Source organism: Variovorax sp. GW821-FHT09B01, from assembly GCF_059418345.1.
In genome coordinates this window covers 1-111627 of record NZ_JBWKPQ010000008.1, presented here as the reverse complement: position 1 = coordinate 111627, position 111627 = coordinate 1, and the positions used below count along the sequence as shown (strand labels likewise).

General features: G+C 69.5%; 102 protein-coding genes (1 of these 102 only partly in view). 64 read left to right on the top strand and 38 right to left on the bottom strand.

All coding sequences use genetic code 11. From position 1 onward, the window contains the following. A protein-coding gene (locus AC07RV_RS22600; protein ID WP_203204371.1) for an MFS transporter crosses the window boundary here: on the bottom strand, positions 1-819 show its 5' portion. Its footprint begins 384 nt before the window's first position; 819 of the gene's 1203 nt are visible here — the first part of the coding sequence; it begins with the start codon at positions 817-819; the stop codon falls past the left edge of the window. Positions 820-1105: 286 nt separating this feature from the next. Next, positions 1106-1954: an alpha/beta hydrolase gene (locus AC07RV_RS22595; RefSeq protein WP_256222967.1), complete on the bottom strand. Its 849-nt coding sequence runs from the start codon at positions 1952-1954 to the stop codon at positions 1106-1108. A gap of 215 nt (positions 1955-2169) precedes the next feature. Here AC07RV_RS22595 and AC07RV_RS22590 point away from each other — a divergent pair, with 215 nt between their 5' ends. Next, entirely contained in the window at positions 2170-2805 is a 636-nt protein-coding gene (locus tag AC07RV_RS22590; RefSeq protein WP_261211351.1) for a 2-hydroxychromene-2-carboxylate isomerase, read from the top strand. Between the two features lie 23 nt (positions 2806-2828). Here the strand turns inward: AC07RV_RS22590 and AC07RV_RS22585 are convergent, their stop codons facing one another. Together AC07RV_RS22585 and AC07RV_RS22580 are read right to left on the bottom strand one after the other, a co-directional pair. After that, entirely contained in the window at positions 2829-3146 is a 318-nt protein-coding gene (locus AC07RV_RS22585) for a hypothetical protein (RefSeq protein WP_093353317.1), read from the bottom strand. Between the two features lie 70 nt (positions 3147-3216). Next, complete coding sequence (locus AC07RV_RS22580) at positions 3217-4134, bottom strand: LysR family transcriptional regulator (RefSeq protein ID WP_296780891.1); 918 nt, start codon at positions 4132-4134, stop codon at positions 3217-3219. Positions 4135-4327: 193 nt separating this feature from the next. On the opposite strand from AC07RV_RS22580, the gene AC07RV_RS22575 reads away from it, so the two are divergent. The 7 genes from AC07RV_RS22575 to AC07RV_RS22545 all read left to right on the top strand — a co-directional run bounded on the left by AC07RV_RS22575 (position 4328) and on the right by AC07RV_RS22545 (position 10948). Continuing rightward, a complete protein-coding gene (locus AC07RV_RS22575; protein ID WP_296780889.1) occupies positions 4328-5047 on the top strand; it encodes a pirin family protein in 720 nt (239 codons plus the stop codon). 53 nt (positions 5048-5100) lie between these two features. After that, on the top strand, positions 5101-5754 hold the full coding sequence (locus AC07RV_RS22570) for a hydrolase (protein ID WP_296780886.1): 654 nt from the start codon (positions 5101-5103) through the stop codon (positions 5752-5754). A 41-nt stretch (positions 5755-5795) separates the two neighbouring features. After that, positions 5796-6086 (top strand): DUF1427 family protein, encoded by a 291-nt coding sequence (locus tag AC07RV_RS22565; RefSeq protein WP_296780883.1) that lies wholly within the window; start codon positions 5796-5798, stop codon positions 6084-6086. Between the two features lie 80 nt (positions 6087-6166). Beyond that, the gene (locus tag AC07RV_RS22560; protein WP_296781081.1) at positions 6167-8086 is read left to right on the top strand and encodes an amidohydrolase; all 1920 of its coding nucleotides are present in this window, start codon (positions 6167-6169) and stop codon (positions 8084-8086) included. 5 nt (positions 8087-8091) lie between these two features. Then, positions 8092-8490, top strand: coding sequence for a DoxX family protein (locus AC07RV_RS22555; RefSeq protein WP_203204380.1), 399 nt, complete (start codon positions 8092-8094; stop codon positions 8488-8490). Beyond that, positions 8483-10069, top strand: a complete 1587-nt coding sequence (locus tag AC07RV_RS22550; protein WP_208512066.1) for an MFS transporter — start codon at positions 8483-8485, stop codon at positions 10067-10069. The genes AC07RV_RS22555 and AC07RV_RS22550 overlap by 8 nt, the downstream gene beginning before the upstream one ends. Positions 10070-10126: 57 nt before the next feature. Continuing rightward, positions 10127-10948, top strand: coding sequence for an alpha/beta fold hydrolase (locus tag AC07RV_RS22545; RefSeq protein ID WP_093353337.1), 822 nt, complete (start codon positions 10127-10129; stop codon positions 10946-10948). A gap of 7 nt (positions 10949-10955) precedes the next feature. On the opposite strand, the gene AC07RV_RS22540 is transcribed toward AC07RV_RS22545, so the two are convergent. Next, entirely contained in the window at positions 10956-12335 is a 1380-nt protein-coding gene (locus tag AC07RV_RS22540) for a hypothetical protein (RefSeq protein WP_296780880.1), read from the bottom strand. Between the two features lie 63 nt (positions 12336-12398). Here AC07RV_RS22540 and dapF point away from each other — a divergent pair, with 63 nt between their 5' ends. The 6 genes from dapF (at position 12399) to AC07RV_RS22510 (ending at position 18052) form a co-directional block, all read left to right on the top strand. Beyond that, positions 12399-13274 (top strand): diaminopimelate epimerase, encoded by an 876-nt coding sequence (gene dapF, locus AC07RV_RS22535; protein WP_296780877.1) that lies wholly within the window; start codon positions 12399-12401, stop codon positions 13272-13274. Then, positions 13271-13972 carry a DUF484 family protein gene (locus tag AC07RV_RS22530; protein ID WP_296780875.1) on the top strand — a complete coding sequence of 234 codons (702 nt, stop codon included), beginning with the start codon at positions 13271-13273 and terminating at the stop codon, positions 13970-13972. The genes dapF and AC07RV_RS22530 overlap by 4 nt, the downstream gene beginning before the upstream one ends. Next, on the top strand, positions 13969-14628 hold the full coding sequence (locus AC07RV_RS22525; protein WP_296780873.1) for a YdcF family protein: 660 nt from the start codon (positions 13969-13971) through the stop codon (positions 14626-14628). Before AC07RV_RS22530 ends, AC07RV_RS22525 begins: the two co-directional genes overlap by 4 nt. Next, positions 14612-15658 (top strand): tyrosine recombinase XerC, encoded by a 1047-nt coding sequence (locus AC07RV_RS22520; protein ID WP_296780872.1) that lies wholly within the window; start codon positions 14612-14614, stop codon positions 15656-15658. The genes AC07RV_RS22525 and AC07RV_RS22520 overlap by 17 nt, the downstream gene beginning before the upstream one ends. Then, positions 15655-16878, top strand: a complete 1224-nt coding sequence (locus tag AC07RV_RS22515; RefSeq protein ID WP_296780869.1) for a class I SAM-dependent rRNA methyltransferase — start codon at positions 15655-15657, stop codon at positions 16876-16878. Before AC07RV_RS22520 ends, AC07RV_RS22515 begins: the two co-directional genes overlap by 4 nt. 121 nt (positions 16879-16999) lie before the next feature. Beyond that, positions 17000-18052, top strand: a complete 1053-nt coding sequence (locus tag AC07RV_RS22510; RefSeq protein ID WP_093353350.1) for a CobW family GTP-binding protein — start codon at positions 17000-17002, stop codon at positions 18050-18052. Between the two features lie 52 nt (positions 18053-18104). Here the strand turns inward: AC07RV_RS22510 and AC07RV_RS22505 are convergent, their stop codons facing one another. After that, positions 18105-19562, bottom strand: a complete 1458-nt coding sequence (locus tag AC07RV_RS22505; RefSeq protein ID WP_296780865.1) for a YdgA family protein — start codon at positions 19560-19562, stop codon at positions 18105-18107. A 704-nt stretch (positions 19563-20266) separates the two neighbouring features. Between AC07RV_RS22505 and dksA the strand changes: the two genes are divergently transcribed. The 22 genes from dksA (at position 20267) to AC07RV_RS22395 (ending at position 45929) form a co-directional block, all read left to right on the top strand. After that, entirely contained in the window at positions 20267-20959 is a 693-nt protein-coding gene (gene dksA / locus AC07RV_RS22500) for an RNA polymerase-binding protein DksA (RefSeq protein ID WP_408908436.1), read from the top strand. Between the two features lie 46 nt (positions 20960-21005). After that, on the top strand, positions 21006-22664 hold the full coding sequence (locus AC07RV_RS22495; protein ID WP_296780862.1) for an STAS domain-containing protein: 1659 nt from the start codon (positions 21006-21008) through the stop codon (positions 22662-22664). A 58-nt stretch (positions 22665-22722) separates the two neighbouring features. Further along, positions 22723-23268: an ATP-dependent protease subunit HslV gene (gene hslV, locus AC07RV_RS22490; RefSeq protein WP_057597019.1), complete on the top strand. Its 546-nt coding sequence runs from the start codon at positions 22723-22725 to the stop codon at positions 23266-23268. 11 nt (positions 23269-23279) lie between these two features. Further along, entirely contained in the window at positions 23280-24602 is a 1323-nt protein-coding gene (gene hslU, locus AC07RV_RS22485; RefSeq protein ID WP_296780860.1) for an ATP-dependent protease ATPase subunit HslU, read from the top strand. Between the two features lie 272 nt (positions 24603-24874). Next, positions 24875-25303, top strand: coding sequence for a division/cell wall cluster transcriptional repressor MraZ (mraZ, locus tag AC07RV_RS22480; protein ID WP_057597021.1), 429 nt, complete (start codon positions 24875-24877; stop codon positions 25301-25303). Between the two features lie 8 nt (positions 25304-25311). Then, the gene (rsmH, locus tag AC07RV_RS22475) at positions 25312-26235 is read left to right on the top strand and encodes a 16S rRNA (cytosine(1402)-N(4))-methyltransferase RsmH (RefSeq protein ID WP_296780858.1); all 924 of its coding nucleotides are present in this window, start codon (positions 25312-25314) and stop codon (positions 26233-26235) included. A gap of 108 nt (positions 26236-26343) precedes the next feature. Then, the gene (gene ftsL, locus AC07RV_RS22470) at positions 26344-26691 is read left to right on the top strand and encodes a cell division protein FtsL (protein ID WP_296780855.1); all 348 of its coding nucleotides are present in this window, start codon (positions 26344-26346) and stop codon (positions 26689-26691) included. After that, positions 26688-28436 carry a peptidoglycan D,D-transpeptidase FtsI family protein gene (locus AC07RV_RS22465; protein ID WP_093353367.1) on the top strand — a complete coding sequence of 583 codons (1749 nt, stop codon included), beginning with the start codon at positions 26688-26690 and terminating at the stop codon, positions 28434-28436. Before ftsL ends, AC07RV_RS22465 begins: the two co-directional genes overlap by 4 nt. A 2-nt stretch (positions 28437-28438) precedes the next feature. Then, positions 28439-29995 carry a Mur ligase family protein gene (locus AC07RV_RS22460; protein ID WP_296780851.1) on the top strand — a complete coding sequence of 519 codons (1557 nt, stop codon included), beginning with the start codon at positions 28439-28441 and terminating at the stop codon, positions 29993-29995. Further along, positions 29992-31452, top strand: a complete 1461-nt coding sequence (locus tag AC07RV_RS22455; protein ID WP_296780848.1) for a UDP-N-acetylmuramoyl-tripeptide--D-alanyl-D-alanine ligase — start codon at positions 29992-29994, stop codon at positions 31450-31452. Before AC07RV_RS22460 ends, AC07RV_RS22455 begins: the two co-directional genes overlap by 4 nt. A gap of 22 nt (positions 31453-31474) precedes the next feature. Continuing rightward, positions 31475-32653 carry a phospho-N-acetylmuramoyl-pentapeptide-transferase gene (gene mraY / locus AC07RV_RS22450; RefSeq protein WP_057597027.1) on the top strand — a complete coding sequence of 393 codons (1179 nt, stop codon included), beginning with the start codon at positions 31475-31477 and terminating at the stop codon, positions 32651-32653. Between the two features lie 10 nt (positions 32654-32663). After that, entirely contained in the window at positions 32664-35045 is a 2382-nt protein-coding gene (locus AC07RV_RS22445) for a Mur ligase family protein (protein WP_296780846.1), read from the top strand. Next, the gene (gene ftsW / locus AC07RV_RS22440; RefSeq protein WP_093353377.1) at positions 35042-36340 is read left to right on the top strand and encodes a putative lipid II flippase FtsW; all 1299 of its coding nucleotides are present in this window, start codon (positions 35042-35044) and stop codon (positions 36338-36340) included. The genes AC07RV_RS22445 and ftsW overlap by 4 nt, the downstream gene beginning before the upstream one ends. Continuing rightward, positions 36337-37401, top strand: a complete 1065-nt coding sequence (gene murG, locus AC07RV_RS22435) for an undecaprenyldiphospho-muramoylpentapeptide beta-N-acetylglucosaminyltransferase (protein WP_296780842.1) — start codon at positions 36337-36339, stop codon at positions 37399-37401. The genes ftsW and murG overlap by 4 nt, the downstream gene beginning before the upstream one ends. Further along, positions 37398-38867, top strand: a complete 1470-nt coding sequence (murC, locus tag AC07RV_RS22430) for a UDP-N-acetylmuramate--L-alanine ligase (protein ID WP_296780839.1) — start codon at positions 37398-37400, stop codon at positions 38865-38867. The genes murG and murC overlap by 4 nt, the downstream gene beginning before the upstream one ends. Continuing rightward, on the top strand, positions 38864-39835 hold the full coding sequence (locus tag AC07RV_RS22425; RefSeq protein WP_093353382.1) for a D-alanine--D-alanine ligase: 972 nt from the start codon (positions 38864-38866) through the stop codon (positions 39833-39835). Before murC ends, AC07RV_RS22425 begins: the two co-directional genes overlap by 4 nt. Positions 39836-39837: 2 nt before the next feature. Further along, positions 39838-40629, top strand: coding sequence for a cell division protein FtsQ/DivIB (locus AC07RV_RS22420; protein ID WP_093353385.1), 792 nt, complete (start codon positions 39838-39840; stop codon positions 40627-40629). A 21-nt stretch (positions 40630-40650) separates the two neighbouring features. Further along, a complete protein-coding gene (gene ftsA / locus AC07RV_RS22415) occupies positions 40651-41880 on the top strand; it encodes a cell division protein FtsA (protein WP_093353387.1) in 1230 nt (409 codons plus the stop codon). A 169-nt stretch (positions 41881-42049) separates the two neighbouring features. Continuing rightward, positions 42050-43255 carry a cell division protein FtsZ gene (ftsZ, locus tag AC07RV_RS22410; protein ID WP_093353389.1) on the top strand — a complete coding sequence of 402 codons (1206 nt, stop codon included), beginning with the start codon at positions 42050-42052 and terminating at the stop codon, positions 43253-43255. Positions 43256-43516: 261 nt separating this feature from the next. Next, on the top strand, positions 43517-44440 hold the full coding sequence (gene lpxC / locus AC07RV_RS22405; protein WP_093353392.1) for a UDP-3-O-acyl-N-acetylglucosamine deacetylase: 924 nt from the start codon (positions 43517-43519) through the stop codon (positions 44438-44440). Positions 44441-44462: 22 nt separating this feature from the next. After that, positions 44463-44639: a hypothetical protein gene (locus AC07RV_RS22400; RefSeq protein ID WP_172705536.1), complete on the top strand. Its 177-nt coding sequence runs from the start codon at positions 44463-44465 to the stop codon at positions 44637-44639. A 129-nt stretch (positions 44640-44768) separates the two neighbouring features. Next, positions 44769-45929 (top strand): acyltransferase family protein, encoded by a 1161-nt coding sequence (locus tag AC07RV_RS22395; RefSeq protein ID WP_296780830.1) that lies wholly within the window; start codon positions 44769-44771, stop codon positions 45927-45929. A gap of 13 nt (positions 45930-45942) precedes the next feature. On the opposite strand, the gene ruvC is transcribed toward AC07RV_RS22395, so the two are convergent. The 3 genes from ruvC to AC07RV_RS22380 are packed head-to-tail and all read right to left on the bottom strand — an operon-like array spanning position 45943 to position 48343. Further along, positions 45943-46491: a crossover junction endodeoxyribonuclease RuvC gene (ruvC, locus tag AC07RV_RS22390; RefSeq protein WP_093353397.1), complete on the bottom strand. Its 549-nt coding sequence runs from the start codon at positions 46489-46491 to the stop codon at positions 45943-45945. A gap of 7 nt (positions 46492-46498) precedes the next feature. Then, positions 46499-47488: a phosphatidate cytidylyltransferase gene (locus AC07RV_RS22385; RefSeq protein WP_093353400.1), complete on the bottom strand. Its 990-nt coding sequence runs from the start codon at positions 47486-47488 to the stop codon at positions 46499-46501. Continuing rightward, complete coding sequence (locus AC07RV_RS22380) at positions 47489-48343, bottom strand: lysophospholipid acyltransferase family protein (RefSeq protein WP_296780827.1); 855 nt, start codon at positions 48341-48343, stop codon at positions 47489-47491. Positions 48344-48350: 7 nt separating this feature from the next. On the opposite strand from AC07RV_RS22380, the gene AC07RV_RS22375 reads away from it, so the two are divergent. Further along, on the top strand, positions 48351-48779 hold the full coding sequence (locus tag AC07RV_RS22375) for a ribosomal maturation YjgA family protein (protein WP_296781078.1): 429 nt from the start codon (positions 48351-48353) through the stop codon (positions 48777-48779). On the opposite strand, the gene AC07RV_RS22370 is transcribed toward AC07RV_RS22375, so the two are convergent. From AC07RV_RS22370 to AC07RV_RS22350, 5 genes are all read right to left on the bottom strand, one after another. Further along, positions 48724-49467 (bottom strand): transglycosylase domain-containing protein, encoded by a 744-nt coding sequence (locus AC07RV_RS22370; RefSeq protein WP_296780823.1) that lies wholly within the window; start codon positions 49465-49467, stop codon positions 48724-48726. The genes AC07RV_RS22375 and AC07RV_RS22370 overlap by 56 nt on opposite strands. 8 nt (positions 49468-49475) lie before the next feature. Next, a complete protein-coding gene (aroE, locus tag AC07RV_RS22365; protein WP_296780822.1) occupies positions 49476-50330 on the bottom strand; it encodes a shikimate dehydrogenase in 855 nt (284 codons plus the stop codon). A 44-nt stretch (positions 50331-50374) separates the two neighbouring features. Beyond that, positions 50375-51226: an energy transducer TonB gene (locus tag AC07RV_RS22360; protein ID WP_093353410.1), complete on the bottom strand. Its 852-nt coding sequence runs from the start codon at positions 51224-51226 to the stop codon at positions 50375-50377. Further along, a complete protein-coding gene (locus AC07RV_RS22355) occupies positions 51223-53295 on the bottom strand; it encodes a ribonuclease catalytic domain-containing protein (protein WP_296780816.1) in 2073 nt (690 codons plus the stop codon). The genes AC07RV_RS22360 and AC07RV_RS22355 overlap by 4 nt, the downstream gene beginning before the upstream one ends. Positions 53296-53362: 67 nt before the next feature. Further along, complete coding sequence (locus AC07RV_RS22350) at positions 53363-53959, bottom strand: YqiA/YcfP family alpha/beta fold hydrolase (protein ID WP_057591165.1); 597 nt, start codon at positions 53957-53959, stop codon at positions 53363-53365. Positions 53960-54289: 330 nt separating this feature from the next. Between AC07RV_RS22350 and AC07RV_RS22345 the strand changes: the two genes are divergently transcribed. The 6 genes from AC07RV_RS22345 (at position 54290) to AC07RV_RS22320 (ending at position 61595) form a co-directional block, all read left to right on the top strand. Further along, the gene (locus tag AC07RV_RS22345) at positions 54290-55015 is read left to right on the top strand and encodes a response regulator (protein WP_093353415.1); all 726 of its coding nucleotides are present in this window, start codon (positions 54290-54292) and stop codon (positions 55013-55015) included. 12 nt (positions 55016-55027) lie between these two features. Continuing rightward, on the top strand, positions 55028-56890 hold the full coding sequence (locus AC07RV_RS22340) for a sensor histidine kinase (RefSeq protein ID WP_296780810.1): 1863 nt from the start codon (positions 55028-55030) through the stop codon (positions 56888-56890). 32 nt (positions 56891-56922) lie between these two features. Continuing rightward, a complete protein-coding gene (rodA, locus tag AC07RV_RS22335; RefSeq protein ID WP_296780807.1) occupies positions 56923-58077 on the top strand; it encodes a rod shape-determining protein RodA in 1155 nt (384 codons plus the stop codon). Between the two features lie 59 nt (positions 58078-58136). Next, on the top strand, positions 58137-59597 hold the full coding sequence (tldD, locus tag AC07RV_RS22330) for a metalloprotease TldD (RefSeq protein ID WP_093353419.1): 1461 nt from the start codon (positions 58137-58139) through the stop codon (positions 59595-59597). Positions 59598-59677: 80 nt separating this feature from the next. Beyond that, positions 59678-60214 carry a hypothetical protein gene (locus AC07RV_RS22325; RefSeq protein WP_296780803.1) on the top strand — a complete coding sequence of 179 codons (537 nt, stop codon included), beginning with the start codon at positions 59678-59680 and terminating at the stop codon, positions 60212-60214. Positions 60215-60476: 262 nt separating this feature from the next. Beyond that, positions 60477-61595 (top strand): 3-deoxy-7-phosphoheptulonate synthase, encoded by a 1119-nt coding sequence (locus AC07RV_RS22320; RefSeq protein ID WP_093353424.1) that lies wholly within the window; start codon positions 60477-60479, stop codon positions 61593-61595. 4 nt (positions 61596-61599) lie between these two features. On the opposite strand, the gene AC07RV_RS22315 is transcribed toward AC07RV_RS22320, so the two are convergent. From AC07RV_RS22315 to mpl, 3 genes are read right to left on the bottom strand one after another with little or no spacing between them, the layout of a single operon-like run. Next, positions 61600-62106 carry a cupin domain-containing protein gene (locus tag AC07RV_RS22315; RefSeq protein ID WP_296780798.1) on the bottom strand — a complete coding sequence of 169 codons (507 nt, stop codon included), beginning with the start codon at positions 62104-62106 and terminating at the stop codon, positions 61600-61602. 14 nt (positions 62107-62120) lie between these two features. Next, positions 62121-63416 carry a hypothetical protein gene (locus AC07RV_RS22310; protein WP_296780794.1) on the bottom strand — a complete coding sequence of 432 codons (1296 nt, stop codon included), beginning with the start codon at positions 63414-63416 and terminating at the stop codon, positions 62121-62123. Between the two features lie 10 nt (positions 63417-63426). Beyond that, the gene (gene mpl / locus AC07RV_RS22305; protein WP_296780792.1) at positions 63427-64836 is read right to left on the bottom strand and encodes a UDP-N-acetylmuramate:L-alanyl-gamma-D-glutamyl-meso-diaminopimelate ligase; all 1410 of its coding nucleotides are present in this window, start codon (positions 64834-64836) and stop codon (positions 63427-63429) included. A 105-nt stretch (positions 64837-64941) separates the two neighbouring features. Here mpl and AC07RV_RS22300 point away from each other — a divergent pair, with 105 nt between their 5' ends. The 7 genes from AC07RV_RS22300 to AC07RV_RS22270 all read left to right on the top strand — a co-directional run bounded on the left by AC07RV_RS22300 (position 64942) and on the right by AC07RV_RS22270 (position 71533). Then, on the top strand, positions 64942-65541 hold the full coding sequence (locus AC07RV_RS22300) for a hypothetical protein (RefSeq protein WP_208513493.1): 600 nt from the start codon (positions 64942-64944) through the stop codon (positions 65539-65541). Continuing rightward, entirely contained in the window at positions 65538-66083 is a 546-nt protein-coding gene (locus AC07RV_RS22295) for a TlpA family protein disulfide reductase (protein WP_093353434.1), read from the top strand. The genes AC07RV_RS22300 and AC07RV_RS22295 overlap by 4 nt, the downstream gene beginning before the upstream one ends. A gap of 100 nt (positions 66084-66183) precedes the next feature. Further along, complete coding sequence (gene accB, locus AC07RV_RS22290; protein ID WP_208513492.1) at positions 66184-66636, top strand: acetyl-CoA carboxylase biotin carboxyl carrier protein; 453 nt, start codon at positions 66184-66186, stop codon at positions 66634-66636. 2 nt (positions 66637-66638) lie between these two features. Beyond that, positions 66639-67988, top strand: a complete 1350-nt coding sequence (accC, locus tag AC07RV_RS22285) for an acetyl-CoA carboxylase biotin carboxylase subunit (protein ID WP_093353440.1) — start codon at positions 66639-66641, stop codon at positions 67986-67988. Between the two features lie 16 nt (positions 67989-68004). Further along, a complete protein-coding gene (gene prmA / locus AC07RV_RS22280) occupies positions 68005-68889 on the top strand; it encodes a 50S ribosomal protein L11 methyltransferase (protein ID WP_093353442.1) in 885 nt (294 codons plus the stop codon). An 88-nt stretch (positions 68890-68977) separates the two neighbouring features. Beyond that, complete coding sequence (locus AC07RV_RS22275) at positions 68978-70552, top strand: zinc-ribbon and DUF3426 domain-containing protein (protein WP_296780785.1); 1575 nt, start codon at positions 68978-68980, stop codon at positions 70550-70552. 75 nt (positions 70553-70627) lie between these two features. Then, positions 70628-71533 carry a carbohydrate kinase family protein gene (locus tag AC07RV_RS22270; RefSeq protein ID WP_093353447.1) on the top strand — a complete coding sequence of 302 codons (906 nt, stop codon included), beginning with the start codon at positions 70628-70630 and terminating at the stop codon, positions 71531-71533. A 121-nt stretch (positions 71534-71654) separates the two neighbouring features. Here AC07RV_RS22270 and AC07RV_RS22265 read toward each other — a convergent pair whose 3' ends face one another. The 8 genes from AC07RV_RS22265 to AC07RV_RS22230 all read right to left on the bottom strand — a co-directional run bounded on the left by AC07RV_RS22265 (position 71655) and on the right by AC07RV_RS22230 (position 82072). After that, the gene (locus tag AC07RV_RS22265) at positions 71655-72155 is read right to left on the bottom strand and encodes a histone H1-like DNA-binding protein (RefSeq protein WP_082321630.1); all 501 of its coding nucleotides are present in this window, start codon (positions 72153-72155) and stop codon (positions 71655-71657) included. 197 nt (positions 72156-72352) lie between these two features. Continuing rightward, the gene (locus AC07RV_RS22260; protein ID WP_208513489.1) at positions 72353-73576 is read right to left on the bottom strand and encodes a ribonucleotide-diphosphate reductase subunit beta; all 1224 of its coding nucleotides are present in this window, start codon (positions 73574-73576) and stop codon (positions 72353-72355) included. Positions 73577-73790: 214 nt separating this feature from the next. After that, positions 73791-76709 carry a ribonucleoside-diphosphate reductase subunit alpha gene (locus AC07RV_RS22255; protein ID WP_093353452.1) on the bottom strand — a complete coding sequence of 973 codons (2919 nt, stop codon included), beginning with the start codon at positions 76707-76709 and terminating at the stop codon, positions 73791-73793. 350 nt (positions 76710-77059) lie between these two features. Then, positions 77060-77680 carry a 1,6-anhydro-N-acetylmuramyl-L-alanine amidase AmpD gene (gene ampD, locus AC07RV_RS22250; protein ID WP_296780782.1) on the bottom strand — a complete coding sequence of 207 codons (621 nt, stop codon included), beginning with the start codon at positions 77678-77680 and terminating at the stop codon, positions 77060-77062. Next, entirely contained in the window at positions 77667-79262 is a 1596-nt protein-coding gene (locus tag AC07RV_RS22245; protein ID WP_296780780.1) for a sigma-54-dependent transcriptional regulator, read from the bottom strand. The genes ampD and AC07RV_RS22245 overlap by 14 nt, the downstream gene beginning before the upstream one ends. 4 nt (positions 79263-79266) lie before the next feature. Next, complete coding sequence (locus tag AC07RV_RS22240) at positions 79267-80973, bottom strand: two-component system sensor histidine kinase NtrB (RefSeq protein WP_093353460.1); 1707 nt, start codon at positions 80971-80973, stop codon at positions 79267-79269. Between the two features lie 28 nt (positions 80974-81001). Further along, on the bottom strand, positions 81002-81253 hold the full coding sequence (locus AC07RV_RS22235) for a PP0621 family protein (protein WP_093353463.1): 252 nt from the start codon (positions 81251-81253) through the stop codon (positions 81002-81004). A gap of 9 nt (positions 81254-81262) precedes the next feature. Next, the gene (locus tag AC07RV_RS22230) at positions 81263-82072 is read right to left on the bottom strand and encodes a cytochrome C assembly family protein (protein ID WP_093353466.1); all 810 of its coding nucleotides are present in this window, start codon (positions 82070-82072) and stop codon (positions 81263-81265) included. Positions 82073-82198: 126 nt separating this feature from the next. Between AC07RV_RS22230 and ffh the strand changes: the two genes are divergently transcribed. The 3 genes from ffh to AC07RV_RS22215 all read left to right on the top strand — a co-directional run bounded on the left by ffh (position 82199) and on the right by AC07RV_RS22215 (position 84601). Beyond that, positions 82199-83587: a signal recognition particle protein gene (gene ffh, locus AC07RV_RS22225; protein ID WP_208508242.1), complete on the top strand. Its 1389-nt coding sequence runs from the start codon at positions 82199-82201 to the stop codon at positions 83585-83587. A 177-nt stretch (positions 83588-83764) separates the two neighbouring features. After that, positions 83765-84229: a hypothetical protein gene (locus AC07RV_RS22220; RefSeq protein WP_296780773.1), complete on the top strand. Its 465-nt coding sequence runs from the start codon at positions 83765-83767 to the stop codon at positions 84227-84229. Between the two features lie 3 nt (positions 84230-84232). Then, complete coding sequence (locus AC07RV_RS22215; RefSeq protein ID WP_296780772.1) at positions 84233-84601, top strand: hypothetical protein; 369 nt, start codon at positions 84233-84235, stop codon at positions 84599-84601. 57 nt (positions 84602-84658) lie between these two features. Here AC07RV_RS22215 and mdoH read toward each other — a convergent pair whose 3' ends face one another. From mdoH to AC07RV_RS22180, 7 genes are all read right to left on the bottom strand, one after another. Next, positions 84659-86662 (bottom strand): glucans biosynthesis glucosyltransferase MdoH, encoded by a 2004-nt coding sequence (mdoH, locus tag AC07RV_RS22210; RefSeq protein WP_296780770.1) that lies wholly within the window; start codon positions 86660-86662, stop codon positions 84659-84661. A 5-nt stretch (positions 86663-86667) separates the two neighbouring features. Further along, positions 86668-86874 carry a hypothetical protein gene (locus tag AC07RV_RS22205; RefSeq protein ID WP_057591126.1) on the bottom strand — a complete coding sequence of 69 codons (207 nt, stop codon included), beginning with the start codon at positions 86872-86874 and terminating at the stop codon, positions 86668-86670. Between the two features lie 181 nt (positions 86875-87055). Continuing rightward, the gene (locus AC07RV_RS22200; protein WP_093353476.1) at positions 87056-88456 is read right to left on the bottom strand and encodes a sigma 54-interacting transcriptional regulator; all 1401 of its coding nucleotides are present in this window, start codon (positions 88454-88456) and stop codon (positions 87056-87058) included. Beyond that, the gene (locus AC07RV_RS22195) at positions 88453-89118 is read right to left on the bottom strand and encodes a hypothetical protein (RefSeq protein WP_296780767.1); all 666 of its coding nucleotides are present in this window, start codon (positions 89116-89118) and stop codon (positions 88453-88455) included. The genes AC07RV_RS22200 and AC07RV_RS22195 overlap by 4 nt, the downstream gene beginning before the upstream one ends. Before the next feature lie 63 nt (positions 89119-89181). Further along, complete coding sequence (locus AC07RV_RS22190) at positions 89182-90606, bottom strand: sensor histidine kinase (protein WP_093353484.1); 1425 nt, start codon at positions 90604-90606, stop codon at positions 89182-89184. Beyond that, positions 90606-91964 carry a tRNA (N6-isopentenyl adenosine(37)-C2)-methylthiotransferase MiaB gene (gene miaB, locus AC07RV_RS22185; protein WP_296780763.1) on the bottom strand — a complete coding sequence of 453 codons (1359 nt, stop codon included), beginning with the start codon at positions 91962-91964 and terminating at the stop codon, positions 90606-90608. Before miaB ends, AC07RV_RS22190 begins: the two co-directional genes overlap by 1 nt. A 139-nt stretch (positions 91965-92103) precedes the next feature. Beyond that, positions 92104-92454, bottom strand: a complete 351-nt coding sequence (locus tag AC07RV_RS22180; RefSeq protein ID WP_296780761.1) for a hypothetical protein — start codon at positions 92452-92454, stop codon at positions 92104-92106. A 292-nt stretch (positions 92455-92746) separates the two neighbouring features. On the opposite strand from AC07RV_RS22180, the gene AC07RV_RS22175 reads away from it, so the two are divergent. Both AC07RV_RS22175 and AC07RV_RS22170 read left to right on the top strand, forming a co-directional pair. Next, positions 92747-93976, top strand: a complete 1230-nt coding sequence (locus AC07RV_RS22175; protein WP_296780758.1) for an efflux RND transporter periplasmic adaptor subunit — start codon at positions 92747-92749, stop codon at positions 93974-93976. Between the two features lie 56 nt (positions 93977-94032). Beyond that, positions 94033-97182: an efflux RND transporter permease subunit gene (locus tag AC07RV_RS22170; protein WP_057591120.1), complete on the top strand. Its 3150-nt coding sequence runs from the start codon at positions 94033-94035 to the stop codon at positions 97180-97182. A gap of 15 nt (positions 97183-97197) precedes the next feature. Here the strand turns inward: AC07RV_RS22170 and AC07RV_RS22165 are convergent, their stop codons facing one another. Then, positions 97198-98124 carry a LysR family transcriptional regulator gene (locus AC07RV_RS22165; RefSeq protein ID WP_296780755.1) on the bottom strand — a complete coding sequence of 309 codons (927 nt, stop codon included), beginning with the start codon at positions 98122-98124 and terminating at the stop codon, positions 97198-97200. 223 nt (positions 98125-98347) lie between these two features. Here AC07RV_RS22165 and AC07RV_RS22160 point away from each other — a divergent pair, with 223 nt between their 5' ends. The 8 genes from AC07RV_RS22160 (at position 98348) to AC07RV_RS22125 (ending at position 106425) form a co-directional block, all read left to right on the top strand. Further along, positions 98348-99121, top strand: coding sequence for a 5-oxoprolinase subunit PxpA (locus AC07RV_RS22160; RefSeq protein WP_296780752.1), 774 nt, complete (start codon positions 98348-98350; stop codon positions 99119-99121). 50 nt (positions 99122-99171) lie between these two features. Further along, positions 99172-99420, top strand: a complete 249-nt coding sequence (locus AC07RV_RS22155; RefSeq protein ID WP_057591117.1) for an acetyl-CoA carboxylase — start codon at positions 99172-99174, stop codon at positions 99418-99420. Between the two features lie 13 nt (positions 99421-99433). After that, positions 99434-100846: an acetyl-CoA carboxylase biotin carboxylase subunit gene (locus tag AC07RV_RS22150; protein ID WP_296780747.1), complete on the top strand. Its 1413-nt coding sequence runs from the start codon at positions 99434-99436 to the stop codon at positions 100844-100846. After that, entirely contained in the window at positions 100843-101754 is a 912-nt protein-coding gene (locus tag AC07RV_RS22145; RefSeq protein ID WP_296780743.1) for a 5-oxoprolinase subunit B family protein, read from the top strand. The genes AC07RV_RS22150 and AC07RV_RS22145 overlap by 4 nt, the downstream gene beginning before the upstream one ends. After that, entirely contained in the window at positions 101744-102721 is a 978-nt protein-coding gene (locus AC07RV_RS22140) for a 5-oxoprolinase subunit C family protein (protein ID WP_057591114.1), read from the top strand. The genes AC07RV_RS22145 and AC07RV_RS22140 overlap by 11 nt, the downstream gene beginning before the upstream one ends. Before the next feature lie 64 nt (positions 102722-102785). Beyond that, positions 102786-103868 (top strand): TMAO reductase system periplasmic protein TorT, encoded by a 1083-nt coding sequence (gene torT / locus AC07RV_RS22135; RefSeq protein ID WP_208510535.1) that lies wholly within the window; start codon positions 102786-102788, stop codon positions 103866-103868. An 8-nt stretch (positions 103869-103876) separates the two neighbouring features. After that, positions 103877-105382 (top strand): sugar ABC transporter ATP-binding protein, encoded by a 1506-nt coding sequence (locus AC07RV_RS22130; RefSeq protein WP_296780737.1) that lies wholly within the window; start codon positions 103877-103879, stop codon positions 105380-105382. Beyond that, positions 105379-106425, top strand: a complete 1047-nt coding sequence (locus tag AC07RV_RS22125; RefSeq protein WP_296741852.1) for an ABC transporter permease — start codon at positions 105379-105381, stop codon at positions 106423-106425. The genes AC07RV_RS22130 and AC07RV_RS22125 overlap by 4 nt, the downstream gene beginning before the upstream one ends. Positions 106426-106434: 9 nt before the next feature. Here AC07RV_RS22125 and AC07RV_RS22120 read toward each other — a convergent pair whose 3' ends face one another. From AC07RV_RS22120 to AC07RV_RS22100, 5 genes are all read right to left on the bottom strand, one after another. Continuing rightward, the gene (locus AC07RV_RS22120; RefSeq protein WP_296780735.1) at positions 106435-107082 is read right to left on the bottom strand and encodes a histidine phosphatase family protein; all 648 of its coding nucleotides are present in this window, start codon (positions 107080-107082) and stop codon (positions 106435-106437) included. Positions 107083-107145: 63 nt separating this feature from the next. Beyond that, on the bottom strand, positions 107146-107772 hold the full coding sequence (locus AC07RV_RS22115) for a membrane lipoprotein lipid attachment site-containing protein (RefSeq protein WP_296780732.1): 627 nt from the start codon (positions 107770-107772) through the stop codon (positions 107146-107148). Between the two features lie 46 nt (positions 107773-107818). After that, a complete protein-coding gene (gene ttcA / locus AC07RV_RS22110; RefSeq protein WP_057591109.1) occupies positions 107819-108763 on the bottom strand; it encodes a tRNA 2-thiocytidine(32) synthetase TtcA in 945 nt (314 codons plus the stop codon). A gap of 58 nt (positions 108764-108821) precedes the next feature. Beyond that, positions 108822-109199 (bottom strand): dihydroneopterin aldolase, encoded by a 378-nt coding sequence (locus AC07RV_RS22105; protein ID WP_057591108.1) that lies wholly within the window; start codon positions 109197-109199, stop codon positions 108822-108824. Positions 109200-109242: 43 nt separating this feature from the next. Further along, positions 109243-110043 carry an SDR family oxidoreductase gene (locus AC07RV_RS22100; RefSeq protein WP_093353521.1) on the bottom strand — a complete coding sequence of 267 codons (801 nt, stop codon included), beginning with the start codon at positions 110041-110043 and terminating at the stop codon, positions 109243-109245. A 21-nt stretch (positions 110044-110064) separates the two neighbouring features. Between AC07RV_RS22100 and AC07RV_RS22095 the strand changes: the two genes are divergently transcribed. Beyond that, a complete protein-coding gene (locus AC07RV_RS22095; protein ID WP_296780728.1) occupies positions 110065-111198 on the top strand; it encodes a class I SAM-dependent methyltransferase in 1134 nt (377 codons plus the stop codon). Positions 111199-111627 lie beyond the last annotated feature (429 nt).

The window sequence follows — 111627 nt, the reverse complement described above, 5'->3', positions numbered from 1 at the left end:
GAAGATGATCTTCAGCGCCGGGATCGGGCCCAGCCGGTCGGCCAGCTTGCCGCCCCAGATGTTGCCCACCGCCACCGACACGCCGTAGACCAGCATCACCCAGCCCACCGCGCCCGCGCTGAAGCCGGCCACGTCGGTCAGGATCGGCGCGAGAAAGGTGAAGGGAATGAACGAGCCGCCGTAGCCGATTGCCGTCTTGGCATACACGAGCAACAGGCGCGGCTCGGCCAGCACCTTGGCCTGCTGCGCCAGCGAGGCCGGCGCCGTGTGGCGGATGTCGCTGGGCACGAAGATCCAGCTGCCCACGAAGGCGATCACGCCGAGCGCCGACACCGCGAGGAAGGTTTCACGCCAGCCGAAGTGCTGCCCGATGAAGGTGCCCAGCGGCACGCCCGTGACCAGCGCCACCGTGAGGCCCGTGAACATGATCGCGATCGCGCTGGCTGCCTTTTCCTTGGGCACCAGGCCGGTGGCGATGGTCGAACCGATCGAGAAGAACACCCCGTGCGCCAGCCCCGTGAGGATGCGCGCGGCCACCAGCGTTTCGTAGCTCGGCGCCTTCCAGGCCAGCAGGTTGCCGACCGTGAACAGCGCCATCAGGCCCAGCAGCAGCGCCTTGCGCGGCAGCTTGCCCGTGAGCGCGGTGAGCACCGGCGCGCCGATGGCCACGCCCAGTGCATAGAGGCTGACCAGCAGGCCGGCGGAGGGAAGGCCGATGCCTAGATCGGCGGCGACCGTGGGGATGAGGCCAACGATGACGAACTCTGTCGTTCCGATGGCGAAGGCGCTGAGGGTTAGCGCTAGTAGGGCGATGGGCATGGGGCACTCCTTCTTGATGGAAAGGAGTGTCTCGTGGTTACTCTTGCAGAAAAACGCTGTTCAAAGCAGAAGATAGTTGCCTGATAGTCAAGAAAAATCGCGCAATGTAAATGCAAAAACGGCTTATCACGCCTAGTTCAATGATCGACGCCGCGGCCTCACGCTGCGCGAAGCGATCGAAGACGCGAGCCAGCCCCCGACCCCGGCCATCGCCGCGCCATGAAATGAAAAAAGCCGCCGGCAGAACCGGCGGCTTTCACGCATCGATCAATCGTCAGGCGTCGACTCAAGCCGCCATCGGCTCCGGCAACACCGACGTCAACGCGAAGTCGATCAGCCGCAGCCAGGTTTCCTCCAGCCCCATGATGTTGTGGTGGTCGGAGTTCGCCACGGTCTTCACGCTCACGGGCGTGGGCCAGGCGTCGATGAGCTTCTGCGAGCGCTCGTGCAGCACCACGTCGTCGCGCTCGGCCAGCAGCACCTGGGTCTTGGCGGCGACCTCCTTGCTGTGCTCGATCGAGTTGAAGCGATGGCGCAGCAGCAGCGACAGCGGCACGAGCGGAAAGCGCTTCTTCGCGACTTCGAGCATGGAGTCGTAGGGCGTCACGAGCTGCAGGCTCTCGAAGGGCTGGCGCGCCGACAGCTGGATGGCGACGCCGGTGCCGAGGCTGCGGCCGACGACGTGCAGGCGCGCCTGCGGGAAGGCGCGGCGCAGGTGGCGTGCGAACTGCTCGGCGTCGGCCACGGAGGCGACCTCCGACGGGCTGCCCTGCGAATCGGCCACGCCGCGGTAGTTGATGGCGGCCATGCCGAAGCCCTCGGGCAGCCAGTGCAGGGCCTGGGCGGTCACGCGCACGTCCTCGCCGCGGCCGGCCAGGTAGATGATGAGATCCTGCACGGCGGCCTCCCCCTGCGGGTGGTAGACATAGCCGCGCACCATGCCGCCGGGCACGGGGTGCGAGTAGGTGGAGAAGTCTTCCGACAGATGCACCACGGGCCGCTTGCGGGCATTGAAGAGGATGTGGCCCTGGCGCGTGGCCAGCAGGGTCCAGTAGGCGGCGAGGCTGCCGATGACGGCGGCCGAGGTCGACAGGGCGAAGCGGGCGATTCTTGCGTTGGTGTTGTATGAGGGCAAAGGGGCTCCCGAGAAGAAGGCCGGCATGTGTGATGCGGGCTGGAAGGCGATAGTTTCGCCGCGTTGGGAAGACAGCGCGTAGTGGTGTGTATGACGGTGTTCGCCGATGTACGGCGAGGTTGGCTGCGCGATGTGGAATGCAGCGCCGCGCGACGCCGGTTTTTGTCGGCTTGCGCTGACGCCGGGCGCCAGGGCGCTGCAGATAATCCGGCCCCATGACGACCCTTGCCCTCGACTGCTTCTACAGCCTTTCCTCGCCCTGGGCCTACCTCGGTGGCCCGCAGTTGCAGGACATCGTGCGCCGCCACCACGTGCGGCTGGCGCTCAAGCCCTACGACTTCCAGGCGGTGGTGCCGCAGACCGGCGGCATTCCGCTGAAGACGCGGCCCGAGCCGCGCCGCACGTACCACGCGCTCGAACTGGCGCGCTGGCGCGACTACCTCGGCATGCCGCTGAACCTGGAGCCGGCGCACTATCCGAAGGGCGCGCCGAGCGACCCGAACTGGAACAAGTACGCGGGCTGGATGGTGATCGCGGCGCAGCTGCAGGGGCTCGATGCGCTGCAGCTCTCGCATGCGCTGCTGCGCGCGCTGTGGGCCGAGGAGCGCGACACGTCGGAGGCGGCGGTGCGCATCGCCGTGGCCGACGAGAACGGCTACGACGGCGCGACCCTGCAGGCGATGGAGCAGTCGGCCGAGGTGCTGGCCGTGTACCGCGCCAACAGCGCGGAGGCGGTGGAGCTCGGGGTGTTCGGGGCGCCGACCTTCATCCTCGGCGACGAGCGCTTCTGGGGACAGGACCGGCTGGGCTTTCTCGACCGGGCGCTCGACAAGCTGCGCGCGGCGGGGTGAGGCCCCGGCAAGGCGGGCAGGGCTCAGGCCGCGAGCCGCAGCCAGATCCACGCCTCGGGCGCCTCGTCGAGCAGGCGGCTGGCCTTCCAGATGTGGCGCCCGCGCAGGTTGGAGCCGCACTCGAGGCCAAGCTGGCCGCCCTCGGGCGCGAAGAACTCCAGCAGGTTCGAGCTGCACCAGTCGATGCGCAGCTGCAGGGTGTGCGCGCCAGCCTCGACCTCGGTCTCGAAGCGGCCGCCGTTGCCGATGGTGCCGGCCTCCTCGCCGTCGATCACCACCTTGTACCTGCGCGTGAAATCCATGAAGCCGCTGTCGCGGCGCAGCACGATCCGTGTCCTCATGGTGCCGATCCTCGCTTGAAACCGTTCGCGCGCGAAGGCCGCTCATGCCGCATGCATGTCGGCCATCGGCTCATTGCACCCACATCGAACGCGGCAGCAGCGCCGGCACCAGCACGCGGTTGAGCCGCTCGCGCCACCAGCGCAGCGCCTGGCCCTTGGCACCGGTCTTCCACGCGAGCCAGAAGGCCTCGGGCGGGCGCGGCTCCTCGGTGGGCAGTTCGACCAGCGTGCCGCGCGCGAGCTCGAGCGCGATGCAGGCGCGCGGCAGGTAGCCGTGGCCCAAGCCCTCGAGCTGGCAGGCGATCTTGGCGACCATCGAGGGCACGGTGATGCGCGGCTGCCCGGCCAGCAGGCCGACGGTGCGGTCCGACAGGGTGCGCGCGCTGTCGCCCACCACGATGGCGTTGTGCTCGAGCAGGTCGCCGCGCTGCAGCGGGCGGCCGATGCGCGTGAGCGGATGGGTGGGCGCGACGCAGAAGGCGAACTCGAGGCTGCCGACCTGCGTGGCCTGGTAGCCGCCGCCGGCCGGGCCTTCGCCCGCGGCGATGACGATGTCGGCGCGGCCCTCGCGCAGCGCCTCCCAGGTGCCGGTGAGGGCCTCGCAGCCGATGCGCAGCCGGGTGCCGCAGCGCAGGTCCTCGAAGGCGCGCACGTCGCCGATCAGCGCCTGGGTGGGAATCAGCGAGTCGTGCACCAGCCGCAGCTCGGACTCGAAGCCGGTGGCGATCTGGCGCATGCGCGATTCGAGGTCGCTCGCGGCGCTCAGCAGCCAGCGGCCTTCCTTGAGCATTTCCTCGCCCGCTGCGGTGAGGGTGACGCGCGGGCCGTTGCGCTCGAACAGCAGCATGCCGAGCTGCTCCTCGAGCTTGCCCACGGCGTACGAGATGGTCGAGGGCACCTTGTTCAGGCGCGTGGCGGCGGCCGCGAAGGAGCCGTGGCGCGCAATGGCGTCGACGACCTCGATGGCTTCCAGGCTGAGCTTGAGCACGGGCGTGTTCCTGTGGATGAGTACGAAGGTTGAACGATCGAAATAGATGATCGAAAACTTCGATCATAGAGGCTGAAAAGTTTCGCCGATGACCGGGTTTAGGCCCGCGATGATTGATCCATGCCTAGGGGATGAGCCCCGAAAGCGATTGTGAATCACATCGATCAAAACTGTCATCGAAAGGTCATCAACCATGTTGGAACTTCGCGCCGCCACCGACCGTGGAACCGCCAATTTCGGCTGGCTCCAGTCGCGCCACACCTTCTCCTTCGGCCACTACCACGACGCGCAGCAGCAGGGCTTCTCCGACCTGCTGGTGATCAACGACGACCGCGTGACGCCGGGCCGCGGCTTCGGCACCCATCCGCACCGTGACATGGAGATCTTTTCGTACGTGCTCGAAGGCGCGCTCGAACACAAGGACTCGATGGGCACGGGCTCGGTGATCCATCCGGGCGACGTGCAGATGATGAGCGCCGGCACGGGCGTGCGGCACAGCGAGTTCAACGCCTCGGCCGTGGACCCGGTGCATTTCCTGCAGATCTGGATCGTGCCCGGTGCGCGCGGCGTGGCGCCGCGCTACCAGCAGGTGCACTTCGACGCCGAGCAAAAGCGCGGCCGGCTGCGGCTGATCATTTCGCCCGACGGCGACCAGGGTTCGCTCGCGGTGCACCAGGACGCCCGCGTCTACGCCGGCCTGTTCGACGGCGCCGAGACCGCCTCGCTGCAGCTGGCCGCGGACCGCTATGCCTATGTGCACGTGGCCCGCGGCAGCGTGGAAGTCAACGGCCAGCGCATGGCCGAGGGCGACGGCGCCCGCATCCGCCTCGCGCAGCAACTGAGCTTTGCCGACGGCGACGACGCCGAGGTGCTGGTGTTCGACCTGCGGCCGAACGAGCTGCCGGCGCTCTGATTTCGTTTCTCCCCTCTGTCTTTTTTCAACCTTGTTTTTTCAGGAGTCTTCCCATGTCCATCAAAGCCACCCCCACCGCCGGCGCCACCCTGCTGACCCCCACCGACCACACGCTGGTGATGATCGACTTCCAGTCGCAGATGGCCTTCGCCACGCACTCGATCGACGCGGTGAACCTGCGCAACAACGCCGCGCTGGTGGCGCAGGCAGGGGCAGGATTCGGCGTGTCGACCATCCTCACGACCGTGGCCGAGAAGAGCTTCTCGGGCCCGATGTTCGACGAGATCACGGCCGCCTTCCCCGACCAGAAGATGCTGGACCGCACCTCGATGAACACCTGGGAGGACGCGGCCGTGATCGAGCGCGTGAACCAGATCGGCAAGCCGCGCATCGTGCTGGCGGGCCTGTGGACCAGCGTGTGCATCGTGGGCCCGGCGCTGTCGGCGCTGGACCAGGGCTTCGAGGTCTACGTGATCGCCGATGCCTGCGGCGACGTGTCGGCCGAGGCGCACGAGCGCGCGATGCAGCGCATGGTGCAGGCCGGCGCGCGGCCGATGACCTCGCTGCAGTACCTGCTCGAGCTGCAGCGCGACTGGGCGCGCGGCGACACCTACGAGCTCACGACCGGCATCGCGAAGAAGGTAGGCGGCGCCTACGGCATCGGCATCAACTACGCCAAGAGCATGTTCGGCGCCCACGAAGGCTGAGCCCCCGCAACGAACGGAACAACGAACAGAGAGCGCCGGCCATGAAGCCCTATGTCGTCTCCCTTGCGCTGGGCCTGCTGGTCGGCGTGATCTACGCGCTGTTCCAGGTGCGCTCGCCGGCGCCGCCGGTGATCGCGCTGGTCGGCCTGCTCGGCATCCTGCTCGGCGAGCAACTGCCGCCGCTGGTGCGGCAGGTGTTCGAGCGGCCCGCGGCCACCTCGTGGCTGCATCACCAGGTCAAGCCGCACGTGTTCGGCGAACTGCCGAAGTGCGTGCAGCCCGAAGCGGCGAAGACCGCCGCCGCCCGCTCGTCCGACAGGAGCGATGCATGAGCACCCCCGACCCGCAACGCCGCCAGTTCCTGGGCGCCCTCGGCGCCTTCGCCGCCACCTCCCTCGCATCCACCCCGACCATGGCCAACAACCAGACCCCCGACCTCATCCTGCGCAACGGCCGCTTCACCACGCTGGACCGCGCCAACCCCACGGCCGATGCCGTGGCCATCAAGGACGGCCGCTACACCCGCGTGGGCCGCGCCGAAGACGTGCTGCCGCTGGCCGGCCCGACCACCCGCGTGATCGACCTGCAAGGGCAGCGCGTGCTGCCGGGGCTGATCGACAACCACCTGCACATCATCCGCGGCGGCCTCAACTACAACATGGAGCTGCGCTGGGACGGCGTGAGGAGCCTGGCCGATGCGATGGGCATGCTCAAGCGCCAGGTGGCGATCACGCCGGCGCCGCAATGGGTGCGCGTGGTGGGCGGCTTCACCGAGCACCAGTTCGTGGAGAAGCGGCTGCCGACCATCGCCGAACTCAACGCCGTGGCGCCCGACACGCCGGTGTTCATCCTGCACCTGTACGACCGCGCGCTGCTCAACGGCGCTGCGCTGCGTGCCGTGGGCTACACCAAGGACACGCCAGCGCCGCACGGCGGCGAGATCGTGCGCGATGCCGCGGGCAACCCGACCGGTCTGCTGCTGGCCAAGCCCAATGCCGCGATCCTCTATGCCACCCTGGCCAAGGGCCCGAAGCTGCCCTTCGACTACCAGCTCAATTCCACGCGCCACTTCATGCGCGAGCTCAACCGCCTGGGCGTGACCGGCGCGCTCGACGCGGGCGGCGGCTTCCAGAACTATCCCGACGACTACGCCGTGATCCAGAAGCTGGCCGACGACGGGCAGCTCACGATCCGCCTGGCCTACAACCTGTTCACGCAGAAGGCCAAGGACGAGAAGGCCGACTTCCTGAACTGGACCAGGACCTCCAGATACAAGCAGGGCGACGACTACTTCCGCCACAACGGCGCGGGCGAGATGCTGGTGTTCTCGGCCGCCGACTTCGAGGACTTCCGCGAGCCGCGGCCCGAGATGGGCCCCGAGATGGAAGGCGAGCTCGAGGAGGTGGTGCGCATCCTGGCGCAGAACCGCTGGCCCTGGCGCATGCACGCGACCTACGACGAGACCATCAGCCGCTCGCTCGACGTGTTCGAGAAGGTCAACAAGGACACGCCGCTGGCCGGCCTGAACTGGTTCTTCGACCATGCCGAGACGATCTCCGAGGAGTCGATGGACCGCATCGCCGCGCTCGGCGGCGGGGTGGCGGTGCAGCACCGCATGGCCTACCAGGGCGAGTATTTCGTCGAGCGCTATGGCGCGGGCGCGGCCGAGGCCACGCCGCCGGTCAAGAAGATGCTGGAGCGCGGGCTCAAGGTCTCGGCCGGCACCGACGCGACGCGCGTGGCTTCCTACAACCCGTGGGTGTCGCTGTCGTGGCTGGTCACGGGCAAGACGGTGGGCGGCATGCAGCTCTATCCGCAGCGCAACTGCCTCGACCGCGAGGGGGCGCTGCGCATGTGGACCGAGAACGTCACCTGGTTCTCGAACGAGGAGGGCAAGAAGGGCCGCATCCAGGCCGGCCAGCTCGCGGACCTGGTGGTGCCCGACCGCGACTACTTCGGCTGCGCCGAATCGGAGATCGCCGACATCACTGCGCTGCTGACGATGGTGGGCGGCAAGGTGGTCTATGGCGCCGGGCGCTTCGCGTCGCTCGACGAGGGCGCGCCGCCGCCCGCGATGCCCGACTGGTCGCCGGCGCGCACCTTCGGGGGCTATGCGGGCTGGGCCGACACCCAGGGCGTGCACGGTGCCGAGGGCGCGCCGATGCAGAAGGTCATGCAGAACTCGATGCGGATGGCCGCTGCGTCGTGCGGCTGCGCCAACGACTGCAACGTGCATGGCCACAGCCACGCGACGGCCTGGAGCAGCAAGCTGCCGATCGCCGACCTCAAGAGCTTCTGGGGCGCGCTGGGCTGCGCCTGCTGGGCGGTGTGATGGCGATGCGCTGGACCACCTCTTCGGCCGTGCGCTGGATCGCCTTGCTGCTGCTGTGCGCGGCCTACCTGCAGGGCGGGCTCAACAAGGCGATGGACTTCGACGCGGCGATCGCCGAGATGAACCACTTCGGCCTGTCGCCGGCCGGCCCGCTGGCCGCGGCGGTGATCGTGCTCGAGCTCGGCGCCGCGGCGCTGATCCTCGCGGGCTTCTGGCGCTGGCTTGGCGCGCTCGCGCTGGCGGGCTTCACGCTGATGGCGACCTTCGTCGCGCTGCGTTTCTGGGAGATGCCGCTGGGGCACGAGCGCTTCATGGCCGCCAACTCCTTCTTCGAACACCTGGGACTGGTCGGCGGCTTCGTGCTCGTGGCCTGGCTCGACCTCAAGGAACGCCGCGATGACTGAAGCCCTCAAGACCGCCAAGCCCGGCGCCTTCGCCCCGCTGCGCCAGCCCGTGTTCGCGGTGCTGTGGGCCGCCACGGTGCTCGGCAACATCGGCAGCTTCATGCGCGACGTGGCGAGCTCGTGGCTGGTGACCGACCTGTCGGCCAGCCCGACCGCGGTGGCGCTGATCCAGACCGCGGCCACCTTGCCGGTGTTCCTGCTGGCGATCCCGGCCGGCGTGCTGTCGGACATCCTCGACCGGCGCCGCTTCCTGATCTTCGTGCAGCTGGTGCTGGCGGCGGTCAGCGGCAGCCTGCTGGTGCTCTCGCACACCGGCGCGCTGACGGTCGAGTACCTGATCGCGCTGACCTTCGTGGGCGGCATCGGCGCGGCGCTGATGGGGCCGACCTGGCAGTCGATCGTGCCCGAGCTGGTGCCGCGTTCGGACCTCAAGGGCGCAGTGGCGCTGAACTCGCTGGGCATCAACATCGCGCGCTCGATCGGCCCGGCCGCGGGCGGGCTGATCCTCGCGAGCTTCGGCGCGGCCGTGACCTATGGCGTGGACGTGCTGAGCTACGTGTTCGTGATCGCGGCGCTCTTGTGGTGGAAGCGGCCGGCGGCCGTCGACAGCGGGCTGTCGGAGAACTTCCTCGGTGCCTTCCGCGCCGGCCTGCGCTACACGCGCTCCAGCAAGGAACTGCACGTGGTGCTGCTTCGCGCGGCGGTGTTCTTCCTGTTCGCGAGCTCGGTGTGGGCGCTGCTGCCGCTGGTGGCGCGCCAGATGCTCGGCGGCAGCGCCGGCTTCTACGGCGTGCTGCTGGGCGCGGTGGGCGCGGGCGCCATCGGCGGCGCGCTGCTGATGCCGCGGATGCGCGAGCGGCTCGATGCCGACGGCATGCTGCTGCTGGCCTCGGTGCTGACGGCGGCGGTGATGGGAGCACTGGTGCTGGCGCCGCCCAAGTGGCTGGCCGTGGCGCTGCTGCTGGTGCTGGGCCTGGGCTGGATCGTGGCGCTGACCACGCTCAACGGCGTGGCGCAATCGATCCTGCCGAACTGGGTGCGCGGACGCGGCCTGGCGGTCTACCTCACGGTGTTCAACGGCGCGATGGCCGCGGGCAGCCTGGGCTGGGGCCTGGTGGCGCAGCAGATCGGCGTGCCGTTCACGCTGGTTGCGGGCGCGGTGGGGCTGGTGGTGGCGGGATTGATCTTCCACCGCGTGAAGCTGCCCGCGGGCGAAGCCGACCTGCAGGCCTCGAACCACTGGCCCGAACCGCTGGTGGCCGAGCCCGTGGCGCACGACCGCGGGCCCGTGATGATCCAGGTCGAGTACCGCATCCGCAAGGACGACCGGCCCGCCTTCATGGCCGCGATGAAGCGCCTGTCGCTCGAACGCCGCCGCGACGGCGCCTATGCCTGGGGCCTGCACGAGCACACGGCCGACCCGGAACGGATCATGGAATGGTTCCTCGTCGAGTCGTGGGCCGAGCACCTGCGCCAGCACCACCGCGTGTCGCAGGCCGATGCGGACCTGCAGGGCGAGGCGCTGCGCTTCCATGCGGGGCCGGGCAAGCCGGAGGTGCATCACTTCCTGTCGCTCTGAGCCTTCCTTCTTCTTCTTTCCCCTTCCGTTTCTTTCAACCCCTCACCAAGGAAAACCATGACCACACTGACCCTTCGCGACGGCACCGAGCTCTACTACAAGGACTGGGGCAGCGGCCAGCCGATCCTGTTCAGCCACGGCTGGCCCCTGAGCGCCGACATGTGGGACAGCCAGATGCAGTTCTTCGCCGAACGCGGCTACCGCGCCATCGCCTTCGACCGCCGCGGCTTCGGTCGCTCGAGCCAGCCCTGGACCGGCTTCGACTACGACACCTTCGCCGACGACATCGCCGAGCTGATCGAGAAGCTCGACCTGAAGAACGTGGTGCTCGCGGGCTTCTCGATGGGCGGCGGCGACGTCACGCGCTACATCGCGCGCCATGGTTCGGCGCGGGTGGCTAAGCTGGCGCTGATCAGCGCCGTGACGCCGCTGTTCATGAAGACGGCCGACCACCCGGTGGGCCCCGAGAAGTCGCTGTTCGACGGCATCCGCGCCGGCCTGGCGGCCGACCGGGCGCAGTTCCTCGACGACTTCAGCACCATCTTCTACGGCACCAACCGGCCGGGCGCGGCGGTGTCGCAGGGCGTGTTCAAGCAGACGCTGCAGATCGCGCTGCAGGCCTCGCTGAAGGCGACGATCGACTGCGTGACCGCGTTCTCCGAGACCGACTTCCGCCCCGACATGGCGAAGATCGACGTGCCCACGCTGGTGATCCACGGCGACGACGACCAGGTCGTGCCCTTCGAGGCCACGGGCAAGCTGGCGCACGAGCTGATCGCGGGCAGCCGGCTCGAGGTGTACGCGGGCGCGCCGCATGCGACCTGCACCACGCACCGCGACCGCGTGAACGCGGACCTGCTGGGCTTCGTGCAGGGCTGAGCGGGCTTCAGCCGCCGTGCGCGCCGAGCCACGCGAGGGCTTCGGCGCGCACGCGTTCGTCGGCATCGTGCCGGGCCGCATGGGCGACGGCCTCGTGCCACGGACGGCCGGCGCGCTTCCAGGCCGCGAGGCTGTAGAGGGCGGTCCAGCGCACGTCGGCATCGGCGTCGTGCGCGATGCGCTCGGCCAGCGCGGGCAGCAGCCGGCGGCCGGCGGCGGCGCCGAGGCCGCGGTCGTCCATCAGGCTGGCGGCATGCATGCGCACGCGCGCATGCGGCGCGGCGAGGCCGCGCAGGGCCTCCTCGATCTCGCCGGTGCGCAGGCTGCAGTAGCTGCTGCCGGGCTTGAGGATGGCGAGCGCGCGGGCCTCGGCGGCGGGCGAGAACGACAGCAGGGCCTCGAGCGGGCGGTAGTCGAGCGCCAGCGGCGTGCGGTCGCGGAAGGCGGAGTAGGGCGCGCACAGGCCTTCGATGGCGACCTCGGTGTCCGCGTCGGTCGCCAATTGCGCGAACAGCCAGTCGCTGTCGCCGAGGAAAGCCAGGGCGCGCGCGGCCCACGAACGGTCGGGCGGCTCGCCGCGGCCGCTGGCCTGGCGGCGCAGCGCGGCCAGCACCTCGGGCGTGGCGATGCCGATGCGGCCCAGCAGCGAGGCCGCTTCCCAGGCCCGGCCCTTGCGCGCCAGCCGTTCGAGCAGTGGCGGCACGGCGGGCGCGCCGAGGCGGCAGAGCCATTCGGCCGCGTCTTCGCCGTCGATGGCGCCCTCGAAGCGGCCCAGCCGCTCGACCAAGTGCTGAGCCTGGGCTTGCGCCGGCAGCGCGGCGACGCGGCGGCGCTCGCTCTCGTGCGCGTCCTCCTCGGGCATCAGCGCGAGGAAGGCCTTCTCGCCGATGCAGCGGCGCACCCAGGCCGGGCCGCCTTCCTCGTCGTGCAGGAAGACGACGAAGCCGGGCGCGAGCCGATCCGGATGGCTCTGCGCCAGCGCCTTGCGGATCTTCTTGGTGGCGCTCACCAGCATGTCGATGCAGCGGCGCTCGCCCGCGAGCCAGGCGCGGCGCGTGGACTGCATCGCGGCCGCGGCCGCCTCGGCGCCGGCGCCCAGCGCCTCGCTCTCGAAGCCGCTCAGGTCCCAGCGCCAGTCGGGCGGATTCCAGGCCGCCTCCCAGAAACGGCCGGCCGGCGGGCCGCCGAGGGCGCCGAGGCTGTGGGCCGCCAGGCCGGGCAGGAACACCGGGCCATCGAGTTCGCGGTACAGGCCGTACAGGGCGGCGGCGTAGAAGCTTTCGCCGGGGTTCTGGTCCAGCAGGGCCCGCAGCGCGCGCACGGCGTCGTCCACGAGCAGCGGTTCCAGCGCCTTCCAATCGGTGGGCGGCGGGGTTTCGGAGGACATGGGCAGGCGATTTCCTTTGGGCCCGCGATCCTAAGGGCCGATGCCGCTGGCGATAATCCGTCGATGCGAATCCGCTTTACCAAGATGCAGGGGGCCGGCAACGATTTCGTCGTGCTCGACGAAACGCGCGGCACGCTGGGCCTCACGGCCGCGCAGTACCGCTTCCTGGCCGACCGCCACTTCGGCGTCGGCGCCGACCAGATCCTCACGGTGCGGCCCGCGCGCGCCGCGGGCACCGACTTCCAGTACGTGATCCACAACGCCGACGGCGGCGAGGTCGAGCAGTGCGGCAACGGCGCGCGCTGCTTCATGCGCTTCGTGCGCGAGCACGGCCTGACCGACAAGGACACGGTGCGCGTCGAAACCCTGGCCGGCGTGATCGAGCCGCGCATGGGCGACGACGGCCGCGTGACGGTCGACATGGGCGCGCCGATCTTCGAACCCGAGCGCGTGCCCTTCGACACCGCCGGGCTCGATCCGCAGCCCGAGGGCGGCTGGCACACCTGGCACCTGGCGCTGGGCACGCGGGCCGGCAGCGCTATCGTTTCGGTAGCGGTGCTGTCGATGGGCAACCCGCACGCGGTGCAGCTCGTCGACGACGTCGAGACCGCGCCCGTGGCCGAGCAGGGGCCGCAGATCGAACACCATCCGCGCTTTCCGCAGCGGGTGAACGCCGGTTTCATGCAGGTCGTGAGCCGCACGCAGGTGAAGCTGCGCGTGTTCGAGCGCGGCGCGGGCGAAACCCTGGCCTGCGGCACCGGCGCCTGCGCGGCGGTGGTGGCGGGCATCCGCCTCGGGCTGCTGGACCGCCGGGTCGACGTGCAGACGTACGGCGGCATGCTCACCATCGAATGGCAGGGCGAGGGCCGGCCGGTGCTGATGACGGGCCCGGCCACCACGGTGTTCGAGGGCGACATCGAGGTGCCGGACCTGCCATGACCTCCTTCACGAACAACCAAGACGCGAACGCCATGAACCCGATCACCGAAGACGACATCGCGAACTACCTGGCGAACACGCCCGACTTCTTCGAGCGCCATGCCCAGCTGCTGGCGCAGGTGCAGCTCACCAGCCCGCACGGCAACCGCGCCGTGAGCCTGCAGGAGCGCCAGGCCGAGATGCTGCGCGAGAAGATCAAGGCGCTCGAGCACCGCGTGATGGACATGGTGCGCCACGGCACCGAGAACGTGGTGATCGCCGACCGGCTGCAGCGCTGGACCGCGGGCCTCTTGACCACGCGCGACCCGCGCAGCCTGCCCTATCGCATCGCGGTCGACCTGCAGTCGCTGTTCCTGGTGCCGCAGACGGCCATCAAGGTCTGGGACTGCGGCACCGAATACCTCAACGAGGCCTATGCGCAGTGGGTCAGCGACGACGTGAAGGCGCTCGCGACCTCGCTGACCTCGCCGTACTGCGGCCTCAATGCGGGCTTCGAGGCGGCCAACTGGCTGCCCGAGCCGAATGCCGCGGCCTCGATCTCGCTGATTCCGCTGCGCGCCGAGCCCAACGGCCCGGCCTTCGGCCTGCTGGTGCTGGCCTCGCCCGACGCGCAGCGCTTCAACGCCGAGATGGGCACCGACTTCCTCGAGCGCATCGCCGAACTGGCCTCGGGCGCGCTGTCGCGGCTGCGGCCTTGATCCGTCCCGTCGCGGCGCTGGGGCGCCTGTGGCGCCGGGTGCCGCGCGTGCTGCGGATCGCGGCCTGGACGGTGTTCGGCGTCGGCGTGGTCGTTTACGCGGCCGCCTGGACCGTGGTGTGGCAGGGCGCGCGCGAGGCGCTCGCCAACCCGCCGCAGCGCGCGGCCGACGCCGCGCTGGTGCTCGGCAACCGCGCCTACCTGCGCGGCAAGCCCAACCCCTGCCTGACCGGGCGCGTCGACGAGGGCGTGGCGCTGGCGCGCGCCGGGCTGGCGCGCGAGCTGCTGTTCTCGGGCGGCGTCGACAGCGAGGACGGCCGCATCGAGGCCGAGGTGATGGAGCAGCATGCGCGCGCCGTGGGCCATGCCGGGCCGATGCGGCAGGAGCGCGTGTCGAGCTCGACGCGGCTGAACCTCGCGCTGTCGACGCCGATGCTGCAGGCGGCCGGGGTGCGCAGCGTGATCGTGGTGTCGGAGCCCTATCACCTGTGGCGCGTGAAGCGGCTGGCACGCAACAGCGGCTTCGACCGCGCCTTCGACGTGCAGTACGCGGCCGCGCCCTCGAGCTGCTGGCGACGCTGGGGCATGGTCTTCAAGGGCGCATTGCGCGAGCCGCTCGCGGTCGTGAACAATGCCGCGCATGGCTACCTCTTCTAGCGCGGCCGGGGCCGAGGCCCCGCCCGCCGACTCGGGCTGGATCGAGAAATACCTGGAGTACGTGCGCGTGGAGCGCCGGCTGTCGGCGCGCACGCTCGAGCTCTACAGCTACCACCTGAAGGAGCTGGCGGCGAACGCGGCCGAGGCCAGGCTGCCGCTGGACCGCGTGCAGACCGCGCACGTGCGCCGCTGGATGGCGCAGCTGCATGGCTCGGGCCGCGAGCCGCGCGGCATCGCGCTGGTGCTGTCGTGCTGGCGCAGCTTCTACCGCTGGCTCGGGCACGAGAAGCTGATCGGCTTCAACCCGGTGCAGGACGTGCACGCGCCCAAGGCCGACCGCCCGCTGCCCAAGGCGCTGGGCGTGGACGACGCGGTGCGGCTGGCCGAGCTGCACGACACCGAGGCCGACCCCTGGACCGAGACCCGCGACCGCGCGATCGTCGAGGTGCTCTACGGCTGCGGCCTGCGCGTGAGCGAGCTCACGGGGCTCGACGCGCGCGCGAGCCAGACCGCGCGCGGCTGGATCGACATGGACGCCCACGAGGCCAGCGTGCTCGGCAAGGGCAGCAAGCGGCGCATGGTGCCGGTGGGCTCGAAGGCCATCGAGGCCCTGACGGCCTGGCTCGCGGTGCGCGGCGACTGCGCGGCGCTCACGGCGGCCACCCTGCGCGAACCGGCCGAGGCGGCGGCGCTCTTCATCAGCGCCAAGGGCGTGCGCATGTCGTCGCAGGCGGTGTGGAAGCTGCTGCGCGGGCGCAGCCTCAAGGCTGGCCTCGCGACGCCGGTGCATCCGCACATGCTGCGCCATTCCTTCGCGAGCCACGTGCTGCAGTCGAGCAGCGACCTGCGCGCGGTGCAGGACCTGCTGGGGCACGCGAACATCGCGACCACGCAGGTCTACACGCGGCTCGATTTCCAGCACCTGGCGCGCGCCTACGATGCGGCGCATCCGCGCGCGCGGGCCCGCGACGACGATGGCGGCAGTGGCAGCAGCCGTGGCGTCAAGAAAACTCCCGACAAGAAAACATGAAAACCCTCCGACTCAAGCCCGGCAAGGAGCGCTCGCTGCAGCGCCGCCATCCCTGGGTGTTCGAATCCGCCATCGCGCGCGGCGGCGCCGATGCCGGCGAGACCGTGCGCATCGAATCGCACGACGGTGCCTTCCTCGCCTGGGCGGCCTTCAGCCCCGATTCCAAGATCCGCGCGCGCGCCTGGAGCTTCGTCGAGACGCAGCGCATCGACGCGGCCTTCCTCGCGTCGGTGGTGGCGCGCGCGGTCGCGGCGCGGGGCCTGTTCGATTTGCAGAGCGACGGCGTGCGGCTGGTGCATGGCGAGGCCGACGGCCTGCCGGGCCTGATCGTGGACCGCTACGGCGACACGCTGGTGGCGCAGTTCCTGTCGGCCGGCGTGGAGCGCTGGAAAGCGGTGCTGGCCGATGCGCTGCTGAAGGCGACCGGCCTGTCGAAGCTCTACGAGCGCTCGGATGCCAGCGGGCGCGAGCGCGAGGGGCTCAAGCCTGTGACGGGCTGGCTGCGCGGACAGGACGAGGCGACCGAGATCGTGATCCGCGAGCACGACTGGAAGCTGTCGCTCGACATCGCCACCGGCCACAAGACCGGCTTCTACCTCGATCAGCGCGACAGCCGCCGGCGCTTCGCCGAGATGGCGCGGCACCGGCGCTTCCGGCGCGTGCTCAACTGCTTCTGCTACACGGGCGGCTTCACGGTGGCGGCGCTCGCGGGCCTGAAGGCGGCGGACGCGGTGCAGGGCGCCTCGCTGGTGTCGGTCGATTCCTCGCTGCCGGCGCTGGAGCGCGGGCGCGGCCACCTGGCGCTCAACGGCTTCGACGCGGCGGCCGACGGCTTCGAGGCCGAGTTCCTCGACGCCAACGTCAACACCGTGCTGCGCGAGTTCCTCGACCAGGGCCGCAGCTTCGACGCGATCGTGCTCGATCCGCCGAAGTTCGCGCCCACGGTGGCGCATGCCGAGCGCGCCGCGCGCGCCTACAAGGACATCAACCGGCTCGCGCTCAAGCTGCTCGAGCCGGGCGGGGTGCTGCTGACCTTCTCGTGCTCGGGTGGCGTGGGCGCCGACCTGTTCCACAAGATCGTGGCCTCGGCCGGGCTCGATGCCGGCGTGGACGGCTACATCGCCGAACGCCTGGGCGCGGCGCCCGACCATCCGATGACCATCGAATTCCCCGAGGGCGAGTACCTCAAGGGGCTGGCGGTGGTGCGAAAACCCGCTTGACCGTGCCGGCCGAAGGGGGCTTGGCCCCCGCGGCAACGCAACTCAGTGGCACTGGCTACACTGCCCGCCAGTTTCCCGCTTTCCGATCCATTCCATCCGTTTTCCGCTTCCGGAGCACCCCATGGCCCTGATTCCCGCCACCATCCTCACCGGCTTCCTCGGCTCGGGCAAGACGACCTTGCTCAAGCGCATCCTGACCGAGGCCCACGGCCAGAAGATCGCGGTCATCGAGAACGAGTTCGGCGAGGAGAACATCGACAGCGACATCCTCGTGACCGAATCGAAGGAGCAGATCGTGCAGATGAGCAACGGCTGCGTCTGCTGCACCATCCGCGAAGACCTGCGCGAGGCGTTGCAACTGCTGGCCGCCAAGAAGCGCCAGGGCCTGCTGGAGTTCGACCGCGTGGTGATCGAGACCACGGGCCTGGCCGATCCCGGCCCGGTGGCGCAGACCTTCTTCATGGACGACGAGATCGCCGAGAGCTACCTGCTCGACTCGATCCTCACGCTGGTCGATGCCAAGCACGCGCCGCAACAGCTCAACGACCGCCAGGAGGCGCGCCGCCAGGTGGGCTTCGCCGACCAGATCTTCATCAGCAAGAGCGAGCTGGTGTCGGCCGAGGAGACCGAGGCGCTGATCCATCGCCTCAAGCACATGAACCCGCGCGCGCCGCAGCAGAAGGCGCATTTCGGCGACGTGCCGCTCAAGGACATCTTCGACCTGCGCGGCTTCAACCTGAACGCCAAGCTCGACATCGACCCCGACTTCCTGAAGGAAGACGACCACGACCATCACGACCATGACCACGCGCATGGCGAGCACTGCGACCATCCCTCGCACAAGCACGAGGGCCATGGCCACCATCACCACACGGACGACGACGTCAAGAGCTTCGTCTACAAGGCCGACCGCGCCTTCGACCCGGCCAAGCTGGAAGACTTCCTGGGCGCGATCGTCAACATCTACGGCCCGCGCATGCTGCGCTACAAGGGCGTGCTGAACATGAAGGGCACCGAGCGCAAGGTGATCTTCCAGGGCGTGCACCAGCTGATGGGCAGCGACCTCGGTCCCGAATGGGGCAAGGACGAGCAGCGCCAGAGCCGCATGGTCTTCATCGGCATCGAGCTGCCGCGCGAGATCCTCGAGCAGGGGCTAGAGCAGTGCCTGGTGTGAACTGAAGATTCCGAATGAAGAAAAGGCGCCGGCCGCGAGGCCCGGCGCCTTTTTACTTGGCGGGCAGCTCGACGGGCTTGCCGATCAGCTTGAGCTGGCCGTCGCTGAACTCGACCTGGCTGGTCACGTCGTCGCCCGCGCGCTTGAGGTAGCCCTGCTGCTCGAACTGTTCGATCATCAGCGCGGCCACTTCGGGCGACGGCGCCTGGCTGCCGCCGGCGGTCTCGGCGATCTTCTCGATCCACTTCACCGGCAGCCGCCCGCTGGCCTTGAGCACGCCGCGCTTGAGCAGCAGTGCGTTGCCGGGCAGTTGCAGGTCCTCGTCGGTCACGCCGGCCATGGCGACCGAGTAGCCGAACTCGGCGCGCTGGCCGTCGATCTCGACCAGCAGCCGGTCGACACCGACCTCGGGGCCATGCTTGGCCATGGCCTTGAGATCGGGCGCGAGCTGGTCGGCCAGCGCGCGCAGCGCGGCCTGCGAGGCCTTGCCGCGGATGCAACCGTTGGCCGCGGCCGAGCGGGTCCAGGCCTCGGCCAGCTTGCGGTAGCCGCCGACGTCGATGCGGCGCGTGCTGCTGGCCATCTCGAAGTTGTCGATGCGCGTCGCGCCGACCGAGCCCGTGCCCTTGAAGGTGGCGGTGCCGGTGTAGAGGCCGTTCTCGATGGTGGCGTCGCTGGCGGCGTCGAGGCCCTGCAGCACGATGGCGGGGAAGGGCTTGGCGGGGGCGGCGTCGGGGTCGGCCTTCTTGCCGGCCACCGTGAATTCCAGTGCCTCGAGCCGGCCCGTGCTCTTGCCGGTGGCCAGCATCCAGCCGTGGCGGATGTCCAGGTCGGCCCGGGCGCCGAGCTTGCCCATCTTGAGGTTGACGCCGTTGCGCAGGTCCGCGGCCTCGAAGCCGGGCAGGGCGAGTTCGTAGTGCGCCTCGGTGCGCGCGCCATCGACCCGCACGCGCAGCTGCGCGCCCTGCCAGGAGACGCGGGTCTTGCCCTCGTCGGCGAACTGGCCGGGCGCGAGCGTGATCTCGCTGGCGTAGCCGCCGTTGAAGCCGACCCGGGTGTGGGCGCCGAAGGGCCGGGCGTCGCCGAACACCTTCTTGGCCTCGGCCTGGCCCTTGATGTCGAGCAGCAGTTCGCTGTCGATGGTGGCCGCTGCCAGGCTGCCGCCGGCCAGCGGGCCGTGGCGGATGGTGTCGCGGAAACTCAGGCGCAGCGGCTTGGACGGGGTCGGCGCGGCCTCCTCGCCGTCTTCTTCGTCCGGGTCCGCGGGCGGCGCGCCGGCCACGGCGGCGTCGGCCGGGCAGCCGAGCTCCAGCGTCACGGTGCTGACCGCGCCGAGGAAGCCGCGCTCGTAGCTGCGTTCGGTCACGCGCACCAGCGCGCTTTGCTGCGGCAGTTCCGCGAAGGCGCTGTCGTAGACGGATTTCACCTTGTTGCCGGCCCACCAGGTGCTGCCGGCATAGGCCAGCGCGATCGCGGCGGCCAGGACTCCCAGGACTGTCTTCTTGCTCAAGTTCGGCTTTCTTGTAGGGGTATCCAGGGCCGTGAGACCCCTGGCGCCGGCCCTCCGCCGGCGCGGCGCGATGCTACCGGAGCGCCGTGGGGGCCAAACGCATCGCCCGCGCATTCGAGTTCTCTATACAATCGCGCGCCTGTTGAAAACGCCAGGTCCCCCCGCAAGGGGGCGGCAGGGGTCGAAGACAGGAGGGCGCCGCATGTTTGCGGCGGGCTTTCGGGGGTATAACCCCGGGGTTCGCCGACCGGCGGATGCCCTCGACAACGTGGAGCCCGCGCGGCCGACCAGGTCCGCAGTGGCTCCCATGGGAGGAGACACCAGTGAAAGCGCGTTCCAGTTCGTCCAAGGAGCCAGTCACCGTGAAGAAGCCCGCCGCCAAGGCCACGCCAGCATCCAGGACCGACGCCACCAAGGCGACGGCCGCGAAGCCGGCTGTACCGGCGGCCAAGAAGGCATCTTCCGCGACGGCGACCGTAGCGAAGAAGGAAGGCGCCGCAGCAAAGAGCGTCAAGACAGAGAAGACCGCAACGCCCACGGCCAAGGCCGCGAGCGCATCGGCGAAGAAAGCAGTTCATCCCGCCACCAAGCCTGCCAGCGAGCCGGCGGCAACCGTCCCGGCCAAGAGCGCGAGCAAGACAGCCAAAGCGGGTCCATCGTCCACCAAACCCGTCGGCCCGCGTGCCGTTTCACCTGTTCCCCCGATTCCCATGAAAAAAACGGCTGCCGCCTCTTCCTCCGCCCCGGCGACACCTTCGACCCCCGAGCCCGAAGTCGCCACGGCAACGGCCGCGCCCGCCCCCGCCCGCGGCGGCCGGGTGTCCCGCCTGTCGCAACTGACGGTGCCCTCGATGCCGCAATCGGTGGCATCGACCGCCGCCAAGTCCAGCTTTATCCAGACCGCCTCGCAGGCGCTGGTTCCGCCTCCCCCCGTGAATGTGAAGAAAGATCCGAAGTTGGCCAACAACTGGAAGACCAAGTCCGTCGAAGAACTCAGCGATGCCGAAGTCATCGCGATGCCCGATGCCGAGTACATGAACGAGAAGCAGATGGCCTTCTTCCGCCTGAAGCTCGTCGAACTCAAGCGCGGCATTCTCGAGAATGCCGGCGAAACCACCGAGCACCTGCGTGAAGACACGGTGGTCGTGCCCGATCCGGCCGACCGCGCCACCATCGAGGAAGAACATGCCCTCGAGCTGCGCACCCGCGACCGCGAACGCAAGCTGCTGAAGAAGATCGAGCAGTCGATCCAGCGCATCGACGCCGGCGACTACGGCTACTGCGACGAAACCGGCGAGCCGATCGGCGTGGGCCGCCTGCTGGCCCGCCCGACCGCCACGCTGTCGCTCGAAGCGCAGCAGCGCCGCGAGCTCAAGCAGAAGATGTTCGGGGACTGAGCGCCGGTTCTCCGGCCCGGCCCCGACCGTCGTCCATCGCCCGCGAATGCCAAAGGAAGAAACGGGCCGCCTGCTTTCCAAGGTGGCGAAGTTCGTCCGCAATCCGCTCAAGGATTGGTCGGAGCTGGACACCCCCTCGACGACGAACGCCTCCGATTCCTCGCTGCCCGACCCGGCCTACAGCCGGGAAATGCTCAAGGAGATGATCGAGCGGCGCCAGCGCAACGATTTCGTGCGCCGGCGCGAGTTCGACATGCTGCGCAAGCTGCGCCAGCGCGAGGCCGCCGCCCACGCCTTCGATGCGACGGTCACGCCGTCGTCGTTCAACATCAACAGCACCTCGGAGAAGTCCGAGGGCCGCGCGCTCACGCTCAAGAAGATCGACGAGATCGAGGAGCAGATGTCGCAGCAGTGGTGGAAGGGGCGCGGGCCGAACGGCGAGACGCTGGTCAAGTCGCCGCCCGACGCGGGCGCCGAGACGCTGTCGCCGGCCGACACCGACGCGCTGCTCGAGCCGCCCTCCCGGCCGGTGCCTGCCCCGGTGGCGCCCGCGGCCGTGGCCACGGCCTCGCCCAGCGGCACCCACATGGCGACCCGGCTGGCGCAGGACGGCGCGCTCGAGGAGGCGGTGATCCGCTTCGCGCACGGCGATGACGTCGGTGCCGAGGCGATCCTGCTGCAGGCGCTGGCCTCCGAGGGCGCGAGCGGCACCGACGAGACCCATGCCGCGACGGCCGAGCGCGACGACGCCCGCTGGCGCGCGCTGTTCGACCTCTACCGCGCCACCGGCGACGCCGCCAAGTTCGCGGCCGCGCGCATGCGCTATGCCCAGCGCATGCGGCGCATGGGCCCCGACTGGGTGGCGCTCGACGAATTGGCGCGCAGCGTGAAGGCGGTGGCGGCCAGCGAGGAGGGCGACAGCGCCCCCGCCGAAGGCGCCGCCGACTGGGCCGCGCCGCCGAAGCTGGCGCGCGATGGCCTGGTGGCGCTCACGCGGGCGCTGTCGCAGGCCGGCTCGGTCTGGACGCTCGACTGGCGCGCGCTGGGCGCGATTGGCTCCGATGCCGCCGCGCCGCTGCGCGTGCTGTTCGCGCACTGGGCCGATTCGCCGGTCAAGCTGCGCTTCATCGGCGCGGCGCAGCTGCTGGCGGTGCTGGCCGAGTCCGCGCCCAACAACGAGCGCGGCATCGACGACGTCTGGTGGCAGCTGCACATGGCCGCGCTGCGGCTGATGCACCTGCCCGACGACTTCGAGCTGGTGGCGCTCAACTACTGCATCACCTACGAGGTGTCGCCGCCATCCTGGCAGGACCCGCGCGGCGAATACAGCGCGATCGCCGCGCCGGTGTCCACGCCGTCGCGCATGGGCTCGGTCTGGTCGCTGCTGTCGGTGGGCGGCGAATCCGAGAGCTTCCCCTCGGCCGGCAGCGGCTTCGCGGCGCTCGCGGGCGACCTGCGCGGCGAGTCGCCGTCGAACCTGCAGCGGCTCGATGCCGACCTGCGCGGCGGCACCGCGCCCGTGATCTCCTGCGCTGCGCTGCTGCGCATGGACCTGGCCGCGGCGGCCGCGCTGCTGGGCTGGGTGCGCGAGCGCGATGCCAAGGGCGAGCGGGTGCAGTTCGTCGATGCGCACCGGCTGATCGCGACCCTGTTCGGGCTGGTCGGCATCGCCGACCACGCGACGGTCGCGCTGCGCAAGAACTAGGCTTTCACGCCGCTGCGCGCGGACTTGCATTGCCCCGCCCAGTCCCCAGATGGCTGCGATGGAACAATTTCACGGCACCACCATCGTGAGCGTGCGCCGCAAGACCCCCCAGGGCGACCAGGTCGCCATCGGTGGGGACGGGCAGGTCACACTCGGAAACATCGTCATCAAGGGCACGGCGCGCAAGGTGCGGCGGCTCTATCACGGCAAGGTGCTGGCCGGCTTCGCCGGCGCCACGGCCGACGCCTTCACCCTGTTCGAACGCTTCGAGGCCAAGCTCGAGAAGCACCAGGGCCACCTGTCGCGCGCCGCGGTCGAACTGACCAAGGACTGGCGCACCGACCGCGTGCTGCGCCGCCTCGAGGCCATGCTGGCCGTGGCCGATGCCACCACCTCGCTGATCATCACCGGCAACGGCGACGTGCTGGAGCCCGAGAACGGCGTGATCGCCATCGGTTCGGGCGGCGCCTACGCGCAGTCGGCGGCCAAGGCGCTGCTCGACAACACCGAGCTCACGGCCGAGCAGATCGTGAAGAAATCGCTGGAGATCGCGGGCGAACTCTGCATTTACACGAACATGAACCACACCGTCGAGACGCTCTGAGGCCCGCCACCATGTCCATGACCCCCCAGGAAATCGTCTCCGAGCTCGACAACCACATCGTCGGCCAGCCGCAGGCCAAGCGCGCCGTGGCCATCGCCCTGCGCAACCGCTGGCGCCGCCAGCAGGTCGACGACAAGCTGCGCGCCGAGATCACGCCCAAGAACATCCTCATGATCGGCCCCACCGGCGTGGGCAAGACCGAGATCGCGCGTCGCCTCGCCCGGCTGGCCGACGCGCCCTTCATCAAGGTCGAGGCCACCAAGTTCACCGAGGTGGGCTACGTGGGCAAGGACGTCGACTCGATCATCCGCGACCTGGCCGAGATCGCCGTCAAGCAGACCCGCGAGGCCGAGAGCGCCAAGGTGCGCGCGCGTGCCGAGGACGCGGCCGAGGAGCGCATCCTCGACGTGCTGCTGCCGCCCGCGCGGCTGGCCGACGGCACCGCGCCCGACAGCGGCAACGCCACGCGCCAGGCCTTCCGCAAGAAGCTGCGCGAGCACCAGCTCGACGACAAGGAGATCGAGATCGACCTGGTCGAGACGCGCGCGCCGCTCGAGATCATGGGCCCCGCCGGCATGGAGGAGATGGCCGAGCAGCTCAAGGGCATGTTCGGCCAGATGGGCCAGGGCAAGCGCAAGACGCGCAAGCTCAAGATCGCCGAGGCGATGCGCTTCCTGATCGACGAGGAAGCGGCCAAGCTGGTGAACGAGGACGAGATCCGCACCCAGGCGATCGCCAATGCCGAGCAGAACGGCATCGTGTTCATCGACGAGATCGACAAGGTCGCCACGCGCAGCGAGGCGCAGGGCACCGACGTCTCGCGCCAGGGCGTGCAGCGCGACCTGCTGCCGCTGGTCGAGGGCACGGCCGTGAGCACCAAGTACGGCGTGGTGCGCACCGACCACATGCTGTTCATCGCGAGCGGCGCCTTCCACCTGAGCAAGCCCAGCGACCTGATCCCCGAGCTGCAGGGGCGTTTCCCGATCCGCGTCGAGCTGCAGTCGCTGTCGGTGGCGGACTTCGAGAGCATCCTCACGCAGACCCGTGCCTCGCTCGTGAAGCAGTACCAGGCGCTGCTGGCCACCGAGGGCGTCACGCTCGACTTCACGCCCGAGGGCGTGACCCGTCTCGCGAGCATTGCCTTCGAGGTCAACGAGCGCACCGAGAACATCGGCGCGCGTCGCCTGTCGACGGTGATGGAGCGTCTTCTCGATGAAGTAAGCTTCGACGCGACCCGCCTCGAGGGTCAGACGATCCGCATCGATGCCGCCTACGTGGACCAGCGCCTGGCGGCACTAAGTCACGACGAAGACCTGTCGCGCTTCATCCTCTGAAGTCGCCTCCCTTGCCCCTGTTACAGGGGCAGCGCTTCACGCATCACATTCACTGCGTGAGCTAAGTGGTTCATTCTCAACGAAATTCGCCGATTCCAGAATCTTGGAATCGGCGCTAAGTCGTTGATTCCATTACAAAAAATACCCCGCACGCCTGGTTGCGCCGGAAGTGTTTCCTGCTACAGTGCAAAAAAGTGCAGTTAAGTGGGAAAAAGTGCGAGTAGTGTGCCCTTCGGGCGCTGCGGCCTTCCCACCACAGGGGTTTCTCGGTCGTGTTTCAAGGCGCTTCATCGCTCAGTCTGGATGCCAAGGGGCGGCTTTCCGTGCCGACCCGGCATCGCGACGTCCTGAGCGCCACGGCAGGCGGCCAGCTCACGATCACGAAGCACCCCCATGGCTGCCTGATGGTGTTCCCGCGCCCGGAATGGGAGAAGTTCCGCGAGCGGATCGCCGCGCTGCCGATGTCGGCGCAGTGGTGGAAGCGGGTGTTCCTCGGCAACGCGATGGACGTCGAGATGGACGGCACCGGCCGCATCCTCGTGTCGCCCGAACTGCGCGCGGCCACGGGCATCACGCGCGACACCCTGCTGCTGGGCATGGGCAACCATTTCGAACTCTGGGACAAGGCCACCTACGAGGCCAAGGAGGCCGAGGCCACCCAGGGCGAAATGCCGGATGTGTTTCAGGACTTCGCGTTCTGAGGGGCATCGTGAATACCGCATGGACCCACACGACCGTTCTTCTGGACGAAGCGGTCGAAGCCCTTCTTGCAGGCCAGACGGTCGCGCCCGGCACCTTCGTGGACGCGACCTTCGGCCGGGGCGGGCATTCGCGCGCGATCCTCGCGCGGCTGGCGCCGGAAGGCAGGTTGATTGCCTTCGACAAGGATGCGGAAGCGGTGACCGAAGCAGCGCGCATCTCGGATGCGCGTTTTTCCATCCGGCACCAGGGATTCCGTTCGCTGGGCGAGCTGCCCGGCGCGAGCGTGGCCGGTGTGCTGCTGGACCTGGGCGTGAGCTCGCCGCAGATCGACAACCCGGCGCGCGGTTTCAGTTTTCGTTTCGACGGCCCGCTCGACATGCGCATGGACACCACGCGCGGCGAGAGCGTGGCCGAGTGGCTGGCAACGGCAGAACTCCAACAAATTGCAGAGGTGATCCGTGACTATGGCGAAGAACGGTTTGCTGTTCAGATTGCAAAGGCGATTGTTGCTCGCAGACAAGAACGGGGCGCAATTTCAACCACCACCGAACTGGCCGAGCTCGTGGCTGGCACGGTCAAAACCCGCGAGCCGGGCCAGAACCCTGCAACGCGCACATTTCAGGCTCTTCGGATTTTCATCAACGCCGAGCTTGAAGAGCTGCAACAGGCGCTAGAGGCGAGCCTGTCGGTGCTGCAGCCCGGCGGCCGGCTCGCGGTGATCAGTTTCCATTCGCTCGAAGACCGGATCGTGAAGCAGTTCATCGCGAAGCACTCGAAGGAGGTCTACGACCGCCGCGCGCCGTTCGCGGCGCCGAAGGCGATGCGGCTGCGCGCGCTCGAGCGCATCAAGCCCTCCGAGGCCGAGGTCAACGGCAACCCGCGCTCGCGCAGCGCGATCCTGCGCGTGGCCGAACGAACGGAGACGCCATGACACGACCTCGCGTCCACGGTCCCGCCCGCACGATTTCCAGCCGCCGCACCACGGGCGGCTTCGTGCCTTCTGCGGCCGCCCTGCGCGGCGAACGGGGAGGCCGCTGAGATGGCACGCCTGAACCTGCTGCTGCTGCTGTCCGTGATCGCCACGGCGCTCTACCTCGTGCACACGCAATACCTCTCGCGCCAGCTCTACACCGAGCTCGACCGCACGATGCAGGAGACGCGCCGGCTCGAGCTCGACCACGACCGGCTGCAGGTCGAGAAGCGCGCGCAGGCCACGCCGCTGCGCGTGGAGAAGCTCGCGAAAGAGCAGCTGCAGATGCGCACCACCTCGCCGGCCATCACGCAGTACGTGCGTCCCGACGGCAGCGTGATCCCGGCCGTGGTCGCACCGCCGCCTGCACCGCCCGCCAACAAGCCGGCCGCCGCCGCCGCAAGGGGGCAGCGATGACCCGCCGCAGCGTGCGCTACACCACCAGCCCCCTGCTGGCGAGCAAGACGCCGGTCTGGCGCAGCAAGTTCATCGTCGGCGGCATCGCGCTGGGCTTCGTCGTGCTCGCGGGCCGCGCGGCCTACGTGCAGGTGTTCGGCAACAGCTTCTTCCAGCGCCAGGGCGAGGTGCGCTTCGCACGCACGCTCGAGCTGCCGGCCAACCGCGGCCGCATCCTCGACCGCAACGGCCTGATCCTCGCGTCGAGCGTGGTGGCGCCCAGCATCTGGGCCATTCCCGAGGACGTGGAGCGCGACGATCCCGAGGTGCGCGCCAAGCTCAAGCAGGTGGCCAAGCTGCTCGAGATGCCGCAGAAGGACTTCGACAAGAAGCTCGAGGACGAGGACAAGACCTTCGTCTGGATCAAGCGCCAGGTCGACGAGCCGATCGCCAAGCAGATCGCCGCGATGAACCTCAAGGGCATCTACCAGCGCAAGGAATACAAGCGCCAGTACCCCGAGGGCGAGGCCGCCGCGCACGTGGTGGGCTTCACCAACGTCGAGGACAGCGGCCAGGAAGGCATCGAGCTCGCGTTCGACAAGGACCTGGCCGGCAAGGCCGGCTCGCGCCGCGTGATCAAGGACCGCCTGGGCCGCGTGGTCGAGGGCGTGGGCGAGCAGGTGCCGCCGCTCGACGGCAAGGACATCCAGCTCAGCGTCGACAGCAAGGTGCAGTTCTTCGCCTACCAGAAGCTGCGTGACGCCGTGACCGCGCGCAAGGCCAAGGCCGGCAGCGTGGTGGTGCTCGACGCCGTCACCGGCGAGGTGCTGGCGCTGGCCAACTACCCGAGCTACGTGCCCGACAAGCGCCAGAACCTCACGGGCGAGCAGTTGCGCAACCGCGCGATGACCGACACCTTCGAGCCCGGCTCGACCATGAAGCCGATCACCGTGGCGATGGCGCTGGAGGCCGGCCGGGTCAAGCCCTCGTCGCTGATCGAGACCTCGCCCGGGCGCTACCAGCTCGGCGGCTTCACCATCAGCGACACCCACAACTACGGCACGCTGACGGTCGAGGGCGTGATCCAGAAGTCGAGCAACGTCGGCGCGCTCAAGATCGCGCAGAAGATGACCCCGCACGAGATGTGGGACACCTACACCGCGCTCGGCTACGGCCAGAAGCCGCAGATCCAGTTCCCCGGCGCGGTCACCGGCCGGCTGCGGCCCTGGAAGACCTGGAAGCCGGTCGAGCAGGCCACCATGGCCTACGGCTACGGCCTGTCGGCCTCGCTGTTTCAAATGGCACATTCGTACACCGCGTTCGCGCACGATGGCGCGATCATTCCGGCGACGATCCTCAAGAACACCGAGCCGCCGGCCGGCGTGCGCGTCTTCTCGCCGTCGAACGCGCTCGCGGTGCGCAAGATGCTGCAGATGGCCGCGGGCCCGGGCGGCACCGGCACGCGCGCGCAGACCATCGGCTACTCGGTCGGCGGCAAGTCGGGCACGGCCCACAAGCAGGTCGGCAAGGGCTATGCGAGCAACAAGTACCGCGCCTGGTTCACCGGCATGGCGCCGATCGAGAAGCCGCGCATCATCGTCGCGGTGATGATCGACGAGCCCAGCGACGGCCAGTACTTCGGCGGCCTGGCCGCGGCGCCCGTGTTCAGCGAGGTCGTGCAGCAGACGCTGCGCATGATGAACGTGCCGCCCGACCTGGCGGTCAAACCCCTGGTGATGACCCAGGGCGTGGACGAGAGCTTCTGAGCATGCTGACCTTCACTTCCCCCCCACTGGCCGCGGCCTGGCTCAAGGAGCGGGTGCCTCGGGGCGCGCTGCATGCCGACAGCCGCGCGGTGGCCGCGGGCGACGTGTTCGTCGCCTGGCCCGGCGCCGCGACCGACGGCCGCAAGCACGTGGCGGCGGCGCTGGCACAGGGCGCGGCGGCCTGCCTGGTCGAGCACGAGGGCGTCGAGGCCTTCGGCTTCGAGGGCGACGAGCGCATCGTCAGCTACCCCGGCCTCAAGGCCGCCACCGGCCCGATCGCCGCAGCCTTCTACGACCATCCCTCGGCCCGGCTCGACCTGCTGGCCGTGACCGGCACCAACGGCAAGACTTCCACCGCCTGGTGGCTGGCCGAAGCGCTGTCGACCCTGCGGCCGGCCGGCGGCGTGCGCCCGATGCGGCCCGACGGCACGGTGCAGCGCGACGCGCCCTCGCCGTGCGCCGTGATGGGCACGCTGGGCATCGGCGTGCCGCCCGAACTCATTTACACCGGCCTCACCACGCCCGACCCCGTGATGATGCAGCGCGAGTTGCGCGCGCTGGTCGAGCGCGGCTTCGGCGCCTGCGCCATCGAGGCCTCGTCGATCGGCATCGCCGAGCGCCGGCTCGACGGCGCGCAGATCGCGGTGGCCGTGTTCACCAACTTTACGCAGGACCACCTCGACTACCACGGCAGCATGGATGCCTACTGGCAGGCCAAGGCCGAGCTGTTCCGCTGGCCCGGCCTGCGCGCCGCGGTGATCAACATCGACGACACCCATGGCGCCAGCCTGTGCGCCAACCTGATCGATGCCGGCGTCGGCGCGCTCGACGTCTGGACCGTGTCGGCCGACGGCAAGCCGGCGCGCCTGGTGGCGCGCGACATCGGTTACGACGCCCAGGGCCTGCAGTTCTCGGTCGCCGAGCACGGCACCGCGGCCGTCGAGCGCGTGACCACCGGCCTGATCGGCCAGTACAACGTGGCCAACCTGCTCGGCGTGCTCGGCACGCTGCGCGCGCTGGGCCTGACGCTCGCGCAGGCCGTGGCGGCGTGCACGAACCTGAGCAGCGTGCCGGGGCGCATGGAGCGCGTGGACGCCGAAGCCGGTGCTCCACTCGCGGTGGTCGACTACGCCCACACGCCCGACGCCATCGACAAGGCGCTGGCCGGCCTGCGCCCGCTCGCGCAGCAGCGCGGCGGCAAGCTGTGGTGCGTGTTCGGCTGCGGCGGCGACCGCGATCCGATCAAGCGCCCGATGATGGCCGCCGTGGCCGAGCGCCAGGCCGACCACGTCGTGGTGACCAGCGACAACCCGCGCAGCGAGAAGCCCGACGCGATCATCGCGCAGGTGCTGCGCGGCTTCGCGCGGCCCGAGCATGCGCGCGTGCAGGCCGACCGCGCGGCCGCCATCGCCGACACGATCGCGCAGGCCGCGCCCGAGGACGTGGTGCTGATCGCCGGCAAGGGCCACGAGGCCTGGCAGGAGATCGCGGGCCAGCGCCTGCCATTCTCCGATCGCAGCCATGCGCACGACGCGCTCGCGAAGCGGAGGGGCGCATGAGCGACACCACCTCCCTCGCGCTGACGCTGGCGCAGCTGCAGCAGTGGATTCCGGGTGCGCGCCTCGTGGGCGATCCCGCGACCGTGATCGCGCGCGTGCACACCGACACCCGCACCCTGGCCACGGGCGACCTGTTCGTCGCGCTCAAGGGCGAGAACTTCGATGCCAACGACTTCCTGCCGCAGGCGCGTGCCAGCGGCGCGGTGGCCGCGGTCGCGCACGGCGGCCTCGAGGCCGCGAGCCTGGCCGGCCTCGAGGTGCCCGACACCCTGGTGGCGCTCGGCGCCATCGGCGCGCACTGGCGCGCGCAGTTCTCGCTGCCGCTGATCGCCGTGACGGGCAGCAACGGCAAGACCACCGTCACCCAGATGATCGCGGCCATCCTGATGGCCTCGAAGCCCGAGCGCGCGCTAGCGACCGCCGGCAACTTCAACAACGAGATCGGCGTGCCGCTGACCCTGCTGCGCCTGCGCGCCCAGCACCAGCGCGCGGTGGTCGAGCTCGGCATGAACCACCCGGGCGAGATCGCGCGGCTGGCCGCCATCTCGCGCCCGACCATCGCGCTGGTGAACAACGCCCAGCGCGAGCACCAGGAGTTCATGGTCAGCGTCGAGGCCGTGGCGGTCGAGAACGCCGCCGTATTCGCGGCGCTGCCCGACGACGGCACGGCCGTGTTCCCGCACGGCGACGAGTTCACCACGCTGTGGAGCGACATGGCGCGCGACGGCGCCACGCGCCGCTGCCTCACCTTCGGCGAGCACGACGATGCCGACATCGGCCTCGAGCACGCCGAATGGACGCAGGGCGCCTGGCAGGTGCGCGTGCGCACGCCGCTCGGCGGCTTCGCCACGCGGCTGCACATCGCGGGCCGCCACAACGTGATCAATGCACTCGCTGCCACCGCCTGCGCGCTGGCCGCGGGCGTGTCGATCGACACCATCGCCGCCGGCCTCGATGCCTTCGAGCCGGTCAAGGGCCGCTCCAAGGCCAGTGCGCTCGCGCTGGCCGGCGGCCGCGCCATCACGCTGGTCGACGACAGCTACAACGCCAACCCCGACTCGGTGCGCGCCGCGATCGACGTGCTCGCCGCGCTGCCGGGCCCGCGCCTGCTGGTGCTGGGCGACATGGCCGAGGTCGGCGAGCGCTCGGACGAATTCCATGCCGAGGTCGGCGACTGGGCGCGCCAGCGCGGCATCGAGACCGTCTACACGCTCGGCAGCGCTTCCGAGCACAGCATCGCCGCCTTCCAGCGCGGCGACGCGGCCACGGTCGGCGGCGGCCGCCATTTCGAGGACATCGACACCCTGAACGCCGCGGTGCTCGCGCGGCTGCCGCTGGTCGGCAGCGTGCTGGTCAAGGGCTCGCGCTCCATGAAGATGGAACGCGTGGTCCAGGCCATCGCCGCGCAGGGTGCGACCCCGCAGACACAACCACAACAAGAAGGAGGCCGTCCCTGATGCGGGGGCGGTGCGCAATTTCATGTTCATGAGCCTGGCCCAATGGCTGCAGACCCTCTCGCCGGAACTCGGGTTCCTGCGGGTGTTCCAGTACCTGACCTTCCGCGCGCTGATGGCGGCGCTGACCGCGCTCGTGGTCGGCCTCGTGGCCGGTCCGTACGTGATCCGGCGCCTGACCGCGCTGAAGATCGGCCAGCCGGTGCGCGGCTACGCGATGGAGACCCACCTGAGCAAGAGCGGCACGCCCACCATGGGCGGCGTGCTGGTGCTGTTCGCGATCGCCTTCGCCACCATCCTGTGGTTCGACCTCTCGAACCGCTTCGTCTGGATCGTGCTGTGGGTCACGCTGGGCTTCGGCGCGATCGGCTGGGTCGACGACTGGCGCAAGGTGGTGCACAAGGACCCCGAGGGCATGCGCTCGCGCGAGAAGTACTTCTGGCAATCGGTGGTGGGGCTGCTCGCGGCCTTCTACCTGCTGTTCAGCATCTCCGAGAGCTCGAACTGGCGCGTGCTGCAGCTGTTCTTCGCCTGGGTGCAGTCGGGCTTCGACCTCGACTTCCCGCCCAAGATCAACCTGCTGGTGCCCTTCTTCAAGGAAGTCAGCTATCCGCTGGGCGGCATCGGCTTCGTGATCCTGACCTACCTGGTGATCGTGGGCGCGAGCAACGCGGTGAACCTCACCGACGGCCTCGACGGCCTGGCGATCATGCCGGTGGTGATGGTGGGCTCGGCGCTGGGCGTGTTCGCCTACGTGACCGGCAGCGCGGTCTACTCGAAGTACCTGCTGTTCCCGAACATCCCGGGCTCGGGCGAGCTGCTGGTGTTCTGCTCGGCGATGGCCGGCGCGGGCCTGGCCTTCCTCTGGTTCAACACCCATCCGGCGCAGGTCTTCATGGGCGACGTGGGCGCGCTCGCGCTCGGCGGCGCGCTGGGCACCATCGCGGTCATCGTGCGCCAGGAGATCGTGTTCTTCATCATGGGCGGCATCTTCGTGGTCGAGGCGATCTCGGTGATGGCCCAGGTCACCTACTTCAAGTACACGAAGAAGCGCTTCGGCGAGGGCCGCCGCGTGCTCAAGATGGCGCCGCTGCACCACCACTTCGAGAAGAGCGGCTGGCGCGAGACGCAGGTCGTGGTGCGCTTCTGGATCATCACGATGCTGCTGTGCCTCGTGGGCCTGTCGACGCTGAAGCTGCGCTGAGAGAAAACGCATGCGGCACCTGAAAGACCTCCCCGTCCTCATCCTCGGCCTCGGCGCGTCCGGGCTGGCGATGGCGCGCTGGTGCGCGCGCCATGGCGCGCAGGTGACGGTGGCCGACACGCGCGAGGCGCCGGCCCTGCTCGACACGCTGCGCGCCGAGTGGCCCGAGGCGGTGTTCGTCGGCGGGCCGTTCACGGCCGCGCTGATCGAGGGCACGCCCATCCGCGCCGTCTACCGCTCGCCGGGCCTGAGCCCCGAGACCATCGCGCCGGTGGCCGATGCGGCGCGTGCGGTCGGCCTGCCGGTGGGCGGCGAGCTCGACCTGTTCGCGCGCGCGCTGGCGGATCTCGCCATCGTCGAGACGCCGGCGGTGGTCGAGGTGGAAGAGGAAAGCGCGGCGCAAGGCGAACTGGCGCTGGAGGCAGCGGTGCCACCCGAGAGCGAGCCGGTGCCCGAGGCGGAGGCGCCTGTCGTGCTGCCCGAAGTTCAAGCGCCGGTCGCGGAGGAAGCCGTCGCTGCGGAAGCGGTCGCGATCGAACCGGCCACGCCCGAGACTCCGGCAGTGGCCGAGGCCATCGAAGTCGTGGCACCCGCGAGCGAGGCATCGCCCGCCGAGCCCGTGCCTGAGCTCGTCGAAGCAACACCCGAGGCACCGCGCGCTCCCGCCGCCGTGCCCGAATCGATGCCGCGCGATCCGTCGCTGAGCGTCCCCGTGCTGCAGCCGCCCGAACCCGAGGCGCCGGTCGCCGATGCGCCCGTGGTGCAGGAAGGCGTCGAGGCCGCGCCGGCGCAGGGCGCCGAACCCGCCGCGATCGCAACGCCGAAGGCCGCCGAAGGCACGCAGCCCGAACCGGCCGAGTCCGCCGAGTCCGCCGAGTCCGAGGCGCCCGTCGCGCCCGTCGCCGCACCGGCTTCCAAGCCCGCATCGAACCTGCCGGCCTTCACGGTCGGCAAGCCCTACGTCGCCACGGCCGCGAAGGAAGCGGCCGACTTCGTCGCGAAGATCGCCGAGTTCGCCGCCACCAATCCCGCCTCGGCCGTGGCCGAGGAAGAGCCCGCGCCGCAGCCCGAAGCCCAGCCCGAGCCGGCCCCCGCGCCCGAACCCGCGAAGGGCTACACGCCGGTCGTGCTCGCGATCACCGGCACCAACGGCAAGACCACGGTCACGGCGCTGACCGGCCAGCTCATCGAGCGCGGCGGCAAGAGCGTGGCGGTGGCCGGCAACATCGGCCCGACCCTGCTCGACACGCTGAGCGCGCATATCGACGCCGGCACGCTGCCCGAGGCCTGGGTGATCGAGCTCTCGAGCTTCCAGCTCGACGGCGTGCAGGGCTTCGAGCCCGCGGCCGCGACGGTGCTCAACCTCACGCAGGACCACCTGGACTGGCATGGCGACATGCCGGCCTATGCGCAGGCCAAGTCGCGCATCTTCGGCAAGACCGCGCTGATGGTGCTCAACCGCGACGACCCGGCCGTGATGGCGATGCTCGCCACCGCCGGCCAGGAGCCCGTCAAGCCCGTCGAGGAAGTGGTGAACGCCCGCGGCGCACGCCGCGCGCCGGCCAAGCCCAAGGCGCAGCGCGTGCAGGTGCGCCCGCACGTCACCTTCGGCGCGAGCATGCCGCAGCGCCCCGGCGACTACGGCATCGAGCGCGTCAACGGCATGAGCTGGCTGGTGCGCGCGCACGAGGCCGACGAGACGCAGAAGCGCAAGCGCGGCCAGGTGGTCGAGGAAGAGATCTTCGTGCAGCGCCTGATGCCGGCCGATGCGCTGCGCATCCGCGGCCGCCACAACGCGATGAACGCGCTCGCCGCGCTGGCGCTCGCGAACGCGGCCGACTGCCCGCTCGGCCCGATGCTCTACGGCCTGCGCGAGTACCGCGGCGAGCCGCACCGCGTCGAGCCGGTGGCGCTGATCGACGACGTCGAGTACTTCGACGACAGCAAGGGCACCAACGTGGGCGCCACCGTGGCGGCGCTCGGCGGCCTCGGCGAGGACCGCCGCGTGGTCGTGATCCTCGGTGGCGAGGGCAAGGGCCAGGACTTCGAGCCGCTCGCGCTGCCGGTGCGCCAGTACGCGCGCGCCGTGGTGCTGATCGGCCGCGACGCGCCGCTGATCGAGGCCGCGCTGGCTGCCACCGGCGTCACGCTGATGCATGCGGGCTCGATGCACGAGGCCGTGCAGATGGCCGCGCGCCGCGCCCACCCCGGCGATGCCGTGCTGCTGTCACCGGCCTGTGCGAGCTTCGACATGTTCAAGAACTACCCGCACCGCGCGGCGGTGTTCCGCGAGGCCGTGCAGGCGCTCGAGGACGAACCGCGCGACTTCGGGGAACCGGGCGAGCCGCGCACGCAGGCCGCCCCCGATTCGACGGAAGGACCGGCATCGTGAACTCCGCCGCCGCGGGCGCCACGCCCAACACCCGGCCCGGCCGCTTCAGCGGCTGGTTCCGGCGCGCGCGCAGCGGCATCGATGCGCTGCCGGTGCACCTGCCGGTGCGCCTCGGCGGCGCCGGCTTCACGCAGACCAAGGCCACGCCGATCCGCGTGCTGGGCTTCGACCAGGCGCTGGTGTGGGTCACGGTCGCGCTGCTGACCTGGGGCCTGATCATGGTCTATTCGGCCTCGATCGCGCTGCCCGACAACCCGCGCTTCGCGCGCGCCGGCTACAGCGCCTCGTACTTCCTCACGCGGCACGCGGCCTCGGTGGTGTTCGCCTTCATCGCCGCGCTGCTGGCCTTCCAGATCCCGATGAAGACCTGGGAGCGCGCCGCGCCCTGGCTGTTCGTGGCCTCGCTGCTGCTGCTGGTGGCGGTGCTGATTCCGCACATCGGCATCAGCGTGAACGGCGCGCGGCGCTGGCTGCCGATGGGCTTCATGCGCTTCCAGCCCTCCGAGCTCGCGAAGGTCGCGATGGTGCTCTATGCCGCCAGCTACATGGTGCGCAAGATGGAGATCAAGGAGCGCTTCTTCCGCGCCGTGCTGCCGATGGGCATCGCGGTGGTGGTGGTCGGCATGCTGGTGATGGCCGAGCCCGACATGGGCGCCTTCATGGTGATCGCGGTGATCGCGATGGGCATCCTGTTCCTGGGCGGCGTGAACGCGCGCATGTTCTTCGTGATCGCCGCGCTGGTGGTGGTGGCCTTCGGCACCATCGTCGCCACCAGCCCGTGGCGGCGCGAGCGGATCTTCGCCTACCTCGATCCGTGGAGCGAGGAGCACGCGCTCGGCAAGGGCTACCAGCTCTCGCATTCGCTGATCGCCATCGGCCGCGGCGAGATCTTCGGCGTCGGCCTCGGCGGCAGCGTCGAGAAGCTGCACTGGCTGCCCGAGGCCCACACCGACTTCCTGCTGGCCGTGATCGGCGAGGAGTTCGGCCTGGTCGGCGTGCTGCTGATCATCGGCCTGTTCCTCTGGCTCACGCGCCGCGTGATGCACATCGGCCGCCAGGCCATCGCGCTCGACCGCGTGTTCTCGGGCCTCGTGGCCCAGGGCGTGGGCGTGTGGATCGGCTTCCAGGCCTTCATCAACATGGGCGTGAACCTCGGCGCGCTGCCGACCAAGGGCCTCACGCTGCCGCTGATGAGCTTCGGCGGCTCGGCGATCCTGATGAACATGGTGGCGCTGGCGATCGTGCTGCGCATCGACTATGAGAATCGTGTGTTGATGCGGGGAGGCCGCGTATGACCGGCCGCACCGCACTCGTGATGGCCGGCGGCACCGGCGGCCACATCTTCCCGGGCCTCGCCGTGGCCGAGGCGCTGCGCGAGCGCGGCTGGCGCGTGCACTGGCTGGGCGCGCCCGGCGGCATGGAAGAGAAGCTGGTGCCGCCGCGCGGCTTCGCCTTCGAGCCGGTGCAGTTCGGCGGCGTGCGCGGCAAGGGCCCGCTCACGCTGTTCCTGCTGCCGCTGCGCCTGCTGCGCGCCTTCTGGCAGAGCCTGCGCGTGGTGCGCCGCGTGAAGCCCGACGTGCTCGTGGGCCTGGGCGGCTACATCACTTTTCCGGGCGGCATGATGGGCGTGCTGCTCAACAAGCCGCTGGTGCTGCACGAGCAGAACTCGGTCGCGGGCCTCGCCAACAAGGTGCTGGCGGGCGTGGCCGACCGCGTCTTCACGGCCTTTCCCAACGTGCTCAAGAAGGCGCAGTGGATCGGCAACCCGCTGCGCGCGGCCTTCACCTCGCAGCCTGCGCCGGCCGAACGCTTCGCGGGCCGCAGCGGTCCGCTCAAGCTGCTGGTGGTCGGCGGCAGCCTCGGCGCCAAGGCGCTCAACGCGGTGGTGCCGCAGGCGCTCGCGCGCATCGAGCCGGGCACGCGCCCGCAGGTGCTGCATCAGAGCGGCGCCAAGCAGATCGACGAGCTGCGCGCCAACTACGCGGCCGCCGGCGTCGAGGGCGAGCTCACGCCCTTCATCGAGGACACGGCCCTGGCCTATGCCGAGGCCGACCTCATCGTCGCGCGCGCCGGTGCCAGCACCGTGACCGAAATCGCGGCCGTCGGCGCCGCGGCGCTGTTCGTGCCTTTTCCTTCCGCGGTCGACGACCACCAGACCACCAACGCGCGCTTCCTCGTCGATGCCGGCGGCGGCTGGCTGGTGCAACAGACCGATCTCACCCCTGAATTGCTGGCCGATTTGCTACAGAAGACACAACGAACCGAACTGATCGAACGCGCCGAACGCGCCAGGACGATGCAGAAAACCGAGGCCGTCGAGGCGATGGTGCGCGCTTGCGAGGAGCTGGCACGATGAAACACGCGATTCGCCACATCCACTTCGTCGGCATCGGCGGCTCCGGCATGAGCGGCATCGCCGAAGTGCTGCTGAACCTCGGCTACCGCATCACCGGCTCCGACCTGTCCGACAGCGCCACGCTGCGCCGGCTCGCGGGCCTGGGCATCGGCACCTTCGTGGGCCATGCGGCCTCGAACGTCGAGGGCGCCGACGCGGTCGTGACCTCGACCGCGGTGCAGGCCGACAACCCCGAGGTGCTGACCGCGCGCGAGAAGCGCATCCCGGTCGTGCCGCGCGCCGTCATGCTGGCCGAGCTGATGCGCCTGAAGCAGGGCATCGCGATCGCCGGCACGCACGGCAAGACCACCACCACCAGCCTGGTGGCGAGCGTGCTCGCGGCCGCGGGGCTCGATCCCACCTTCGTGATCGGCGGCCGGCTCAACAGCGCGGGCGCCAACGCGCAGCTCGGCAGCGGCGACTACATCGTGGTCGAGGCCGACGAATCCGACGCCTCGTTCCTGAACCTGCTGCCGGTGATGGCGGTGGTCACGAACATCGACGCCGACCACATGGAGACCTACGGGCACGACTTCGGCAAGCTGAAGAAGGCCTTCGTCGACTTCCTGCACCGCATGCCCTTCTACGGCACGGCGATCCTGTGCACCGACGATCCGGCGGTGCGCGAGATCGTGGCCGACGTGACCTGCCCGGTCACCAGCTACGGCTTCGGCGAGGACGCCCAGGTGCGCGCGGTCGACGTGCGCGCCGTCGGCGGCCAGATGCACTTCACCGCGCAGCGCCGCAACGGCGTGACCCTGCCCGACCTGCCGGTGGTGCTGAACCTGCCGGGCGAGCACAACGTGCGCAATGCGCTGTCGGTGATCGCGGTGGCGGTCGAGCTCGGCATCGCCGACGAGGCGGTGCAGCGCGGGCTGGCCGGCTTCAAGGGCGTGGGCCGGCGCTTCCAGAGCTATGGCGAGGTCGCGGCCGGGGCCGGCGACGGCAGCTTCACCGTGATCGACGACTACGGCCACCACCCGGTGGAGATGGCCGCCACGCTCGCGGCCGCGCGCGGTGCCTTCCCGGGCCGGCGCCTGGTGCTGGCCTTCCAGCCGCACCGCTACACCCGCACGCGCGACTGCTTCGAGGACTTCGTCAAGGTCATCGGCACCGCCGACGCGGTGCTGCTCGGCGAGGTCTACGCGGCCGGCGAGCAGCCCATCGTGGCGGCCGACGGCCGCACGCTGGCGCGCGCGCTGCGCGTGGCCGGCAAGGTCGAGCCGGTGTTCGTCGACGACATCGCCGCGATGCCGCAGGCCATCCTCGACAACGCGCGTGCCGGCGACGTGGTGCTGTGCATGGGCGCGGGCTCTATCGGCGCGGTGCCGGGCAAGGTGGTCGAGCTCGGCGCGGCGCCGGCGGTGCCCGCTTCTTCTTCATCCACGACATCGCAGCACGCTGCGCACAAGGGGGAGGCGTCGTGAGCCTTCAGGATCCCAAACTCTTCGGCAAGGTCGCCGTGCTGTTCGGCGGCAGTTCGGCCGAGCGCGAGGTCTCGCTGATGTCGGGCACCGGCGTGCTCGAGGCGCTGCGCTCGCGCGGCGTCGACGCCCATGCCTTCGACCCGTCGCAGCGCGACCTGTCCGAGCTCCGGCGCGAGGGCTTCGCGCGCTGCTTCGTGGCGCTGCATGGCCGCCACGGCGAGGACGGCACGGTACAGGGCGCGCTCGAGATGCTCGGCATTCCCTACACCGGCTCGGGCGTGATGGCCTCGAGCGTGGCGATGGACAAGGTCATGACCAAGCGCATCTGGCAGGCCGACGGCCTGCCCACGCCCAAGTACGTGCGCCTGGCCTTCGACCAGCAGAGCCGCGAACAGGTGATGGCGGTGCCCGACGTGCTGGGCCTGCCGCTGATCGTGAAGCCGCCGCGCGAGGGTTCTTCGATCGGCGTGACCAAGGTCGAGGGCTATTCGCAGATGCAGGACGCGGTGACGCTGTCGGTCAAGTACGACGCCGACGTGCTCTGCGAGGAGTTCATCGAGGGCGAGGAAGTCACCTGCGCCGTGCTCGGCAGCGGCCTCGACGCGCATGCGCTGCCGGTGGTGCGCATCGCCGCGCCCGAGGGGGCCTACGACTACCAGAACAAGTACTTCACCGACGACGTGAAATACCACTGCCCGAGCGGCCTGCCCGAGGCGGAGGAGCGCGAGATCCAGCGCATCACGCTGGCGGCCTACCGCACGCTCGGCTGCCGCGGCTGGGGCCGCGCCGACGTGATGATCCGCGCCAGCGACCGCAAGCCCTTCCTGCTCGAGATGAACACCTCGCCGGGCATGACCAGCCATTCGCTGGTGCCGATGTCGGCACGCGCGGCGGGCATCGCCTACGAGGAACTCTGCCTGCGCGTGCTGGCCACGGCCACGCTCGACGCCACGGGAGGCGCGCACTGAAGATGGCCGACAGCATCCCCACGCCCTTCGACGTCAAGCTCATGAACATCGTCGCGAACCTCGCATTCGTGGCGGTGGGCCTGATGCTGCTCGCCGCGGGCGCCTGGTGGGTGCTGCGCCAGCCTTTCTTTCCGATCGCGGGCATCAAGGTCGACGGCGAGGTGACGCACAACAACGCCGTCACCCTGCGCGCCAACGTGGCGCCGCAGCTCAACGGCAACTTCTTCACCGTCGACCTCGCGCGCGCGCGCACCGCCTTCGAGTCGGTGCCGTGGGTGCGCAGCGCGGTGGTGCGGCGCGAGTTCCCGAACAAGCTGCGCGTGACGCTGACCGAGCAGGTGCCGGTGGCCAACTGGGGCGACGAGGCCAGCTCCAAGCTGATCAACGGCTTCGGCGATGTGTTCGAGGCCAACGTGGCGGAGGTCGACGACAAGCTGCCGCGGCTGGACGGCCCGATCGAGCAGGCCGGACAGGTGCTGGGCATGTACCGCGTGCTGCAGCCGATGTTCGCGCCCTACGACCTCGAACTCGATGCGCTCACGCTGTCGAGCCGGGGCAGCTGGCGCGCGCAGCTCGATAGCGGCGCCACGATCGAACTGGGCCGGGGTCAGGGCGAGGAGGTGGCGGCGCGGCTGCAGCGCTTCCTGAAGACCGTGACGCAGGTCGCGGGGCAGTACCGCCGGACCATGGAGGACGTCGAGGGCGCCGACCTGCGCCACAACGACGCCTATGCGTTGCGGTTGCGCGGCGTCACCACCGTGGTGACCGACCCCAAGACGCCCAAGAAGAAATAGACGAATACCGAGGACATATCGATGCCCAAAGAATACAAAGACCTGGTTGTCGGCCTCGACATCGGCACCGCGAAGGTGATGGTGGTCGTGGCCGAGGTGCTGCCCGGCGGCGAGCTCAAGCTCGCGGGGCTCGGCATCGCGCCGAGCAATGGCCTCAAGCGCGGCGTGGTGGTGAACATCGACGCGACCGTGCAGAGCATCCAGCAGGCGCTCAAGGAAGCGGAGCTGATGGCCGACTGCAAGATCGGCCGCGTCTACACCGGCATCACCGGCAGCCACATCCGCGGCATCAACTCCAGCGGCATGGTGGCGGTGAAGGACAAGGAAGTGACGCCGGCCGACGTGGCGCGCGTGGTCGAGACCGCGCGTGCCATCAACATCTCGAGCGACCAGCGCCTGCTGCTGGTGGAGCCGCAGGAGTTTGTGATCGATGGCCAGGACGTGAAGGAGCCGATCGGCATGAGCGGCATGCGGCTCGAGGCCAAGGTGCACATCGTGACCGGCGCGCAGAGCGCGGCCGAGAACATCATCAAGTGCGTGCGCCGCTGCGGCCTCGAGGTCGACCAGCTGATGCTGAACCCGCTGGCCTCGAGCCAGGCGGTGCTGACCGAGGACGAGCGCGAGCTCGGCGTGGTGCTGGTGGACATCGGCGCCGGCACCACCGACGTCGCGATCTTCACCAACGGCGCGATCCGCCACACGGCGGTGATCCCGATCGCGGGCGACCTGATCACCAGCGACATCGCGATGGCGCTGCGCACGCCGACCAAGGACGCGGAGGACATCAAGGTCGAGAACGGCTTCGCCAAGCAGCTGCTGGCCGATCCCGACACGCAGGTCGAGGTGCCCGGCCTCGGCGACCGCGGTCCGCGCATGCTGAGCAAGCAGGCGCTGGCCGGCGTGATCGAGCCGCGCATCGAGGAGATCTTCTCGCTGGTGCAGCAGGTGGTGCGCGAGTCGGGCTACGAGGAAGTGCTGTCGTCCGGCGTGGTGCTCACCGGCGGCAGCGCCGTGATGCCCGGCATGGTCGAGCTCGGCGAGGACATCTTCCTCAAGCCCGTGCGCCGCGGCATCCCGAAGTATTCGAGCGCGCTCTCGGACATGGTCGCGCAGCCGCGCGCGGCCACCGTGATGGGCCTGCTCGAGGAGGCCCGCTTCGCACGCATGCGCGGCTTCAAGGTGGCACAGAAGAACGGCTCGGTAAAAACCGCGTTCGGACGTTTCAAGGACTTCATCGTGGGGAACTTCTGACCATGAGCCACTCCCCACTCTGGCTTGCGCGCGGCAGCCCACCCTTGCATTTCAACGAGCGATGGCGACGAACAGGTCCACCATCACGACGATGAATTCGTTCTCGTCGGGTACCCCAAAAAAGATTCATTCATAGACAACGGCAACTGCAAGATTCAAGGAGTAGAAGATGACCATCGAAATGATCGAAGTCGAAGAGTTCAACCAGGGCACGCAGATCAAGGTGATCGGTGTCGGCGGTGGCGGCGGCAACGCGGTCGCGCACATGATGGAACGCGGCGTGCAGGGCGTGCAGTTCGTCTGCGCGAACACCGACGCGCAGGCCCTGCAGCGCAGCAGCGCGCAGCGCAACATCCAGCTCGGCCTGAGCGGCCTGGGCGCGGGCAGCAAGCCCGAGAAGGGCCGTGAAGCTGCCGAAGCCGCCGTGGACGAGATCCGCGCGGCCATCGACGGCGCCCACATGCTGTTCATCACGGCCGGCATGGGCGGCGGCACCGGCACCGGCGCCGCGCCGGTGATCGCGCGCGTGGCCAAGGAAATGGGCATCCTCACCGTGGGCGTGGTGACCAAGCCCTTCGACTGGGAAGGCGGCCGCCGCATGACCAACGCCGAAGCCGGCCTGGCCGAGCTCGAGGCCAACGTCGACTCGCTGATCGTGGTGCTCAACGAGAAGCTGCTCGACGTGCTGGGCGAGGACATCACCCAGGAGGAAGCCTTCGCGCAGGCCAACGACGTGCTGAAGAACGCCGTGGGCGGGATCTCGGAAATCATCAACGAGTACGGCGGCGTGAACGTCGACTTCGAGGACGTGCGCACCGTGATGGGCGAGCCGGGCAAGGCGATGATGGGCACGGCCGTGTCCTCGGGTCCGGACCGCGCGCGCATCGCGGCCGAGCAGGCCGTGGCCTGCCCGCTGCTCGAAGGCATCGACCTCTCGGGCGCCAAGGGCGTGCTGGTGCTGGTGACCGCGTCGAAGAATTCGCTGAAGCTCAACGAGTCGAAGCTCGCGATGAACACCATCCGCGCCTACGCCTCGCCCGATGCGCACGTGATCTACGGTGCGGCCTACGACGACGCCCTTGGCGACGAGATGCGCGTGACCGTGGTCGCCACCGGCCTGTCGCGCGCCGACGCGCGCCGCCAGGCACCGACGCTCGAGGTGATCCGCACCGGCACCGACAACATCCCGTTCAACGTGCCCTCGATGGGCACCGGCCACGGCGGTGGCGGCCACCAGCCCAACTACGAAGGCATGGCCGTGCCCAGCGTGTGGCGCACCAACCGCACGATGGCGGCCGCGAAGGTCGACGCGCTGTCCTCGGGCGGCATGGACGACTTCGAGATCCCGGCCTTCCTGCGTCGCCAGGCCGATTGAGAACCGGACCAGGGCCCGTCGCGGGTATTTCGAAAGAGATGCCGCGCGGCGGGCCCGACCGGACGCAGAGGGTTTGAAGAACTCGCAAGAGGCGCAGGAGGAGGCCCAGATAAAGCCTTCCCGCCTGTATCAGGCGCGTTTTCTTCATCCCTTTGCGTCCATTTGCGAAGCGAGCCCGGCTATGCCGATCGAACGATGCCTATGGGTGTAATAGCCAGGGGATTGGCGCGCCACGCACGTCGCGCGCCTAAAATCGCAGGCGTGCTGCAACAACGAACCCTCAAGTCGATCAGCCGCGCCGTGGGCGTGGGGCTTCACAGCGGGCAGCGCGTGGAACTCACGCTGCGTCCCGCCCCGGCCGACACGGGCATCGTGTTCCGCCGCGTCGACCTGCCCGAACCCGCCGAGATCCGCATGACCGCCGAGGCGGTCACCGACACCCGGCTGGCCTCGACCGTCTCCACCGGCGGCGCCAAGGTCCAGACCGTCGAACACCTGATGTCGGCCTGCGCCGGCCTGGGCATCGACAACCTCTACATCGACATCACGGCCGACGAGGTACCGATCCTCGATGGCTCGGCCTCGTCCTTCGTGTTCCTGCTGCAGAGCGCGGGCATCGAGTTCCAGAAGGCGCCGCGGCGCTTCATCCGCGTGCTGCGCAAGGTCGAGGTGCGCGAGGGCGACGGCGCCAACGAGAAATGGGCCAGCCTGGAGCCGTACCACGGCTACAAGCTCAGCTTCGAGATCGACTTCGACCACCGCGTGGTCAATTCCACGGGCCAGCGCGTCGAGTTCGATCTGGGCAGCGATTCGTACAGCCGCGACATCGCGCGCGCGCGCACCTTCGGCTTCACGAAAGACGTCGAGTACATGCGCACCCGGGGCCTCGCGCTCGGCGGCGGCCTCGACAACGCCGTGGTGATGGACGACACCAAGGTGCTCAATGCCGGTGGCCTGCGCTACGACGACGAGTTCGTGAAGCACAAGATCCTCGACGCGATGGGCGACCTCTACATCATCGGCAAGCCGCTGCTCGCGGCCTACACCGCGTTCCGTTCGGGCCATGCGCTCAACAACAAGCTGCTGCGCGAACTGCTCGCGCACGACGACGCCTACGAGATCGTGACCTTCGCGGACGAGAAGCGCGCGCCGCGCGGCTTCAACGAAGTCGCTCGCGCCTGGTAGGCGACGCCGCGCCGATCCACGCATGCTCCTCTTTCGCTGGGCCCTGCTGTTCCTCCTGCTGATGGCCGGCGTTTCGTTCGCGTTCTACGCGGGCACCGGCCAACCCAAGTACCGGCGCTTCGGCTGGATCGTGCTCAAGTGGACCTTGCTCGCGGCCTGCGGCTTCTTCGCGGTGCTGATCGCCGAGCGCGTGGCCTGATCCGGACCGGCACCGCCGGTCTCCCTTCGCCGCGTGGATGGCGATCTACGCTCCTCCGTCCGGAGGAGATTTCGTTAAGAATTCCTTTTGTAATATCCGCCCCGAAAAAATTTGATCGGGGAGGGACGGATGACTCCATCGCAACAGGGTGGCGTCTGCGGCGTGGCCAAGCCGCAGGAAGAAGGGGTGGCGGGGCGGATCTTCGGACTGGACCTCTTGCGGGCACTGGCCATTGGCGGTGTGCTCGTCAGCCATCTGCAACTGGTGTTCTGGGGCGGCCGCTCGGCGCTGGCCGGTGTCCTGGGCACTCTGGGCGTCGAACTCTTCTTCGTGCTCAGCGGCTTCCTCATCGGCGGCCTGCTGCTGGACATCCTCGAGCAGGGCGCCGGCCCGCGGGCCCTGTGGACCTTTCTGGTGCGGCGCTGGATGCGCACGATCCCGCTGTACTACCTGTGGCTCGGCGTGCTGCTGCTGTGCGGGACCTGGGCCGGTGCCACGCGATGGCCCTGGTTCTTCCTGAGCTTCACGCAGAACCTGGCCTGGCCCATGACCAGCGCCTGGTTCGACGTCTCGTGGTCGCTGATGGTCGAGGAGTGGTTCTACCTGCTGTTCGCCAGCCTGCTGATCGCGCTGGCCGGCGTCATGCGCGTCTCGCGGGCCCTCGGGATCAGCTGCGCGCTCTTCATCGCGCTGCCCCTGCTGGCGCGCTGGATCGCCGACGACGCGGTCGCCGCCGACTGGGACGCACGGATTCGCAAGGTCGTGCTGCTGCGCCTCGACGCGATCGCCTATGGCGTGGCCATGGCCTGGTTGATGCGCAGCCGGCGCCGGGCCTGCGACGCGCTCGCGCAGCCGATGCTGGCGCTGGGCCTCGCACTGGTCGGGGCCTCGGTGCTGAGCAGCCTGGAGCCGGCCTCCTACCAGAGCGCGTCGTGGCGCGCGGGCTTCTTCAGCCTGACCTCGACGGGCTTCGCGCTGTGCTTTCCGGCCGTCGTGCGGATGCGGCAGCCGGGCCGGGGCATGGAGGCGCTGGTGCGCTGGGCCAGCCAGCGTTCGTACGGCATGTACGTCGTCCACCTGTCGGTGATGGAGTTCGCGCGCCGGCTGATGCTCGACGGCGTGCTGCAGCCGCGCGAGGGCGTGTTGCTGGCCTGCCTGGCCACCGCCGTGCTGGCCGAGTTGTCGTACCGGCTGGTGGAGGTGCCGCTGCTGGCCCGGCGTCCGCGGCAGCATGCGCGCGGCGAACGCGGCCATCGCAACCGCCGCGGCATGCGGGTCATCGCTTCCTGAGCGCGCCGGCGCCTCAGCGCGAGCGGCCCTGGCGGTAGCGTCCGGTCGTCGAGGTCGTCAGCGTGGCGGCCTCCGCCAGCCGCGCCAGCGAACGTCCGACCTGCGCATGCGTGATCGCGATGCCCAGCGCGTCGGCCGCGTCGCTGCCCGGCAGGCCCGGCAGGTCGAGCAGGCGCTTCACCATCTCCTGCACCTGCGCCTTGGCCGCCTGGCCATGGCCCGCCACCGCTTTCTTCATCTGCAGCGCGGTGTACTCGGCCACCGGCAGGTCGCTGGTGACCAGCGCGGTCACGCAGGCGCCGCGCGCCTGGCCCAGCAGCAGCGTGGACTGCGGATTGACGTTGACGAACACGATCTCGACCGCCGAGGCGTCTGGCCGGTAGCGCTCGGTGATCTCGGCGATGCCGTCGAACAGCACCTTGAGGCGCTGCGGCAGGCTGCCGCTGGTGACGCTGCGCGTGCTGATGGTGCCGCTGGCCACGTAGCGCAGCGCATGGCCGTCGACATCGACGATGCCGAAGCCGGTGGTGTTGAGACCGGGGTCGATGCCCAGGATGCGCATGTGTTCTCTAGGCCCCGAAGTACCAGCGCACGGAATGGAAGAAGATCGGCGCCGCGAAGCACAGCGCATCGACGCGATCGAGCAGGCCGTTGGCACCCGTGACGCCCACGCCCTTCTGGCCCCAGTTGGGAATGCCGCGGTCGCGCTTGAGTGCCTTCATCACGAGGTGGCCCATCGAACCGGCGATGCAGGCGATGACAGAGACCGCGAGCGCCTGGCCGAACTTGAAGGGCGTGATGAAGGAGAACAGGGCGCCCACCAGGCTGGCCACCGCGATGCCGATGCCCCAGCTGGTCCAGTTGAAGCTGCGGCTCACGTTGGGCGCGAAGGGCGCGCGCTGGCTGCGGCGCGAGATCAGGTGCTGCACCAGCACCGAGGTCTGGACCACGAAGACCAGGAAGAACACCAGGAAGGCGCTCTTGCCCTCGTAGCCCGGAAAGCTCAGCAGCAGCAGCGCGGGCACGTGGCTCATGCCGTAGACGCAGACCATGATCCCCCACTGCAGCTTGGCGTTGCGCTCGAGGAAGTGGCTCGGGTCGTCGGCCAGCGCGCTGGCCACCGGGATCGCGAGGAACACGTAGACCGGGATGAACACGGTGAACAGGTCGAAGCGCGCGGTGGCCACCAGCCAGAACTGCACCGGCAGCACGACGAAGAAGGCGAGGATCAGGCTGCGGTGGTCGCCGCGCCGCGTGGGCGAGAGGGTGATGAACTCGCGCAGCGCGAAGAAGGCGATCAGCGCGAACAGCACCGTGGCCACGGTCTCGCCGAGCGCCCAGCCGATCCAGAAGATCACGGCCATGAACCAGGTGGTGCCCAGCAGCTTGCGGAAGTGCGCGAGCTCGGCCTGCCAGGCGGCGTCGTGCACCGGGTTGCGCCGCTCCCTGAAGCTCAGGAAGAAGGCGGCGGTGCTCACGATCACGAGCACGCCGAAGACGATCAGGAACAGCGCCGCGACCTGCTGCGTGGGGCTGAGGCTGCGGAGAAATTGGTTCATTCAGACGTCGCGCAAGGCGATGACGGCGGCACGCGCGCGGTCGAGGAAAGGACGCCGCTCCTCGCCGGCCTCGACGCGGATCGGCGCGCCGAAGGTGACGGAACAGAGGATCGGGACCGGCACGATCTCGCCCTTGGGCATGACGCGCTGCACGTTGTCGATCCAGGCCGGCACCAGCACCACCTCGGGGAACTGGGTGGCGAGCGCGTAGAGGCCCGACTTGAACTTCTGCGGTTCGCCCGTGTGGCCGCGCGTGCCCTCGGGGAAGATGATGATCGAGTCGCCGCTGCGCAGCGCGTCGATCAGCGGGGCGAGCGGGTCGGCATCGCGGGCTGCCGGGGGCACGGGCGGCGCAGGTGGCACTGCGGGCGCTTCGGGTACGGAGACCGGTTGCGCGGGCAGGTCGAGTTCGCCCTGGATCTCCGTGCGGACCGGTGCCGTGTCGACGGGCGCGGAGCGCGGCAGCAGCGGCTCCATCGAAGGCTCGATGCGTTCGGCGGCGGCGGGTGCTTCGACAGGCTGCACGGGCGTCCCGGCCGCGACCGGCACGACGGGTGCGGGCGGCGAACCGGCGGCCGCCTGCCGCTCCACGTACACCGCGTTGAACACCTCGGTCGTGATCCAGCGCTTGACCGGCGTGTTGGCCCAGTAGTCGCGCGCCGCGATCGGCCGCGTGATGCTGCGCAGCTCCTCGGGCAGCGCGGCCCAGATCATCACCAGGTCGGCATGGCTCTGGTGGTTGGCGAAATAGATGCGCTGCTCGGCCTTCGGCGGGCAGCCGTACCAGCGCGCCTGGGCACCGGTGAGCAATCGCACCACGCCCAACAGCAACCATCCCACGAGCTTCGCCAACATGGAGGCGATGATACGGGGCATGCGATGGCGTCTTGCTCCTCTTTCCCTGGCCGGGGCCGCGGCCCTGTTCGTGCTGCTGGCACTGCTCGCGACCGTGGGCGCGCGCTGGGGCTGGGTGCGCAGCTTCCTCGGCGACGTGCTGGCCGTGGTCTGGGTCTACCTGGTGTTCAAGGCCTTCATCGAGGCGCGCGTGCTGCCGCTGGCGCTCGCTGCTTTCGGCGTGGGGCTGCTGGTGGAACTGGGCCAGTACCTGGCGGCCACGTGGCAGCTGCACATTCCCAACCGCGCGCTGCGCATCGTGCTCGGCAGCACGGCCGACTGGTGGGACGTGCTGGCCTATGCGATCGGCTTCGCCGCGGTGCTCGCGGGCGAGGCCCTGTTCAGGGCAGTTCGGCCGAAGGCATCCGCGCCACGATCGTCGATGCCCGTCCGTTGAGGTAGGGCGAGTTGGGCCGGCGCTCGTAGAACTTCGGGCTCGGCAGCATCACGGCGAGGCGCGCCGCTTCGTACGAACTCAGGCGCGCGGCCGGCTTCCTGAAGTAGTACTGCGCGGCCGCCTCGGCGCCGAACACGCCTTCGCCCCATTCGACGCTGTTGAGGTAGATCTCGAGGATGCGCCGCTTGTCGAGCAGCGTCTCGAGCAGTACGGCGAGCACCAGCTCCTGGCCCTTGCGCAGCATGGTGCGTTCGCCCGACAGCAGCAGGTTCTTCGCGAGCTGCTGCGTGATGGTGGAGCCGCCGCGCAACGGTGCCGCCTGCGCCGTCTTGCCGCGTGCCGCGGCGCGTGCCATGCGCTTGGCGGCCAGTTCCTCGGCGCGCGCATTGCGCTGGCGCGCGCGCTCGATGGCTTCCCATTCCACGCCGTCGTGGTCGATGAAGCTGGCGTCCTCGCTCGCGATCACCGCGCGCTTGAGGCTGTCGTTGATCTGCGCATAGGGCACCCACTCCTGGCGCCACGCGCCCTCGCTGCCCTTGTGGATGGCGATCTGCCAGGCCTCGGAGCGCTGGAAGGCGGTGCTCTGCGGATCGATGACCGCCATGGCCGCGATGCGCACGACGAAGAACAGCTCGAGCGCGAGGCCGGCCAGCAGCAGGCAGGCGATCCAGCGCAGCGCGGCCTTCATGCGGTGCTTCAGGCCGCGGCGAGCCGCGCACGCAGTTCGTCGAGCACCTGGGCCGAAGGCGGGCGCACGCCGCGCCAGATCTCGAAGGATTCGGCGGCCTGCTCGACCAGCATGCCGAGGCCGTCGCGCGCCACGGCGCCGTGGGCCCGCGCCCATTGCAGGAAGCCCGCGGCCGCGGGGCCGTACATCATGTCGACTGCCAGTGCGCCCTGGCGCAGCACCTGCGCGCCGACCGGCACCGCGTCGCCCGCGAGGCTGGAGGCGGTGGCATTGACCACGAGGTCGAAGTCGCCCGGCACCGCATCGAGCGCCCAGGCCTCGAGCGAGGCGCCGTGGGCCAGCGCGAGCGCCGCATGCCGGCGCACCAGCGACACCGCCTTGTCGACCGTGCGGTTGGCCACCACCACGCGCGCGGCGCCCGCGTCGAGCAGCGGCCCGAGCACGCCGGCCGCGGCGCCGCCGGCGCCGATCAGCAGCAGCGATTTGCCGGCCAGCGGCACGCGCGCATTGCGCTCGATGTCGTTGACCAGGCCGATGCCGTCGGTGTTGTCGGCATGGATGTCGCCATCGGCCGCGAAGCGCAAGGTGTTGACCGCGCCCGCCAGCGTGGCGCGCTCGCTGGTGTGCTGCGCGATGCTGGCGGCGTCGAACTTGAAGGGCACGGTGACGTTGCAGCCGAGCGCGCGGTCGCCGCGTTCGGCGGCCTCGCGCCGAAAGGCCGCGATGCCTTCGGCGAAGGCGCCGAGCGCGACCAGCCGGCGCTCGTAGGCGATCGGCTGGTTGCAGAGCTCGGCGAAGCGGGCGTGGATCCACGGCGAGCGGCTGTGCTCGACCGGGTTGCCCATCACGCAGTACAGATCCATGGCGCGGGTCTCCTGGCTTTTTTTTCTTCGGCGGGCCGTCGCGGCTACTGCGACGACAGCTCGATGGTCTCGTCGCGCGTGAAGCGGAAGCGCGACTGGATCACGATCTGGTCGGTCTGGCGGCGCATCGCGTCGGTGAACTTGCCGAAGCTGCCGATGCTGCGCACGATGGCCTGGGCGCGGCGGTCGAGCGTGGTGTTGCCCGAGCTCTCGTCGATCACGGTGTCGAGCAGGCTGCCGTCGTGGTTGATGGTGATCGTCATCTTGAGTTCGCCGTAGAGCTTCTTGCCGGCCGCGGTCGGGAAGTTCTCGGTGCCGCGCACCTCGATGCGCCGGCGCAGCGAATCGACGTACAGCGCATAGGCGGCTTCGCGCGTCGACGGGCTCAGGTAGCGCTTCTTGGGGCGCGCGTTCTCCTCGTTCACGCGGCGCTCGATCTCGGCCAGCAGCTCGACCATCTGGCGGCGTTTCTCCTCGCGCGCGGTGGCTTCCTTGGGGTCGCCGCTCACGCGCGGATCGGGCGGCGGCATGGCCGCGAGATCGCGCTTGAGCTGGGTCAGCAGCTGCATCTGCTGCTGCTGCATCAGGTCGACCTGGCGCTGCGCCTCCTCGGCGGAATCGCCGACCGCGCTGAAGGAGGAGGGCGGCAGCGGACTGGTGGCGCGGCCGCGCTCGAGGTCGCCGCCGCCGGCGAGCGAGGTCTGGGCCATCACACGGGCCTGGGGATCCGGCGCTTCGTTGGTCTTCGAGTTGACGAGGATCACTTCGAGCGGCGTTTCGGTGAACGCGCGGTTGAAGGCCTCGGGGTCGACGAAACGCACCGCCAGCAGCGCGGCATGCGCGATGACGGACACACCCAGCGCAATCTGCAGGGTGCTCAGATCCTTGAGGTTCATGCGGGCGCGTTCTCCACGGCCGCTCCCGCGTCGGGGGCGGCATCGCCATCGGCCAGGTCGACCGCGATCGCGATCGGGCCGGCGACCACCTCTTCCTCGTCCTCGGCGTCGTCCACCGCGCCGGCCGCGGGCGCATCGAGGCGCTCGAGCACGGTGCCGCTGACGTCGAGCGCGATCTCGTCGATCTCGCCGAGCTTCACGCGCAGGCGCGCGCCGCGCTCCTGCTGGCCGGCCACCGGGAACACCAGCGGCAGCGCGTCGGCCCGCACCAGCGCGCCGTTGGGCAGGTCCTTGATGACGGTGGCCTCGAGCTCGGTGATGCCCTGCTGCTCGAGGTACTTGAGGGTCCAGAAGCGTTCCATGCCGCCCTGGTAGCCGTTGTAGGCCGCATAGGCCGCGTCGAAGCCCGAGAGGATCGAGAACAGGTCGGCGTCCTTGGGCTTGAACGGCGCGGCCAGCGCGGCGGTCTTGCCGTGGCGCGCGGCCGCGATGATCTGCCACTGGTTCACCAGGTCGGTGTAGCGGCGCAGCGGCGAGGTGCTCCAGGCATAGCTCTTCACGCCCAGGCCCGCATGCGGCAGCGCGCGCGTGCCCATGCGCACCTTGATGCCGGGCGCGAGGCTGGCCTGGCTGCGGTAGAGCCCGGGCACGCCGAGCTCGCCGAGCCAGCCGCCCCAGCTGCTGTTGGCCAGGATCATGGCCTCGGACACGATCAGGTCGAGCGGCGCGCCGCGCTGGCGCGTCGTGATCTGCACCTGCTCGGCGCCCGTGGGTTCGGCGCCGTCGTTGCCGACGAGGCGGAAGTTGTAGTCGGGCCGGTTGAAGTTCTCGGGCTTGCCGCGCACGACCTCGCGCTGCGCCTTCAGCTGGCGCGCGAGGCGGTGCAGGAACGAGAGCTGGGGACGGAAGCGCGCGGCGGCGGCCGGCGTGTCCTCGTGCGTGATCGAGCTGTCCTCGAGCCAGGGCTGCGTCACCACGCTGTCGAGCTGGTCATGGCGCAGGTTGGCGGCGATCGGCACGCGCTCGAGCTTCGTCTCGGTCGACTGCAGTTCGAGCGTGGCTTCGTCGAAGCGCGCATAGAGCGACACGGCCGGGCGATCGGCGCCCTCGAGCAGCGTGTAGGTGTCGACCACCGCGTCGGGCAGCATCGTGATCTTGTAGCCCGGCATGTAGACCGTGGACATGCGCGCGCGCGCCACCTGGTCGATCGCGCTGCCGGGCGCGAGCGCGAGGCCCGGCGCGGCGATGTGGATACCGACCGTGACCGTGCCGCTGCCCAGGCCCTGCACCGAGAGCGCGTCGTCGATCTCGGTGGTCTGCGAGTCGTCGATGGAGAAGGCCTCGACGCCCTCGGCCAGCGGCAGTTCGTCGGCGATGGCGGGTGCCGTGAGCGCGGGGAAGCCCGTGCCCTTGGGGAAGTTCTCGAACAGGAAGCGGCGCCAGTGGAACTGGTAGGGCGAGTCGATCGCGCCCGCGCGTTCGAGCAGCTCGAGCGGCGCGCGCTGCGAGGCGCGCGAGGCTTCCACCACCGCCTTGTATTCGGGCGCGTTCTTGTCGGGCTTGAACAGGATGCGGTAGAGCTGCTCGCGCACCGGCGCGGGGCACACGCCCTCGGCGAGCTGGCCGGCCCATTCCACGATCTGCGCCTGGACCGCCTTCTTCTTCTCGATCGCGGCCAGCGCCTGCTGCACGATCTCGGCCGGCGCCTTCTTGAAGCGCCCCTTGCCCGCGCGGCGGAAGTAGTGCGGCGCCTCGAACAGCGCGAACAGCGCCGCGGCCTGCTGCGCCAGCGAGGGCTTGTCGCTGAAATAGTCGGCCGCCAGGTCGGCGAAGCCGAATTCGCCATCGGCCGCGAACTCCCAGGCCAGGTCGAGGTCCATGGCGGCCGCGAGCGCGCGCGCCTCGGCGATCAATTCGGCGGGCGAGGGCTTCTCGAACCGCAGCACGATGTTGGCGCCCTTGACCTTGACGCGCTTGCCGGTCTCGAGCTCGACCTGCGCCGAGGCTTCCGCCTCCGACAGCACGCGCCCGCCGAGGTATTTGCCGGCTTCTTCAAACAATACAAACATGGGCCGGATTCTCCCATGCAGGCGGGGCGGGCCTGTGGCGCCGCCGCCGCAGGCGCCGATCGGCGCGTCAGGGAACCGGGTTGATGAAGGCCATCACGTCGTCGAGGTGGCTCTTCTTGAAATCCGAGAGGGCGTGGTCGCCGCCCTCGATCAGCTTGACACGGCTGTCGGCATAGCGCGCCGACATCTCGTGCCAGTCGAGCACCTCGTCGCCCTTGGCGATGACCGCGAACACGCGCTCGGGGCGGGTCAGCGAGCCGACTTCCATGGCGCGCAGCTCGTGGATGTACTCGGGGCGGAAATAGAAATGCTCGGCCGGGTCGTGCCAGGCGCTCTGGTCGCCGATGTAGAGCGTGAGGTCGCGCGCCGGATGGACGGCCGGGTTCAGCAGCACGGCGCGGCAGCGCGTCATGCCCGCGACGTAGGTGGCGTAGAAGCCGCCGAGCGAGGAGCCCACCACCGCCATCGACTTGCGCGGCCAGTCGGCGATGCCCTTCATCACCATGTCGATCGCATCCTTGGGCGAGGGCGGCAATTGCGGGCACCACCAGTGCAGGTTCGGATGCCGCTGCGCCACCCGGTCCGCCACCGCGCGCGCCTTGGTGGAACGGGGCGAGGAACGGAAGCCGTGCAGGTACAGCAGATGGGTGGTTTGTGGTTCCATGCGGGGGGGCGACGGAAAGCGCGTCGATGGCGCGCTGCTTGCGAAGTCCAGGTAATTTTGCATGAGGTCCGTGCCCATCAGATGGCGTCGAGGCGACAAAAACCCCGCGATGCGGGCTTCCCGGAGCGGGAGGAGGTCCTCGATGCCTGCGTGGCGCGGCCGGGGCACAACGCGAAAGTATTCATCGCGTGTTCGCATGCCGTGCGCCTCGGGGGTCGACCAAATTCGAAGACGGTTCGAGTGTGTGGGCGAAGCGCGCGATGCACATCCCATGAAAGGGTGAGGCTTCGCGGACCTGCGACCGCGTGCGCAGGCTTATGCTTCGGCCCCATGACTAACGAGGACCCCCATGACGCTACGTCCCGCCGCTGGGGCGTGCTCGTGGTCGAGGACGACAGCCGCGCGCGCGCCTTCTTCGAGACCAGCGTGCAGCGCAGCCCGCAGCTGTTCTGGCTCGGCAGCGCCGGCACGGTGAACGAGGCGCTGGGCTGGCTCGCGCGCACCGCCACCATTCCCGACGTGCTGCTGGTCGACCTCGGCATGCCCGACGGCACCGGCCTCGACGTGATCCGCGACGCGGTCGCGCGCTTTCCGGGCTGCGAGCCGCTGGTGGTGTCGGTGTTCGGCGACGAGGAGAACGTGCTCGCGAGCATCGAGGCCGGCGCCGTCGGCTACATCCACAAGGACGCCGCGCCCGAGGACATCGCCCAGACCATCGTCGAGATGAAGGCCGGCGCCTCGCCGATCTCGCCCATGATCGCGCGCCGCGTGCTCGCCAAGTACCGCAGCCTGCAGTCGGCCAGCGTGCCGGGCACGGCCGAGCCGGAGGCCGCGCCCGATGCGGGCGAGCGCGCGCTGCTGTCGGCGCGCGAGCACGAGGTGCTGACCTTGATCGCGCGCGGCTTCTCGTACGCCGAGATCGCGCGCCTCAAGGGCCTGAGCGTGCACACGGTGCAGACCCACATCAAGAACCTCTACGGCAAGCTCGCGGTGCATTCCAAGAGCGAAGCCGTGTTCGAAGCCACGCGACTGGGGCTGCTGTCGCGCTCTGGCTGAGACGGGACATCCGTGCTCCGGACCCTGCGCGGGCGGCTGCCCGCGATGCCGATCGCGCCGTGGCTGCTGCTGCTCGTCCTGGCCCTCTGGAGCGGGTGGGCCGGATGGGCGCATGCCGCCGACGCGCCGATCGAGCTGCGCCGCGGCACGGTCACCACCGAGGTCGACGGCGTGCGGCGCAGCGAGCCGGTCGAGTTGTCCTACCACTGGGACCGGCAGCACCGTGGCCGCTCCGGCTTCGCGAGCTTCGACCTGCCCTTCGAGCTGGCGGCCGCGCCGAGCATGCCCTGGGGCATCTTCATTCCGCGCACCGGCAACGTGTTCGAGGTGGAGCTCAACGACGCGCTGCTGCAGGTCTACGGTGACCTCTCGCAGGGCAACGGTGCCGACTACGCCAAGGCGCCGATCTACGTGCCGGTGCCCAGCGAGCTGCTGAAGGCCGGCCGCAACCAGCTGCAGATCCGCATCCGCGCCGACAGCGCGCGCCGCGCCGGGCTGTCGCCCGTGTTCATCGGCCCGGCCGACCCGGTGCGCAACGGGCTGTTCGAGCCGGCCTACGCCTGGCGCTTCACCGCCTCGGTGCTGCTGACGGCCTTCAGCCTGATCGTCGGCGCCATCGCGCTGGCGCTGTGGGTCACGCAGGTCGATGCGACCACGGCCGGGCAGCCGCGCCGCGACGGCATCTACCTGTGGGCGGCGCTGGCCGAGTTCTGCTGGGCGATCCGGGTGGCCGACGGCGTGATCGCCGAGCCGCCGCTGCCGTGGGTGCCCTGGGGCGTGCTGATGGCGGCCTGCTACGCCGGCTGGGCCGCCTCGGCCATGATGTTCTGCTACCACCTGGCCGACTGGGGCCGCACGGCGCACACGCGCTGGCTGCGCTGGCCGCTGCTGGCCGTGGTGCTGGGCACCGTGGTCTCGACCACGCTCGCGCTGCAGCGCGAGGAGCCGATCTGGCTCACCGGCTGGCTCGCGATCGAGATCGTGGTGATCGCGGTCTTCGTCGGCGCCTTCGTCGGGTCCACGGCGCGGCGGCCCAGCGCCGAGCGGCTGCTGGTGGCGGCCGCGGCCCTGCTCACGCTGGCCTTCGGCGTGCGCGACTGGCTGGTGATCCGCCTGAGCGACGCCTATGGCGAAACCACCTGGGTGCGCTATTCGTCGGTGTTCTTCGGCATCGCGCTGCTGTTGATCGTGCTGCGGCGTTTCCGCGCGGCCAGCGTGGCGGCGCGCGGCGCGGTCCGCACCCTGGCCGAGCGGGTGGCGCAGCGCGAGCGCGAGCTGGCCTCGACCTATGCCGAGCTCGAGCGGGCGGCGCGCGACCAGGCGCGCACCCACGAGCGCGAGCGCATCCTGCGCGACATGCACGACGGCGTGGGCTCGCACATCAGCTCGGCCATCCGCCAGCTGCAGTCGGGCCAGACCAGTTCGGAGGAGCTGCTGCGCACGCTGCGCGACTCGATGGACCAGCTCAAGCTGTCGATCGACTCGATCCACCTGCCGCCGGGCGACGTCGGCGCGCTGCTGGCGGCGTTCCGCTATCGGCTCGAGCCGCGGCTGGCCACGGCCGAGATCGTGCTCGACTGGGCCGTGGACGAGGTGACGCCGGTGGCGCACCTCGACGCGCACGGCATGCGGCAGCTGCAGTTCCTGCTGTTCGAGGCGATCTCGAACGTGCTGCAGCATGCCCGGGCGCGGGTGCTGCGGCTGGAGGCGTGCATGGAGGGCACGGCGGTGGCGCTGCGCGTGATCGACGACGGGCGCGGCTTCGACGCCAGCCAGCCGCCGCGCTCGCTGGCCGAGCGCGCGGGGGCCATCGGGGCGCGGCTGGCGCTCGAAAGCCGACCGGGCCGCACGGTCGTTCAACTGGTCTTCGATTGAGCGGACGCAGCGGGCGCGGATAATCCGCGCCCATGTCCGCCGTGTTCAATCAGCCCTCCCTGGCGCGCCGGGTCGCGCCCATCTTCCAGGGCTTCGACGGCTTTCTGGCCTTCGCCGTGCTGCTGCTGGCCTTCGCGGGCCTGCTGACGATGTACTCCTCGGGCTACGACCACGGCACCCGCTTCTTCGACCATGGCCGCAACATGCTGCTGGCCGGCTTCATCATGTTCGTGGTGGCGCAGGTGCCGCCGCAGCGACTGATGCTGGCCGCCGTGCCGCTCTACGCGGCGGGGGTGGCGCTGCTGATCGCGGTGGCGCTGTTCGGCATCACCAAGAAGGGCGCCACGCGCTGGATCAACGTGGGCATGGTGATCCAGCCCAGCGAGATCCTGAAGATCGCCATGCCGCTGATGCTGGCCTGGTGGTTCCAGCGCCGCGAGGGGCAGCTGCGGCCGCTCGACTTCGTGGTGGCGACCGTGCTGCTCGCGGTGCCGGTCGGCCTGATCATGAAGCAGCCCGACCTCGGCACCTCGCTGCTGGTGCTGGCGGCCGGCCTGGCGGTGATCTTCTTCGCCGGGCTGCCCTGGAAGCTGATCGTGCCGCCGGTGCTGCTGGGCGCCGTGGCGATCACGCTGATCGTGAGCTTCGAATCGCAGCTGTGCACCGACGGCGTCGACTGGCGCGTGCTGCACGACTACCAGAAGCAGCGCGTGTGCACGCTGCTCGACCCGAGCAAGGACCCGCTGGGCAAGGGCTTCCACATCATCCAGGGGATGATCGCCATCGGCTCGGGCGGCGTCGGCGGCAAGGGCTTCATGCAGGGCACGCAGACGCACCTGGAGTTCATTCCCGAGCGCACCACCGACTTCATCTTCGCCGCCTATTCCGAGGAATTCGGCCTGGTGGGCAACCTGGCGCTGATCTCGGCCTTCATCCTGCTGATCTTCCGCGGGCTGGCGATCGCGCTCAATGCCCCCACGCTGTTCTCGCGCCTGCTGGCGGGCGCGGTGACCATGATCTTCTTCACCTACGCCTTCGTGAACATGGGCATGGTCAGCGGCATCCTGCCGGTGGTGGGGGTGCCGCTGCCCTTCATCAGCTATGGCGGCACGGCCATGGTCACGCTGGGGTTGGGGCTCGGGATCCTGATGTCGATCGCGCGCGCCCGGAAACTGGCGCAGAACTGAGCGCGGCCCGAGCATCCCGCCGCCCCCGCGGAATGGGGCGGCTGCCTAGAATGGCCCTTATGATCTCTCGCGAACCCACCATCGAGCGCCTCGCCACGGCGCAACAACTGCTGCTCACGCCGTTCGGCCTCGACGAATCGCACCTGAGCAAGGCCCTGGCCGAGATCACCGCGCACCGCGTGGACGACGCCGACCTGTACTTCCAGTACACCCGCAGCGAGGGCTGGAGCCTCGAGGAAGGCATCGTCAAGACCGGCAGCTTCAGCATCGACCAGGGCGTCGGCGTGCGCGCGGTCAGTGGCGAGAAGACGGCCTTCGCCTATTCCGACGACATCTCCGAGGCCTCGCTGCTCGACGCGGCGCGCACGGTGCGCTCGATCTCCTCGGCGGGCCGTACCGGCCGCGTGAAGACCGTGCCGCGCAAGATCGCCTCGAGCCGCTCGCTCTACGCCGGCCTCGATCCCATCGCCACGCTCGACAGCACCGCCAAGGTGAAGCTGCTCGAGAAGGTCGAGCAGCTGGCCCGTTCGCGCGACCCGCGCGTGTCGCAGGTCATGGCCGGCCTCGCGAGCGAGTACGACGTGGTGCTGGTGGCGCGCGCCGACGGCACGCTGGCGGCCGACGTGCGGCCGCTGGTGCGGCTGTCGGTCACGGTCATCGCCGAGCAGAACGGCCGCCGCGAGGTGGGTTCGGGCGGTGGCGGCGGACGCTTCGGCCTGGCCTATTTCGACGACGAGCAGATCGCCGAGTACGTCGACCATGCCGTCAAGTCGGCGCTGACCAACCTCGAGTCGCGCCCCGCGCCCGCGGGCGAGATGACCGTGGTGCTCGGCCCGGGCTGGCCCGGCATCCTGCTGCACGAGGCCATCGGCCACGGCCTCGAGGGCGACTTCAACCGCAAGGGCTCGAGCGCCTTCTCGGGCCGCATCGGCGAGCGCGTGGCCGCCAAGGGCGTGACCGTGCTGGACGACGGCACCATCGCCGACCGCCGCGGCTCGCTCAACGTCGACGACGAGGGCAACGCCAGCCAGCGCAACGTGCTGATCGAGGACGGCATCCTCAAGGGCTACATCCAGGACGCGCTCAATGCGCGCCTGATGAAGGTCAAGCCCACCGGCAACGGCCGCCGCGAGAGCTATGCCCACGTGCCGATGCCGCGCATGACCAACACCTACATGCTGGGCGGCGACAAGGTGCCCGAGGAGATCGTGGCGAGCATCAAGAAGGGCCTGTACGCCGTCAACTTCGGCGGCGGGCAGGTCGACATCACGAGCGGCAAGTTCGTGTTCTCGGCCAGCGAGGCCTACTGGGTCGAGAACGGCAAGATCCAGTACCCGGTCAAGGGCGCGACCATCGTGGGCAACGGTCCCGACGCGCTGACCCGCGTGAAGATGATCGGCAACGACATGGCGCTCGACTCGGGCGTGGGCACCTGCGGCAAGGAAGGCCAGAGCGTGCCGGTGGGCGTCGGCCAGCCCACCTTGCGCATCGACGGGCTGACTGTAGGCGGAACGGCTTAAGACTTTCGTCACTTGCGGAGCGTTTCCTCCCATTGCTAAGCTGCGCCCTTTTGCGAACGACGCATTCAAGGAGCATTTCAATGGGGAACAGGATCCACTCGCCCGCCGCCCTCTGGGCCATGACCGCCCTGGTCGCGCTGGCCAGCGCCGGCTGCGCATCGCGCGGCGGTTCGGGCAGCCAGAGCGAGGCCGCGCCCGCGGCGTCCGCCGCCCCGGCCGCCCCCGCGCGCAGCGGTTCCAGGGCCGGCATGGATGCCCAGGGCAACGTCGTCGATTCGTCCAAGGTCGAGGCCGGCAGCGGCCGCACCGTCAAGGGCCTCAACGGCTACGAGGGCGAGATCACCGGCAACCCGCCGCGCAACAGCAAGTTCGCCCGGCTGCAGATCGGCATGAGCGCGAAGCAGGTTACCGACCTCGCGGGCCAGCCCACCGACCAGGGCGCCTATGTGACCGGCAAGGCCTTCATCCCGTTCTATTTCGGCAGCGACCGCCATCGCTTCGAGATGACCTACAAGGGCCAGGGCCGCCTGATCTTCGCGGGCGGCGGCATGGGCGACTACTCGAGCGGCAACCTGATCTGGATCATCCATAACGCCAACGAGTCGGGCTACCGCTGAGCCCGCATCGAGGCGCCGGCCCGCCCGGCGCCAAAACAACGAACGCCCGGCCTCCAAGCCGGGTTTTGTTTTTCCGTGCTACATTCGCGCCCATGTCCGCCGCTCTCCGCGCCTATTTCTTTGCCTACTTTTGGTTCCCGGTTTCCGGCGGACGAGAGGCGAGCGCGTAAAGCAGACAGGCACCCCTCCCAGAACCGCCGGCGCAAGCAGCCCCGGCGGTTTTTTTATGCCCTGACGATATTCAATCCAACAAGGAACCCTCATGAGCACGAACACTGCCCCGGCCAGCGAGAGCTGGTATGCGAGCGTCGAAAAAACCAGCAAGACCGACGACGAACGCATCAAGGACATCAACGTGCTCCCCCCTCCCGAACATCTGATCCGCTTCTTTCCGATTCGCGGCACGCCGGTCGAAACGCTGATCACGGGCACGCGCCGCAACATCCACAACATCATGGGCGGCAAGGACGACCGGCTGCTGGTGGTGATGGGCCCCTGCTCGATCCACGACCCGGCCGCCGCGCTCGACTACGCGCGCCGCCTCAAGGTCGAGCGCGAGAAGTACGCCGACACGCTGGAGATCGTGATGCGCGTGTACTTCGAGAAGCCGCGCACCACGGTCGGCTGGAAGGGCCTGATCAACGACCCCTACCTCGACGAGAGCTACCGCATCGACGAAGGCCTGCGCATCGCGCGCCAGCTGCTGATCGACATCAACCGCCTGGGCCTGCCGGCGGGCAGCGAGTTCCTCGACGTGATCTCGCCGCAGTACATCGGCGACCTGATCGCATGGGGCGCGATCGGCGCGCGCACCACCGAGAGCCAGGTGCACCGCGAGCTGGCCTCGGGACTGTCGGCACCGATCGGCTTCAAGAACGGCACCGACGGCAACATCCGCATCGCCACCGACGCCATCCAGGCCGCGGCCCGCGGCCACCACTTCCTCTCGGTGCACAAGAACGGCCAGGTCGCGATCGTGCAGACCAACGGCAACCGCGACTGCCACGTGATCCTGCGCGGCGGCAAGGCACCCAACTACGACGCGGCCAGCGTCGAGGCGGCCTGCAAGGACCTCGAGGCGGCCAAGCTGCCGCCCACGCTGATGGTCGATTGCAGCCATGCCAACAGCTCCAAGCAGCACCAGAAGCAGATCGACGTCGCGAAGGACATCGCCGACCAGATCGCCGGCGGTTCGCGCCGCGTGTTCGGCGTGATGGTCGAGAGCCACCTGCAGGCCGGCGCCCAGAAGTTCACGCCCGGCAAGGACAAGATCGCGGGCCTCGAATACGGCAAGAGCATCACCGACGCCTGCCTGGGCTGGGACGATTCGACCCAGGTGCTCGAGACGCTGTCGCAGGCGGTCAAGCAGCGCCGCGGCTGATCGCTCAGATCAGCGCGGCGAGCTCGGGCCAGTGATGGCGCACCGCGGCGGCCTCGTCGCCGTCGGGCGCCATCAGCGAGAAGTCGGCGAAGTCGAAGCCCGGCCCGACCATGCAGGCGACCAGCGTGAAGTCGCCCGCCGAATGGCTTTCGATCGGCCGCGCGGCCTGCCACTGGCCCGCGGGCACCACGTGCTGCGGCCGCGTGCCGTGCACGTCGACCGGCCCGAGCCGCACATGCGCCGGCGCGGTGCGCAGCGCGGCATCGCAGGTCCACAGTGCCAGCGGCACGCCTTCGAGATGCACCCAGACCTCGTCGGACAGCACCCGGTGCCAGCGCGAATGCTGGCCGGCTTCGAGCAGGAAGTAGATGCTGGTGAGCGCGCTGCGGGCCGCGCGCTCGTCGGCGGGATGCACCTGCACCGCGGAGCGGAACACCTCGCGGTACCAGCCGCCCTCGGGATGCGGCTGCAGCCCCAGCGTGTCGATGAGTTGGGTGGCGCGCTGGGTCATGGGCGGGTCCTCGTTCAGGGTGTGGCGGGAAAGTGCCAGCCGGCCAGGTGCTTCAGGTCGCTGGCCTGGCCGCCGGGAATGCGCTCCGGCAGGGGCTGGGCATGCGATGGCGCCGGCACGCCGACCGCGATCCGCGTCACGCCGGTGGTCTTGCCGAGCCCGGCGACCCAACTCTGCCAACGCTCGCCGTTGCGGCGGTCGCGAAAGCCGATGCCGGCGATCTGCTCGGCGGTGGGCGGCGTGGGCGAGAGCAGGTCCAGGTATTCCACGCGGCCACGCACGATGCCGCGATGATCGGCCTTCACTTCGTGGCAGTAGGCGGCGGTCCACAGGTCTTCGCGCAGCCGCACGGCATGCACGTCGCCCGCGGCCGGCGGCCCGGGGATCGACTTGGCGCGCGCGCCGGCGGCGGGCTTGCGCCGAACCGGCTCGGCGACCTCGGCGGGCGGTTCCTGCCTGGGACGTTTCAGATGGCCGAACAGCCGCGCCACCAGTTGCTCGTCGAGGCCATCGGCCGCGCGCCACCAGCCCAGCGGGGCCGGTGCCTCGACCTTGGTGGAAGGGCGCTGGTCGCGTTCGACCGCGGTGGTCCAGCGCGTGAAGAGGCCCGGATGCTCGGGCGTCTGCATGACGCCGAGCGTGGCCAGCGCCTCGAGCACCGTCTCGCAGCGGTAGGGATTGTTCACGCGCAGCAGCTTCGCATCCTTGAGCGCCGTGCGTGCCTTGCCGTAGCGCGTGTCGGCCGGCAGGGCGCGCAGCAGGTCGAGCAGGCGATGGAAGACCCAGATATCGCGCGGTGTAGGCCGCGGCCAGCCATCGGCCGGACCTGTGGCCTCCAGCGCGAGCAGGCCTTCGACCGGTCCGCCGGTGCCCCAGCCCGCGCCCTGCAGGTGGCGGAAGTAGGCGCGCAGCGTCGGGTCCGCGCGCTCGCCGCGGTGGAAGCAGACGCGGCAGCTTCCGCCGCCCATGGCCGCCATCGGATGCGTCGGCATCGCGAGGCCGAGGGCAGTGGCGGGCAGCACCGTGAGCCAGGCCAGGTCGCTCGAGGTCATCGAGGCGACGAAGGCATCGGCCGCGCGGCGCAGGTCCACGCGGGCCGCGGCCTGCCGCAGGCGGTTCACCGCCTCGTCGTGCGGGATCGCGACGAAGCGATTGGGCTCGAGGCCCGCGTCGGCCAACGCCTGCCGCTCGGCCTCGCTGAAGGTGTCGGGAATGCGGTGGCAGTGGTTGCCGTCGGCGTCGAAGTAGCTGTTGCCGTACACGCGGCGCAGCAGGCCGAGCAGCGTGTCGTCGGATGCCGCGGCCGCCATGCGCGTTGTCTCAGGTTGCGCTGTCGCGCAGGGCCTGCAGCAGCTTGTCGTGCACGCCGCCGAAGCCGCCGTTGCTCATGCAGACGATGTGGTCGCCGGGCCGCGCCGCAGTGACCAGTTGGCCCACCAGCGTGCCGATGTCGCCAGCCACCCGGGCACGCTCGCCCATCGGGGCCAGCGCCGCGGCCGCATCCCAGTCGAGCCCGGCCGTGTGGCAGAACGACTGGTCGGCCGATTCGAGGCTCCAGGGCAGTTGCGCGGCCATCACCCCGAGCTTCATCGTGTTGCTGCGCGGCTCGAAGGCCGCGAGGATGCGCTCGCCCCGGTGGCCCGCGGCGTCGAGCTTCTGGCGCAGGCCGTCGAGCGTGGTGCGGATCGCGGTCGGATGGTGGGCGAAGTCGTCGTAGACCGTGATCGCGCCGCCCGCGCGCTCCACCGAGCCGCGCAGTTCCATGCGCCGGCGCACGTTGCGGAAGCTGCCGAGCGCGCGCGCCGCGTCGGCCGGCGCCACGCCCACGTGTTCGGCGGCCGCGATCGCGGCCAGCGCGTTCATCTGGTTGTGCAGGCCCGACAGCGCCCATTCGACGCGGCCGACCTGCTCGCCCTCGTGCAGCACGTCGAAGGCGTCGTGCGTGCCGCGCGCCTGCCACTGCGCGCCCGGGCCTTCGCCGCCGAAGCGCGCGAGTTCGCTCCAGCAGCCCTGGGCCAGCACGCGCTCGAGGCTGGGCTCGGTGGCATTCACCACCAGCCGGCCGGTGGACGGCACGGTGCGCACCAGGTGATGGAACTGCCGCTCGATGGCCGCGAGGTCGTCGAAGATGTCGGCGTGGTCGAACTCGAGGTTGTTGAGGATCGCCGTGCGCGGGCGGTAGTGCACGAACTTGCTGCGCTTGTCGAAGAAGGCGGTGTCGTACTCGTCGGCCTCGATCACGAAGGCGGGTCCGTCGCCGAGCCGGGCCGAGACGCCGAAGTCCAGCGGCACGCCGCCGACCAGGAAGCCCGGCGCCTTGCCCGCGCGCTCGAGCACCCAGGCCAGCATCGAGGTGGTGGTGGTCTTGCCGTGCGTGCCGGCCACCGCCATCACGTGGCGGCCCAGCAGCACGTGCTCGGCCAGCCACTGCGGGCCGCTGGTGTAGGGCTTGCCGGCGTCGAGGATGGCTTCCATCAGCGGAAACTTCGGCGTGCCGTCGGCCAGCCGGGCGCGCGACACCACGTTGCCGACCACGAACACGTCGGGTGCCAGCGCGAGCTGGTCGGCGCCGAATCCCTCGATCAGGTCGATGCCGAGCGCGCGCAGCTGGTCGCTCATCGGCGGGTACACGCCGGCGTCGCAGCCGGTGACCCGGTGGCCTGCCTCGCGCGCCAGGGCGGCCAGACCGCCCATGAACGTGCCGCAGATGCCCAGAACATGAATATGCATGGGGGGCGATTCTAGGGAGGCCGATCCTCCCGGCCCGAGGCCACGGCCTTGGCCGCGGTACTGATGTTCATCGTACGGACCATGCTCTGCGGGCAAAATGCCCCGATGGACACGTCCAAGCGCGAAATCGCCGCCACCGCCGCCCGTCTCGTGGTCGAGGAGGGGCTCGAATACGGCCCGGCCAAGCGCCGGGCGCTGCGTGACCTGGGCCTGTCGGCGCGCACCGCGTTGCCGAACAACGACGATGTCGAGGCCGAGGTCCGCGACTACATCGCGCTGTTCTGCGCCGACACCCAGCCCAAGGAACTCCAGGCGCTGCGCCTGCTGGCGCTCGAGTGGATGGAGCGGATGGCCGTGTTCCGGCCCCATGTGGGCGGCGCCGTCTGGCACGGCACGGCCACCCGGCTGTCAGACATTTATATTCAGTTGTTCTGCGATGATTCGAAGTCGGCCGAGATCGCGCTGATCGACCATCACGTGGATTACGAGCCGCGCATGGTGACCGGCTTCCATGGCGAGCAGGTCGAGGCCTTGAGCGTGCATGCGCCGAGCCGGGCCCTCGGCGAGGAAATCGGCGTGCACCTGCTGGTCTACGACCTCGACGACCTGCGCGGCGCGCTCAAGCCCGACGCCCAGGGCCGTTCGCCGCGCGGCGACCTGGCGGCGCTGCGGCGGCTGATTGAAAGAGAAAAGGACAACGGATGACTTCTTCGACCACACGACGCGGCCTGCTGTACGGCGGCGTGGCGGTGGTGGCCGCCGCGGCCGGCCTCGGTGGTGCCTGGTGGCGCCATCGCGGCAGCGGCGCGGCCGGCGAGACGCTCGGCGCCGATTTCTGGGCCCAGCGCTTCGAGCGGCCCGAGGGCGGCGAGCTCGCCATGACCAGCCTGCGCGGCAAGCCGGTGCTGCTCAACTTCTGGGCCACCTGGTGCCCGCCGTGCGTCGAAGAAATGCCGATGATCGATCGCTTCTTTCGCGATCATGGTGCCAACGGATGGCAAGTCGTCGGCTTGGCGATCGATCAGCCGAGCGCTGTGCGCAAGTTCCTGCAGCGCACGCCGGTCACCTATCCGACCGGATTGGCCGGGCTGCAGGGCACGGAACTGGTCAAGAATCTCGGCAACACCGGCGGCGGCCTGCCGTTCACGCTGGTGCTGAATGCCGACGGTTCGGTGGCGGCCCGTAAAATGGGCAAGCTCGAAGAGGCCGACCTGGAGGGTTGGCGACGTGAACTCGTTCACAGTTAGAATTAGATACACAGGTCGGCGTTAACCGCCGAAAGCCGACAATCAACGATGTTCGGCCTAGTTGTATCCTAATAACCGGAAAACCCGGCACTGGAGTCCCATGGATCTGCGCAAACTCAAGACACTGATCGATCTGGTGTCCGAATCGAATATTTCCGAACTGGAAATCACTGAAACCGAAGGCAAGGTCCGCATCGTCAAGGGCGGCGGTGCCGCCCCCGTTCAGTACGTGCAGACCCTGGCGGCACCGCCCGCCGTGGCAGCAGCTCCCGCCGGCGCAGCGGCACCTGCCGCACCCGTGGCCGAGGCCGCTCCGGCCGGCCACCCGGTGAAGTCCCCGATGGTGGGCACCTTCTACCGCTCGGCCAGCCCGGGCGCTCCGGCCTTCGTCGAGGTCGGCAGCAAGGTCAACGAGGGCGACACGCTCTGCATCATCGAGGCGATGAAGATCCTCAACGAAATCGAGGCCGACAAGGCCGGCACCGTCACCCAGATCCTCGGAGAAAACGGTCAGGCGGTCGAATACGGCCAGCCGCTGTTCATCATCGAGTGACCATGTTCAAGAAGATCCTGGTCGCCAACCGCGGCGAGATCGCTTTGCGCATCCAGCGCGCGTGCAGCGAGCTCGGCATCAAGGCCGTGATGGTCTATTCCGAGGCCGACCGCGAGGCCAAGTACGTCAAGCTGGCCGAGGAAGCCGTCTGCATCGGCCCGGCGCCCTCGTCGCTGAGCTACCTCAACATGCCGGCCATCATCTCGGCGGCCGAAGTGACCGATGCCGAGGCGATCCACCCCGGCTACGGCTTCCTGAGCGAGAACGCCAACTTCGCCGAGCGCGTCGAGCAGAGCGGCTTCCAGTTCATCGGGCCGACGCCCGACAACATCCGCACCATGGGCGACAAGGTCTCGGCCAAGCAGTCCATGATCAAGGCTGGCGTGCCCTGCGTGCCCGGTTCCGACGGCGAGCTCTCCGACGACGCCACGGCCAACAAGCGCATCGCGCGCGCCATCGGCTACCCGGTGATCATCAAGGCCGCGGGCGGCGGCGGTGGCCGCGGCATGCGCGTGGTCCATACCGAGGCCGCGCTGATCAACGCGATCCAGATGACCAAGGCGGAGGCCGCGGCGGCCTTCAACAATCCCTCGGTCTACATGGAGAAGTTCCTCCAGAACCCGCGCCACGTCGAGATCCAGGTGCTGGCCGACAAGCACCGCAACGCGGTCTACCTCGGCGAGCGCGACTGCTCGATGCAGCGCCGCCACCAGAAGGTGATCGAGGAATCGCCCGCGCCGGGCATTCCGCGCAAGCTGATCGAGAAGATCGGCGAGCGCTGCGCGGCCGCCTGCAAGAAGATCGGCTACCGCGGTGCCGGCACCTTCGAGTTCCTCTACGAGAACGGCGAGTTCTACTTCATCGAGATGAACACCCGCGTGCAGGTGGAGCATCCGGTGACCGAGCTCACGACCGGCATCGACATCGTGAAGACGCAGATCATGGTGGCGGCCGGCGAGAAGCTGCCGTTCACGCAGCGCCAGATCCAGATGCACGGCCATGCGATCGAGTGCCGCATCAACGCCGAGGACGCGTGGAAGTTCACGCCGTCGCCGGGCCGCATCACGATGTGGCACCCGCCGGGCGGTCCGGGCGTGCGCGTGGATTCGCATGCGTACACCAACTACTTCGTGCCGCCGAACTACGACTCGATGATCGGCAAGATCATCGTCTTCGGCGACACCCGCGAGCAGGCCATGGCGCGCATGCGCACCGCGCTCAACGAGACCGTGATCGAAGGCATCCAGACCAACATCCCGCTGCACCGCGAGCTGATGGTCGACGCCAAGTTCATGGCCGGCGGCACCAACATCCACTACCTCGAAGAGTGGCTGGCCGCGCACAAGCGCTGAGCCGTCCCTGCCCGCCATGTTCGAACTTCGCCTGCTGGCCCCCGAGGAGCGCATCGAGTCCCTCGGCGATGCGCTCGATGCGCTCGACGCACTGAGCATCTCGGTCGAGGACGCCGACGCGCAGACCGATGCCGAGCAGGCGTTGTTCGGCGAGCCCGGCATGCCGCCGCCCAAGGAGGGCTGGCAGCGCTCGCGCGTGATCGCGCTGTTCGCCACCGAGGAGCTGGCGCGCGACGCGGGCTCGGTGCTCGCGCTGCAGGATTTCTTCGAAGGCTGCACGCTGCTGGGCATCGCCGAGCTGCAGGACCAGGACTGGGTGCGGCTCACGCAGTCGCAGTTCGCGCCGGTCGAGATCACGCCCGAGTTCTGGATCGTGCCGAGCTGGCACGAGGCGCCGGCGCAGGCCACGCAGGTGATCCGGCTCGATCCGGGCCTGGCCTTCGGCACCGGCACCCATCCCACCACGCGCATGTGCCTGCGCTGGATCGCGACCCGCGGCGCGCTCGCGGGCCAGCGCGTGCTCGACTACGGTTGCGGCTCCGGCATCCTGGCCATCGGTGCCGCGAAGTACGGTGCGAGCGAGATCGACGCGGTCGACATCGACGAGGCCGCCGTGAGCTCGACGCGCCTCAATGCCGAGGCCAACGGCGTGACGCTCCACACGGGCCTGCCCGAGGCGGCGCAGGGCCAGTACGGCACGGTGCTCGCGAACATCCTCGCGACCCCGCTCAAGGTGCTCGCGCCGCTGCTGTGCGAGCGCGTGGCGAGCGGTGGCTCGCTGGTGCTCGCCGGCATCCTCGAGCGCCAGGCCGACGAGCTGAAGGAAGCGTACGCGCCCTACGTGGCGCTCGAAGTCAGCGACAGCGAGGACGGCTGGATCCTCATGACGGCACGCCGCTGAACGCGTTCGCGCCGGGGCCGCGGCCCGGCGCAAACGGCGCTGCCGGCACCACGTCGCGCCGAGGGCCCAACCCTACAATCGCCCCCTCATGAGCCTCGTCACGCGTTGCCCCGCTTGCGCCACCACCTTCAAGGTGGTGCGCGACCAGCTCCGGATCTCGGACGGGTGGGTGCGTTGCGGTCGCTGCAGCCATGTGTTCGATGCGACGCTCGATCTGCACGAGACGCCCGATGGGGTGGCTCGACCGGGTGGTGTCGCACCGCCGCAGGAACAGGCGCCATCGGCGCCGGCGGTCGCGCCGAGCGCGGAGCCCGTTGAACCCGAGGCTTCGACGCCGCCAGCGGCCGCGGCCCCTTCCATCGACACCGGCTTCGGATTCGATGCGCGTGCCGACGAGGGCGCAGCGCCGCCGCAAGAGCCGGCCGGCGGATTCGACGGCCTGTCGGCGCCGCCTTCCTTCGCACCGGCTCCGCCGCAGGTCGAGGAGTCCGACTTCCTCGACGACGAAGTCAACGAAGATCCGCCGCCGGCGCAGCCCGAGCCGTCGCCACCGCCCGCGCCACCGCAGTCCCCGGAAGTGCGCGACAGCGCGGACTTCACGCTGCCCGCGCACGGCATCGTCGCCGACGAGCCCTGGTCCGACCTCGAGGCGCGCGAGCCGCCATGGCGGCCGCCGCCGAGTTCGCTGCCGCCGTTTCCCGACATCGACCTCAACCTCGCCGCGCCGCCATCGCCGCCGCCCGCACCGGTGCCGCCGCTGCCCGCGGTGTGGACGCGTCGATCCGATGCGGCCGCGGCGCCGGCAAATGGCAAGCCCGCGGGCTTCGCAACGCTGCGCCGTTCCGGCTCCGACGAAGACAGCGACGAGGACGCCGAGCTCGAGCGCGACGACGCCGATGCGCCCGAGGCGGGCGACGGCAAGGACCAGTTGCAGATGCAGAAGGCGCTGCGCAGGGCGCGCGCCAGGTCGGCCAAGATCGCCGCCAGCGCCAAGGCGCGCGACGAACGCGACGAACGCGACGAACGAGAGGCGCGTGCGAACAGCGAGGACCCCGCGCTGCTGCCTTTCGCCTCCGTGCTCGACGCGGCGGACGAGACCGAGGATCGCGCGGCGCATCGCTTCACCGACGAGGCGGACGAGGACGAGAGCGACGATCGACCGAAGTCCCTCTGGCAGCGCATCGGCACGCGCCGCGGGCTGATCGCGCTCGCGGTGCTCGCGGTCCTGCTGCTCGCCGTGCAGGTCCTGCGGCACGAGCGCGACGGCATCGTCGCGCGCCAGCCTTCGCTGCGCCCCGCACTGGCCGCGCTGTGCCAGGCGACGGGCTGCGAGCTCGCGCCGCTGCGCCGCATCGGCGACATCGTCATCGAGGGCGCGGCCTTCGCGCGCGAGAAGAGCGGCGGCAACGACTACCGGCTCAGCTTCAACCTGCGCAACAACGCCGCGGTGCCGCTCGCGATGCCGTCGATCGAGCTGGTGCTGCTCGACACGCAGGAGCGTGCCGTGGTGCGGCGCGTGCTCTCGCCGTCGGACTATGGCGCGCCTGTGGTGCTCGCGGCGCGCGGCGAACGCGCGGCTTCGCTGCCGATGACGCTGACGGCGTCCGAGGCGGACGCCTTGCCGCCGATCGCGGGCTATCGCGTGGAAGCTTTCTATCCCTAGGCCTGGGGCGAGCCGCCGGTTTCGCCTCCACGCCTTCCTCCCATTTTTCTTTTCCTCACCTCAACGGATCAGCCCATGGCAGCAGTGATTTGCGGTTCCCTCGCCTTCGACACCATCATGACCTTCGAGGGCCGGTTCGCCGACCAGATCCTTCCGGACCAGTTGCACATCCTCAACGTGTCCTTCCTGGTGCCGGGCCTGCGCCGCGACTTCGGCGGCTGCGCCGGCAACATCGCCTACAGCCTCAACGCGCTCGGCGGCACGGCACTGCCGATGGCCACGCTCGGCAGCGATGGCGCCGACTACATCGAGCGCATGCGCTCGCTGGGCATCAGCACGGAGTTCGTGCGCCAGCTCGACGACACCTTCACCGCGCAGGCGATGATCATGAACGACGCCGACAACAACCAGATCACGGCCTTCCATCCGGGCGCGATGCAGCAGGCGCACATCACGAAGGTTGCGGCGCGCGAGGACATCCGGCTCGGCATCGTCGCGCCCGATGGCCGCGAGGCGATGCTGCAGCATGCCGAGCAGTTCGCGGCCGCCGGCATTCCCTTCGTGTTCGATCCGGGCCAGGGCCTGCCGATGTTCGACGGCGAGGCGCTCAAGCATTTCGTCGAGCTCGCGAGCTGGGTGGTGGTCAACGACTACGAAGGCAAGATGCTGTCGCAGCGCACGGGCTGGAGCCTGGCGGAAATCTCGCAGCGCGTGCGCGGCCTCGTGGTCACGCTCGCGGCCGAGGGTTGCGAGGTGTGGACGAACGGAGAGCGCGAGCATGTGCCGGGCGTGGTGCCGACCGCGGTGATCGAGCCCACGGGTTGCGGCGACGCATGGCGCGGTGCGCTGCTGTTCGGTCTGGAAAAGGGCTGGCCGCTCGCGCAGTGCGCGGCACTCGGCAACCAGGTCGGCGCGCTCAAGATCGCGCAGCGCGGCCCGCAGAACTACCAGGTCGATCGCCAGGCACTCGGCCTGGCTTGACGGGCGATGGCGCGGCGGTGGATGCCGCCGCCTCGTCGTTTCGCGATCGTCTTTGCCCAATGAAAAAGCCCGACACCTTGCGGTGCCGGGCTTGATGCCTTTTCAGGGCTGCCGAGAAAACTCAGGGCTTGCTGGCCGTGGGAAACGGCCAAGCTGCCTGGGGATTCAGCGTCGTCTGCGCAGCGGGAGCGGGCGCAGCAGCGGCCTTGGCGGGTGCCTTGGCAGCCTTCTTCGCAGCAGGCTTCTTGGCAGCAGCGGCAGGCTTGGCAGCGGGCTTTTTCGCGGCTTTCTTGGCCGCAGCCTTCTTGGCAGGGGCCTTCTTGGCGGCAGCCTTCTTCGCAGGCGCCTTCTTGGCAGCGGCCTTCTTCGCCGGTGCCTTCTTCGCTGCGGCCTTCTTCGCCGGAGCTGCCTTCTTCGCCGGAGCCTTCTTCGCGACGACCTTCTTCGCGGCTACCTTCTTGGCAGCGACCTTCTTGGCCGGAGCCTTCTTGGCAGCGACCTTCTTGGCCGGAGCCTTCTTGGCGGCGACCTTCTTGGCCGGAGCCTTCTTCGCTACGACCTTCTTGGCCGGAGCCTTCTTCGCTGCGGCTTTCTTAGCCGGTGCTTTCTTTGCAGTTGCCATTTCTGTTTTCTCCTTGATCAAGTTGAAAAAATCAACCTATTGAAGCACTCCGCGCATGTTGGTAGCGCTGGAGTGATTCATGGCGTTGGATTCCGTGCTCCAGCACCATGAACACCTGAGCCCTCATCCATGCCGCGCTCTTCGGCGCAGTCGGTGGCAAGGGCAATTCTTGAATTCATTTATTGTTATCGAAATATTCAATCCCAGGAGAGCGCACCACCCGATTGGTATTCGATCACGCGGGTTTCGAAGAAATTGCGCTCTTTCTTCAGGTCAATCATCTCGCTCATCCACGGGAACGGATTTTCCTCGTTCGGGAAGAGCGTTTCGAGGCCGATCTGCTGCGCGCGCCGATTGGCGATGTAGCGCAGATAGCCCTTGAACATGGAAGCGTTCATGCCGAGCACGCCACGGGGCATGGTGTCTTCGGCGTACTTGTATTCGAGCTCGACGGCGCGCATGAACAGCGCCTTGATTTCGGCCTTGAACTCGGCCGTCCAGAGGCCGGGGTTCTCGAGCTTGAGCTGGTTGATCAGGTCGATGCCGAAGTTGCAGTGCATCGACTCGTCGCGCAGGATGTACTGGTACTGCTCGGCGGCGCCGGTCATCTTGTTCTGGCGGCCCAGCGCGAGGATCTGCGTGAAGCCGACGTAGAAGAAGAGGCCTTCCATCAGGCAGGCGAACACGATCAGCGACTTGAGCAGCGTCTGGTCGGTCTCGTGCGTGCCGGTCTTGAAGTTCGGGTCGCTGATCGCGTCGATGAACGGAATCAGGAACTGGTCCTTCTCGCGGATCGACGGCACCTCGTTGTAGGCGTTGAAGATCTCGCTCTCGTCCAGGCCGAGCGACTCGACGATGTACTGGTAGGCGTGCGTGTGGATCGCTTCCTCGAAGGCCTGGCGCAGCAGGAACTGGCGGCATTCGGGCGCCGTGATGTGGCGATAGGTGCCCAGCACGATGTTGTTGGCGGCCAGCGAGTCGGCGGTGACGAAGAAGCCGAGGTTGCGCTTGACGATGCGGCGCTCGTCTTCGGTCAGGCCGTTCGGGTCTTTCCACAGCGCGATGTCGCGCGTCATGTTCACTTCCTGCGGCATCCAGTGATTGGCGCAGGTGGCGAGGTACTTTTCCCACGCCCACTTGTACTTGAACGGCACCAGCTGGTTGACGTCGGTCTCGCCGTTGATGATGCGCTTGTCGGCGGCCCTGACGCGGCGCGTTTCAGCCGGAGCGCTGGCGCCGCTCGATGCGGGCGCGGCCTGGCGGGCAGGCTGCTGCACGGGTTGCAGCGAAGGTTGTGCCATCGATGAAGCCGACACATCCACCGCACGGCCGGCGGCAGCGCCGGTCGAGGAGTGGTGATGCAAACCTTGTTGCATGTCCTTTGGCAAGGAGGGCTTGACTTCTTCGTCCCAGGTCAACATAGAAAAATCCAATGCTCAAATTATCCGAGCAACGATGTGAGTTGCAAAGTGCTCGTTCACATCGCACTCCATTTATGTGGTTGTTATGTTGCTCGCATGCATCGCGCGATGTCGGTCAACGCCTTCAAGTGGCCTCCGTCATCGCACGACATCGCATGCGCCTCACTCTTCGTAGTGCAGCGCACCGCGCTGTGTTCGCGGTGCGCTGCGTGCATCACTGGCAGGCTTCGCAGGTCGGATCGTCGACACCGCAGAAGGCGATGTCGGTCGCGGGGATCGCGCTCATCTGTGCCTTCGCTGCGGCAGCCGCGGCCTCGAGTGCGCTCATGCCCGACGGTGCGTCGTTGCCCGAGGACACCGCGTTGAGGCGGCCCGACTGCACCGTCGACTTCTCGGCGTGCGTCGCGCTCTGCGTGCGCAGGTAGTAGGTGGTCTTCAGGCCACGCAGCCATGCGAGCTTGTAGGTGTCGTCGAGCTTCTTGCCCGAGGCGCCGGCCATGTAGATGTTCAGCGACTGCGCCTGGTCGATCCACTTCTGGCGGCGCGCGGCGGCTTCCACCAACCACGTCGTCTCGACTTCGAACGCGGTGGCGTAGAGCGCCTTCACGTCCTGCGGCACGCGGTCGATGGGACGCAGCGAACCGTCGAAGTGCTTCAGGTCCATCACCATCACGTCGTCCCACAGGCCCAGGCGCTTGAGGTCGCGCACCAGGTAGTGGTTGATCACGGTGAATTCGCCCGACAGATTCGACTTGACCGAGAGGTTGCCGAAGCAGGGCTCGATCGAGGCGTCCACGCCGATGATGTTCGAGATGGTCGCGGTCGGGGCGATGGCCACGCAGTTCGAATTGCGCATGCCGTCGGCCTTGATCTTGGCGCGCAGCGCGTCCCAGTCGAGGGTCGACGAGCGGTCGACCTCGACGTAGCCGCCGCGTGCCTTCTCGAGCAGGTCGAGCGAGTCGATCGGCAGGATGCCCTTGTCCCACAGCGAGCCCTTGTAGCTCGAGTACTTGCCGCGTTCGCGCGCCAGCTCGGTCGAGGCCCAGTAGGCGTGGTAGCAGATCGCTTCCATCGATTCGTCGGCGAACTGCACGGCTTCCTGCGAGGCGTAAGGAATACGCAGGTCGTACAGCGCGTCCTGGAAGCCCATCAGGCCCAGGCCGACCGGACGGTGGCGCAGGTTCGAGTCGCGCGCCTTCTTCACGGCGTAGTAGTTGATGTCGATCACGTTGTCGAGCATGCGCATCGCAGTCGAGATCGTCTTCTTGAGCTTCTCCTGGTCGACCTTGCCGTCCTTCAGATGCTGCAGCAGGTTGACCGAGCCGAGGTTGCAGACCGCGGTTTCGGTGTCGCTGGTGTTCAGCGTGATCTCGGTGCAGAGGTTCGACGAGTGCACCACGCCGGCGTGTTGCTGCGGCGAGCGCACGTTGCAGGCGTCCTTGAACGTGATCCAGGGATGGCCGGTCTCGAACAGCATCGTGAGCATCTTGCGCCACAGGTCGGTGGCCTGCACGGTGCGGCTTGGCTTGATCTCGCCGCGCGCGGCCTTCTCTTCGTAGGCGACGTAGGCCTTCTCGAAGTCGGCGCCGAACAGGTCGTGCAGGTCGGGCACGTTCGAGGGCGAGAACAGCGTCCACGAACCCTTTTCCATCACGCGGCGCATGAACAGGTCGGGGATCCAGTTGGCGGTGTTCATGTCGTGCGTGCGGCGGCGGTCGTCGCCGGTGTTCTTGCGCAGCTCCAGGAACTCCTCGATGTCGAGGTGCCAGGTTTCGAGGTACGTGCAGACGGCGCCCTTGCGCTTGCCGCCCTGGTTCACGGCCACGGCGGTGTCGTTGACCACCTTGAGGAAGGGCACCACGCCCTGCGATTCGCCGTTCGTGCCCTTGATGTGGCTGCCGAGCGCGCGCACGCGGGTCCAGTCGTTGCCCAGGCCGCCCGCGAACTTCGAGAGCAGCGCGTTTTCCTTGATCGACTCGTAGATGCCGTCGAGGTCGTCGGGCACGGTGGTCAGGTAGCAGCTCGACAGCTGCGAGCGCAGCGTGCCGCTGTTGAACAGCGTCGGCGTGCTCGACATGAAGTCGAAGGACGACAGCACTTCGTAGAACTCGATGGCGCGGGCTTCGCGGTCGATCTCGTTGAGCGCCAGGCCCATCGAGACGCGCATGAAGAAGGCCTGCGGCAGCTCGATGCGGCTCTTGCGCACGTGCAGGAAGTAGCGGTCGTACAGGGTCTGCAGGCCGAGGTAGTCGAACTGGTTGTCGCGCTCGGCCTTCAGCGCCGCGCCCAGGCGGGGCAGGTCGTACTGCAGCAGCTTCTCGTCGAGCAGCTCGTTCTCGACGCCCTTCTTGATGAACGAAGGGAAGTAGTCGGCGTAGGCGGTGGCGCGGTCGGCCGGCATGACTTCGCGGCCGACGATCTCCTTGAAGATCGTGTGCAGCAGCAGGCGCGCGGTGGCGAAGGTGTAGTCGGGATCCTTCTCGATCAGCGTGCGAGCCGCGAGGATCGAGGCCTTGTAGACCTCGTCGAGCGGCACGCCGTCGTACAGGTTGCGCATCGTCTCGGCCACGATCGGCGCGGCCGTGATGCTGTCGCCCAGGCCCTGGCAGGCCGACTCGATCAGGCCCTTGAGTTCGCCGAGGTCGAGCGCGACGCGTTCGCCGCGGTCGAGCACGTGCAGCGCGGGCGCTGCGACCTGCACATCCTGCTCGCCCTGCTTCGCGCGTTCCTGGGTGCGGCGTTCGCGGTAGAGCACGTAGGCACGCGCCACTTCCTGGTGGCCGCCGCGCATCAGGCCCAGTTCGACCTGGTCCTGCACGTCTTCGATGTGGAAGGTGCCGCCGCCCGGACGCGAGCGCACCAGCGCCTTCACGACGGCCTGGGTCAGCGCGTCGACGGTCTCGCGCACGCTGGCCGAGGCCGCGCCCTGGGTGCCATGCACGGCCAGGAAGGCTTTCATCATCGCGATCGCGATCTTGTTCGGCTCGAACGGGACCACGGCGCCGTTGCGGCGGATGATCTGGTAGTGCGCGAGGTTCTGTCCGGTGGGCGAACCGGCGGTGTCGCGGGGGGACTGGGGCGGCGTGGAGGGGATGGCACGCGCGGCGGTAGGTGTATTCAGTGCTGTTTGCATTCGCTTCCTCTCGGTTGGCAATTCTTGTTGGATGAGCGGCGCTGCTGGGGCCGCTTCGTCGGCTCTGAGGCCGGCCGGGACACACTATATCTAGGGTGCGGGGGGTGTACAACCCACTAGATGTAGCGTTTTCCTTCAGGCTTCAAGAGGGAGGAGAAAGCTGTTTCCGCGCTTCGCGGCCATCCATGCCGCATGAACAGTGGATCATCCTCTCGCAACCCACGTTCCATGCGGCTTTCGAGCCGATTTGGGCCTGCAAGGCGCATGGTTGCTACGCATCGCGCTTGCGAATGGAGCGATTGCTGCACTGCGAGCCCAGGGCATCGCACGGCGTGCAGCGATTGAAAAAATTAGCGTTCCACCACCTGCGAGGGAAACATGTGTGGACCCCAGCCGAGATGATCGCGCAGCCGATGCCAGTCGAAGCCGGCGCCGGGATCCTGCTTGCGGCCCGGTGCGATGTGCTCGTGGCCCGCGATGTGCGCAATCGGATAGTGCTGCGCGATCGCCGCGGCGAGGCTCGCGAGCGTCTCGTACTGCGCGTCCTCGAACGGCCCGCCCTCGAGGCCCTCGAGCTCGATGCCGATCGAGTCGTCGTTGCAGTTGTCCCGGCCGCGCCACGACGACACGCCCGCATGCCACGCGCGATCGTCGCCGCTCACGAACTGCCAGAGTTCTCCGTTGCGGCGCACGTAGAAATGCGAGGACACCTCGAGCCCACGAATGCTTTCGAAGTAAGGATGCGCGTCCCAGTCGAGCTGGTTGGTGAAGAGCCGTTGCACCGCGTCGCCGCCGTACTCGCCGGGCGGCAGGCTGATCGAGTGCAGCACGACGAGGTCGATGCGCTCGCGTGCCGGCGCGGGGCGCGGTCCGAAGTTGGGCGAGGGCAGCGCCTTCGCGAAGCGGTACCAGCCGTCGCGCCAGAGCGCATCGCCCGCGGAGGCGCGCAGGCCGTCTTCAGTCGTCGACATGGCTGCTCGCGCCATCGTCGCCGTTGGGCGTGTTGATGCCCAGGCGCGCGATGCGGTAGCGGATCTGGCGCAGGCTCATGCCCAGGCGCGCGGCGGCGGCCGTGCGGTTGAAGCCGCTCTCGTGCAGCGCGCGCACGAGGATCTCGCGCTCCTGCTGATCGAGGTAGGCCTGCAGGTCGGAGGGCAGCGGCGTGGGCACCACGGGGCGCGGCGCGGGCGGCGGCGCGGCCACGACGGGCTTCGTGTCGAAAGCCTCGGGCTGCGCGAGCGGCGCCGGCGTCGTCGCGGCGCTCGCGGCTTGTGGCGCGGCAGGTCCGGGCGCGGCCGTCATCCAGCCGCCGCCCGCGCCATCCATCAGGTCGAGCTGCAGTTCGTCGCCGTCGTAGAGCGCGACCGCGCGGTGCAGCAGGTTCTCGAGCTCGCGCACGTTGCCGTGCAGCGGATGCTGCGCGAGCTGCCGCAGCAGCGCGTCCGACAGGCGCGGCGCGGGCAGTCCGCCGTCCTGCGCGATGCGCGCGAGCAGCGCGACGCACAGCGCGGGCAGGTCCTCGCGGCGCTCGCGCAGCGCGGGCACCGCGATCTCGATCACGTTGAGCCGATAGAACAGGTCCTGCCGGAAGCGGCCGGCCTGCACCTCGGCGTGCAGGTCCTTGTGGGTGGCACTCACGATGCGCACGTCGACCGCGTCTTCCTGCGTGGAGCCGATCGGCCGCACGCTGCGTTCCTGGATCGCGCGCAGCAGCTTGGACTGCATCGCCAGCGGCAGGTCGCCGATCTCGTCGAGGAACAGCGTGCCGCCGCGCGCGGCCTGGAAGTAGCCGTCGCGGTCCTGCGCCGAGCCGGTGTACGAACCCTTGCGCGCGCCGAAGAATTCGGCCTCGAGCAGGTTCTCGGGAATCGCGCCGCAGTTCACCGCGACGAAGGGACCGTCGCTGCGCTGGCTGCAGGCATGGACCGCGCGCGCCACCAGCTCCTTGCCGGTGCCCGATTCGCCGCGCACCAGCACCGGCGCCATGCCGCGCGCCACCTTGGCGATGCGCGACTTCACGAGCCGCATCGGCTCCGAATCGCCGACCAGCCGCTCGAGCGCGGAAGCGCCTGCGCTGCCCGCGGCGGCCAGCGCCGACGTGCCGTCGCTCGCATCGGCGGCCTTGGCCGGGCGCGCCGCGGCCTGCGCGACCGGTGGCGGCTGCTGCGCCTGCACCGCGGAGGCGACGACCGCGCGGAACTGCTTCAGGTCGACCGGCTTGGTGAGGTAGTCGAAGGCGCCGGCCTTCAGCGCCTCGACCGCGTTCTCGGCCGAGCCGTAGGCGGTCATCACCACGCAGCGCTCGCTGCGCTGGTTCTTCTGGATGCGCTGGATGATCTCCATGCCCTGGCCGTCGGGCAGCCGCATGTCGGTGATCACGGCGTCGAAGCGCGTGGCCTCGAGGTGCTGCCAGGCTTCGGAGACGCTGCCCGCGGCCTCGACCCGGTAGCCTTCGCGCAGCAGCGTGAGTTCGTAGAGCGTGCGAAGGTCGGGTTCGTCGTCGATGACGAGGATCTGCGCGGGACGCTGGGAGGGCGGATGGGAGCTGCTCACGCCGCTATTGTGTCAGCCGGTTTTCGCTCGCGGCGAAGCCGACGAAGAATTCGTTGCCCTCGGGCGCTTCGCCCGCCAGCGCGCGCCGCTCGTAGCCGATGGCCGCGCCGTGGCGCCGGCACAGCTCGCGGCACAGGAACAGGCCCAGTCCGCTCGAGCGGCTCTCCGACGAGAAGAAGGGTTCGAACAGGTGGCGCTGCACCGCCGGTTCGAGCGGTGCGCCGTCGCTCCAGACCTGCAGGGTCGGCCGGCCCGGGCTGCCCGCGCGCTGCAGCGTGGTCACGACCTGGATCGCGCCCTCGCGCAGGCTCGCGTAGCGCGCCGCGTTGTCGAGGAGGTTCACCAGCAGGCGGCGCAGGTGCTCGACGTCGAAGCGCACCTCCACGCCCGGCGCGTCGAGCACCACGGTCACGCCCTTGCGCTGGGTCTGGCGCATCCATTCCTCGGTCAGTGCCTGCACGGTGGGGTCGAGCACCACCTGCTCGCCGAGCGACAGCACGCGCTGCTGGCGCGCGCGCGAGACGTCGAGCACGTCGTCCACGATGCGTGCCAGGCGCTGCGCGTTGTGCTGCACCATGTGCGTGAGCTGGCGGTGCGCGGGATCGGTCAGGTCCTCGTTGAGCAGCGCGCTGGCCTGCGTGATGGCGGCCAGCGGGTTGCGGATCTCGTGCGCGACCGCGGCCGACATGCGGCCCATGGCGGCCAGCTTCTCGGTGCGGATGCGGGCCTCGAGCTCGCGCAGGTCCTGCAGGAACATCACGCACAGGCTGCCCATGCGCTGGTCGCTCGAGGGCGTGAGGCGGGTGCGCACGCGCACCTCGCGCGCCGCGCCGCGCGCCTGCGCGACCGGGATCTCCTCGGACTGCGATTCGCGGCGCGCATAGGTCTGGCGCGCCAGCGCGGCCAGCGCATGCCAGGCCGGCTGGGCATGCAGCGGAAAGGGCAGCCGCAACTGGCCCAGGCCCTGGCCCAGGATCGCGTCGGCCGCCGGGTTGGCCGCATGCACCAGGCCTTCGGCGTCGATCACCAGCACGCCTTCGCTCAGCGTCTCGATCACCAGGTCGTTGACCTGCGCCTGCATCTGCGCGCTGCTGCGGTTGTGCTGCGACACCGCCTCTTCGCGCGCCAGCCGGCGCGCGAGCTCGTGCGCCAGCAGCGCCACCACGAACAGCCCGGTGCCCGTGAGCGCCGCCTGCACGAAGCGCGCGGGCGAGTCGCCGGGCTGCTGCACCCAGTGCCAGGCGGCGTCGGCCAGCAGCAGCAGCGTGACGGTGGCGGTGGTGCCCATGCTCACCATCACCGTGCCGAGCACCGCGCTCATGAGCACCGGCAACGCGAACAGCGGCGTGTAGTTGATGTTGCCGCCCTGCGTGACCTGCAGCGCCGCGAAGACCGCGAGGTCGACGCCGGTGCTCAGCATCCAGGTGGCGCCGAAGCCGCGCATCGGCGGCTCGAAATGCACGTAGCGCGCGCCCAGCGCGGCGGCCGCGAGGTAGCTCGCCGACAGCACCACCGCCACCGGCTGCATGGTCTGGCCGAGCGCGAAGCTCACGCCCTGCAGCAGCACCAGCACCAGCGCGACGAAGCAGCGCGCGCCCATGAAGCCGCGCCACAGCCGCAGCAGCGCGGCGCTCTCGCGCGCGCCGGGCTCCAGCACGTCCCAGTCGGTGACCGGTTCGCCACTGGCCCAGAGGGAGGAACTGCTGCCCATCGCTGCGACGAAGCCGGCTCGGCGCCGTTCAGGCGCGCTCGGCGACCTGCCGGTGCGCGGCGCTGCAGTAGGGGGTGCCGTCGGTACCGCGCACCGCGTCGCTCGCGGGCAGGTGCAGGCCGCAGTGGGCGCAGCGCACCATCGCCTGCGGCGCGCCCACCGCGGGCGGCGCGGCGGGACGCGGCGTGCGGGCGGCGCGCTCCTGCATTTCTTCGCGGCGGTTCTTGCGCCAGAGCCAGATCGCGACCCAGACCACCGCGAGGACGAGAAGGTATTTCATGAGGTGTCTTCAGGCCGGCGGACGCGCCAGCACCACTTCGAGCACGAAGCGCGAGCCCACGTAGGCCAGCAGCAGCAGCGCCGAGCCCGCGTAGAGCACGCGCCGCGCGGTGCGCCCGCGCCAGCCGAAGCGCGCGCGGCCGATCAGCAGCACCGCGAAGCTGATCCAGGCCAGCACCGAGAAGGCCGACTTGTGGTCCCACTTCCAGGCCCGGCCCGCGGCGCCGTAGAGCTGCTCGCTGAACAGCAGCCCGGCCAGCAGCGTGGCCGACAGCAGCACGAAGCCGGCCGTCACGAAGCGGAAGGTGAGGCGTTCGAGCGTCAGCAGCGGCACGCCGCCCTGCGGCTCGGTGGCCAGGCGGATCTGCTTCTCGGCGCGGGTCGTGAGCCAGGCGTGCACCACCGCGGCGGCGAACAGGCCGTACGAGGCGATGCCCAGCGCCAGGTGCAGCGGCAGCCAGGGCGAGGCCGACACATGCAGCGGCGTGCCGGGAAAGAGGATCGCGAGCAGCACCGCCGCCGCGCCGAGCCAGGCCAGCGCGCGGCGCACCTGCAGCTGCGGGTACATGCGGCTTTCGACCGCGTAGACGGTGAGCACCAGCCAGGCCGTGACCGACAGGGCGGGCGCGAAGCCGAAGCGGGGTTCGTGGCCGACCAGGCCATGGCCGAGCACCGCGGCATGCAGCAGCCAGGCCAGGCCGAGCGCCCACTGGGTGGCCTGCCGGCTCAGCCGGGCGCCTGCGGCGGCGGCAAAACCGTAGGCGGCCGCGGCGGCGATGCCCAGCGCCACGCCGAGTGGGGAGGGGATCGCTAAAATCATCGATCGGAGTTTAGCCGCTCACCCTTGCATTTCCGGGTGCCGCGCGCCAGCTTCCCTCCTACCCGTCTCCCGCGACTTCTCCCATCCGTCCCGCCGCAGCGGGGCAGCAAGCAAGGCATCCCCTCCATGGCCAGCGCTCTCACCGAAAAATTCTCCCGCCTCGTCAAGACGATGAGCGGCCAGGCGCGCATCACCGAAAGCAACGTGCAGGACATGCTGCGCGAAGTGCGCATGGCGCTGCTCGAAGCCGACGTGGCGCTGCCCGTGGTGCGCGACTTCGTCGCCCGCGTGAAGGAAAAGGCGCTCGGCCAGGAAGTGCTGGGCTCGCTCAAGCCGGGCCAGGCGCTGGTGGGCATCGTCAACCGCGAGCTCGCCGCCACCATGGGCGAGGGCGTCTCCGACATCAACCTCGCGGCCCAGCCGCCGGCGGTGATCCTCATGGCCGGCCTGCAGGGCGCCGGCAAGACCACCACCACCGCCAAGCTCGCCAAGCACCTGATCGAGAAGCGCAAGAAGAAGGTGCTCACGGTCTCGGGCGACGTCTACCGGCCCGCCGCCATCGAGCAGCTCAAGACCGTCACCAAGCAGGCCGGCGCCGAATGGTTCCCGAGCACGCCCGACCAGAAGCCGCTGGACATCGCGCGCGCCGCGCTCGACCACGCCAAGCGCCACTTTTTCGACGTGCTGCTGGTCGACACGGCCGGCCGGCTCGCGATCGACGAGGTGCTGATGGCCGAGATCCAGCAGCTGCACGGCGCGCTGAACCCGGTCGAGACCCTGTTCGTGGTCGACGCCATGCAGGGCCAGGACGCGATCAACACGGCGCGTGCCTTCAAGGAGGCACTGCCGCTCACCGGCATCATCCTGACCAAGACCGACGGCGATTCGCGCGGCGGCGCGGCGCTGTCGGTGCGCCAGGTCACGGGCGTGCCGATCAAGTTCGCGGGCGTGAGCGAGAAGATCGACGGCCTCGAGGTGTTCGACGCCGAGCGCCATGCGGGCCGCATCCTGGGCATGGGCGACATCGTCGCGCTGGTCGAGCAGGTCACGGCCGGCGTCGACGTGGCGGCGGCGCAGAAGCTCGCGGCCAAGGTCAAGAGCGGCGCGGGCTTCGACCTCAACGACTTCCTCGGCCAGCTGCAGCAGATGAAGCAGATGGGCGGCCTCTCGAGCTTGATGGACAAGCTGCCCACGCAGATGGCCGCCAAGGCCAGCGAGGCCGACATGACGCGCGCCGAGCGCGACATCCGCCGCAAGGAAGGGATCATCCAGAGCATGACGCCGCTGGAGCGCCGCAAGCCCGAGCTGCTCAAGGCCACGCGCAAGCGCCGCATCGCGGCCGGCGCGGGCGTGCAGGTTCAGGAAGTGAACCGCCTGCTCAACGAGTTCGAGCAGATGCAGGGGATGATGAAGAAGATGAAGGGCGGCGGCCTCATGAAGATGATGAAGAAGATGGGCGGCATGAAGGGCATGGGCGGGATGGGGGGGCCCGGCGGGCCGAAGCTGCCGTTCTGAGCCATATATAGAGCGAGATGAAAGAAGCCCGCCGAGGCATTGCCCGGCGGGCTTCTTCGTTGGCGGTCATGCGTGCGCGCCGAAGACCGTGGCGCAGGCAGGAGGAATGGTCGCGCACGTGGCGCTTCGGAAGCAACGACGACATGCATAATCCCGCCCGATTTCCCGGGAGGAAGAATGCTGAAAACGAAGAGATGCTGGGTGCCAGTCCTCGTGATGGCCGGTTTGCTCGCCGGGTGCGTCAGCGCGCCCCCATTGAGCCGTACGCAATTGAACGCGGTCCAGCGCGGCGATACCTTGGCGGCCGTACGTCAGAACATCAAGCCTGAATCCGTGAACCTGGAGTACCGGTTCTCTGCCAATGATCGCGATTACCTTGCGCAACACTACCGGGTGGAGACTGGCATCACCGAGAGCACGACCGTGGTCTGTACTCCAGGCTGTTTCCCGGTTCCCATCATCATCCCCATCTTTACGCCATACGTCATCGTTTACGAAGCCGATCCTCCGCAACGCGTCCTGTCCTACGGAACCATCGAGGAGTTGAGCAAGAACCCGGACGATGCCGTCAGCAGTGTGATGCCCTCCTTGAAGCTGGCGATGGAAAAGGCGAGTGCGGCAAAGAACGCAGGGGGGAAGTAGCAAATGCAATCCGCACGAAAACTCAGCCAGGGCGCCTTGCTTGCCATCCTGCTGCTCACGGGTTGCGCGGGGCCGTCGATCGGCTACCTTCAACTGCAGGTATTGAGCAAGGGAATGGGGAGTGCCGAAGTCTCCGCAGCCTTGAAGCAGGGGCCGTTAGAGCAGACGGAGGTTCGATCCGGAGGGCGGACGTTCAGCTTTCAGCGCTACTTCATGACCAGTTCCGTGGCGACAGATCCCTATTTCCTGGCTTACGAAAACGACAAGCTCGGTTACTGGGGTACCGTGAGTGAATTCAGGCGGCACCCCGATACGGTGCTGACGGATGCGTTCAACCAAGCCTTCGCCATACTCTCGGCACCGAAGAAATAAGGCCCGCAAAAAAGCCGGCGCAGTGGCCGGCTTTTTCGTTGGTGCGGTGTCAGCGCGTCAGGCCGTGGCCAGCGCCGCGGGACGCGACAGGCGCAGCGCATGCATCCAGGCGCGGCGCAGCACGGCCGGCGAACGCGATTCCTCGGGAATCAGCAGGAAGCCGCGGTCGCGCAGCGTGGTGCCCAGCGCGATCTGGCTGGTCAGCACGGTCAGCGGGATCGCCAGCAGCAGCGGCAGGCCGACCGGCATGAGCCACATCAGGGCGCTCGGGTCGATCATCGCGACGCCGACGGCCAGCAGTGCGATCACCAGCGTCATGGGGGCCAGCTGCGAGGCAGCGACCTTCCACGGCACGGCGGCGGCTTCACGCGGGGGCGACTTCCAGTCGAGCTTGATGCCGGTGAGGGCGACCAGCACGAACAGCGAGTGGGCCAGCATGCGCACCGGTGCCTGCACGATCGCGAGACCGCTTTCCATCACCGAGCTCTTGATCAGGCCCCACAGGCCGCCGAACTGGCGTTGCTCGCCGCGCATCAGCACGGCAACGATGCCGAGCACGCGGGGCAGGAACAGCAGGCACAGGGTCCAGATCCAGAGGCCGGCGAGTTCGGTCGGCAGCACGCTCCAGCTCGAGATCAGGCTCGAACCGCTGAGCCACAGCGCGGTGCCCAGCGTCAGGAACGCGAGCCACAGCGGAGCGGAAACGTAGGCCATGGTGCCGGTCACGAACATCGCGCGGTGCACCGAGTGGATGCCGGGCTCGGCCATCAGGCGGGCGTTCTGCAGGTTGCCCTGGCACCAGCGGCGGTCGCGCTGCAGTTCGGCCAGCAGGTCCGGCGGTTGCTGTTCGTAGCTGCCGACCAGGTCGGACACCAGCCACACGTTGTAGCCGGCGCGGCGCATCAGCGCGGCTTCGACGAAGTCGTGCGACATGATGCCGCCCGACATGCCGCCGGTGCCCTTGATCGGGGCCAGCGCGCAGTGCTTCATGAAGGGTTCGACGCGGATGATCGCGTTGTGGCCCCAGTAGTGCGATTCGCCCAGTTGCCAGAACTGCATGCCCAGCGTGAACAGGCGGCCCGTCACGCGGGAAGCGAATTGTTGGGCGCGGGCATGCAGCGTCACGTGGCCGATGGCCTGGGTGGCGGTCTGGATGATGCCGGCGCTCGGGTTGGCTTCCATCAGCTTGACCATCGAGGTCAGGCAGTCGCCGCTCATCACGGAGTCGGCGTCGAGCACGACCATGTAGCGGTAGTCCTTGCCCCAGCGGCGGCAGAAGTCGGCCACGTTGCCGGCCTTGCGGTGCGTGCGGCGGGTGCGCAGGCGGTAGTAGACCTCGACCTGCGGCTGGTTCGGGCTGTCGGCCAGCGCGGCGCGCAGGTCTTCCCAGGCGGCGCGCTCGGCGGCGGCGGTCTCGGGGTTGTAGCTGTCGGACAGCACGAACACGTCGAACTGCTTGGCGTGGCCGGTGGCCGCGACCGATTCGCAGGTGGCGCGCAGGCCGGCGAACACGGTGGCCACGTCCTCGTTGCAGATCGGCATGATGATCGCGGTGCGGGCCTCGGGGTTCATCGGGTGGTTGGCCACCTGCTTGACCGAGAGCGCGTGCTTGTCGCCGCGCACCGAGACGTAGAAGCCCATGAGGGCGGTCACGAAGCCGGTCACGACCCAGCCCGAGAGCAGGCCGTAGAGGCCGATCTGGCCGTATTCGAGCCAGACGTTGTCGTAGTCGGGCTGCACGCCCGCGAACAGCGTGGAAGCGACCACGGTGCTCAGCACGGTCAGCAGCATGAAGGCCAGGCGGCGCTGCGAGGCGGCGCGTTGCCACGGCTGCTTGGCTTCGGCCGGGGCGCTTTCGCGCTTGCCGCCGGCACCCAGACGGACCAGCAGGGCGGTGCCGATGCTGTTCCAGAAGCCGCGCCAGGGGCGGGGCGTCATCGAGCCGCGGTTGACCGGAGGCGCGGTGACGGCGTTGGGATGGCGTTCCTCACGCACCGGGCTGCGGCGCGAGAAGTCGGAATCGGCCAGGACATTGAGTTGGGAGAAGTCGTTCGGCTTCATGGTGTTTACCAACGTTGCTTGTCGAGGGAGGAGGAGGTGTCGCCAATGGCCGGAAAGCGCTTGAAGACGCAATCCGTCGCGACGCCGCCGGCGCTGGCGAGCGCGGCTGGCGAATGGCCCGCGGCACGGGGCCGCGAGGCGGAAAACTGCTTTTGACGCAGGCCGTCGCGCTGCGGACGCAGTGCGAAAGATGGGCTGTTGAATGCTGTCATGCCACTACAGGGGCAAACCCTGTGCCAGCATGGAAAAGTGCTTTGGAATCAAGCACTTAGGCCGCTTCGGCCGGAATTTCCGGGGGCCGGAGGGCGAAAAGGGCCTCAAAACCCCCGTTTTTGTCGCCGAATCCCGACAAGCTCACCGGCCTGCCGAAAAACACCCATATAAATCAACGACTTAGGGGCGTCGCTCGTCAGCGACACCCTCGCCACCCGGAGCGACAGCGTCGGCCTTGAAGTGGCCCGGCGTGAGTTCGTGCTTCTGCAGCAGGCGGTAGAACTCGGTGCGGTTGCGGTCGGCCAGGCGGGCCGCGTCGGCGACGTTGCCGTCGGTCAGTTTCAGCAGGCCGACCAGGTATTCGCGCTCGAAACGCTGCTTGGCCTCGGCATAGGTCTGGACCTCCACGGTCGGCACCCGCAGCGCGCGCTGCACCAGCGCCAGCGGGATCAGCGGCGAGCTCGACAGCGCGCAGACCTGCTCGACCACGTTGTAGAGCTGGCGCACATTGCCGGGCCAGGCCGCGGTGGTCAGCGCCTTCAGCGCCTCGGGCGCGAAGCCCGACAGCCGCTTGCCGTACTTGGTCGAGAGCTTCTGCAGGAAGTGGTTGGCCAGCAGCGGGATGTCCTCGCGGCGCGCTGACAGCGGCGGCAGCGTGAGCGTCACCACGTTGAGCCGGTAATAGAGGTCCTCGCGGAACTGGCCGGCCTCCATCGCGGCATCGAGGTCGCGGTGGGTGGCCGAGATGATGCGCACGTCGACCTCGATCGACTGGCTGGCGCCCAGCGGGCGCACCGCGCGCTCCTGCAGTACGCGCAGCAGCTTGACCTGCAGCGCGGGCGGCATGTCGCCGATCTCGTCGAGCAGCAGGGTGCCGCCGTCGGCCTGCTGGAACAGGCCCTTGTGGTTGGCGTGGGCGTCGGTGAAGGCGCCCTTCATGTGGCCGAACAGCTCGGACTCGAGCAGCGCCTCGGGGATGGCGCCGCAGTTGACCGCCACGAAGGGCTTGTCGGCGCGCGCGCTGGCCTTGTGGATGGCGCGCGCCAGCATTTCCTTGCCGGCGCCCGAGTCGCCGCGCAGCAGCACCGAGGCGTCGGACTTGGCGACCATGCGCGCCTCGGCCAGCAGCTCGGCCATGCGGTTGCTGCGGCTCACGATGTCGACGCGCCAGCTGTCGTCGCCGGTCTTGCTCGGCACCGTGGCCGGTGCGCCCAGCGCGAGCGCCTGGGCAATCTTGTCGAGCAGTTCGCGCCCGTCGTAGGGCTTGGTCAGGTAGGTGAAGACGCCGCGCGCGGTGGCTTCCACCGCGTCGGGGATGGTGCCGTGCGCGGTCAGCAGGATCACCGGCAGCGAGGGATGGCGCTTGCGGATCTCATCGAACAGCGCCAGGCCGTCGCGCCCGGGCAGGCGCACGTCGCTGAGCACCAGCTGCGGATGCTCGATCTCCAGCTGCGTGAGCGCCGTCTCGGCCGAGGTCACGGCCGTGACCTGGTAGCCCGCCGAGCTCAGCCGCATCGACAGCAGCCGCAGCATGTCCGGATCGTCGTCGACGACCAGCAGGCGGGCGCCCGAAGTACTCATGGGGTGGACCTGCTTCCGTTCGGTGCCGAGGCCGGTGCCGCGGGCGTGTTGGGCCGCGCGAAGCTGCGCTCGATGGCGCGCAGCGCTTCGATGCGGTCGTTGAGCTGGTCGATGCGGCGCTGGCTGTCGCGCAGCTGCTGCACCTGCTTGTCGCGGTCGTCCTCGACGCGGCGCTGCTCGATGTAGCGCGCGGCCAGCGCGCGCGCCAGCGGCTGCAGCGGCTGGGCCTCGGGCGCGGGATTGGCGATCACGCGCTGCAGCAGGCCCAGCGCGCGCGCCAGGTCGGCCGGCACGCGGGTCTGCGACAGCAGGATCGCGAGGTGCATCTGCGCCGTGGGCGCGTCGCCGGGGTCGCCCAGGCGCTGGATCTCGGCGCTCAGTTCGGCGCCGCTGAGCGGGCGCATCTTGTCGGCGTAGGCCAGCACGGCGGCCACCGGGCCCTGGGTCATCAGCGTGAACAGCGAGGCCGGCTGGGTGGCCGGCGCCTTCGGCTCGGCCTCGACCGGCATCACGCGTGGCAGCACCGGCGGCGGCGGCAGCGCATCGGCTTCCGCGGGCGGCTTGGGCGGCGCGCTGCAGGCGGCCAGCAGCAGGAGCCACGGCGCGGCCAGCGCAGCCAGTGCGCGGGTGGCGGTGGAGGGGCGTACGGACGAAAAAGACATGGACGAAGAAGGACGACGCGGGGCGTTGGCGATGGCTACGGGGATGTGGGGGCGCCGGGAAGCTCAGGCCGTGCGCGGCAGCTCGATGCGGAAACGCGCGCCGGGCCCCTCGGGCAGCAGGGCGATGCGGCCCCCATGGGCTGCAATGTACTCCTGCACGATGGAAAGTCCGATGCCCGTGCCCTTGACCGCATGCTCCGGTTGGCGTTCGCCGCGGTAGAAGGGCTCGAAGATGCGGTCGCGGTCGCCCTCGGCGATGCCCGGGCCGGCGTCGTTGACGTCGATGCGCACCGCCTCGGGCGTGCCCGAGACCACGAGGGTGATGGTGCCGCCGCGCGCCGAGAAGCGGATCGCGTTCGACAGCAGGTTGGCGATCGCCGTGCCGAGCTTGGTGCGGTCGACCGTGAGCGCGATGCGCTCGCCCTCGGCGCGCACCGTGAGGCCGTGGGCCTGCCACTGCAGCCGCTGCGACTCGATCTGCTCCTCGATCAGCGGCAGCAGCTCGGTGCGCTCGCGGCGCAGCTCGCGCGCCTCGAAGGCGGCCGCGTTGAAGCGCAGCAGCGCCTCGATCTGGCCCTGCAGCGCCACCGTGTTCTGGTTCAGGATCTGCGCCACCTCGAGCTGCGCCGGATTCAGCGCGCCGGTCACGCCGTCCTCCAGCAGCGACACGCCCTCGCGCAGCGCCGCCAGAGGCGTCTTGAGTTCGTGCGAGACGTGGCGCAGGAAGCGCGCCTTGTCGGCGTCGAGCTCGGTCAGCCGCAGCCGCAGCCATTCGAGCTGCTGCGACACGCGCCGCACGTCGGCCGGGCCGCGGATGTCGATCGGCTCGTCGAGCCGGTTCTGGCCCAGGCCGACGATGGCGTGCTCGAGCCGCTTGAACGGCCGCGCCAGCCAGATGCCGAAGGCCAGCGCCAGCGACACTGCGAGCACGCTGGCCGCGACCACCTCGCGCATCAGCCGGCGGCGCGCGTTCTCGATGCGCTTGGCCAGCGCGTCGTTCTGCATCTCGATCAGGAACTGGGCCTGCTGCGCGATGTTGGTGTTGAGCGCGTCGAGGTCGCGGAACTGCATCGCCATCGTGCTCTCGCGCTGCAGCGCGCTGTCGGCGTTGCCGCTCATCAGGCCCTCGATCACGCCGAGCTGGGTGCGCCAGGCCTCGGTGCTGGCGGGCGCCAGGCCGTTCTTCTCGAGCCGCTCGAGCACGCCGTGGGCCTCGCGCGCGGCATCGTCGAAGCGGCGCCGCAGCACCGAATCGTTGAGCACCAGCGACTGGCGCCCGGCGCGCTCCATCGCCGCGCTGCGCTCGGCCAGCGACTGCGCCGCGCCCGACAGCCGCAGCGCGCGCGCCGCGGCGTCGCGGCTTTGCGTCATCAAGGTGTCGTACTGCAGCACCGAGCGCAGCGCCACGCCCACCAGCAGCGCGGTGATCAGCAGGAAGGCGAACAGCAGGAGCTGCTGGAACGAGCCCCGTATCGATCGCTTCGCCATCAGGCGAGCGCCCCGGCGGCGGACGCGCGCTCGCGCGTGGGCACTTCGCCGCGCAGCGTGTAGGCCAGCGAGCGCGTGATGCGCAGGTCGGTCATCCGGCCCACGAGCCGCGCGTCGCCCTCGAAGTTGACGACCCGGTTGCAGGCCGTGCGGCCCATCAGCTCGCTCGCGTCGCGGCGCGAGGCGCCTTCCACCAGCACGCGCTGGGTGCTGCCCACCAGCGCCTCGCCGAAGCGCTTCACGTTGCCGTCGATCACGGCCTGCAGCTTCTGCAGCCGCGCCAGCTTGACCTCGTGCGGCGTGTCGTCGTGCAGCGCGGCGGCCGGCGTGCCGGGGCGCGGGCTGAAGATGAAGCTGAAGCTGGCGTCGAACTGGCAGTCGTCGATCAGCTTCATCATCTTGTCGAAGTCGGCCTCGGTCTCGCCGGGGAAGCCGACGATGAAGTCGCTCGACAGCGCGAGCTCGGGCCGGATCGCGCGCAGCTTGCGCACCGTGCTCTTGTATTCCATGGCGGTGTAGCCGCGCTTCATCGCCATCAGGATGCGGTCGCTGCCGTGCTGCACCGGCAGGTGCAGGTGGCTCACGAGCTGCGGCACCTTGGCATAGGCCTCGATCAGCCGCGGCGTGAACTCGTTCGGATGGCTGGTGGTGTAGCGGATGCGCTCGATGCCGGGGATCTCGGCCACGTACTCGATCAGCAGCGCGAAGTCGGCGATCTCGGCCGTGTCGCCCATGCGGCCGCGGTAGGCATTGACGTTCTGGCCCAGCAGCGTGACCTCGCGCACGCCCTGGTCGGCCAGGCCGGCGATCTCGACCAGCACGTCGTCGAGCGGCCGGTTGACCTCCTCGCCGCGCGTGTAGGGCACCACGCAGTAGCTGCAGTACTTGGAGCAGCCTTCCATGATCGACACGAAGGCGGTGGCGCCTTCCACGCGCGCGGGCGGCAGGTGGTCGAACTTCTCGATCTCGGGAAAGCTGATGTCCACCTGCGGGCGGTCGAGCCGCTCGCGCTCGGCCAGCATCTCGGGCAGCCGGTGCAGGGTCTGCGGGCCGAACACGATGTCGACGTAGGGCGCGCGCGCGATGATGGCGTTGCCCTCCTGGCTGGCCACGCAGCCGCCGACGCCGATCTTCACGCCGCGCGCCTTCAGGTGCTTGACGCGGCCGAGGTCGGAGAACACCTTTTCCTGCGCCTTCTCGCGCACCGAGCAGGTGTTGAACAGGATCAGGTCGGCCTCGTCGACGTTCTGCGTCGGCTCGTAGCCCTGCGCGGCATGGAGCACGTCGGCCATCTTGTCCGAGTCGTACTCGTTCATCTGGCAGCCGAAGGTTTTGATGAAGACTTTCTTGGCGGTCATGGGGAGCTCTTCTATATAGGAGGGGCCCTCGTCTTGCGGAGGGCCGGGCGGACACGGGGCTTTCGTGGCGAAAGCGGCGGGCGTGTCCGCGAAAGGAATGCCGGTGCGGCCGAGGGCCGCTGGCGAGATGCCGAGGGGCCTACTGCGTGTTGACCGTGTCGTTCTGCACGAACGGCCAGATGTTGAGGAAGGGCTTGTTCAGCGATTCGCGGCTGGCGGTGGCTTCGTCGGGCGTGAGGATCCAGACCTCGCGCAGCATGCCCGCTGCATCGCGCGTGTAGTTGACCAGCAGGTTCTGGCCCGTGATCGCGCCGCTCATCACCAGCATGTTCTGGCCGCTGCGGATGCGCGCGCCGGGCGCGAGCCGGTCGGGGCGGCCGTCGAGCATCACGTCGTTGCCGTCGATCACGCGGAACTTGCCGCGCAGGGTGCCGACCGGGAAATTGCGCCCGCCGACCAGCGATTCGTTCTGGGTCTGCGGCCGGGGCACCGCGTCCTGCGCGCTCGCCTGGAGCGGTAAGAAGCTGGAAGTGGCTGCCAGCGTTGCGCAGGCTGCTATGAAATGAAGAGCGTTCGTGGGTGTCTTGCAGCGGTTCATGGGGTTCATCCAGAGGCTGTGGAGCGGGGATTCTAGCGAGCGGGGTGCCTGTCCATCGGTGCTTATCCCGACCGTTTTTACCGGGCGCGGCGCCCTGGCCTTTACTTTTCTTTACGGCGTGGATGGACACTCGGAACCCCCCGCGATCCAATAGCCGCTGTCAGCCCAAAGTGCACAAAAACCCATGAAGAAGAACGCAGTCATCGCCCTCGTGGGCGTGTCGATCGTCGCCGCCGCGGGATGGTGGTGGAGCGGCTCGGGCGAGCGCGCCGCGGCGAAGAGCGCCAAGGGGCCGGTGGCCGCGCCGACCGCGCTGGTCACGCTCGCCACCGCCGTGCGCCAGGACGTGCCGGTCACGGTGCAGGTCAACGGCAGCGTGGTCTCGCTCAACAGCGTGGACCTGCGACCGCAGGTGACCAACACGGTCGACGTGGTGCACGTGAAGGAAGGCCAGTTCGTGAAGCAGGGGCAGTTGCTCTTCACGCTCGACGACCGCAACGACCAGGCCAACCTGGCGCGCGCCCAGGCCCAGCAGAAGCGCGACGAGGCCACGCTGGCCGACCTCGAGCGCCAGTACAAGCGCAGCCAGGAATTGCTGGCGCAGAACTTCATCTCCAAGAGCGCGACCGATGCCACGCTGTCGCAGCTCGAGGCGCAGCGCGCGGCGGTCGCGGCCGACCGCGCCGCGGTGCAGTCGGCCCAGGTGGCGCTGAGCTACACCAAGCTGCATGCGCCGATCGCGGGCCGCATCGGCGCCGTCAACATCTACCCGGGCACGCTGGTGCAGCCCACGCTGTCGCTGGTCACGGTCACGCAGCTCGACCCGATCGCCGTGAGTTTCCCCGTGCCCGAGGCCAACCTGCAGGACCTGCTGGCCGCCGCGCGCACGCGCTCGCGCGTCGAGGCCGTGGTCACGGGCCGCAAGGACACGCTGCAGGGCACGCTCAACTTCGTCGACAACACGGTCGATCCGCAGATCGGCACCGTGCGCGCCAAGGCCGTGTTCGACAACGCCGACCAGAGCCTGTGGCCCGGCCAGTTCGTCGGCACCCGCATCACGGTGCGCACGCTCGAGGGCGTCACGGTGGTGCCCGCGGCGGCGCTGATGATGCTGCCCGAGGGCACCTCGCTCTACGTGGTCGACAAGGAACGCAACGCGAGCCGCCGCAAGGTGAAGACGCTGCATACCTTCGGCACCAGGGTCGCGGTCAGCGGCGTCGAGCCCGGCGAGCAGGTCGTGATCGAGGGCAGCCAGAACGTGCGGCCCAACGGCAAGGTGCGCATCGACGACAAGCCGCGCGGCGACACGCCCGCGACCCCGGCCGCGCCCGGCGGCACCACGGGCGTGACGCCCGGCAGCGCGGCGTCGTCCGAGGGCGTCGACATCCGCTCGACGCAGCGGGAGCGCGCATGAGCCGCCGGGCCGCTCCCAAGGCGAATACCGAAGCGCGCAGCGCGAAGGTCTAGGCCATGAACATCTCCGAGCTGTGCATCCGCCGTCCCGCGATGACGGTGCTGCTGTCCGCGGCCGTCGTGGTGGTGGGCATCTTCGCCTACTTCAGCATCCCGGTCGCGGCGCTGCCCAGCTACAACACGCCCGTCATCAACGTCAATGCGCAGCTGCCGGGCGCCAGCCCCGACACCATGGCGAGCTCGGTCGCGCTGCCGCTCGAGAAGCAGTTCTCGACCATCCCGGGCCTGCAGACCATCAGCTCGGTCAACACGCAGGGCGTGACCTCGCTCACGCTCGAGTTCGTCAGCAGCCGCGACATCGACGCCGCCGCGGTCGACGTGCAGGCCGCGCTCCTGCGCGCGCAGCGCCAGCTGCCGCAGGAGCTCACGCAGCTGCCCTCGTACCGCAAGGTCAACCCGGCCGATGCGCCGGTGCTGTTCATCGCGCTGATCTCGCCGTCGATGAACCCCTCGGAGCTCAACGACTACGCCGAGAACCTGATCTCGCCCACGCTCTCGACCATCGACGGCGTGGCGCAGGTGGGCGTGTACGGCCGCAAGGCCTTCGCGGTGCGCATCAAGGCCAATGCCGACCTGCTCAACGCGCGCAACATCACGCTCGACGAGCTCGCGCGCGCGGTCAACTCGGCCAATGCCAACACGCCGGTCGGCGTGCTCGACGGCCCGCGCCAGACGCTCACCATCCAGGCCAACCAGCAGCTCACGCGCGCGGCCGACTTCGCCAAGCTGATCGTCGGCCAGCGCAACGGCGCACCGGTGCGGCTCGACGAGGTCGCGACCATCGAGGACAGCTTCGAGTCGGTCAAGACCGCCAGCAGCTTCAACGGCCAGAGCTCGATCTCGCTGGCCGTGCAGCGCCAGCCCAATGCCAACACGGTGCAGGTGGTCGACGCGGTGCGCGCGCTGATCCCGCGCTTCAAGGCCGAGCTGCCGCAGTCGGTCGAGATCCAGATGGTCAACGACCGCTCGCTGTCGATCCGCGAGGCGGTGCACGACGTGCAGCTCACCCTGCTGGGCACCATCGCGCTGGTGGTGCTGGTGATCTTCCTGTTCCTGCACCGCCTGGTCGCCACCCTGATCCCGGCCGCCACCATCCCGATCTCGCTGATCGGCGCGGTGGCGCTGCTCTATGCCTTCGGCTACAGCCTCGACAACGTCTCGCTCTTGGGTATCACGCTGGCCGTGGGCCTGGTGGTGGACGACGCCATCGTGGTGCTCGAGAACATCATGCGCTACGTCGAGAAGGGCATGGACCCGCTGGCCGCCTCGCTGCGCGGCGCGCGCGAGGTGGGCTTCACCATCGTCTCGATCTCGATCTCGCTGGTGGCGGTGTTCATCCCGATCTTCTTCATGCCGGGCGTGATCGGCCTGCTGTTCCACGAGTTCGCGGTGGTGGTGGCGCTGGCGGTGCTGGTGTCGGCGATCGTCTCGCTGACCCTGGTGCCGATGCTCGCGAGCCGGCTGCTCAAGCAGGTGCCGCGGCCCGAGGGCGGCGCGCGCCACGACCACGAGGAGGAGCATCCCGAGCCCGGCACCGCGATCGGCCGCGCCTTCGAGCGCGGCTACCGCTGGGTGCACGGCAGCTACATGCGCACGCTCGACTGGACCCTGGCGCACCGCGGGCTGATGCTGCTGATGGCCGGCGCCACCTTCGTGGTCACGGCCTGGCTGTTCATCACGATCCCCAAGGGCTTCTTCCCCGAGGAGGACATCGGCCAGATCCAGATCACGACCGAGGCCGCCGAGGACATCTCCTTCACCGCCATGAAGGCGCTGCAGGACCGCGTGTCCGACGCGCTGATGGCCGACCCCAGCGTCGACTACGTGAGCTCCTTCGTCGGCGTGGGCGGCCCCACGGCCACGCAGAACTCGGGCCGGCTGTTCGCGGTGCTCAAGGCGCGCGGCGAGCGGCCGAAGATGTCGAAGGTGCTCGAGTCGCTGCGCCAGCGCTTCCGCGAGATTCCCGGCATCGCCGTCTACATGCAGCCGGTGCAGAACCTGCGCCTGGGCGGGCGCCAGAGCAAGGCGCGCTTCCAGTACACGCTGCAGAGCGTGAACGCCGGCGAGATGGTGCCCTGGGCCACGCGACTCATGGAACGCATGCGCGCCGACCCCGACTTCCGCGACGTCACCAGCGACTCGCAGAACCGCGGCCTGCAGGCCACGCTGAAGATCGACCGCGACAAGGCCGGCGTGCTCGGCGTGGCGGTGGGCGACCTGCGCACCGCGCTCTACAACGCCTACGGCGACCGCCAGATCGGCAGCATCTACGCGGCCAGCAACACCTACCAGGTGATCCTCTCGGCGGCCGACAACGACCGGCAGTTCGAGGACGACGTCTCGCGCCTGTCGGTGCGCAGCACCACCGGCCGGCTGGTGCCGCTGTCGGCCTTCTCGAGCATCGAGCGCACCGTGGGCCCGACCTCGGTCAACCACCAGGGCCAGCTGCAGGCGGTGACGGTGTCGTTCAATCTCGGCCCCGACGTGCCGCTGGGCAACGCCACCGCCAAGATCGACCGCTTCAAGGAAGAGCTCAAGATGCCGCAGTCGATCATCACCACCTACGGGGGCGATGCCGCGGTGTTCCAGAGCTCGCAGTCCAGCCAGGCCGTGCTGCTGGTGCTGGCGGTGCTGGTCATCTACGTGCTGCTGGGCGTGCTCTACGAGAGCTACATCCATCCGATCACCATCCTCGCGGGCCTGCCCTCGGCGGCGGTGGGTGCGTTGATCTCGCTGAAGATCTTCGGCTTCGACCTCACGCTGATCGCGACCATCGGCATCCTGCTTCTGATCGGCATCGTGAAGAAGAACGCGATCATGATGATCGACTTCGCGCTCGACGCGCAGCGCACCGAGGGCCTGCAGCCGGTGGAGGCGATCCGCGAGGCCTGCCGGCTGCGCTTCCGCCCGATCCTGATGACCACGCTGGCCGCGCTGATGGGCGCGCTGCCGCTCGCGCTGGGCCTGGGCGCCGGCGCCGAGCTGCGCCAGCCGCTGGGCGTGGCGGTGGTGGGCGGGCTGATCTTCTCGCAGGTGATCACGCTCTACATCACGCCCGCGATCTACCTCGCGCTCGACCGCTACAGCGGCAGCGGGCCGATGGTCGACCTGCCGAAGGAAGCGCAGGCCGAGGTCTCGCACGCCTGAGCGAGCGCCGCGGGCTCAGGCGCGCCCGCGCCCCTGCCGCGCCGACGCGGGATCGAGGAACAGCTGGCGGAAGTAGTCGCGCAGCGCCGTCATCGCGGGCGAGAAATCCACGCCCTGTTTCCAGCCGAGCCCGATGTTCATGGTGGGGATCGGGTCGCGCAGGTTGATGGTCTCGATGCGCTTGCCCTCGAGCGACCACGGGCGGTAGACCATGTCCGACAGCACCGTCACGCCGCCGCCGTTGGCGACCGTGCTGCGCACCGCCTCCACCGAGCTGGTGCGCAGCCGCACCTTGGGCTGGTGCGGCGTGCGGCCCCAGTACTTGAGCGCGGTGGCCGCGGCTTCGTCGACCGTGAGCATGATGTAGGGCTCGGCCGCCACGTCGGCCAGCGTGACCTCGGCCTTGTCGAGCAGCGGGTGCTTGGCCGGCACCCACAGCCGGCGCTGCGAGCCGAAGAAGGTCTCGAGCGAGAGCTCGCGCAGCACCACGTTCGAGGTCAGCACCACGCCGAGGTCGTAGCGCCGCGTGATCAGCCCTTCCTCGATCGCCTCGCGCGCCACCTCGTGCACCTTCAGCGTGACCTGCGGATGCAGCTGCTCGAAGCGCTGCAGGTGGTGCGGCAGGAAGTAGCCGAGCACGGTGTAGCTCGCGGCGATGGTCAGCTCGCCCTGCACGGCGGCGTCCTCGTGCGGCATGCGCTGCGCCTCGTCGGCCGCGGCCAGCACCGCGTAGGCATGGCTCAGGAAGCGGCGTCCGCCCTTGGTCAGTTCCACGCCGTGCGGATGGCGCTCGAACAGCTGCTGGCCCAGCATCTCCTCGAGTTCGCGGATCGCGGTGGTTACGGCCGACTGCGAGATGTTGAGCTGCAGCGCCGCGTGCGAGATGCGGCCGGCCTCGGCCACCGCCGAGAAGTACTTGAGCTGGCGAAGGGTCAGGGACATGGCGGGGCTTCGGGGAGTGGATCGGTATCGGCAACGCGGGGCAGCCAGTGCATGGGTTGGTGAAAACCCGATACCGCGCGAGCGCGGTGACGCCAGCGTAGCAAGGCATGCGCCGCTGCGCAGCATCTGTTTTTCAGATACCGAGCGCGCGGAAAACAATGCTTTTCAGCCTTTGGACCGCTCACTAATCTTCGGCCCGTCCATCGAACAAAGGCTGTCACACGTGAACAAGAAGCGGATCGATCTGAACTCCGACATGGGCGAGGGCTTCGGCCCCTGGACCATCGGCGATGGCGTCGACGCGGAACTGATGCCGCTGATCAGTTCGGCCAACATCGCCACCGGCTTCCATGCCGGCGATCCGAACATCATGCGGCGCATGGTCGCGCTGGCGCGCGAGCACGGCGTGGGCATCGGCGCGCATCCGGGCTTTCGCGACCTCGTGGGCTTCGGCCGGCGCCACATCCAGGCGCCGGCCGAGGAACTGGTCAACGACATGGTCTACCAGCTCGGCGCGCTGCGCGAGTTCGCGCGGCTCGAGGGGCTGGCGCTGCAGCACATCAAGCCGCACGGCGCGCTCTACATGCACGCGGCGCGCGACGAGGCGCTGTCGCGCACGCTGGTCGAGGCGCTGCAGCGCATCGAGCCCGGCCTGCGCCTGTTCTGCATGGAGTCCTCGGTCACCTGCCGCGTGGCGCGCGAGCTGGGCCAGCCCGTGGTGCGCGAGTTCTACGCCGACCGCGACTATGACCTGAGCGGCTCCATCGTCTTCACGCGCCGCGTCGGCGCGCTCGACCCCGAGGCGGTCGCGGCCAAGGTGCTGCGCGCCTGCACCGAGGGCACGGTGCGCACGGTCGAGGGCGAGGACCTGGCCATCGGCTTCGACTCGGTCTGCATCCACAGCGACACGCCCGGTGCGCTCGCGCTGGTGCAGGTCACGCGGCGCGCGCTGGCCGCGCATGGCATCGAGGTTGCAGGGCTCGCCGCGCAGGGCTGATCCCCTCTTTCCCTTCCCCGTTTTCCGTTCCGTCCCCAGGAGTGCATCCCATGTCCGCTACCCATGAAGTCCTGAGCCCGCTGCCGGGCACCTTCTACCGCCGCTCGGCGCCCGATGCGCCGCCGTTCAAGTCCGAGGGCGACACGGTGGCCGTGGGCGACGTGCTGGGCCTGGTCGAGGTGATGAAGCAGTTCAGCGAAGTCACGGCCGACGCGGCCGGTCGCCTGCTGCGCTTCGCGGTCGAGAACGCCGAGCCGGTCGATCCGGGCCAGCCGCTGGCCGTGATCGAGACCGCCTGAGGAAGACGACGCGATGACCGCTGCATTCGACAAGCTGCTGATCGCCAACCGCGGGGAGATCGCGGTGCGCGTGATCCGCGCCGCGCAGGAGCTGGGCCTGAAGACCGTCGCCGTCTACAGCGACGCCGACGCCCAGAGCCTGGCCGTGCAGATGGCCGACGAGGCCGTGCGCATCGGCCCGGCCCATGCCAGCAAGAGCTACCTGAGCGCCGACGCCATCCTGCAGGCCGCGGCCCACAGCGGCGCGGGCGCCGTGCATCCGGGCTACGGCTTCCTCTCGGAGAACGCCGACTTCGCGGCGCGCGTCGAGGCCGCGGGCCTGGTGTTCGTGGGCCCGACGCCGCATGCGATCCGCACCATGGGCGACAAGGCGGCCGCGCGCGCCGCCGCCATGAAGGCCGGCGTGCCCACCGTGCCCGGCAGCGCCGGCGTGGTGAGTGATGCCGGCGTGGCGGTCGAGCTCGCGCGCGACATCGGCTACCCGATCATGATCAAGGCCTCGGCCGGCGGTGGCGGGCGCGGCATCCGCGTGGCGCACGACGAGGCCGAGCTGCGCCAGCAGTTCGCCACCGCCACCGCCGAGGCGCAGGCCGCCTTCGGCAACGGCGAGGTCTACCTCGAGCGCTTCATCCGCAAGGCGCGCCACATCGAGGTGCAGATCCTCGGCGACGGCCAGCGCGTGGTGCACTGCTTCGAGCGCGAATGCTCGCTGCAGCGCCGGCGCCAGAAGGTGTGGGAAGAAGCGCCCTCGGCCGCCATCGATGCCGCCACGCGCGCCGCGCTGTGCGAATCGGCGCTGCGCCTCGCGAGCGCCGTGGCCTACCGCGGCGCGGGCACGCTCGAATACCTCTATGACGACGACACGCGCGAGTTCTTCTTCATCGAGATGAACACCCGCATCCAGGTCGAGCATCCGATCACCGAGATGGTCACCGGCATCGACCTCGTGAAGGAGATGCTGCGCATCGCGCTGGGCCAGCCGCTGCGCCTGAAGCAGGAGGACATCCGGCTCGCCGGCGCCGCCATCGAGGTGCGCATCAACGCCGAGAACGCGGCGAAGAACTTCATGCCGAGCCCGGGCCTGGTGACGCGGCTCGCGGTGCCGGGCGGGCCCGGCGTGCGCTTCGACACCCTGATGTTCGCGGGCTGCAACGTGCCGGCCTACTACGACTCGCTGCTCGGCAAGCTGATCGTGCACGACAGCGACCGGGCCGCCGCGCTCGCGCGCATGCGCCGTGCGCTCGGCGAGCTGCGCGTGGAGGGCATCCACACCACGATCCCGCTGCACCGCGCGCTGTGCGACGACGCCGAGGTCGCGGCCGCGGCCTTCCACACCGGCTTCCTCGAGCAGTGGCTCGCGGCGCATCCGCTGGCCGAACCGGCCGCTCCCGTTCCTGCTTCCACGGCCGAGAAGGTGCCCGCATGACCGCCGCTGCCATCCTCCCGGCCCAGGCCCGCTACAGCTTTGGCGGCGACGAGCACCTGTTCGTCGAGATCAGCGAGTCGATGTCGCTGCCGGCCTTCTTCAAGGGCATGGCGATCTGCAACGAGCTGCGCCGCCGCGTGCAGGCCGGCGAGATCGCGGGCGTCACCGAGATCTGCCCGGCCAACGCGGCCTACCTGGTGCGCTTCGATCCCGACCTGATCGCGCCCGATGCGCTGCAGGCCGTGCTCGAGGGGATCGAGGCCGGCATCGGGGAGGCCGACCTGCGGCTTTCGACCCGCATCGTCGAGATCCCCGTGCTCTACAACGACCCGTGGACGCACGAGACCCTGATGCGCTTCCGCGAGCGCCACCAGGACCCGGCCAGCACCGACATCGAGTACGCCGCGCGCATCAACGGCCTCGATTCCGTCGAGGCCTTCATCGCCGCGCATTCGGGCGCGCCGTGGTTCGTCTCCATGGTGGGCTTCGTGGCCGGGCTGCCCTTCCTGTTCCAGATGGTCGAGCGCGAGCGCCAGCTCGAGGTACCCAAGTACCTGAGCCCGCGCACCGACACGCCGCGGCTCACCCTGGGCCACGGCGGCTGCTTCAGCTGCATCTACTCGGTGCGCGGGGCCGGCGGCTACCAGATGTTCGGCGTCACGCCGGCGCCGATCTTCGACCCGGCCCAGCGCCTGCCCTACCTCAAGGAGCTGATGGTGTTCTTCCGCCCCGGCGACATCGTCAAGTGGAAGCCGATCGACCGCGCCGAGTACGACCGCCAGGTGGCGCAGGTGGAGGCCGGCGACTACACCTTGCGCATCGCGCCGGTGTCGTTCTCGCTGCAGGAATTCCTGGCCGATCCCGACGGCTACAACCAACAGCTGCTGAAGGTGCTCCATGGCGATTGAAGTGCTCAAGCCCGGCCTCGCGACCAGCGTGCAGGACGCGGGCCGTCCCGGCTACTACCACCTGGGCATTCCGCTGTCGGGCGCGCTCGACCAGCAGGGCCTGGTGCTGGCCAACCTGCTGGTGGGCAACGACGAGGGCGCGGCCGTGATCGAGAGCACGCTGCTCGGGCCCGAGCTGCGCTTCGATGCGCCCGCCGTGGTGGCGGTGACGGGCGCGCAGGCCAAGGTCAAGCTCAACGGCGCCGAGAGGCCGCGCAACGAAGCCTTCGCGGTGCAGGCCGGCGACGTGCTCGGCTTCGACTTCATGCTGCTGGGCGCGCGCATGTGCATCGCGGTGGCCGGCGGCATCGACGTGCCGCTGGTGCTCGGCAGCCGCTCGACCTACGGCCTCGGCGCCTTCGGCGGCTTCGAGGGCCGCAAGCTGCTGGCCGGCGACCGGCTGCCGGTGGGCACGCCCTCGGCGCGCGCGCGGCCCGGGCGTGGCGTGGCGGCGGAGCTGCTGCCGGTGCTCGCCAAAGAGGTGACGCTGCGCGTGCTGCCCGGCATCTACTTCCACCGGCTGCAGCAGGACTCGGTGCGCAGCTTCTTCGCCGACACCTGGAGCGTGGGCTCGGAGGCCGACCGCATCGGCTACCGCTACAAGAACGGCACGCCGCTGAAGTTCATCGAGCGCACGCCGCCCTTCGGCGCGGGCGCCGATCCGTCGAACATCGTCGATGCCGGCTATCCCTACGGCTCGATCCAGGTGCCGGGCGGGCGCGAGCCGATCATCCTGCACCGCGACGCGGTCTCGGGCGGCGGCTACGCGATGGTCGGCACGGTGATCAGCGCCGACATGGACCTGATCGCCCAGATGCAGCCCAACCACAAGGCACGCTTCGTCGCGGTCGACATGGCGCAGGCGCTGGCCGCGCGCGCCGAGCGACGACGGCGCATCGAGCGCCTGCGCGCCGCGCTCGCCGACTGAGCGCCCGGGCGGCGCGGCCGCCCATCCCTTCCTTTTCTTCCCCGTTGCCACCTAGGAGTTCTTCATGAACAGCTTGCCCCTGCGCGTTTCATTGACCGCCGCCGCCTTCGCCGCCACCGTGCTGTGGCACGGCGGTGCCTCGGCCGCCGACTGGTTTCCCTACAAGGCCGAGGCCACCGAGCCCGCCTTCTCGGCCGAGGGCACGAAGAAGCCCATCGACTACGTGCCGCTGCCCAAGGCCTCGAAGAAGTGGGACCTCTGCGTGTCGTTCCCGCACATGAAGGACGCCTACTGGCTCGGCGTGGACTACGGCGTGATCGAGGAGGCCCGGCGCCAGGGCGTGAAGCTGCAGGTGGCCGACGCGGGCGGCTACACCAACCTCGGCAAGCAGGTCTCGCAGATCGAGGACTGCGTGGCGCGCGGCGCCAACGCGGTGATCATCGGCGCGATCTCGGGCGACGGCCTCAACAACGTCATCAAGGCCACGGCCGCGAAGAAGGTGCCGGTGATCGATCTGGTCAACGGCATCAACTCGCCCGACCTCTCGGCCAAGTCGCTGGTGTCCTTCCACACCATGGGCCAGTCGACCGGCGCCTACCTCGCGAAGAAGCATCCGGCCGGTTCGCCGCCGGTCAAGGTCGGCTGGTTCCCGGGCCCGGCCGGCGCGGGCTGGGTCGAGGCCGCGCACAAGGGCTTCATGGAGGCGGTCAAGGGCAGCGCGGTGGTGGTGCTCGATCCGAAGTACGGCGACACCGGCAAGGAAGCGCAGAGCAAGCTGATCGAGGACGTGCTGCAGGCCAACCCCGACCTGGCCTATGTGGCGGGCACGGCGGTCACGGCCGAGGCCGCCACCGGCATCCTGCGCTCGCGCAACCTCGACAAGAAGGTGCAGGTGCTGTCCTTCTACATGACGCCGGGCGTCTACGAGGGCATCCAGCGCGGCCGCATCGTGGCGGCGCCGGCCGACTCGATGGTGATCCAGGGCCGCATCGCGGTCGACCAGGCGGTGCGCCTGCTCGAGGGCAAGGAGGTCGCGAAGCACGTGGGCCCGAAGATCTTCGTGGTCGACAGCAGCAACATCCAGAGCGTGAAGCAGGCCGACATCCTGCCGCCGACCGGCTTCAAGCCGGTGTTCGAGGTCAAGTAAGGCCCGCGATGCCACCCCTGCTGCAGACCCGCGGACTCGGCAAGCGCTATCCGGGCGTGCTGGCGCTCGACGGCGTGGACTTCGAGCTGCGCGCGGGCGAGGTGCACGTGCTGTTCGGCGAGAACGGCGCCGGCAAGTCGACGCTGATCTCGCTGCTGGCCGGCGCCAATGTGCCGAGCGCCGGCGAGATCCGGCTGCGCGGCGAGCCGGTGCGCTTCGCAAACGTGCACGAGGCGCGGCGCCACGGCATCAGCGCGGTGTTCCAGGAGTTCTCGCTGATCCCCACGCTGTCGGTGGCGCAGAACCTGAGCCTCGGCGAGGAGCCGCGCCGCGGCGGCCTGCTCGACCGCGGCGCGCTGCGCGAACGTGCCCGCGCGATGCTGGCCGACCTGGGCTTCGCGATCGACGTCGATGCGCCCGTGGCCGGCCTCACGCGCGCGCAGCAGCAGATGGTGGAGATCGCCAAGGGCCTGCGCGGCGAGGTCTCGGTGCTGATCCTCGACGAGCCCACGGCTTCGCTGACCGATGCCGAGACGCAGCGCCTGTTCGAACTGGTGGCGCGGCTGCAGGCGCGCGGCGTGGGCATCGTCTACATCTCGCACCGCATGCAGGAGATCGCGCAGATCGCCGACCGCATCACGGTGCTGCGCGACGGCCGCCAGGTCACGACGGTCGAGGCGCGCGAGACCGATGCCGACCGCCTGATCGAGCTGATGAGCGGGCGTGCCATCGAACAGGTCTATCCGCGCATCGCCTTTGCGCCGGGCGAGACGGTGCTCGAGGTCGAGGGCCTGCATTCGCCCAACGGCGTGCGCGGCGCCAGCCTCACGGTGCGGCGCGGCGAGGTGGTCGGGCTGGCCGGCCTCGTGGGCTGCGGCAAGTCGGAGCTGTTCCGCGCGGTCTGCGGGCTCGACCCGGTGAGCGCGGGCCGCGTGCTGTTCAAGGGCCAGCCGCGCACCGGCGCCAGGGTGCGCCGGCTGCTCGACGAGGGCCTGTTCTACCTGCCGCCCGACCGCAAGGGCGAGGGGCTGGTGCTGGGCTTCAGCGCGCGCGCCAACATCACGCTGCCGCTGGTGCACGGCCCGCTGCGCGGCCATGGCGGCTGGCTGCGCAAGCGGCTCGGGCGCCGGCTGTCCACGGCCGCGGCCGAGCGCGTGGAACTCGCGCCGCGCAACCTCGAGCGGCCGGTGGCGCTCCTGTCGGGCGGCAACCAGCAGAAGGTGCTGTTCGGCAAGGGCATGACGCGCGACGCCGCGCTCTACGTGTTCGACGAGCCCACGGTGGGCGTCGACATCGGCACCCGCAGCGCGCTCTACCAGGTGATCCGCAGGCTCTGCGAAGGCGGCGCGGCGGTGGTCGTGATCTCCTCCGACCTGCCCGAGGTGCTGCACCTGAGCCACCGTGTCTACGTGATGTGCCGCGGCGAGATCGCCGGCGAGCTGCAGGGCGACGCCATCGGCGAGACCGCCGTGCTCAATCTCTTCTTCGGTTCCAGCGAGAACAACAAGCCATGACTTCGTCTTCCTCCGTCGCCACCGCCGTGCCTTCGGCACCGGGGCCCGCCGGCCGCGCGCTGGCCCTGCTGCGCGCCCTGTTCCTGCGCCTGGGCGTGCTGCCCTTCATGCTGGCGATTGCCTTCGTGGTGTTCGGCACCCTGTCGGACCAGTTCCTCACGGTGCAGAACCTGGTCAACCTGCTGCGCCAGTCGGTCTACCTGATCCTGGTGGCCATGGGCCAGATGCTGGCGCTGGTGACCGGCGGCTTCGACCTCTCGGTCGGCACCGTGATGGCGATCACCTCGGTGGTGGCGGCGCTGGCCATGCAGTTCTTCGGCGCCGCGCTGCCCGACGCCGCCTGGCTGGCCATTGCCCTGGGCTGCGCCTGCGGCATGCTGGCCGGGCTCGCGGTGGGGCTGGTCAACGGCATCGGCGTGGCCTTCATCGGCGTCTCGCCCTTCATCGTCACGCTGGGCGTGCAGTCGATCGGCTTCGGCCTGGCGCTCTACCTCACGGGCGGCGTGCCGGTGTCGGGCCTGCCCGCGGGCTTCAGCGAGCTGTTCGGCTTCGGCACGCTGCTGGGCGTGCCGGTGCCGATCTGGGTCACGGCGGTCTGCGTGGCGGCCATGGGCGTGCTCATGGGCCGCATGCCGACCGGCACCCACCTGCTGGCCGTGGGCGGCAATGCCAAGGCGGCGGCGCTGTCGGGCATCGACACCCGGCGCGTGCTGCTCGTGGCCTACCTGCTGTGCGCGGGCCTCGCGGCCGTCAGCGGCCTGCTGCTGACCGCGCGCGTCGAGACCGGCGAGGCCAACCTCGGCGGCACCGTGGCGCTGGAATCGATCGCGGCCTGCGTGATCGCCGGCGTGAGCCTGCGCGGCGGCATGGGCCGGGTGCCGAACGTGGTGATGGGCGCGATCTTCATCGGCCTGGTGCAGAACGGCATGAACCTCGCGAGCGTGGGTTCGTACCTGCAGATGGTGGTGCTGGGCGCGTTGCTGATCGTGGCGGTGGTGGCCGACCAGTTGCGCCACCGGATGGTGGCGCCCGGCTCGCACTGACGCACTGAGCTAGTTGGCGAACTCGTCGCGCGGCCCGCCCTCGGCCGCGAGGTGCGCGATGTCGCTCCAGCCCACGAGGCTGAAGCCCTCGCTGCTCCACAGCATGCGGTTGATGGCCGCGTTGCCGAGTTGCCAGGTGCGCGGCGCCTGCAGCTCCTGGCGCGTGGCGGCGCGGTAGAGCACGTCCATCACGCCGCCATGCGCGACCAGCGCCACCAGCTCGCCCGTGTGGCGCGAGGCCAGGTCGGCGGCCACGCGCGTGATGCGCTCGCGGAACACCAGCAGGCTCTCGCCGCCCTCGGGTTCGAACTCGGGATCGCGCTCGCGCCAGCGCCTGGCCTGCTCGGGCAGCTCGGCCTCGATCTCCGCGAAGCTCATGCCCTCGAAGCGGCCGAAGGCGCGCTCGCGCAGGCCGGGTTCGGGCCGGACCTCGAGGCCGTGCGGCTTGGCGATCTCGAGCGCGGTCTGCCAGGCGCGCGAGAGGTCGCTGGCGTAGATGACGGCCAGCGGTTCGTCGGCCAGCGCCTGTCCCACGCGCTGGGCCTGCCAGACGCCGGTGGCATTGAGCCCGATGTCGAGCTGGCCCTGGATGCGCGTGTCGACGTTCCAGGCGGTTTCGCCATGGCGAACGGCGATCAGGCGGGTGAGGTCTTCCATGGTCGAAATTCTAGGAGGGCGGCATTTCGGATCGTGCCGCCGCTCCAGGCCCGAGGCGGGCCCTTACTGTTGCTTCTTCGCCGTGGGCAGCTCGATGTTGACGCGCCGCACGCCCTCGGGCGGCTTCGGGAAGCCCTGCAGCGCGGCCTGGAACATCACCGGCAGCACCGCCGCGCTCGCGGTGTAGGGGCCGTCGTTGCGCGCGCGGGTCTCGTAGACCACGCGGTTGCTGCCGAGCTCGCGCAGCACCACGCCGACCTCGCGCTCGTACCAGGGGTTCGAGGCCTGCGGAACGATCGGCGCGCCATACCAGCCGCCGCCGTACCAGCGCCGGCCGTAGCCGTAGGGGCCGTAGCCATAGCCGTAGCCGAAGGGGCCGTCCCAGAGCCAGGGATCGGCCCAGGGCGACAGCGTGGTGGTCACGCGGGCGCTGATCTGCGCCGTGTAGCGCGGGTTGGCGTCGTCGCGGCGCAGGCCGACCTGCTCGAGCGCGGCGGCGGCCATGGCCTCGAGCGAGGCCTGGCGCTCGCTGTTGGCCTGCTGCGAGGGCAGGCGCTCGAAGCGGTAGGTGGCGCCGGCGGGAACGGTGTCGATGGCGGAGAAGCTCTTCACGTCGCTGTCGACCACCCAGGAGGTGGCGCAGCCGGACAGGGTTGCTACCAAAAGAAGAGCGAAGAAGGCGCGTTTCATGAGGGTCTCCGGGCCGGTGGGCCCCAAATTCCCCTGGGTAGCCGGATCAGCCCTGGACGATGCGCAGGGCGGCGGGTGCCTGGGAGAGCGGGTCGAAGGAGGGCGTGTCGAAGGCCTTGTCGCCGTTCTCGTCGGCCACGCCCGTCGGCTTCAGACCCTTGAAGTCGTGCAGCGTTCCGTCGAGCAGGTGCGAAGGCACCACGTTCTGCATCGCGCTGAACATGTTCTCGATGCGCCCCGGGTACTTGCGCTCCCATTCGCGCAGCATCTCGCCGACCTGCTTGCGCTGCAGGTTCTCCTGGCTGCCGCACAGCGTGCACGGAATGATCGGGAATTCGCGGTGCTGGGCCCAGCGCACCAGGTCCTTCTCGGCCACGTAGGCCAGCGGCCGGATCACCACGTGGCGGCCATCGTCGCTCACCAGCTTCGGCGGCATGCTCTTGAGCTTGGCCGCGAAGAACATGTTGAGGAAGAAGGTCTGCAGCATGTCGTCGCGGTGGTGGCCCAGCGCGACCTTGGTGGCGCCCAGCTCGTCGGCCACGCGGTAGAGGATGCCGCGGCGCAGCCGGCTGCACAGGCCGCAGGTGGTCTTGCCCTCGGGGATCACGCGCTTGACGATGCTGTAGGTGTCCTGGTTCTCGATGTGGAAGGCCACGCCGAGATCGCTCAGGTACTTCGGCAGCACTTCCTCGGGGAAGCCGGGCTGCTTCTGGTCGAGGTTGACCGCGACGATGTCGAAGTGGATCGGCGCGCGCGCCTTGAGCTTGAGCAGGATGTCGAGCAGGCCGTAGCTGTCCTTGCCGCCCGACACGCAGACCATGACCTTGTCGCCTTCCTCGATCATGTTGTAGTCGACGATGGCGCGGCCCACCTCGCGGCACAGGCGTTTCTCGAGCTTGTGCGTTTCGCGCTCGATCTTCATCGAGTTGGCGGGCGGGGGCGAGGCGGAGGCGTCGGCGACGGGCGCCTCGTCGATCCAGACGGCGTTCATGGCAAAAGGGCTGCCCGGGGCAGCAAAAAACGGGGGAAGGGGGCGATTTTGCCCCGGATCACCATTCCCCGGCTTCGATGCGGATCGCGACCTCGCAGTCCTCGAAGATCTCGAGCTTGGCGATCTTCACGCGCACGCCCAGCACGCCGGGCAGCTGCAGCAGGCGCTGCGCGAGCTTGCCGATCAGGCTTTCGAGCAGGTTCACGTGCTCGGCGGTGCACTCGTCGATGATGATCCGGCGCACCTTGCGGTAGTCGAGCACGTGGAAGATGTCGTCGTCCTTGGGCAGCAGCGGCTGCGGGCCGAGGTTGAGCTCGGCATCGACCTGGATCGGCTGCGGCGCGACCTTCTCCTGCTCGAGGATGCCGAGGTTGGCGTCGAAGCGCAGGCCGTTGAGGGTGAGCGTCTGGCGCCCGAGGGGGGTGGTGGGTGACATCGGGTGGTGCTCGAAAAAGGGTGCCGCGGGCGGCGGGTTCAGCTCACATGTGCGAGAAATCGCGCTCGAACTTCATCAGGTGCTGGCCGCCGTCCACCAGCAGCGTGGTGCCGGTGATCGAGCCGTTCTCGAGCGCGAAGCGCACGGTGGCGGCCACGTCGGCCGGCGTGGACGAGCGCCCCAGCGGCGACAGCTTGTGCAGCTGCGCGAACTTGTCGTCGTCGTGCATGTGGCTCGGCAGCGTGAGGCCGGGCGCCACGCCCACCACGCGCACGCGCGGCGCGAGCGCCAGCGCCAGCATCGGCGTGGCGGCCTCGAGCGCGGCCTTGGAGAGCGTGTAGCTGAGGAAATCGGGGTTGGTGTTCCACAGCTTCTGGTCGAGCATGTGGACCACCGCGCCGGTGAGCGTGCCTTCTGGATCGCGCTGCGCGAGGTGCGCGTGCAGCGCCTGCGCCAGCACGATCGCGGCCCCCGTGTTGCCACGCGCATGGCGGTCCATCAGCGCGTAGCTGAAGCTGGCCGCGTCGTCGTGTTCGAACAGCGCGGCGCTGTGCACCACCGCGTCGACCCGGCCGAAGTGCGCCGCCACCTGCGGCAGCAGCGCGCGCGTGGCGGCCTCGTCGAGCAGGTCGGCGCCGAAGGCGTGGGCCTCGCCCGCGAGCGCGGCGCAGTCGGCCACCGTCTGCTCGGCCTCGGCGCGCGACTGGCGGAAATGCACCGCCACGCGCCAGCCGCCCGCGGCTAGCGCCAGCGCGATCTCGCGTCCCAGCCGCTTGCCCGCGCCCGTGACGAGGACGGTGCGGCGCTCGGGGGCCGGGGCGGTGGAGGAGGGCGCGGCGCTCATGCGGAAGGTGGGGGCTGGAGGATGCGAGGAGAATCGGTGCCCGTGACGACACAGACCCACAGCAGTTTACCCATCGCCCTCGACACCCTGATCGCCCGCGCCGTCGAGCGCGCCGGCGGCTGGATCGGCTTCGACCGCTTCATGGCGCTCGCGCTCTATGCGCCGGGGCTCGGCTACTACGCCAACAGCCTCGCCAAGTTCGGCCAGATGCCCGAGTCGGGCAGCGACTTCGTGACCGCGCCCGAGCTCACCCCGCTGTTCGGCCGCGCGCTGGCCGCGCAGCTGGCCGAGGCGCTCGAGAAGACCGGCACCGCCACGGTGTGGGAATTCGGCGCCGGCTCGGGCGCGCTCGCCGCCCAGTTGCTCGACGCACTCGATGCGCTGGGCCGCAGCGACGTGAACTACCGCATCGTCGACCTCTCGGGCACCCTGCGCGCGCGCCAGCAGCAGGCCTTGGCGCGCTTCGGCGACCGCGTCGAATGGCGGCTCGAGCTGCCCGCGGCGATGCAGGGCGTGGTGGTCGGCAACGAGGTGCTCGACGCGATGCCGGTGCAACTGCTCGCGCGCCATGGCGGGCGCTGGTTCGAGCGCGGCGTGGTGCGCAATGCGGCCGGCGACGGCTGGGCCTGGGCCGACCGCGAGACCGATCTGCGGCCGCCGGTCGAGGTGCCGGGCGAGCACGACTACCTGACCGAGATCCATCCCCAGGCCAAGGCCTTCGTCGCGACCCTGGCGGACCGGCTCGAGCGCGGGGCCGCCTTCTTGATCGACTACGGCTTTCCCGAGAGCGAGTACTACCACCCGCAGCGGCACATGGGGACGGTGATGTGCCACCGGGCGCATCGGGCGGATGGGGATCCGCTGTCCGACGTGGGGCTGAAGGACATCACTGCGCATGTGGACTTCACGGGGGTTGCCTTGGCTGGGCAGGAGGCGGGGTTGGCTGTGTTGGGGTATGCGAGTCAGGCGCGGTTTTTGTTGAACTGCGGGCTGGTTTCTTTGATGGAGACGGCTTCTGTGGGGGAGAGGGCCATGGGGGCTCGGTTGGTGCATGAGCATGAGATGGGGGAGTTGTTCAAGGTGGTGGGGTTTGCTGTGGGGGAGGGGTGGGAGGCTTTGGGGTTTGTTGAAGGGGATCGGAGTCATACGCTCTGATTTCTTGCGGCTGTTGACTTTGGGTAGGTTGTCGGCCGGGTCTCGCCCCGGCGGGCGAGTCACTTTCTTTTGCTTCGCCAAAAGAAAGTAACCAAAGAAAAGGCGACCCACTGTCTGCGACCCTCCGCTTCGCTACGGGCAACCTGCGGTGCTCGCGTTTCGCGGGGTCTCGCAGAACTCGCTCCGCTGCGCTGCGCTCAAACAGCTGCGAGCCCTTATCCGCGAAACGCTGCGCTCCTCGGCGCAGCCAGAGGGGTGGTTCGGGCCGTCGCTGCGCTCGGCCGCAGATACCCGACGAGCCTTCGCTTCGCTCGGCCTTGAAAGAAGACCCGGAGCGGAAGCACTCCTGCAACCCACACAAGGACGCGCCACGGCGCGTTGACCCTAATCCCCTCTGGCTGTGCCGAGGAGCGCAGGAGAAAGCGGGAT

What these genes read in the sequence shown, in the direction of transcription:
- AC07RV_RS22445 (WP_296780846.1), top strand. Translation starts at nt 32,664, where the DNA reads ATGCGGCACCTGAAAGACCTCCCCGTCCTCATCCTCGGCCTCGGCGCG.
- AC07RV_RS22150 (WP_296780747.1), top strand. Translation starts at nt 99,434, where the DNA reads ATGACCGCTGCATTCGACAAGCTGCTGATCGCCAACCGCGGGGAGATC.
- AC07RV_RS22590 (WP_261211351.1), top strand. Translation starts at nt 2,170, where the DNA reads ATGACGACCCTTGCCCTCGACTGCTTCTACAGCCTTTCCTCGCCCTGG.
- AC07RV_RS22375 (WP_296781078.1), top strand. Translation starts at nt 48,351, where the DNA reads ATGATACGGGGCATGCGATGGCGTCTTGCTCCTCTTTCCCTGGCCGGG.
- AC07RV_RS22130 (WP_296780737.1), top strand. Translation starts at nt 103,877, where the DNA reads ATGCCACCCCTGCTGCAGACCCGCGGACTCGGCAAGCGCTATCCGGGC.
- prmA (WP_093353442.1), top strand. Translation starts at nt 68,005, where the DNA reads ATGTTCGAACTTCGCCTGCTGGCCCCCGAGGAGCGCATCGAGTCCCTC.
- mpl (WP_296780792.1), bottom strand. Translation starts at nt 64,836, where the DNA reads ATGCATATTCATGTTCTGGGCATCTGCGGCACGTTCATGGGCGGTCTG.
- AC07RV_RS22260 (WP_208513489.1), bottom strand. Translation starts at nt 73,576, where the DNA reads ATGTTGACCTGGGACGAAGAAGTCAAGCCCTCCTTGCCAAAGGACATG.
- AC07RV_RS22575 (WP_296780889.1), top strand. Translation starts at nt 4,328, where the DNA reads ATGTTGGAACTTCGCGCCGCCACCGACCGTGGAACCGCCAATTTCGGC.
- AC07RV_RS22460 (WP_296780851.1), top strand. Translation starts at nt 28,439, where the DNA reads ATGCTGACCTTCACTTCCCCCCCACTGGCCGCGGCCTGGCTCAAGGAG.
- AC07RV_RS22295 (WP_093353434.1), top strand. Translation starts at nt 65,538, where the DNA reads ATGACTTCTTCGACCACACGACGCGGCCTGCTGTACGGCGGCGTGGCG.
- AC07RV_RS22170 (WP_057591120.1), top strand. Translation starts at nt 94,033, where the DNA reads ATGAACATCTCCGAGCTGTGCATCCGCCGTCCCGCGATGACGGTGCTG.
- AC07RV_RS22565 (WP_296780883.1), top strand. Translation starts at nt 5,796, where the DNA reads ATGAAGCCCTATGTCGTCTCCCTTGCGCTGGGCCTGCTGGTCGGCGTG.
- ffh (WP_208508242.1), top strand. Translation starts at nt 82,199, where the DNA reads ATGGCCAGCGCTCTCACCGAAAAATTCTCCCGCCTCGTCAAGACGATG.
- AC07RV_RS22360 (WP_093353410.1), bottom strand. Translation starts at nt 51,226, where the DNA reads ATGAACCTCAAGGATCTGAGCACCCTGCAGATTGCGCTGGGTGTGTCC.
- AC07RV_RS22550 (WP_208512066.1), top strand. Translation starts at nt 8,483, where the DNA reads ATGACTGAAGCCCTCAAGACCGCCAAGCCCGGCGCCTTCGCCCCGCTG.
- AC07RV_RS22355 (WP_296780816.1), bottom strand. Translation starts at nt 53,295, where the DNA reads ATGTTTGTATTGTTTGAAGAAGCCGGCAAATACCTCGGCGGGCGCGTG.
- AC07RV_RS22215 (WP_296780772.1), top strand. Translation starts at nt 84,233, where the DNA reads ATGCAATCCGCACGAAAACTCAGCCAGGGCGCCTTGCTTGCCATCCTG.
- ftsL (WP_296780855.1), top strand. Translation starts at nt 26,344, where the DNA reads ATGGCACGCCTGAACCTGCTGCTGCTGCTGTCCGTGATCGCCACGGCG.
- AC07RV_RS22310 (WP_296780794.1), bottom strand. Translation starts at nt 63,416, where the DNA reads ATGGCGGCCGCGGCATCCGACGACACGCTGCTCGGCCTGCTGCGCCGC.
- AC07RV_RS22200 (WP_093353476.1), bottom strand. Translation starts at nt 88,456, where the DNA reads ATGAGTACTTCGGGCGCCCGCCTGCTGGTCGTCGACGACGATCCGGAC.
- AC07RV_RS22555 (WP_203204380.1), top strand. Translation starts at nt 8,092, where the DNA reads ATGCGCTGGACCACCTCTTCGGCCGTGCGCTGGATCGCCTTGCTGCTG.
- AC07RV_RS22370 (WP_296780823.1), bottom strand. Translation starts at nt 49,467, where the DNA reads ATGAAGGCCGCGCTGCGCTGGATCGCCTGCCTGCTGCTGGCCGGCCTC.
- AC07RV_RS22255 (WP_093353452.1), bottom strand. Translation starts at nt 76,709, where the DNA reads ATGCAAACAGCACTGAATACACCTACCGCCGCGCGTGCCATCCCCTCC.
- AC07RV_RS22455 (WP_296780848.1), top strand. Translation starts at nt 29,992, where the DNA reads ATGAGCGACACCACCTCCCTCGCGCTGACGCTGGCGCAGCTGCAGCAG.
- AC07RV_RS22105 (WP_057591108.1), bottom strand. Translation starts at nt 109,199, where the DNA reads ATGTCACCCACCACCCCCCTCGGGCGCCAGACGCTCACCCTCAACGGC.
- ftsZ (WP_093353389.1), top strand. Translation starts at nt 42,050, where the DNA reads ATGACCATCGAAATGATCGAAGTCGAAGAGTTCAACCAGGGCACGCAG.
- AC07RV_RS22510 (WP_093353350.1), top strand. Translation starts at nt 17,000, where the DNA reads ATGGCCCTGATTCCCGCCACCATCCTCACCGGCTTCCTCGGCTCGGGC.
- mdoH (WP_296780770.1), bottom strand. Translation starts at nt 86,662, where the DNA reads ATGAAGCCGAACGACTTCTCCCAACTCAATGTCCTGGCCGATTCCGAC.
- murG (WP_296780842.1), top strand. Translation starts at nt 36,337, where the DNA reads ATGACCGGCCGCACCGCACTCGTGATGGCCGGCGGCACCGGCGGCCAC.
- accB (WP_208513492.1), top strand. Translation starts at nt 66,184, where the DNA reads ATGGATCTGCGCAAACTCAAGACACTGATCGATCTGGTGTCCGAATCG.
- AC07RV_RS22325 (WP_296780803.1), top strand. Translation starts at nt 59,678, where the DNA reads ATGGGGAACAGGATCCACTCGCCCGCCGCCCTCTGGGCCATGACCGCC.
- AC07RV_RS22120 (WP_296780735.1), bottom strand. Translation starts at nt 107,082, where the DNA reads ATGGAAGACCTCACCCGCCTGATCGCCGTTCGCCATGGCGAAACCGCC.
- AC07RV_RS22380 (WP_296780827.1), bottom strand. Translation starts at nt 48,343, where the DNA reads ATGTTGGCGAAGCTCGTGGGATGGTTGCTGTTGGGCGTGGTGCGATTG.
- hslU (WP_296780860.1), top strand. Translation starts at nt 23,280, where the DNA reads ATGTCCATGACCCCCCAGGAAATCGTCTCCGAGCTCGACAACCACATC.
- AC07RV_RS22240 (WP_093353460.1), bottom strand. Translation starts at nt 80,973, where the DNA reads ATGGGCAGCAGTTCCTCCCTCTGGGCCAGTGGCGAACCGGTCACCGAC.
- AC07RV_RS22115 (WP_296780732.1), bottom strand. Translation starts at nt 107,772, where the DNA reads ATGAAACGCGCCTTCTTCGCTCTTCTTTTGGTAGCAACCCTGTCCGGC.
- AC07RV_RS22195 (WP_296780767.1), bottom strand. Translation starts at nt 89,118, where the DNA reads ATGTCTTTTTCGTCCGTACGCCCCTCCACCGCCACCCGCGCACTGGCT.
- torT (WP_208510535.1), top strand. Translation starts at nt 102,786, where the DNA reads ATGAACAGCTTGCCCCTGCGCGTTTCATTGACCGCCGCCGCCTTCGCC.
- rodA (WP_296780807.1), top strand. Translation starts at nt 56,923, where the DNA reads ATGTCCGCCGTGTTCAATCAGCCCTCCCTGGCGCGCCGGGTCGCGCCC.
- AC07RV_RS22315 (WP_296780798.1), bottom strand. Translation starts at nt 62,106, where the DNA reads ATGACCCAGCGCGCCACCCAACTCATCGACACGCTGGGGCTGCAGCCG.
- AC07RV_RS22125 (WP_296741852.1), top strand. Translation starts at nt 105,379, where the DNA reads ATGACTTCGTCTTCCTCCGTCGCCACCGCCGTGCCTTCGGCACCGGGG.
- AC07RV_RS22345 (WP_093353415.1), top strand. Translation starts at nt 54,290, where the DNA reads ATGACTAACGAGGACCCCCATGACGCTACGTCCCGCCGCTGGGGCGTG.
- ftsA (WP_093353387.1), top strand. Translation starts at nt 40,651, where the DNA reads ATGCCCAAAGAATACAAAGACCTGGTTGTCGGCCTCGACATCGGCACC.
- AC07RV_RS22140 (WP_057591114.1), top strand. Translation starts at nt 101,744, where the DNA reads ATGGCGATTGAAGTGCTCAAGCCCGGCCTCGCGACCAGCGTGCAGGAC.
- AC07RV_RS22560 (WP_296781081.1), top strand. Translation starts at nt 6,167, where the DNA reads ATGGCCAACAACCAGACCCCCGACCTCATCCTGCGCAACGGCCGCTTC.
- AC07RV_RS22515 (WP_296780869.1), top strand. Translation starts at nt 15,655, where the DNA reads ATGAAAACCCTCCGACTCAAGCCCGGCAAGGAGCGCTCGCTGCAGCGC.
- AC07RV_RS22265 (WP_082321630.1), bottom strand. Translation starts at nt 72,155, where the DNA reads ATGGCAACTGCAAAGAAAGCACCGGCTAAGAAAGCCGCAGCGAAGAAG.
- AC07RV_RS22385 (WP_093353400.1), bottom strand. Translation starts at nt 47,488, where the DNA reads ATGAACCAATTTCTCCGCAGCCTCAGCCCCACGCAGCAGGTCGCGGCG.
- hslV (WP_057597019.1), top strand. Translation starts at nt 22,723, where the DNA reads ATGGAACAATTTCACGGCACCACCATCGTGAGCGTGCGCCGCAAGACC.
- ruvC (WP_093353397.1), bottom strand. Translation starts at nt 46,491, where the DNA reads ATGCGCATCCTGGGCATCGACCCCGGTCTCAACACCACCGGCTTCGGC.
- AC07RV_RS22465 (WP_093353367.1), top strand. Translation starts at nt 26,688, where the DNA reads ATGACCCGCCGCAGCGTGCGCTACACCACCAGCCCCCTGCTGGCGAGC.
- AC07RV_RS22570 (WP_296780886.1), top strand. Translation starts at nt 5,101, where the DNA reads ATGTCCATCAAAGCCACCCCCACCGCCGGCGCCACCCTGCTGACCCCC.
- AC07RV_RS22540 (WP_296780880.1), bottom strand. Translation starts at nt 12,335, where the DNA reads ATGTCCTCCGAAACCCCGCCGCCCACCGATTGGAAGGCGCTGGAACCG.
- AC07RV_RS22095 (WP_296780728.1), top strand. Translation starts at nt 110,065, where the DNA reads ATGCGAGGAGAATCGGTGCCCGTGACGACACAGACCCACAGCAGTTTA.
- AC07RV_RS22270 (WP_093353447.1), top strand. Translation starts at nt 70,628, where the DNA reads ATGGCAGCAGTGATTTGCGGTTCCCTCGCCTTCGACACCATCATGACC.
- AC07RV_RS22155 (WP_057591117.1), top strand. Translation starts at nt 99,172, where the DNA reads ATGTCCGCTACCCATGAAGTCCTGAGCCCGCTGCCGGGCACCTTCTAC.
- AC07RV_RS22420 (WP_093353385.1), top strand. Translation starts at nt 39,838, where the DNA reads ATGGCCGACAGCATCCCCACGCCCTTCGACGTCAAGCTCATGAACATC.
- AC07RV_RS22585 (WP_093353317.1), bottom strand. Translation starts at nt 3,146, where the DNA reads ATGAGGACACGGATCGTGCTGCGCCGCGACAGCGGCTTCATGGATTTC.
- AC07RV_RS22530 (WP_296780875.1), top strand. Translation starts at nt 13,271, where the DNA reads ATGACCTCCTTCACGAACAACCAAGACGCGAACGCCATGAACCCGATC.
- tldD (WP_093353419.1), top strand. Translation starts at nt 58,137, where the DNA reads ATGATCTCTCGCGAACCCACCATCGAGCGCCTCGCCACGGCGCAACAA.
- AC07RV_RS22350 (WP_057591165.1), bottom strand. Translation starts at nt 53,959, where the DNA reads ATGGAACCACAAACCACCCATCTGCTGTACCTGCACGGCTTCCGTTCC.
- AC07RV_RS22145 (WP_296780743.1), top strand. Translation starts at nt 100,843, where the DNA reads ATGACCGCCGCTGCCATCCTCCCGGCCCAGGCCCGCTACAGCTTTGGC.
- ampD (WP_296780782.1), bottom strand. Translation starts at nt 77,680, where the DNA reads ATGTCGACGACTGAAGACGGCCTGCGCGCCTCCGCGGGCGATGCGCTC.
- AC07RV_RS22400 (WP_172705536.1), top strand. Translation starts at nt 44,463, where the DNA reads ATGCTCCTCTTTCGCTGGGCCCTGCTGTTCCTCCTGCTGATGGCCGGC.
- AC07RV_RS22395 (WP_296780830.1), top strand. Translation starts at nt 44,769, where the DNA reads ATGACTCCATCGCAACAGGGTGGCGTCTGCGGCGTGGCCAAGCCGCAG.
- mraY (WP_057597027.1), top strand. Translation starts at nt 31,475, where the DNA reads ATGTTCATGAGCCTGGCCCAATGGCTGCAGACCCTCTCGCCGGAACTC.
- AC07RV_RS22300 (WP_208513493.1), top strand. Translation starts at nt 64,942, where the DNA reads ATGGACACGTCCAAGCGCGAAATCGCCGCCACCGCCGCCCGTCTCGTG.
- AC07RV_RS22495 (WP_296780862.1), top strand. Translation starts at nt 21,006, where the DNA reads ATGCCAAAGGAAGAAACGGGCCGCCTGCTTTCCAAGGTGGCGAAGTTC.
- AC07RV_RS22190 (WP_093353484.1), bottom strand. Translation starts at nt 90,606, where the DNA reads ATGGCGAAGCGATCGATACGGGGCTCGTTCCAGCAGCTCCTGCTGTTC.
- AC07RV_RS22230 (WP_093353466.1), bottom strand. Translation starts at nt 82,072, where the DNA reads ATGATTTTAGCGATCCCCTCCCCACTCGGCGTGGCGCTGGGCATCGCC.
- miaB (WP_296780763.1), bottom strand. Translation starts at nt 91,964, where the DNA reads ATGACCGCCAAGAAAGTCTTCATCAAAACCTTCGGCTGCCAGATGAAC.
- murC (WP_296780839.1), top strand. Translation starts at nt 37,398, where the DNA reads ATGAAACACGCGATTCGCCACATCCACTTCGTCGGCATCGGCGGCTCC.
- accC (WP_093353440.1), top strand. Translation starts at nt 66,639, where the DNA reads ATGTTCAAGAAGATCCTGGTCGCCAACCGCGGCGAGATCGCTTTGCGC.
- AC07RV_RS22165 (WP_296780755.1), bottom strand. Translation starts at nt 98,124, where the DNA reads ATGTCCCTGACCCTTCGCCAGCTCAAGTACTTCTCGGCGGTGGCCGAG.
- AC07RV_RS22100 (WP_093353521.1), bottom strand. Translation starts at nt 110,043, where the DNA reads ATGAGCGCCGCGCCCTCCTCCACCGCCCCGGCCCCCGAGCGCCGCACC.
- AC07RV_RS22235 (WP_093353463.1), bottom strand. Translation starts at nt 81,253, where the DNA reads ATGAAATACCTTCTCGTCCTCGCGGTGGTCTGGGTCGCGATCTGGCTC.
- AC07RV_RS22520 (WP_296780872.1), top strand. Translation starts at nt 14,612, where the DNA reads ATGGCTACCTCTTCTAGCGCGGCCGGGGCCGAGGCCCCGCCCGCCGAC.
- AC07RV_RS22320 (WP_093353424.1), top strand. Translation starts at nt 60,477, where the DNA reads ATGAGCACGAACACTGCCCCGGCCAGCGAGAGCTGGTATGCGAGCGTC.
- aroE (WP_296780822.1), bottom strand. Translation starts at nt 50,330, where the DNA reads ATGGATCTGTACTGCGTGATGGGCAACCCGGTCGAGCACAGCCGCTCG.
- AC07RV_RS22220 (WP_296780773.1), top strand. Translation starts at nt 83,765, where the DNA reads ATGCTGAAAACGAAGAGATGCTGGGTGCCAGTCCTCGTGATGGCCGGT.
- AC07RV_RS22545 (WP_093353337.1), top strand. Translation starts at nt 10,127, where the DNA reads ATGACCACACTGACCCTTCGCGACGGCACCGAGCTCTACTACAAGGAC.
- dapF (WP_296780877.1), top strand. Translation starts at nt 12,399, where the DNA reads ATGCGAATCCGCTTTACCAAGATGCAGGGGGCCGGCAACGATTTCGTC.
- AC07RV_RS22275 (WP_296780785.1), top strand. Translation starts at nt 68,978, where the DNA reads ATGAGCCTCGTCACGCGTTGCCCCGCTTGCGCCACCACCTTCAAGGTG.
- ttcA (WP_057591109.1), bottom strand. Translation starts at nt 108,763, where the DNA reads ATGAACGCCGTCTGGATCGACGAGGCGCCCGTCGCCGACGCCTCCGCC.
- AC07RV_RS22175 (WP_296780758.1), top strand. Translation starts at nt 92,747, where the DNA reads ATGAAGAAGAACGCAGTCATCGCCCTCGTGGGCGTGTCGATCGTCGCC.
- AC07RV_RS22205 (WP_057591126.1), bottom strand. Translation starts at nt 86,874, where the DNA reads ATGACAGCATTCAACAGCCCATCTTTCGCACTGCGTCCGCAGCGCGAC.